The following is a 110,421-nucleotide window of genomic DNA, read 5'->3' on the forward strand; positions in this document are numbered from 1 at the left end:
GATCTGGTGCTCGTGCAAAGTTGTACGAACAAATAAATCATCGTGTACGGACAACTGGAAGTCAACCACTGCTAGTGGAAATCCCTGAAGAGCAAGAGCACCAATTCATGGACTCTCATAGTTGTACGTACAATATGAGAATGGACCAAGAATACCCGAATGCTTCCTTCGCGGCCGCCTGCGCCTGGCTGTTCGTGCCGGCGGATCGCCCCGAGCGCCTCGCGAAGGCGCTTGCCAGCGGGGCCGACGCGGTGATCGTCGACCTCGAGGACGCCGTGGCCGAAGTCGCGAAGCGCCGCGCGCGCGAGCAGTTGCGCGAGGCGCTGGGCGCGCCGGGCGCGCGCGTCTGCGTGCGCATCAACGCGGCCGACACGCCGCATTTCGAGCAGGACCTGGCGCTGCTGTCGCTGCCCCGCGTGGCCGCGGCGATGCTGCCGAAGGCGTGCAGCGTGCAAGACCTCTCGCGCGTGCGCGCGGCGATGCCGCACGACGCAGCGCTGTTGCCGATCGTCGAGTCGGCGCGTGGTCTTGCCGCCGCGCGTGAACTGGCGCGGGCGCCGGGCGTGCTGCGATTGGTGTTCGGCTCCGTGGACTTCCAGCAGGACCTCGGCATCGAGGGCGATGACGAGGCCTTGCTGTTCGCGCGTTCGGAGCTCGTGCTGGCCTCGCGCCTGGCCGGCATCGGCGCCCCCGTCGATGGCGTGACCCTGTCGACGAGTGACCTGGCCCGCATCCATGCGGACGGTGTGCGCGCGCGGCGGTTGGGCTTCGGCGCCAAGCTGTGCATCCACCCGGCGCAGATCGCGCCGGTGCGCGAAGCCTTTGCCCCGGATGCGGCCGCCCTGGAATGGGCGCACGGCGTGATGCAGGCGGTGGAGGCGGCCGGCGGTGGCGCGGGAGCGATCCGCTATCGCAACGAGATGGTGGATCGCCCCGTCATCGACGCGCGCGCGAAGTCTGCTGTCCAGGGCCCGTGCATGAGCGGGGCGCGGCGCAGCTTCGCGCGCCTTGCTACGCCGCGGGTGGCGTGAAGCCGTAGAGCCGCTGCGCATTGGTCGCGAGGATGGCGTCGCGCCGTTGCGTGTCGGGCACGGCGCGCCCGAGCACGTCGAGCAGGTCGCCCGGGTTGGGCATGCGCCCGCGGAAACTCACATGCGGCCAGTCCGATCCCCAGACGCAGCGCTGCGGTCCGGCTTCGGCCAGGGCCGCGGTGAACTCGAGGGTGTCGTCGTAGGGCGGCCCGGCCTCGGAATTTCGAAACGCGCCCGACAACTTGACCCAGGCGCCGTCGCGCACCAGCGCGCGCAGCGTGTGTCCTTCGACGCCACGGCCCTGGCCGGCGTGCACGTAGCCCATGTGGTCGAACACGGCCGGCACGCGCAGGCGCGAGATGCCGGGCGCCAGTTCGGGCAGGCGGCGCGACTCGACCAGGAACTGCAGGTGCCAGCCGAACTCGAGGCACACCGCCTCGTATTCGGCCAGCGCCGCCACGCCCACGCCGCCGCCGGTGGTGGTGTTCAACCGCAGGCCCACCACGCCGGCCGCCGCGAGCGTCTCCCACTCGGCGTGCGCGAGGTCGTGCGGCGCGACCGCGATGCCGCGCAGGCGCCCGGGCTGCTCGCGCAAGGCCTGCAGCAGCAGGGTGTTGTCGCTGCCGTGCACGCTGACCTGGACCAGCACGCCGTACTGCATGCCGGTGGCGTCGAGCATGCGCAGATAGTCGGCTGCGGGGGCGGGCCGCGGCGTGTAGCTGCGACCGGCGATGTACGCGCGGCCGATCACGTGGGCATGGGTGTCGACCGCGCCGGCCGGCAGCCGAAAGCCGCGCGGCGGGTGGGGCGCCGGGTCCGGTGGCGGGTCGATGTCGTCGGGGGCGCGCGCCGCATGGCCGGGTTGTCCGGCATGCGGCGCCGAGGCGTGGGCTGCATCCATGCGTGCATCACTCCTGCTTGACCCGGCCCGAAGCCACCATCTGCGCCATGAACTCGTTCTCGGTGCGCATCAGGCGCTCGTAGTCGGCACCGCTGCCGCCTTGCACCAGCGCGCCGAGCTTGGCCATGCCGGCGGTGAAGCGGGTGTCCTGCAGCGCCGTGCCGGCGGCCTTCTGCAGTGCGGCCACCAGCGCATCGGGCGTCGCGCTGGGCGCGGCGATGCCGAGATAGGTCGTGACGTCGAAGGGCTCCTTGCCGAGCGTGGACACGGAGGGCACTTCGGGCAGGGCCTCCAGCTTCGATCCGAACACCGCCAGGGGGGATCAGGTCGCCCGACTCGATGTAGGGCCTGGAGGTCGAGATCTGGTCGGCACCGACCTCGATCTGGCCGGCCAGCATGTCCTGCAGCATCGGGCCCGAGCCCTTGTAGGGAATGCCGTTGAAGCGCACCTGGGCCACGGCCTCGAGGTTCAGCATCGCCAGGTGGTTGGGCGTGCCCAGGCCGCTGTAGCCCATGGCGACGCCTGCCGGCGCGGCCTTGGCGGCCGTGACCACATCGGCCAGCGACTTGTAGCGGCTGCCCTTCTTGACCACCAGCACCAGCGGCGTCTTGCTGACCAGGCACACGGGACGCACGCTCGCGGTGCTGTAGTTGACCTTCACCAGGTGCGGCGTGACCGAGAACACGCTGGGCGCGGAGAACAGCAGGGTGTAGCCGTCGGGGCGCGCGTTGACGACCGCGTTGGCGCCGATCGCGCCGCCCCCGCCCGCGCGGTTGTCCACCACCACGGGTTGACCCAGCGCCTTGCCGAGCGCATCGCCGAACAGGCGCGCCGTCAGGTCGGCGTTGCCGCCGGCCGCGTAGGGAACGATGAGGGTGACGGCGTGGTTGGGATAGCCCTGCGCCGAGGATTGCGCGAAGGACTGCGCGGCCTGCGCCGCGACGGCCGCGGCCGCGCCGCGCAGCAAGGTTCTGCGTTGCATGAGGATGTCTCCGGTGGTTGCTGGGGTGTGCGGTGCCGCGACGCTTCAGTCGGGCGCGAAGAAGGCGCCCGCCTTGAAGACCGTGGGCTGCGAGGCGGCGCCGTTCTTGCGCGCATCGCCGGCGGCATAGCCGCCCGAAGGATCGCGGCGGCTTTGCAGCGCCTCGCGCGGAATGGCGAACTTGGGGGTCGAGCTCGGACGAGTCCTTCACCAGCGCCGCGCCGACCCGGAACATCACCAGGTTGCCGCCGGCCTCGTTCGCCTGGAACGAGTAGCGCGTGCCGCGCGGCACGGTCACGCCTTCGAAGGCCCTGACCTGCGTGGTGCTGCCGTCGCCGAAGTTGAAGGTCGCTTCGCCCTGCAGGATCAGGAAGACATGGTCCTCGATGTCGTGGCTGTGGAGCGCGTTCTCCCCGCCGGACGAATAGACCTTCGAGTGGGCCCACAGCATCGGCGACAGGCCGAGAAGCTCCATGGTGGCGCCGCCTTCGAGCAGCGGCAGGTTGCGCATCGAGAAGCGCAGGCGGGCTGCGTCGTCGCTGGCGGAGGCGTGGATGGCGGCCAGGTCGTTCATCGGAATCCTTTCGGGGGTCATTGCTTCATGTTGTACGTACAACAATGAATACTAACGATCATGCCCTGGGTGCGCTTTCGGGTTTTCCCGTACGGATTTCACTAAGGGAAACAATGGAATCGAATGCACGCGATTCGTTGACAGGAGGGTGAAGGTCCAAATATAGTTGTACGTACATATTCAGAAAGAGACCGAATGGACCTGCACCGCAACCTGCGCACCATCGACCCGGCCGAAGAGGCCGAGCTTCTTGCCGCCATCGATCGCTGGGTGGAGCGCTCGCTCACGCCCGAAGTCGTGCGCGAACACGATCACGCCGACACCTATCCGCATCGCATCGTCGAGGAGATGAAGGCGCTCGGCCTGTTCGGCGCCACCGTCTCGACCGAATACGGCGGGCTGGGCCTGCCCGCGAGCACCTACGCGAAGATCGTGATGCGCATCTCGTCTGTGTGGATGGCGGTCACCGGCATCTTCAACTCGCACCTGATGCTGGCGCTGGCGATCGAGAAGTTCGGCACGCCGCGGCAGAAGGCCCTGTGGCTGCCGAAACTGGCCTCCGGCGAAGTGCGCGGCGGGCTGGCGCTGACCGAGCCCGACGCCGGCACCGACCTGCAGGGCATCCGCATGACCGCGCGCCGCGAGGGCGACCACTACCTCATCAACGGCACCAAGACCTGGATCACGAACTCGGTCGAGGGCTCCTGCTTCGCGCTGCTCGTGAAGACCGATCCGCAGTCGCAGCCGCGCCATGCGGGCATGAGCCTGTTCATCGCGCCGAAAGGCGAGGGCTTCTTCAGCAGCCGCAAGCTGCCCAAGCTGGGCTACAAGTCGATCGACAGCGGCGAACTGGTGGCCGATGGTTTCCGCCTGTCGGCCGAGCATCTGATCGGGGGTGTCGAAGGCCAGGGCTTCTACCAGGCCACCGGCGGGCTCGAGCTCGGGCGCATCAACGTCGCCTCGCGCGGCGTGGGCATCGCCGAGGGTGCCTTGCGCCTGGCGACCGAGTACGCGCAGGTCCGCAAGACCTTCGGCAAGCCGATCGCCGAGCACCAGGCGATCGCGCTCAAGCTCGGCGAGATGGCCACCCGCGCGCGCGCGGCGCGGCTGCTCACGCTCGATGCCGCGGCGAGCTTCGACCGGGGCGAGCGCTGCGACATGGAAGCGGGCATGGCGAAGTACTTCTCGTCCGAGGCCGCGCTGGAGAACAGCATCGAGTCGATGCGCATCCACGGCGCCTACGGCTACTCGAAGGAGTACGACATCGAGCGCCTGTACCGCGATGCGCCGCTGACCTGCATCGGCGAAGGCACGAACGAGATGCAGCGCATCATCATCGCGAAGCAGTGGGTCAAGAGGAACCCGGTCGCATGAGCCGCGGCGATTTTTCCCGGACGACCAGCGCGGAGGCCCGGCGATGAACGCGCGAACTCAGCCCCCGCGGCGCCCTTCCGACCAGCCCCTGGCCGGCGTGCGGATCCTGGCGGTCGAGCAATTCGGCGCGGGTCCCTACGGCACCATGTTCCTCGCGCACCTGGGTGCCGAGGTGATCAAGATCGAGAATCCCGCGACCCGGGGCGATCCTTCGCGCCAGACCGGCCCCTACATGCTCGGGCCGGACGACAGCCAGTACTTCCAGGGCTGGAACAGCAACAAGCGCAGCGTGGCGCTGGACATCAAGTCGCCCGAAGGCCGCGCCGCCTTCGAAGCGCTGGTGCGCGATGCCGACGTCGTGCTCAACAACCTGCGTGGCGACCTGCCGGCGCGCCTGGGCCTGGACCACGAGACGCTGGGCCTGATCAAGCCGGCCATCGTCTGCGCCCATATCTCCGCCTACGGCCGCGACAACAGCCGCGCCGCATGGCCGGGCTACGACTATCTGATGCAGGCCGAGACCGGCCTGATGCACCTGACCGGCGAGCCCGACACGCCGCCGGCCCGCGTGGGCGCGCCCTCGATCGTCGACCACATGACGGGGATCACCGCGATGGTCGGCCTGCTGGCCGCCTTGCTGCGGGCGCGCGAGACGGGGCAGGGCTGCGACGTCGACACCAGTCTCTTCGACGTCACGCTGCACCAGCTCGGCTACGCGGCGACCTGGCTGCTCAACGAGGATCACGTGGCGCAGCGGCAGCCTCGCAGCGGCCACTATTCGCTCGCGCCGGTGCAGACCTTCCCGACGGCCGACGGCTGGATCTTCGTCATGTGCATGACGCAGAAGTTCTGGGAAGCCCTGGTGGCCGCGCTCGGCCAGCCGGCGCTGGGCGAGATGCCGGAGTTCGCCGATGCCGAATCGCGCAATCGCCACCGCGGCCTGCTGACCGGAATGCTCGATGCGCACTTTCGCACCCACGACACGGCCCATTGGCTGCAAAAGCTCCAGGGCGTGCTGCCGGTGGCGCCGGTGCGCAGCCTGGACGAGGCGCTGCATTCGGACTTCTTCGCCGAGAGCGGGATGCTGGCCGAGCTCGACCATCCGGCCCGGGCGCGCCTGCGGATGCTGGCCAATCCGTTGAAGTTCGATGGTCGCCGCCCCGCGCTGCGGCCCTGCGCCGCGCTGGGCGCAGACACGGAGGCGGTGCTCTCGTCCGTCGAGAAACCCGTGCAGGAGGACCTGGCATGAAGCTGGCAGGCATTCGCGTCGTCGACCTGAGCAACTTCCTGCCCGGCCCCTACCTGAGCCTGGAGATGGCGGATCACGGCGCCGAGGTGATCAAGGTCGAGCAGCCCGGCGAAGGCGACCCGGGGCGGCACATCGGCCTGGCCGACGGTCCCCACACCGTGTTCTTCCGCAACCTCAATCGCGGCAAGAAGAGCGTGGTGCTCGACCTGAAGACCGAAGCGGGGCGCGCGCGTCTGCTGCAGCTGGCCGACAGCGCGGATGTGTTCATCGAATCCTTCCGTCCGGGCGTCGCGCAACGGCTGGGGATGGACGCCGAGACCCTGCGCGCGCGCGCAATCCGCGGCTCGTGTACTGCTCGATCAGCGCGTTCGGCCAGGACGGGCCCTGCGCGGCGCGGCCGGCGCACGACCTGGCCGTGGAGGCGCTCAGCGGCGCATTGAGCCTGAGCCTCGGTGCCGACGGCACGCCCGCGATTCCCGCCCTGCCGGTGGCCGACCTGCTCGCCGGGCTCCAGGGCCTGTCGGGAGTGCTGATGGCGCTGCTGCGGCGCGAGCGCACGGGGCGCGGCGATCGCATCGACATCGCGATGCTCGACTGCATGGTGGCCGCGCTGCGCAACGTCACCGGCCCGACCTTCGCCGAAGGACGGCAGCCCGATCCGAAGCTGGAGCGAACCGCTGGGGGCAGCGCCTTCTACCGGCTCTACGAGACACGGGACGGCCGGCACATCGCGCTGGCCGGGCAGGAGCCGAAGTTCATCCATGCGCTGCTGGGCGCGCTCGGCCGTGCCGATCTCGCACCGCTGGTGCTGCGTGGGCCGGGTGCGCACCAGCAGCCGGTGATGGACTTCCTGGCCGATGCCTTCCGGCAGGCCACGCGCGCCGAGTGGGAGCAGCGCCTGGGTGCGCTCGATGTCTGCTTCGGCGCGGTGAACACCCTGCCCGAAGCCTTCGCCGATGCGCAGCTGCTCGCGCGCGGCATGGTGCTGCGCGACGCGGAGGGCCGGCCCCATGTCGCCAGCCCGATTCGATTCCTGGACGAACCCGCGGTCATCGATCTCGATGCGCCCGCGCTCGACCAGCACCGCCACGAACTGTTTTCCGAGGAACCCCATCCATGACCCGCACCGCCATCGAGATCCAGCCCGGCCGCTTCCGCGAAAGCTTCGGCCGCCACTTCGAGGACTTCGAGGTGGGCCACGTGTACGAGCACCGGCCCGGCCGCACCGTGACCGAGAACGACAACATCTGGTTCACGCTGCTCACCATGAACACCCACCCGCTGCACTTCGACAACGAGTACGCGGCGAAGTCCGAGTTCGGACGCGCGCTGGTCAACAGCTGCCTCACGCTGTCGATCGTGGTGGGCATGAGCGTGAGCGACGTGAGCCAGAAGGCGATCGGCAACCTGGGCTGGAACGACATCAAGCTGACCGCGCCGGTCTTCTGCGGCGACACGCTCTACGCCGAGTCCACCGTGCTGGCCACGCGCGAGTCCGCGAGCCGGCCGACGCAGGGCATCGTGACGGTGCGGACCGTGGGCCGCAAGGCCGACGGCACCGAGGTGATCAGCTTCGAGCGCAGCGTGCTGGTGCCGAAGCGCGGCCACGCGCTGGACGACTGAGGGCCCTGGCGGCGCGGGCTCGGGCCCGCGGGGGGTGATGCAGAATCGCGGCATGCCCACTCCGAAGAAGTCCGCCCCTGCCCGAGGGGCCGTCGCCCGCAAGAAGTCGCCCCAGGCGCAGGGTGCCGGCCAGCGCGGCCCCCAGCCCACCCGCCTGGCCGGCACGTCCGGCGAGCCGCTGTGGCGCCAGCTGGTGCAGGCGCTGCGCGAGGACATCATCAAGGGCGTCTTTCGCGTCGGCGTGCAGCTGCCCACCGAGGAAGAACTGTGCGAGCGCTTCGCCGTGAGCCGTCACACGGTGCGCGTGGCCTTGCAGCAATTGCGCGCCGACGGCCTGGTGTCTTCGCGCCAGGGTTCGGGCACCACGGTGATGGCGCCGCCTCCGAGCACGCCGTTCAACGTGCACCAGGTCGCGTCCATCGACGAGCTGATCGCCTACGCGGCGGAGAGCCGCTACGTGGTGGACCGCTCCGAGGTCATCGAGAGCCACCAGGTCTCGCCCGACGAGCTGCCGTTGCCGGAGAAGCGCAGCTGGCTGCGCCTGCAGGGCTTCCGGTTGGCCCAGGCCACCGAGGCCGCGGACACGCCGCCGGTTTGCTGGACCGAGGTCTTCGTCGCCGCGGAGTTCGCCGGTGTCGAGCGTCTCCTGCCGCGCCGCAGCGGTCCCATCTGGCAGCTCATCGAGGACATGTACGGCGAGCGGCTGGTGGACGTGGAGCAGAGCCTGCGCGTGCGCACGGTGCCGGCGGAAGTCGCCGCGGGGCTCGATGTGGACCCCGCATCGAGCGTGGTGGAGGTGCGCCGCACCTACCGCACGTCCTCGGACCAGGTGGCTGAAGTCTCGGTCAACCTCTATCCGGCGGAGAAGTTCAGGTTCAACATGAAGTTGCGCAGGGCTTGAGGGCCTGCGCGCCAGCGGCTTCGCACAGGTTCTGAACAGGCAAGTCGCAACCGGCCTCGTTCACGGCTTCGACCCGACCGCGCAGGGATGGATCGTGGCCCTCGTTCCGTTCAGTGCCGATGTTTCGCTTGTGCTTCGTCGAGAGGCGGCAGGCCATGCAACGCAACGCCCGGTACGTCGAGTGCGTGCATCAGCACATCGCCATGGGTGGAGTCGGTGACGAACAAGGTGGATCGTCCCGGCCCGCCGAAGGCGATGTTCGTCGTCGACGCACCGGCGGGTCCACGCAGCACCACCACGGGTTCCGCGCTCGGGTTGAGCACCCAGACATAGCCCAGGCCGGGATTGGCGACCAGCACCCGGCCTTGCACGTCGACCGCCAGGCCATCGGGCCCGCTGGGTCCGTAGGACGTGAAGAACTGGCTCACCTTCGCGACGCTCCCGTCGGCCAGCAGCGGCACGCGCCAGACGCAGTTTCCTCGCGTGACCGCCAGGTAGAGGATCCTGCCGTCGGGAGAGAGGGCCACGCCGTTCGGACTGGGCACGTTGGACAGCAGCAGGTCGAGCTGCCCGCCGGGGCGCAAGCGAAAGAGCCGCCCCGACGGATCGTGCAGGCCGCTCTGTCCCTGGTCCGTGAAGTAGATGTTGCCCTCGGCATCGAGCACGAGGTCGTTCACGCCCTTGAAGCTTTCGGTATTGCGCCGCTGCAGGTGCGGCGTGACGCGCCCGGTCGGCACGTCCACCCGCATCAGGCCGTTCTTGTAGTCGGTGACGAGCAGGGTGGTCGGGTCGACGAACTTCATGCCGTTCGGTTCGCCGTCGTACTCGGTCACCTGGGTCCACGTGCCCGCGGGATCGATCCGGAAGATCCGGCCGAAGGGGATGTCGCAGACGTAGAGGTTGCCGGCGTCGTCGAACACCGGCCCCTCGAGGAAGGAGTCTGTCGCGACACCGCCGCGGTTCGCATCGGCCCAGACGCTGCGCTCGCGCCGCCGCAACGACGGCGGCATCGACGTGAAGGTTTGCAGTTCCAGTACCTGGGGCGCTTGCAGAAGGTACATGTCAATCTCCTTGGCGGGTGGCGTCGCGACCGCCGATGATGGGCGTTTCCGAGCCGGCGTGCTCGCTCGAGAACCCATAGAGCTTCGCGGGGTTGTCCACCAGGATGCGGTCGCGCATGGCGGCGGTGCCACACCAGCTCGCGAGGACATCGAGCAGATCGGCATCGTTGACGGTCTCCGGGGCTTCGGTGGTGTGCGGCCAGTCGCTGCCCCACACCAGCCGTTCCGGCGCGGCGGCCACCAGTGCCCGCCCGAGACCGAAGGCATCGCCGTAGGCGGGTGCGCCGTCGCGCGACCGCATGTAGACGCCCGACAGCTTCATCCAGGTGTTGCCGCCATCCAGCAGCCGGCGCGCCGTGGCGCAGGCCTCGCCGTCGACGCCGTCGCGCGGGTCGATACGGGCCAGGTGGTCGATGACCAGCGGCACCGGCAGTTGCGCGAGGATGGGCGCGAGCTCGATCAGTTGCTCGGGATGCACGAAGACCTGGATGTGCCAGCCCAGCCGGGCCACCTTGCGTGCCAGCGTGGTCAGCATCCCGGGGGTGGTGACGCCCCACGACTGCGGCGTCACGAAGTTCACGCGCAAACCGCAGATGCGCTGCGCCGCGAGGGCATCGAGTTCGCTGTCGGGCACCTCGTGGTGGACGACCGCGATGCCGCGCGCCTGCTCGCCCAGTCGAGCGACCGCGTCCAGCGTGCAGGCGTTGTCCGTTCCATAGGTCGAGGGATTGACCACGACCGTGCGAGAGGTTCCGAGCCGCTGTTGCAGGCGGAGGTAGGCATCGACTTCTGCGCGCGGTGGTTGCCGCGTCCAGTGGGGGGACGGCGCGAACCGTGGCTCGAAGATGTGCATGTGGCTGTCGCAGGCATGGCGGGGCAACGCCAGCGCGGGGGCGGTTGGTGCCCACCGAATGGGGAACCTTCTGCGCGTCGGGCACGAGGGTCATGGCGGCCATCAATCGAGCTTGATGTGGCCCTTGCGGATCACTTCCGCCCACTTCGCATCTTCCTTCTTCAGGAACCCGGCGAACTCGGCCGGCGTCGAGCCCACGGGCTGCACGCCGACGTCGACGAAGCGCTGCTTCACCTCGTCTTCCTTCAGCACCTCGACCACTGCCTTGTGAAGCCTGTCCGCAATGGGCGCGGGCGTGCCGGCGGGCAGCAGCAGGCCGTTCCACTCGTAGGCTTCGTAGCCTGGCGCGACGGTCTCTCCCAGCGTTGGAACCGCGGGCAGTCGCGGCGAGCGCTGGGGCGAGGATGCCGCCAGGGCGCGCAGCTTGCCGGACGACACCAGCGGGTACGACGCGGCGATGGTGCTGAACATGAAGTCGACCTGGCCGCCCATGACGTCGACGATGGCGGGACCGCCGCTCTTGTAGCCGACGTGGACCATGTCGAGGCCCAGGCGCTGGCGCAGCAGTTCCGCCGCGAGACGCTGCACGGTGCCGCTGCCGCCGGATGCGAAATTGATCTTGCCCGGCTCGGCCTTGGCCTTGGCGACCAGGTCCTGGATGCTCTTGAGCGGCGAGTCCGCACGCACGATCACGATGTTGGGCGCCAGTGCAACGAGCGACAGCGGCTGCAAGGCGCCATCGGCGTACGGCATCCGGGGAAAGAGATGCGGATTGATCGAGTAGGGTGTCGCGTCGTAGAGCACCGTGTAGCCATCGGGCGCTGCCTTGGCGGCGAAGCTCGCGCCGATCGTGCCGCTGGCGCCCGCGCGGTTGTCGACGATCACGCTGGTACCGAGCTTCGCGCCGATGCGAACCGCGAGCACGCGCGCCAGGGCATCGGCCGATCCGCCGGGCGCGTAGGGAACCACGAGCGTGATGGGCCGTTCCGGGTACCCGGCATGGGCGAGGTGCGCGAACGCGGTGGCGCACAGGCACGCGGCGAGCAGGCGTCGGATGAACTTGGTCATGGTGTCTTCGATGTGAGGGTCGTTGGCGATGCGGTGCGATGGTGACTCGGCCTCATTCGGCTTTGAGGTCCAGGGATCGAGCCAGATCGCCATACAGCCTGACCTCGCTCGTCAATTGCGCGCCGAAAGCCTCGCCGCAGGTGTTTCGCGCCTCCATGCCGAGCGAGCGAAGCTTCTCCTGCGTGGCAGGCGTACCCACGAACTCGGTGGCGATCCGGCGCAAGGTGGCCAGCACTTCCGGCGGTGTCCTCGCGGGTGCCAGCAGGCCGTACCAGGCGTCGGCCGTGTAGCCCTTCACGCCCTCCTCCTCGAAGGTGGGCACCTCGGGCAGCAGTGCCGAGCGCTTCGGCGAGGCGACGGCCAGCGCCCGGAGCTTTCCGGATTGCACCTGGCCGAGCACGGAGCCCAGCGTCGCGAAGGAACTGTCGACCTGGCCGCCCAACAGATCGGCCGTTGCCTGTGCCGCGCCCTTGTAGGGGATATGGTTCATCGAGGTCCCCGTCAGCCGGGTGAATTGCGCGCTCGCGAAGTGTCCGGAGCTGCCCGCGCCCGGCGTCGCATAGGTGCGCTTTCCGGGCTCGGACTTGACCGTGCGCAGGAACTCGCCCAGGGACTTGACGGGCATCGAGGGTCCGACCACCAGCACCGTCGGACTCACGGCGAGCGAGCAGACCGGGGCGAACGAGCGCACGGCATCGAACTTCACCCGCTGGCTGTACAACGCGGGAATCATCGTGTGATTGGTCGCGCCGAGCAGCAGGGTGTAGCCGTCCGCGGAGGCCGCGGCCACCGCTTCGGCGGCCAGGATCGTGTTCGCGCCGGGCTTGTTGTCCACGATGAAAGGCTGCCCCAAGGCGCGCGCCGCGTGATCGGCGAAGGCGCGGGCCACCACGTCGGTGGGGCCGCCCGCCGAGAAGCCCACCAGCAGGCGCACGGGCTTGGCCGGCCATGCCTGCGGCTGCGCCTGCGTCTGGAGCGGCACCGCCAGGCAAGCGGCCATCCCGAGCGTCGCCGCCGCGCAGCGAAGGGTTTCACGTCTCGTCATTTCAGGTCCCCTCAGAGGGTTGCCGGCTGGCGCGCGATCACCGCCAGCAGATTCCGGGCCGCACCGACGCCCATGTTCACGTAGGCATCGCCGGTCACGCCGCCGATATGCGGGCTGAGCACGATGTTCTTCTCGCCCTGGAATGGATGCCCCGCGGTCATCGGCTCCACCGCGAAGCTGTCCAGCCCGGCCATGGCGACGTGGCCCGAGCGTACGGCCTCCAGCAACGCGTCCTCGTCGATCAAGCCACCGCGCGCGGTGTTGATGACGATCACGCCGCGTTTGCATTGCGCCAGCGTGCCGGCATCGAGAAGGCCGCGGTTGTCCTCGGTCAGGGGGCAGTGCAGGGAGACCACGTCCGACTCGGCCCAGAGGACCGGCAGTTCAACGGCCTGCACACAGGCCGGGAGGTTCCTGGCGTAGGGGTCGTAGCCGAGCACACGCATTCCGAGCGCGTCGGCCATGCGCGCGAACCGCAGGCCGATGGCACCCAGCCCCACCAGACCGATGGTGCGCCCGCCGAGTTCGACGCTCTTGTGCGTCGCCTTGTCCCAGTGGCCGGCATGCATGCGTGCATCGAGGCTCACCACCGACTTGGCGCAGGCGAGCAGCAGGGCGAGTGCCTGCTCGGCCACGGCGGCGGCATTGGCGCCGACGGCCGCCACGACCTCGATGCCGCGTGCCTGCGCGGCCGTCTTGTCGATCGTGTCGGTTCCGCTGCCGTGCTTCGAAATCACCCGCAGCGAGGGGGCCGCGTCCATCACGGCCACTCCCACCTTGCCGTAGCGCACGATGATCGCCACGGGATCGTGCGTGCGGCACAGCGCGACCAGATCGGCTTCGGTCGGTGCCTTGCCCGCATAGACGATGTCATGGCCTTCGAGCAAGGCGAGCGCCTGCGGCGCCAGGTCGGCACCCGTCACGAGGATGGCGGTCACAGCGTTTCGCCCTCTTTCAGCACCCCCGCGGTGCGCAGCGCGGTGTTCAGCCATTTGGCCGCGGTGTCGCCCTCCTTGATGGCGGCGATGCGCGCCGCTTCGTCGCTCACTTTCCTGGCCGCCAGCGGCAGCAGGGATTCGATCTTCTCGCGCTCCACGACGACCACGCCATCGCCGTCGGCGACGACGAAGTCGCCCGAGCGCACCGTCACGCCACCGATGGACACCGGATGTCCGATGCGGCCGGCGATGTTCTTGGTCGGTCCGTTCGGGTTGGTGCCCACGCTGAAGACCGGAAAGTCCATCTCGTCGATCTCCAGGCTGTCTCGGCAGGCCCCGTCCATCACCACGCCGGCGATGCCGAGCTTCTTGCAGGCCGTCATCATGATCGTGCCCATCAGGGCCGAGCTCTGGTCGCCCTTGCCGTCGATCACCAGCACGTCGCCAGGCTTCGCGATGGCCATGGCCGCGTGGATCATCAGGTTGTCGCCAGGACGCACTTCCACCGTGATCGCCGTGCCGGCCAGCCTCATGCGCGGGCGCAGCGCCTTGATGCGCCCGTCGAGCGCGCCGCGGCGCCCGGCCACGTCGGCGAGGATGGCGGGCTGGAACTCGGCGGCTCGCGCCACGATGCTTGCGGGCACGCGCTCGAAGTCGCGAATGATGTCGGGAAGGTTGGAAGACATGAAGGTGCTTTCGGGAAGGAGAGGAAGGAGAGGAAGGAGAGGAAGGAGAGGAGGGGGAGCGAGGTTCAGTCCGGCTTCACGCCGGCGTCCTTGATGACCTTGGCCCACTTGGCCAGGTCCGATTTCTGGGTGTCGGCCAGCTGTTCGGGCGTGCTTCCGACCAGGGTGACGCCGAGCTTGTCGGCCATCGCGACGAGCTCGGGGTCCTTCAGATGGCGCACCACCTCGTCATGCAGGCGCCGGACCACGGGCGCGGGCGTGCCGGCCGGCGCGTAGACGGCCTGCCATTGCTCCACGACGAAGTCCTTGAAGCCGGCCTGCCCCATGGTCGGCACATCGGGCAATGCCTTCAGGCGTGCGGCCGACGTCACGGCCAATGCCCTCAGGTGGCCGCTCTGGACATGAGGCAGCGCCGCGGCGACCGGGGCGAACATGAACGTCGCGTGGCCCGCCAGCACGTCCTGGATGGCCGGCGTGTCGCCCTTGTAGGGAACGTGCGTCATCCTCGCCCCCGTCTGCAGCCTCAGGAGCTCGCCTTGCATCTGCAGGACCGTGCCGTTGCCGCCGGATGCGAAAGACAATTCGTCGGGTCGTGCCTTCGCTTGCGCGATGAGGTCCGCGACGCTGCGGAATGGCTGGCTGGCGCCGACGATCAGCACGTGCGGAATGGTTCCGATGAGCGACACCGGCGCGAACGCCTTGACGGCGTCGTACTGCGTCCTGGGCAGCAGGTTCGGCACGATCGCCTGCGGGCCGATGGAGGTGCCCAGCAGGGTGTAGCCATCGGGTGCGGCGCGCGCCACGAAGGCCGAGCCGATGGTGCCCGTGGCGCCCGCCTTGTTGTCCACGATGACCGTGGCGCCCAGGGAAGTGCCCAGCCGCAGCGCGATGGCGCGGCCCAGGATGTCGGTCGTGCCACCGGGTGGATACGGCACGACCCAGGTGATGGGCTTGCCGGTGGGCCATTGGCCCTGCGCGAAGGCGGGAACCGAGGCGAGGCCGAGTGCGGCGAGGCCCAGGGCGCCGAAGCGGCGCCTGTGAATGCGAAGCATGGGAGAGTCCTAAGGAGTTGCGGGCGCGTCGAACCCGTAGAGTTCGCGCGGGTTGTCGACCAGTACGCGATGCAACAGCCGCGCGCTGCCGGTCCACTCGGCAAGCAAGGTCATCAGTCGTGCGTCGTCCGGCAAGGCCTGGTGGCCCGCGGTGGCTGACGCATGGGGCCAGTCGCTGCCCCAGAGCACGCGATCCGGCGCGGCATCCAGAAAGCTCCGGGCAAGCACGGCCATGTCCTCATACCCGGGCGCGCCCCGCTCGCTGACGATGTAGGCGCCGGACAGCTTGACCCAGGCGCGGCGGCGCTCGAGCATGCGAAGGATCAGCGCGTGCGACGGATGCCTGCCGGCCATGGAGGGCGACAGCCGGCCGAAGTGATCGAACACGATCGGCACGGGCAGGTCCTCGAGCACGTCGGCGAGATCGCTCCAGCCGTGTGCGGGGGCGAGCAGCTGCAGATGCCAGCCCAACGGCGCGATGCGGCGTGCCAGGGGCGCGATCTGCGACGCCGAGTTCACGACCCCCAGCGAGAGGTTCAGGCGGATGCCACGCACGCCGCGGTTATGCAGGTCTTCCAGTTCGCTGTCGCTGGTGCGCTCGTCGATCACGGCCACGCCGCGTGCCTTCGCGCCGAAGGCTGCGAGTGCGTCGCGCAGGGATACGTTGTCGCTTCCGTAGGTCGAGGGCGTCACGAACACGACGCGCCGCGTTCCCGTGCGTTGCTGAAGTCGACGGTAGTCCTCCGCGCTGGCTTCCGGCGGCCTCAGCCTGGCGCCCTCGACCACCGGATAGCGCGCGCCGTACAGATGCACATGGCAATCGCAGGCGTCGGGCGGAACATCGATGGCGGGGCGGCCCCGCCCCGCCGAGAACGGCGCGACAGGCGCATCTGCATCCGAAGCGAAGAGTTCGGCCATGCCGAAATCAATCCATCTTGACGCCGGACGACTTCACGATGCCGCCCCAACGGACGCCGTCGGTGCGGATCAGCGATGCGAACTTCTCGGGCGGGCCGGACACCACGTCCGCGCCCTGGGCGGCGAGCTTCTTCTGCACATCGGCGGTGGCGAGAGCCTTGTTGAACGCCGCGTTGAGCCTGGTGATGGCCTCCTTCGGCATCGCGGCGGGACCCGCAACCCCGAACCACGTCACGGCTTCGAAATCCTTGTAGCCGGACTCGGCCATGGTGGGCACATCGGGCAGGTCGCGGTTGCGCTGCAGCGAGGTCACCGCGAGCGCGCGCAGTTGGCCGGACCTGATCTGGGCGATCAGTGTCGGCATCGAGGAGATGTACATCTGGATCTGGCCGCCCACCAGGTCGGTCAGGCCCTGCGAAGCGCCCTTGTAGGGAACGTGCGTGAACTGCACGCCCGCGGCCTTCTGGAACTGCTCGGTGGCGAGATGGGCCACGGTGCCGTTGCCCGAACTTGCGTAGTTCAGCGCGGTCGGCTTCGCCTTGGCGGCGGACACCACGTCGGCGAGCTTCTTGTAGGGCGACGCGGCGGACACCACGAGAACCAGGGGCGCCGAGGCGACGAGCCCGACCGCGGCCAGGTCCTTGACCGGGTCGTAGGGCAGCTTGGCATAGAGCGACGGATTGATCGCGAGGTTGCTGGTCTGGCCGAGCACCAGCGTGTAGCCGTCCGGGCTGGCCTTCGCGGCCGCATCGACGCCGATGTTTCCGCCCGAACCGGGCTTGTTGTCGATGACGATGGTCCACCCCTCGGAGACGGCCACCTTGTTCGCCACCTCGCGGGCGATGATGTCGGTGCCGCCACCGGGCGGGAACGGCACGACGAGCCGGATGGGACGCGTGGGATAGGCCTGCGCCACCGCCGAAACGGCGGTGAATGCGAGGGCGAGGCCGAGTGCGGCCCGACGGGAAATGGAGCTGTTGCTCGAGGTGCGCATGGGTGTCTCCTGATCGTTCGATGCGTGCCTGACAGCGGTGCTCCAGGCCATGCGGCGACTTTAGATTTGCGTTCCATTCCATACAATGGTGGTCCACCAGGCGCAACATGGACCACGGAGTGAAACAACATGACGACCGCGAAGACCACCCGGCCAGCGAAGTCCAGGCGCACGGCTGAAGTCGTCGAAGCGCCGCGCGAAGCCGACCTCGAGGCCGCTGGTGGCGTGACGGCGGTGACCCGCGCCCTGCAGCTGCTCGACACCTTCGGGATGCACGACGAGCGGCTCACGCTGGCCGAGCTGACCCGGCGCAGCGGCATGCACAAGACCACCGCGCTGCGGTTGCTTCGGACACTGGCGCTCGCGGGCTACGTGGTGCAGCGAGACGACGGCGAGTGGCGACTCGGCCCCGCGGCCGGCTGGCTCGGTGCGCGCTACCAGTCGAGCTTCGATGCCAACAACGTGGTGGAGCCGATGCTGCTCGCGCTGTCGCAAGCCACGGGCGAGAGCGCCGCCTTCTATGTGCGCGAAGGCAATTCGCGAACCTGCCTCGCACGGGTGGAGGGGCCGCAACCCATTCGCCACCATGCGCGCATGGGCGCGATGCTTCCGCTGGACCTGGGTTCCCCGGGGCGGGTGATCCTGGCGTTCTCGGGGGAGCCCGGCAAGCAGTACGAGGACATCCGCAAGAAGGGCTATCACTTCTCCATCGGCGAACGCGAGAAGAACGTGGCGACCGTCTCCGCGCCGGTGTTCGGCCTGCGTTGGGCCCTGCTCGGCTCCGTCTGCATTTCAGGTCCCGCAGATCGCTTGCCCAAAGCCAAGTTGATCGGTCACGCGAAGACGATCATGAAAGCCGCGAACGAACTCTCCTATGCACTGGCCGGACGTCCCACCGCACAGACGCCCGCGGTCGTCTCGACGTGGCATCCATAGCGCGGCACGCGCCGGTTTTACGGTAGGGTCGAGGCATGAACCCAGCGTCCATCGAGCCCCTCCTCGTCGTCGAAGACTTGAGCTTCGCCTATCCACGCCGGCCCGCCCTCCTGACCGCCTGGAGCGCTCGCATCGGCGCCGGTCTGACCCAGCTTTACGGCGGCGACGGCAGCGGAAAGTCGACGGTCCTGCGGCTGCTTGCAGGCAGCCTTCGTGGCGAAGGCCGACTGGAGCTAGTCGGCGTGCGTCTGGACGAGGACCGCGACGCCTATGCCCGGAACGTTTTCTTCGTCGACCCGGAGACCGACGCGTTCAACAACATCTCGGCGACGCAGTGCACCGCGTCGTTGAGTGCGGGCGATCCAGGCTTCGATGCGCAGAGGTGGCAAGCCCTCGTGGAGGGCTTCTCCCTGACGCCGCATCTCGAGAAGCCGATGTACATGCTCTCGACCGGGTCGAAGCGGAAGGTCTGGCTGGCGGCGGCACTCGCGTCGGGACGCGCACTCACCTTGCTCGACGAACCCACCGCGGCGCTCGATGCCAACTCGATCCGCTTCCTGTGGCGCACTCTTGCCGACAGCGCAGGCCGGCACGACCGCGCGATCGTGATCGCAAGCGCCGAGCGGATCGAGGCGGTGCCGCTCGCGGGACTGATCGAACTGCCCTCATCCTGAGGCCAGCTTTCGGTAGCCGGCGCGGCCCGAACACCGGCAACGCGGTTGACAACCCCACGTTTGGGGGATGCGACGAGAAACATGCGCCCCCGGGCTTTTGCGAAAATCCGCGCATGCTTCTTCCTCCTCCGAGCGGTACGGACCGCGTGCAGGGCCTCGCGGCGCGGCTTGGCTGCACAGTGGCCGAACACTGCGAACCCTATGGAAAATTCAAACCGGCCGTGCTGGGCAGCCTCTCGGGGCTCGCGCTGACGCTCAAGGAATTCGGCGGGCGCTGGGACAGGGTGGAGCGTGTCTACGTGTTCGCCAGCTGGCCGATGCTCGAGGCGGCGCTCGAGTACTGCGTGAGGCACAAGGTCGAGGCACGCACGCCCGCCTGAACGGCACGCTTGCGTGCCGCCGCGGCGGTGGCCTTCAGGCGACCGCCGGCTTGCCCAGGAACTGCGAGGCCACCGCGTTCAGCAGCGCGTCCGCGAAACCTCCCGGCGCACGCGCCACCTTCCTCGCGCTCGTGCGAACGCGCGGCCGCGCGCTCCAGCAGATCCTCGCGCCGGTGCGCTCCAGTTCGGTGACCAGGGCCACGTCCTCGCTGCAGGCAAGGTCCTGGAAGCCGCCGGCACGCAAATAGGCATGCGCGGCCACGCCGAGGTTCGCGCCATGCACATGACGGTGCCCGTCGGCATCGCGATAACTCGTGGCGAAGTGCCGCGACAGAAAGAGGGCGTTCTCGCCATGGGGCGTCCAGTCGGTGACCTCGACCGTGCCGCACACCGCCTCGGCGTCGAGCGCGAGCTGCTGCGACAGCCAGTCCTCGGCGACCAGGGTGTCGGCATCGGTGAAGGCGAGCCAGCGGGCGCCGAGCGCGAGCAGCGCGCTGGCGCCCGCGGCCCGCGCCAGCCCCACATTGCGCGCGTCGACCTCCAGCACGCGCGCGCCCGATCGCGCGGCGATCGAAGCCGTCGCATCGCTGCAGCGGTCCGCCACCACGAGGATCTCCACGTGTTCGCCCCCGAGCGCGGCGTCGCGGGCGCAGGCCCGTGCATGCGCGAGGCAAGGCCCGATCACCATCTCTTCGTTGTGCGCTGGAATGACGATTCCGATCATGGTCCTGCTTCAAAAGGCCTCGGTGAGGCGACAAGGAACCGGCGCGCCATCGCGGCGCGACGAGCGCGCATCAGTTCTTCGGCGGATCGTTCTCCCGCTCGAAATGACGCACCGGCATGGCGGCGATGAAGGCCGCGATCGCCGCATCCGCATCGGCGGCGTCCGCGAGGACCAGTCCGGCGTCCGCAGAGCCGTCGGGCAGCGCCAGCGGGATCTGTGCCTCGGCCAGCAGGGCTTCCGAAGCGCCGAAGGCCAGGATCGCCTTGCAGTGCCAGTACTGGGCGCGCAGGAATTCGAGCGTGTGGGCGTCGGCGTCCAGGGCTTCCACGGCCGCGGCCCCGTCGGGCAGGACGAGCGCATCGAACAGGAAGCCTGGCGAGTTCTCCATCGTGGCGTCTGCTTCGAAGCTCTCGCCCGCGGCACCGCTGTAGGTTCCGAGCCGTGCCGCGACGAGGCGCGGCACGGCACCGGCCTCGACCAGCGCGCTGATCAGCTTGCCCAGCGACGCTCCTTCCACGCCGTGCGCGATCAGGATCGCGACCTTGCGCGTGCGGATGCCGCCATCGCCGGGCCGGGCCAGCAGGGACAGCGGCGGCGAGACCTCGACCTCGGGCTGGGCCGGGTTCTCGAGTGCCTTGGGCAGGGGCGCGGGCAGTGCCATGCCCAGGTCCTGCGCGAGCCGCGCCGCCAGTTCGGGCGATGCATTCGCGAGGCTCGCGACCACGCGCTCGCGGATCGCGGGCACCGTCACCTTCGACAGCTCGAAACGGAAGGCGTTGCCGATGTGGGCCTTCTCGACCTCCGACTGGCTCTCGAAGAAGAGCCTGGCCTGGGTGTAGTGGTCGGCGAACTTCTCTGGCTTGATGCGCACCTTGTCCGCGCTCTCCTTCGCATCGAGGCGCTTGGCGACGCTGGTGAAGCCCTGCGCGGCGCCAGCCTGGAACGGGCAACCGCCCGCGAGCGAGTTGGGCTCGTAGGAGACACGGCCGCGGTGGATGGCCTGGCGGTGCATGCCGTCGCGCTGGTTGTTGTGGACCTGAGCGATCGGTGCGTTGATCGGCAGCTCATGGAAGTTCGGCCCGCCCAGGCGGCTGATCTGCGTGTCCACGTAGGAGTGGATCCGGCCCGCGAGCAGCGGGTCGTTGGTGAAATCCAGGCCGGGCACGATGTGCGCGGTGCAGAAGGCCACCTGCTCGGTCTCGGCGAAGAAGTTGTCGGGGTTGCGATTGAGCACCATGCGCCCGACGATCTGCACCGGCACCAGCTCCTCGGGAATCAGCTTGGTCGCGTCGAGGATGTCGAAGCTGAACTGCTCGGCCTGTTCCTCGGTGAAGATCTGCAGGCCCAGTTCCCACTCGGGATATTCGCCGGCCTCGATCGCCTCCCACAGGTCGCGGCGATGGAAGTCCGGGTCGGCGCCCGAGATCTTCACCGCCTCCTCCCACACCATCGAGTGGGTGCCGAGCTTGGGCTGCCAGTGGAACTTGACGAGGAAGGACTCGCCCGCGTCGTTGACGAGGCGGAAGGTGTGGACCCCGAAGCCCTGCATCATGCGGTAGCTGCGCGGGATCGCGCGGTCCGACATCTGCCACATCAGCATGTGCGTCGACTCGGGCATCAGCGAAACGAAGTCCCAGAAGGTGTCGTGCGCGCTCGCGGCCTGCGGCATCTGGTGGTGGGGCTCGGGCTTCACGGCATGGACGAGGTCGGGGAACTGATCGCGTCCTGGATGAAGAAGACCGGCATGTTGTTGCCGACCAGGTCCCAGTTGCCTTCGTCGGTGTAGAACTTGACGGCGAAGCCGCGCACGTCGCGCGCCGTGTCCTTGGAGCCGCGTTCGCCCGCCACGGTCGAGAAGCGCACGAACACCGGCGTGATCTTTCCCGCTTCCTTGAAAGGCGCGGCCCGGGTGTACTTCGTCAGCGGCTCGTAGGCTTCGAAGAAGCCGTGCGCGCCCGAGCCACGCGCATGCACGATGCGCTCGGGGATGCGCTCGTGGTCGAAGTGCGTGAGCTTCTCGCGCAGGATGAAGTCCTCGAGCAGCGCTGGCCCGCGCGCGCCTGCCTTCAGGGAGTTCTGGTTGTCGGCGATCGGCACGCCCTGGTTGGTGGTGAGCGTCCGGCCCGAAGCGTCGACCCGCACGCGGTCCAGCGAATCGATGGTCGCGTTCACGCCCTCGAGCGCCGCACCGCCGGTCTTGGCCGAGGCATTGGTCTCCGAGAGCGTGCTGCCGGTGGGCAGGCGCGATGGCGGCGTGGCGGTCGCACCCACGGGCGCAGACTGGGCATTCGCCAGGCCATGCTCGAGTGGCTTGTTCGGATTGGCGGGCATGGCGGCGGCGAGCGCCTGCGCGTCGATCATCTTCTGGGCGGGAAGGTCGTCCTTCCCCGCGGCCGTGGGAGCGGGCGCGGCGGGACCGCTGTCCGTGTTGCGTGCCGCCGCGCGTGCTGCGTCGAGGTTGGCTATGGAAGGGGTGGCTTTTTTCTTGGACATGGTGTGGGGCTTCGCGTGGAGTGGGTCGTGGGAGGAGCGCGACTTTGAGGACCGGCGACGATGGCCTGCGTAGGACAAGGACGTCTTTGGCCCGTCGTTGCCGCGCGATGGGCTCACGGGCTCAAACTTGATGCAGGTTAATGCGCCATCGCGCGAGGCAGTGCAACATCCGATGTGAGGACCCTCCATGCTGACCGAGAACGTATTCCGCAACCGTGCTGCAGAAATCTCCAACGCCGAGCGCAGTCTCCTGGAAGGCGCCATCTCCCATGTGCAGACCTACCCGGCCGGCAGCCTGGTCGTGCGCCAGGGCGTGCCGGTCGACATCAGCACGCTGCTGGTGAAGGGACTCATGACACGCCACGTCGATGCGCCCGATGGCCGGCGTCACCCGGTGGCGCTGCATGTGCCGGGCGACTTCGTCGACCTGCATGCCTACGCCTTGAAGAAACTCGACCACGATGTCGCCGCGTTGACCGACATCACCGTCGCGGTCTTTCGCCACGCCTCGCTCGAAGCGATCCAGACATCGGAGCCGGGCCTCGCGCGGCGTCTGTGGTTTCTCACGCTGTTGGACGCGGCGATGCACCGACAGTGGATCTACAGACTGGCAAGCCTCAACGCTTTGCAGCGCGTGTCGCACTTCCTCTGCGAGACCCATGCCCGGCTGCTGGCGATCGGCGCGTCCGAGGGCAACGCCTTCCCGCTGCCCATGACGCAAGCCGATATCGGCGAGGTCTGCAGCCTCACGAATGTCCACGTGAACCGCGTGTTGCGCGAGCTGCGCGAATCCGGCCTGTGCAATGTTCGCGGCGCGAACGTGCAGATCCTGGACCTGAAGGGCCTGGTCGAAAGAGCGCGGTTCGACCCTCACTATCTGTACCTCAACCCCCAGACCGCGGCGCACGCGGTCGGCCACACCGGGAATCCCCCATGAGCGATCGCCGCACCATTCCCGGACCGCGCGAAGACGCCGGCCATGCCACCGCCGAGGATGGCGTGGTGATCCTCGATGGCCCCGATGGGGTCGCCGTGACGATGACGGCGGATGCCGCCGCCTTGACGGCGGAGCGTCTGCACGCGGCCGCGCTGCAGGCGCGCGAGCAGATGGCCGCCGCGGGTCCTCGAACCGAAGGTCGGCCGGGTGCGTAGAAAGACACTGAGCGAGCGCGAACTGCGCGTGCTGGCCAGCATGAAGCTGCTTTCATATTTCGGGCAGCAGCAACTGCCCGCCGAATGCACGTCGAGGGACGACATCGAGCGGCTGCTCGGCCTGAACGCCGCCAACCTCGTCAAGGCGAGCTTCGATGCCCCGCTGCGGGAACGCTCGGGCGATGTCTATATTCCGCGCGCGGTCGTGCTGGAAGTGACGGCGGAAGGGCATTCGGCATTGGCGCGCGCCCGGCGGCAGCAGCCCGAGCATTTCGACGACATGCCGGCACGGCGACCGCGTTCGAGGCGCGTTTCCAAGGTAGCGGATGGGGCAGCCGAGGAGGGCAGCCGAGTGGTTCAGGAACCCTGCGCGATCGCGGTACTTCCCCGGGAAGTGTCCGATTCCTGATTTATCCTCCGCAATCGCCGGAGGACCAGCAACATGCCGATGGACTTTCTTCGCCGTATCAAGGATTCCCAGTTCCCACTCGCGCTGCACGACGAGGCCGACATCCGCAATGCGATCGTCCTCGAGGCCGCGGGCCTGATCGAGGCGCAGCTTCCTCCGCCCGACATGCCGCTGACGCAGGGCGCCTCGGTCATCTTCCGCATCACGCCCGAAGGCCGGGCGGCCATTTCCAGGGCCGAGCGATCACAGTGAGGAAAGAGTTCGACGCGGCGCTGAGCTACCAGTTGCGCAAGGAGGCTTCCGGCTCGTTCGCGGACCAGTGCCTGGCCGTGCCGATTTCTCGCGGCCCTTCGCGCACATCGCTCGCCAGTTCCATCAGCGCTGCCATGCCGTCGGTCAAGGCATGGTTCCAATGCCTGCAAGGCCGCTGGCTCGTGAGCAGTTCGCCCCAGGTCGTCGGGTCGACACCCTGCTCCAGGAGCACCCAGTGGTAGCGGCCAGGGCCGGGCTCGATCACGTGGACGGAAATGCGCCGCAGCTGGCTCGCGGGTGCGTCGTCGGATGTCGGTGGGTTGTCGTGTTCTGTGCCGTGGGCAGCATCGGCCATGCGTGTCTCTCGTGTCGTTGGGATGAATGGATGGAGCCTGGACACTCGGACGTCGCGGGGCTTCGTCGCGTAGGCGCTCCGCGCTTCGCGCGGCAGGGCGTGGCGTACAGGGTGTGCAATGCGCGCCCGGCCCTGTGCAAGAATCATCGAGCGTTGCGTCGCGGCGCATCAATGAAGCGTCCATGAGCGTGCGAGAGCGCAACAACGTGCGCGTCGGTGGAGCCGGCGTCGACACGATCATCTTTGCCCACGGCTTCGGCTGTGATCTGAACATGTGGCGATTGCTCGAGCCGATCTATGCCACCCGGTACAGGACGGTCATGTTCGACCATGTGGGCGCCGGGGAGTCGGATCTGAGGGCCTACGAGGTGGAGAAGTACTCGACGCTCGAAGGCTATGCGCAAGACGTGGTCGAGATTGCCCGCGAGTTCGGTCAAGGTCGATCGATCTTCGTGGGCCACTCGGTCAGCGCGATGATCGGCATGCTTGCCGACCTGGCATCGCCAGGTCTGTTCGCCGGCCATGCAATGATCGGGCCGTCCCCGTGCTATGTGAACGACGGCGACTACGTGGGTGGGTTCTCGCGCGAGGATGTCGACTCGCTGCTGCGAACCCTCGAGGGCAACTACCTCGGGTGGTCGAGCAACATGGCGCCCGTCATCATGGGCGCCCCCGGACAGCCCGAGCTCGGGGCAGAGTTGTCCAACAGCTTCTGTCGCACCGACCCGGACATCGCGGCGCGCTTCGCTCGTGCGACCTTTCTGTCCGACCATCGCGCCGAGCTTTCGCGGCTCACGACCCCCACGCTCATCCTCCAGTGCGACGACGACATCATCGCGCCGGTCGCCGTGGGTGAGTACATGGCGCGCACCCTGCCTGACGCCGAGATGGTGGTCATCGACAACGTCGGCCACTGTCCGCACCTGAGCGCCCCCGGTGCGAGCGCCGAAGCGATCGACGCCTTTCTGGAGAGACGAGGTCTTTGACTTCCCGGGGCGACGAGCTTCCCCGCGAGGAACCGGCGTCGCCCGACGACGCCGCCTGCGGGCTGCTCGCTACCGATGCGAAGGGGCTGATCCTCGCGGCCAACAGGACGTTCTGCGATTGGGTCGGCGTGGACAAGAGCGATCTGGTGCGCCGCAGGCGGATACAGGACCTGCTCACCATGGGCGGGCGCATCTTCCACCAGACGCACTGGCTGCCCTTGCTGCAGATGCAGGGCTCCGTGTCCGAGGTCAAGCTCGAAGTCAGGCATCGCGCCGGCACCGTGCTTCCCATGATCTTCAACGCCGTGCGCCGCGAGCGCGGCGGCGCCGTCGTGCACGATCTGGCGCTGTTCATCGCCCGCGACCGAGACGTGTACGAACGCGAGCTGGTGGCTTCGCGCGAAGAACTCAGGATCCTGGTGCACGAGGCCACGCGGATGCAGGAGGAAGCCAAGGACCGGGCGCTGTTCGCCGAGCAGATGGTGGGTATCGTGAGCCACGATCTGCGCAATCCGCTGTCGGCGATCCATCTGGGGCTCATCGCCCTGTCGCGCAGTGAACTCACCTCGAACCAGATTCGGGTGCTTGGCCGCGTCTCGCGTTCGACCGAGCGCGCGCATCGGCTCATCGCCGATCTCCTGGACTTCACCGCCGCACGCATCGGTCGCGGCCTGTCGGTGTCGTTCAAGTCCATCGATCTCCATGGCGTCGTGGCGGAGGCCCTGGAGGAACTCGCCAGCGCCTATCCGGACCGTCGGATCACGCACGTCCAGGAAGGGGAGGGCGGTTGCCATGCCGATCCGGACCGGCTTTCGCAACTGCTGGGAAACCTGGTGTCGAACGCGATCGCCTACGGCGACCCCGGCCGCGACATCGTCGTGACATCGCGCAGGGAAGACGACGGTCGCGCGGCCGTCGAGGTCCACAACTTCGGATCTCCGATCCCGGCCGATTCGCTGCCGCTGCTCTTTCAGCCCATGGTCCGTGGCAACCCGGGCGGCGCGGCGCGCAGTGTCGGCCTGGGGCTGTACATCGTCAGCAAGATCGCGGAGGCGCATGGCGGCGAAGTCAGCGCCACGTCGAGCGCCGCGGAGGGGACGAAGTTCACCGTGCGGCTGCCGTCACGGCAATGACGATGCGCGCCCTCACCGGGTGACGCTCGAACCCGCTGCCTGATCGAACGAAAGTTCTGCGGGCGCGCCCCATGCGCCCGTTCTCTGGCTGAACGTCCTACGCCCGCTCGGGTGAAGCTCGTGCGCTTCGGACCCCGCTCGCCTCCTAGCTTGCCGAGGCGATCATTTTCGGGGACCACTCATGCATGCAGCTTCATTCTTCCGCACGGTGCTCGCACTGGGCACGCTTCAAGTCGCGGGTGCGTGGGCACAGCTGCCGCCGGGCGACGGTCCGAACACCGTGTCCACCGTGATGCTCGAACCCTCACCGGTGAAGTTCGACGAGTCGCTGCTCTCGCAGCTGAAGCTGCCTCCTGGCTTCAAGATCGACGTGTACGCCAAGGACATGCAGCATGTGCGCTGGCTGCAGGTGGCGCCCAACGGCGACGTCTATGCGAGCCGCCCCAGGCAGGCCGATGTGCTGCTGCTGCGCGACACCGATCGCGACGGAAGGATCGACGCGCAGCAGATCGTGGCGCAGAACATCAAGAACGTGCATGGGCTGCTGCTCAAGGACGGCAAGCTGTTCATGGCCAGCGACAAGAAGGTGCTGGTCGCCGATGTGCAGCCTGACGGCTCGCTGACCCTGCCGCGGGTTCTCCTCGACGACCTGCCCGACGGATCACAGCATCCCTACCGCACCCTGGCATCCGGTCCCGACGGCTTCCTGTACGTGACCGTGGGCTCGCAGTGCAACAACTGCGTGGAGACCAATCCCGAGGCCGCGACGGTCCTGCGCATGCGACCCGACGGTAGCGCGCGCAGCGTGTACGCGCGCGGGCTTCGCAACACGCTGGGCTTTGCCTTCAGTCCGGTCGATGGCACGCTCTACGGCTTCGACCACGGCTCGGACGACCGTGGCGACGACGTGCCGCCCGAGGAACTCAACGCGATCCGGCCGAACCGGCACTACGGGTGGCCCTTCTGCTGGGGTGACAGGCAGGTCGACATGAAGCAGCAGAACGATCCCGAAGGTTCCACCCGCGCCGACTTCTGCCCGACCACCGAGGCGCCGGCGCTGATGACCACGGCGCACTCCGCGCCCATCGGGCTGGTCTTCTATGGCGGCAGCCAGTTTCCCGCCGAGTATCGGAACAGTGCCTTCGTGGCGATGCGAGGCTCGTGGAACCGTGGGCAGCCCAGCGGCTACAAGGTGGTGCGGGTGCGCTTCGACGCGGCGGGCAAGCCGCAATCGATCGAGGACTTCGTCACGGGCTGGCTGCTGCCGGCACCGCCGGCCCACCTCGTGCAACCCGGCGCGGGCCCCGCGGCCGAGCAGTCGAAGGCGGGTCGACCGGCCCAGTTCGGCAGGCTCGCGGGCCTCGCCGTGGCCGCCGACGGCTCCCTGCTGATCGCCGAGGACCAGAACGGCGTGATCTATCGCGTGAGCTATGCCCGCTGAGGAACCGACCATGAACACCCGACGCATCCTCTGCCCGATCGCCCTGTGCGCTGCTGCCCTGCTGGGCGCGTGCGGCAGTCCCCCGAGTGCGCCACACGCCCATGCCGCGATGCCCGGCGCCGGCGCAGCGGGCCCGACGCAGGCAAGCGCCGGCGCATCCGCGCAGCCGGACGCCGCGCCGGTGGCGTCGGCGCGTCTTCTCACACCGTCCGGCAAACAGGCTGGCATCGTGCGCTTCGCGCCGGCCGGTGGCGGCACCGCGGTGGTCCTCAGCGCGGACGTCGAAGGACTCGCGCCGGGCGTGCACGGCTTCCATGTGCACGCGCATGGCGAATGCGCACCCGGGCCCGACGCAGCGACCGGCCGGGTCGTCGACTTCGGCGCCGCCGGCGGCCACTTCGATCCCGGCAACTCGCGCAACCATGGGCGACCGGGCGACGACAAGGCCCATGCGCATGCCGGCGAGCTGCCGGCCCTGCAGGCGGACGCTGGCGGTCGCGCGGTGCTGCGCTACCTCAACACGAATCTCTCGCTGGATCGCGCGCCCACGTCGGTGATCGGCCGCAGTGTCGTCGTCCATGCGGATCCCGACGACTACAGCAGCGACCCCGCGGGCAACTCCGGTGCGCGGGTCCTGTGCGGCGTGATCGAGGCCACCGCGCCCAGCGTCGTTCGCGCGCGTGCCACCCTCGAAGGCGCGCAGGTGTTCCCGGAAGGCATCGCGATCGATCCGCGCACGGGTGACGCCTTCGTCGGATCGAGCACCAATGGCGACCTGTTTCGCATCAGGCAGGGCGGCACGAAGGCCGAGCTGGTGCAGGCCGGCGGCGCGGTGGGACGGCAAGGCGCGTTCGGAATGAAGTTCGATGGCAGCGGACGCCTGTGGATCGCGGGCGGACCCGGCGGCACGCTGGCCGCGGTCGACGTGACCGACGGGAGCACGCTGGCCGTGGCCAAGGCACCGCAGGACATGCCGAGCTTCCTCAACGACCTCGTCATCGCACGCGATGGCTCGGCCTACATCACCGACTCGTTCCGCCCGGTGATCTACCGGGTGCGCACCGGCGCCGGTGCGCGCGCGACGCTGGAGCCGTGGCTCGATCTGTCGTCGACGCCACTGCGCTACCTGCCGAACAAGATCAACCTCAACGGCATCGTCGCGTCGCCCGATGGTCGCTACCTGCTGTCGATCCAGCTCGCGACCGGCCAGCTCTGGCGCATCGATACCCGCTCGCGCGCGGTCTCGCAGCTGCGCGTGGACGGCGGCGAACTCACGGACGGCGATGGGCTCGTGCTCGCCGGTGGCAACGATCTCTACGTGGTCCGCAATGCGCACCATGAGCTCGTGCGCGTGGAACTTGCGCCCGACTGGAGTGCGGGTCGCGTCACGCAACGCATCACCGACACGCGCCTGCGCTATCCGACCACGGCGGCCGTGGTCCCGTCCGGCCTGATGGTGGTCAACGGGCAGCTCGATCGCCAGAAAAGCCCGCCGGCCGTGCTTCCCTTCGACGTGGTGACCGTCGCGATGCCGCGGTAGCACGGCTGCAAGTCCCGACTTCCTGGAGATCCGAATGACCAACGAACATGCTTTTGTCTACAGCGGCCACGCGTTCCGGCTGGTGCTCGAGCCGGACCCGCGCGGGCAATACCAGGTCGCGGTGGACTGGATGGCGCAGCCCGACCAGGCAACGCGGCTGCCCCAGGACGCCGATCCCTACGCGACCCCCGAAGAAGCGCTACGACACGGCCAGCAACAAGCCATGCGGTGGGTTCATGACCGCACGGGTGACGGGCAGGGGCAAGCCTAGGAATCTGCCCGGCAGAACTTTTCGTCCATCTTTTTTTTCAGGAGACACCATGACATCCACCAATCCGCCAACCCAGACCATCGATTCGAAGAGCGCTTCGGACATCGCGGAACTGGCCCGCAAGCTCGACGCCACGCACGAGCAGGTCGAGGAAGCCATCCGCGCCGTCGGCTCGAACGCCTCGGACATCGAACTCCATCTCAAGGGATCGCGCAGCACCACCAATGCCGAGCGGACGGACGAGGCCGGCAAGCGCTGAGCTTGGGGACCTGCCCGTTCGGGACTGAACGGCTTGCCCCGCGTGCAGCCCCTTCGGCTTTCTTATTCGCGAGCAGGAACGCGCTTGTCCTACGTGCGTGCCGTCGCAGGCTCCAAGAATCGATCTCTTTCTGGAGGCTTGGCATGCTCATTCGAAAACCGCTTGCTCTTCTTTCGATCTCGCTGGCTCTTGCAACACCCCTCGCGATCGCGCAGCAATCGTCCACCGGAAATCCGAAGGGATCGGTCGCTCCGGCTGCGGGAGGTTCCACGCCCAAGGCTCAGGGCGCCACGGGTCCACGCGTCGACACGGGACGCGGCACCGAGCCATTGAGCAGCGAGCACGGTCCCGTCGAGGCGCGCACCGGCCAGAACCGTCCACCCGGCGGCGGTCCGAACGGCGGGCTGACGCGCACCAATCCTCAGGACACCGCGCCTTCGGACAATGGGCGCAGCGCCCAGGGATCGTCGGCGCGGCCGGTTCCGTCCTCGGAATCGAAGGAACGCGAGCGAAATCGGTGAAGGGGCCGGCGGGCCACGCAGGAAGGTCACGACCGCCGGCAGCCTCCCGAGCCTTGCCGAGGCGTACCTTGCGAATCAGCCGAGCAAGGCCGCACGCACCGCGTCGAAGCGGGCGCGATCGACAGCGCAGATCAGTCCACCGGTCCGATGGGCGGCCCGGTAGGCCGAGCCGTCGTGATGCGCCGCGTAGCCGCCTGCTTCGCGATGCAGCAGCCAGCCCGCGGCATGGTCCCAGGGCATGAGCTTGTTGTAGAACAGGGCGTCGATGTCGCCCGCGGCCGCGAGCCGGTACTCGTGCGCGGCGCAGCGGAACCAGTTGGTCATGCCCAGGCGCGACAGCCGCGCGTTGACTTCGCTGCGAAGCGGCTCGGGCAGGAAGTTCGTGCCGACGATGGCTTCCATCTGCTCGACGGGCACGGCCGGCGCGACTTGCAGTCGCCGATTCGCGCCCGAGGCGGATTCGATCCACGCGCCTTCACCGCGGATCGCGAAGGCCGTGTCGGCGCGCACGGGGTCGTGGATCGCCGCGGCGACCACTTCGCCGCGCACCGTCACGGAGGCCATCGTGCCGAACAGGGGCAGGCCGCTCGCGAAATTCTTGGTGCCGTCGAGCGGGTCGACGATGAACGCGAGGACTGCGTCATCGATGGCTTCGAGCAATCCCGGATCGCGCGCGCAGGCCTCCTCGCCGATCAGCACGGCCTCGGGATGGCGCGCGCGCAAGGCCGTGAGCACCGCCGCCTCGCAGGCCTCGTCGGCATCGGTCACGATGTCGAAGGACGAGGTCTTGCGCCGGCGGTCGACGGCGTGGAGCGTGCGGAAGCGCGGCATGATTTCCTCGCGCGCGGCGTTGGCGAGAAGCGATCCGAGGAACGCGAGGTCGTCGGAGGTGAAAGGCGAAGCGGACATGCGAGGTACCGGAGGAGTGGGCTCGCGGGAGGATAAGGCGCTTCCTTCAGCCCCGCTTGAGCGTCGGCAGCACCTCCTGCGCAAACAACCGCATCCCGCGCAAGGCCGCCGCGCGATCGAGCACGCCGTTGCCATTGAAGACGCAGCGCAGTTGCCGGATGCCCGTGCGCGCGGTGAGCGCCTGTATCTGTTCCAGGCACGAAGCCGGATCGCCGACGATCGCCTGCGTGCGCAGCACCTCGGCGGGATCGCGCATCGCCAAGGTGCCGGGGGCCTGCCCGCGCAGGATCGCGAAATGCTCGCGCCGGCGGTGGAGCAGGGGCAGCAGCTCGTCGAACTGCTGCCGTGCCTCGGCCAAGGTCGCACCGATGCAGACGTAGCGTGAGAGCGAGGAGCGCGCCAGCAATGAAGCATGTCGCGACGCCACCGCTTCACCGCCGAGCGAAGCGAAGGCCGCCTCCACATGCGCGAGCTGCGCCGGCTCCGGTGGCTCCAGGCTCAGCAGCAGCGGCAGGTCCTCCGTGACGGCGAAGCGCATCGTCTCTTCGGTCGAGCCCGCGATGTACAGCGGCGGCGCCGAGGTCGAGAGGTGGCGGATCTGCTGCGCATCGAAGCGCCAGGGGCCTTCGTTCGACGACACGCTTTCGCCGCGCAGGGCCGCGATCACCAGGCGGCAGCCCTGCGCGAAGCGCTCGCGCGTCTGCTGCGGATCGATCTCGAGCGCGCGCAGCGTGGATGCGTCGGTGCCACGCCCCAATCCCGCGTCGAAGCGGCCATCGCTCTGCAACCCCAGCTGCGCGATCTCCTCGGCCAGCAGCAGCGGATGGTGCAGCGGCACCACCAGCGCCGAGACGCCGATGCGCAGGCGTTCGGTGCGCGCGAGCAATGCGGCCGCCAGCAGCAGCGGCGAGGGGTAGGGGCCGCCCTCGGCCAGCAGGCGGAATTCATGGAACCACGCACCTTCGAAGCCCAGCCGTTCGGCCTCCTCGAAGAACGCGAAGAACTCGCGCGACGGTCCGAGCGTGGCCTCGCGCGACCAGCCGGCCAGGTCGATGCGCAATGCCGATGTCGTCATGGCGCGGGCGCGGCCGTGAAGAAGCGCAGGCCGCCGCTCGAGAAGGCGGCGATGCCCGGGCCATAGGCCTGCGCCAGGCGCTCGTCGCGCAGCACCTCGTCGGGCGATCCGGTCGCCACCAGCCGGCCCTGGCCGAGCAGCGCGAGCTGGTCGCACCAGGTGCTGGCCACATGCAGGTCATGCAGCACCACGAGCACGGCGCGCGTGCGTGCGCTGTCGCGCAGCAGGGCCATCAGGCGGTGGTGGTGCGGGATGTCGAGGTGGGCCGCGGGTTCGTCGGCCACCAGCAGACGCGGGTCGTGCGCGAGCGCGCGCGCCACGCCGACGCGGGCACGCTCGCCGCCCGACAGCGAGGCATGGCGCCGGTCGATCAGCGCGTCGAGCTCGAAGCGCGCGACCAGCGCGGGATCGGGCGCGCGGCCCGGGCGCTGCAGCTGCAGCATCTCGCGCACCGTCAGGTCCCAATGGCTCTCGCCGTGCTGCGCGACATAGCCGAGGTGGCGCGCGAGCTCGGCCGGTTTCCATTGGTCGAGCGCGCGCCCGAGCAGCGCGATGCGGCCCTCGCGCGGGCGCACCAGCCCGAGCGCGGCGCGCAGCAGCGTGGTCTTGCCCGAGCCGTTGGGGCCGACGATGCCGAACAGGCCGCGCTCGGGGATCGCAAGGTCGATGCCGTCGAGCAGGGTGCGACCCGAGGCCTGCACCCGCAGGCCGTCGAGGCGCAGGGCGTCGGCCGTCATCCGCGCCTCCACAGCAGCAGCGCGAGGAAGAAGGGGCCGCCGATCAGCGCCGTCAGCAGGCCCGCGGGGATCTCGCTCGGGGCCATGGCCGATCGCGCCAGTGCATCCACCAGCACCATGAGGCCGCCGCCCGCGATGGCGCATGGAACGGTGAGCCGCGCATGCAGCGGGCCGATCCACCAGCGCATCACGTGCGGCACGATCAGGCCCACGAAGCCGATCAGGCCGCCCCAGCTCACGGCCAGTGCGGTCGCGAGCGAGGCCACGAGCACGGCACGGGCCGAGAAGGAGGCGGCGCGCACGCCCATCGCATGGGCCGTGTCCTCGCCCAGGCCGAGCGCGTCGAGGCCGCGGCCCAGCGCGCGCACCAGCAGCACCAGCACCAGCAGCACGGGCGCGAGCACGGCGATCTCGCCGCTCGTGGGCGTCTGCACGCCACCGAGCTGCCACGAGATGATGGCGCGCAGGTTGGTCGACTCGTCGCCGAACACGATCACGATGAGGCTGCGCAGGGCGGCCAGGATCGCGGCCAGGCCGACGCCGGCGAGCAGCAGGCGGTTGCTCTGCCAGCCACCGCCGAGCCTGCCGGCCAGCAGCACCAGCCAGCTCGCGCCCCAGGCGCCCGCGAAGGCCAGCACCGGCAGGCTCAGCGCGGTGGGCACCAGCGCCGGCAGCAGCAGCGAGACCGCGGCGCCCACGGCTGCGCCGCTGGCGCTGCCGAGCAGGTAGGGTTCGGCCAGCGGATTGCGGAACACGCCCTGGAACACCAGGCCCGCCAGCGACAGGCAGGCGCCGACGAAGAAGGCCCCGGCCACGCGCGGCGCGCGCCACGCGCGCACCAGTTCGGCCTGCAGGGTGTCGCTGCCCCACCACTGGGTGGGCCAGACCGTGGCGGCACCCACGCTCAGCGCGAGCACCACGGCCGCGGCCAGCAGCAGGAGCAGCACGAGCCAGACCGTGGTCGCCGATGCGCGTCGGCCGTCGGTGGCGTGCCTCATGCAAAGCGCTCCGGATGCAGCGCGCGTGCGTACTGCTCGACCGCCTCGATCTGGCGCGGGCCGGGAATCAGCTTGTGGCCGCGCTCGAGCACGACCACGCGGTTCGTGCGCACGGCGCGCAGCGTGTGCCAGCCGGGGCGCTGGCCGATCAGCGCCGGATCGCGCGGCACCTGCTGCAGCGAGACGATCACGTCGGGGTCGCGCGCGAAGATCGCTTCGGCGCTGACCTGGGCCGCGCCCTGCAGGTCGGCGAACACGTTGCGTCCGCCGGCCCAGCCCAGCGCGTCGTTGCCATAGTGGCCCGTGCCCACGGTCTGGAAGGCGCCGCGCGCGGCGGCCGCCGTTTCGAAATAGACGCTGCGGCGCGGCGCGCCCTCGAGCCGGCGCTCGATCGCGGCCAGCCGCGCCTGCATGTCCTCGCGCACCCGGCGGGCCTGTTCGTCGGCACCCGTCGCGCGCCCGAGCAGGTCGATGTTGCGGAACACCGAGGGCAGGTCGGGATGCGTGAGCACCACGCACGGGAGCTTCGCGCGGTCGAAGGCATCGACCAGCGACAGCGCCGAATGGTGCGAGGGCGTGACCACGAGCAGGTCGGGCTGGAAGGCGGCCACCGCCTCGGCCGAGTAGCCGAGCGCGCCGCCGATGCTGGGCTTGCGCGCGCGCGCCCTCGGGCCAGCGCACGCGCCCGCCGATGGCCACCACGCGGTCGGCCAGGCCCAGCGCCCAGGCCAGCTCGACGTTGCTCGGGAACACCACCACGATGCGCTGCGGCGCGCGCGGCACGACGACGCGCCGGCCCAGCGCATCGACGAGCTCGCGCGGGAAGCCGCCCGGGGGCGCCTGCTCGGCGCCCGCGGGCAGAACGGCCGTCATGCACACCATGCCGAGGATCGCGTCGCGCCGGTTCACGCTCAGAAGGTGTAGCGCGCGCGGGCGAACACCGTCCTCGGCGCACCGGCGTTGCCGGCTTCCCTGTGCCGACAGGTCGTCGGCGATGTAGTACTTGTTCGTCAGGTTGTTCACCCCGGCCTGCAGTGTGAGCGAAGGATTGACGCGATAGGCCACGGCGACGTTGAGCAGCAGGTAGCCGGGCAGCTTCTGCGGATTGACCGCATTGTCGCGGAGGTAGCGGCTGCCGACGTAGCTCGCGGTGCCGGTCACGGCCCAGGCGCCGTGCGCATAGGTCAGGCCCGCGCCCGCGATGTTGTGGGCCGACATGCGCACGCGGTAGCCGCCGAAGTTGGTGCTGCGCGCACCGCTGTCGGTGTAGGTCTGGAAGTCCTTGAGCCGCGCGTCCTGCCAGGTGTAGTGCAGGTAGCCGTTCCAGCGCGGCGTGAGCTGGAACTGCAACTGGGTTTCGATGCCCTTGGTGCGCGAGGTCGCGTTGCTGAAGACGAAGGAGTCGGGGCCATTGCGGTAGGAGCGCTGGCCGTCGATCTTCTCGGCCTCGAACAGGCTGAGCTGGTAGCTCCAGCGGTCGTCCGCCGCGCGGCCCTTCACGCCCACTTCCTTGCTGCGCGTGATCTCGGGCCGCAGGATGTCGGGCACGATCACGCCGCCGCGCGTGTTGAGCGCCACCGCCTGCGGCCGGAAGCCTTCGCTCCAGTTTGCGAACACGGCGTGCGAGGAGGCATCGCCCTGCAGGAACAGCCAGTCCACGCCGGCGCGCGGGCTGGTGTGGCTGCCTTGCTGCGCCGAGATCACCTGCGTGCCCGTGCGGCCCAGCGTCTGCTCGAAGCGGTCGTGGCGCACGCCCAGCGTGAAGCCGACCGGGCCGTACTCGAAGCGGTCCTGCAGGTAGACGCTGCGCACCTCCTGGTCGAAGCGCGAGGAGGTGATGCTGCCGCGCACGCCGCGCGGATCGTTGCGCACGTTGCTCACGGGGATGTCGTAGAACGGCCCGCGGTAGGTGGGCGCGTTGCTGAAGCTCGGCGAGTCGAGGCCCTGCCAGCCGCGCTCGAGATTGAAGCCGGCCTGGAACTCGTTGCTCCAGCCCTTGCCCGCCATCAGGTGCGTGGCCGCGAGCTCGTGGTAGACGCCGCGGTCGGCGGTGTAGCTCTCGGAATAGCCCTTGCTCACGGCCGCGGGCGGCGGAACGATGGTGATGCCGCCGGCGAAGAAGCGGTTGTAGCGCGCGAAGCTGCTCAGGTGGTTGATCGACCAGCCGGCGCCGAGCTCGAAGCGGTTCTTCCACGAGAACGACTGGTAGTCGCCCGTGACGTAGGAGTCGGGAATGCCGTAGTTGTCGCGCGAGGTGATGCCGAAGATCGGCTTGCCGTTGACCAGCGGCACGATCGAGCCGCGGTCGCCGCGCACGCGCGTGTCGTAGAGCTGGAAGCCGGTGGTCCAGTCGCGCGTGACGGCGAAGTCGCCGCCCACCAGCAGGGCCGACTGTGCGCGGCCGGCATCGCGCTGGAAGCCGTTGTAGTCGCTGTTGGCCACGCCCACGTAGAGATTGCCGCGCTCGAAGTCCCAGCGGTAGCGCAGGCTGCCGTCGAGGCGGCCGTGGCTGCCGATGGTGGCCGTGAGGCTGCCGCCCGCGCGCTCGGGCTTCATGAAGAACTGCGCCACGCCGCCGATCGCGTTCTTGCCGTAGAGCGCCGAGGCCGGGCCCTTGATGAACTCGAGCCGGTCCACCAGGTCGGGCGCGATCAGCGTGATGTCGGCATTGCCCTGCAGCAGGCGCAGCGGCACGCCGTCCATCAGCACCAGCACGTCCTGCGTGTCGCGCAGGCCGCGGGTCTCGAAGCGCGAGTAGTAGTTGCCCTGCGTGCCGTACTGCAGGCCCGGCACGCTGCGCAGCGTGTCCTCGAGCGTGACGGCGCCCACCGCGTCGAGCTGCGCGCGTTCGACCGAATAGGTGGCGAAGGGCAGCCGCAGCGTGTCGGCCTCCTGGCGCGTGGCGGTGGAGATGGTCTTGCGGTCGCTGACGGTGGTGGGCGGCAGCGAGCCCTCGGCGTCCTGCGCCGAGGCGACCGAGGCGAGCAGCATGACGCCGGATCCGATGAGGGCTTGGTGGGGTCTGACGCGGCCGCGCCGGGAGAAGTTGCGCACGAGGGTTTCCTTCGGGCCCGCGCTCCCGCGGGCCATGAGAACAACCGGACGCCGAGGGGACCCGCCAGCGACCGGCCCCGCGCCCATGCGTGACCGATACGGCTTGCCTGCACTCCCGCAGCGACCGAACGAGGCGAAGGCCGGTATCCGGGCTTGCGGAGCGCAGCGGTGCATCGGGAGATGCGCCGTTGCCGCGATCCTCGCCTTCCCATGCCGGGGCACAGTGGCTGCGATGCCCGCGAGGGCATCGGCCGTGAGGACCGCGAATCCGCCGACCGTTGCGGGGGCAGCGCAGGACTGGGGTCCGGAGGACCCGTCACCTGCTTCCCGTTTAACGCCGGTCCTGCAACCGGCGCACCTTCGCGCGCGCCGGCTTGGGTGATGCTTTCGTTTGCATCGGCCGGCGGGGCGAGATTATAGGAGCGGCTTGCGCGCCGTCGGGCGCGAGAAAGCTCAGGGCGCGGGCGCGGGAACCTGGGGCAGCCGCACGGTGAACACCACGTAGCCGTCGACATGCGCATAGCCGATGCTGCCGCGGTGCGAGCGCACGATGGCTTGCGCGATGTGCAGCCCCAGGCCCAGTCCGCCCTTGTTGCGCTCGTTGGGCACGCTGCGCTGCTTGAAGGCGCTGAACAAGTCGGGCACCAGCGCGGCGTCGATCGGCGGTGCGCGGTTGGCCACGCTGAACACCACGTGCGCGTCGACCTGTTCGAGCCGCAGGCGCACCGCCTCGCCGGGCAGGCCGTGGTGGCGCGCATTGCTCACCAGGTTGCCGACCAGCTGCGCCATGCGGTCGGGGTCGGCCAGCACGGGCAGCGTCTTGGGTGCCTCGAGCTCGAGCTGCGAACCGGGGTAGGCGGTGCGCGACTCGTCGACCGCGTCCTCCAGCAGCCGCGCCAGGTCGATCTGCACCGGCACCATCTGCAGGCCCATGCCGCTTTGCAGCCGCGAGGCATCGAGCACCTGGCCGATCAGCCGCGCCATGCGGCTGCTCGAGGTCTGGATGCGCTGGCCCAGCCGCGCGCCGGCGTTGCTGCCGTCGGGCAGGCTGCGTTCGAGCAGCTTGGCGGCCATCGTGATCGACTGCAGCGGGTCGCGCAGGTCGTGGCCCAGCACGGCCAGCAGCTCGGTGCGGGCCTTGTAGGTGTCGGCCAGCCGCGCCGCGCTGGCGCGGATCAGCTCGTCGCGCAGCTGGCGCGCGAAGTCGAGATCGTTGGCGCCCCAGGGCACGCTGGTGTCGCGCACCGTCTGTTTCCAGACGTCGAAGGAGCCGCGCGGCGTGAGCCGGGGCCCGTGCGGGCCGCTCACGTAGTGCTTCTCGGGCTTGCCGCCCCAGTTGATGGTCTCGATCTGTTCCTTGCGCGCGAGCACCAGCCAGCCGTTGTCGATCGCGTCGAAGCGCAGCGCGAGAAAGCCGCACCACACGCCGGCCAGCGAGCGCAGGTTCTCGGGCAGTTGCTCGCGCGTGTGCAGCGCCACGATCTGGTCGCCGTTCGTCGAGGCGGTGAGCCACTGCATCAGCGCCGCCGCGGCCTCGCGGGGCATGTCGCCGTCCACGTGCAGCCGCGACTGCTCGGCGATGACCGCCGCCTGCGCGTCGAAGGCGTCGGCCAGCGGGCGCGCCAGGCCGATCAGCGCGCTGAAGGTGTCCTCGGCATGCAGCACCGCCTCGATCAGCGAGCCGCGCAGCTGCGCCGCGCTCGAGGCCCGGCCCGCCTGCTCGCGCGCCAGCAGGCTCTGCACGTTCGAGGCCAGCACCTGCGCGAGCACGTCGCAGGCCATGCGGATGGCGTAGGGCACCTGGTGGGCGCTGCGGTGGTGGCAGGCCAGCATGCCCCAGAGCTGACCGTTGATGACGATCGAGATGCTCATCGACGCGCCCACGCCCATGTTGCGCAGGTACTCGATGTGGATCGGCGACACGCTGCGCAGCGTGCAGTGGCTCATGTCCAGCGGCGGCAGCTGCGGGTCGGCCACGTCGAGCCCGACCGGCGTCGACTGCACGTCGGCGATCAGGCGCAGGGTGTTGATCACGTAGAGCCGGCGCGCCTGCGCCGGGATGTCGCTGGCCGGATAGCGACGGCCCACGAAGGGCTCGAGCGCCTCGTGGCGGCGCTCGGCCACCACCTCGCCGCTGTCGTCGTGGCGAAAGCGGTAGGCCATCACGCGGTCGAAGCCCGTGAGCTGCCGCACGACTTCTACCGAGAGATTGAGCAGGCCGTCGATCGAGCCCTGGCGCTTGAGCCGGTCCATCGCGCGGTGCGCCTTGAGCGCGAAGTCCGACACCGCGTCCGCCGTGGCGTCGCGCGCCTCGAACTCGGCCACCAGCTCGTAGCCGATGCGGTGCAGGATCAGGTCGAAGCGGCGCTCGCCGAGACTCACCTCGAGGTTGATCGGCGACCCCTCGTCGGTATCGACCGCCACCCCGTTGGCCTCGTGCAGCGCCTCGTGCACCAGCGCGTCGCCCATGAAATGGTCGGCCGCAAGGCGCTCGCCCAGGGCGGGCGCCGTGTCGCCGAGCAGCTCGCGGGCGTTCGCGCTGACGCGCGTCAGCGTGAGGGTCGAGGCATCGAACGCGAACAGCGCGCCGTGGGGCTGCACGAGGCCAGGGATGTGGATGGGCTCGCTGTCGCAGTTGGCCAGCGTGACGGGCTGCGTGGACGTGGAGTGGGGCGGCCGTTCCAAGGGGCGGTGGGCGTCTTGCGCGTGAGTGAGGTGAGGGAGCCACGGACCGCGCCGGGCGCGGGGAGGGGACATGGCATTTTGCCTGAGGCCGGGCGGGCGCCGGTCGGGCTTTACCGTGGGGCGCGGGCGGGTTCCGGGGCGAAAATGGCGCCGGGCCTCGCGAGCAGGCCCGCACTTCCTGAAAGACAACCTGCATGCAATCTGCCGACGCGGCGACCTTCGACGAGGCCTACTACCGGCGCTACTACTTCGACAAGAAAACGAAGGTGGTCGACCCGCAGCACGCCGAGCGCCTCGCGGCCTTCGTCTGTTCGTACCTCAAGTACCTGCGCGTGCCCGTGCGGCGCGTGCTCGACATGGGCTGCGGCATCGGCCACTGGCGCGATGCCATCGCGTTGCATTTTCCGAAGGCCAGCTACCACGGCGTCGAGTTCAGCGAGTACCTGTGCGAGCGCTACGGCTGGGAGCGGGGCTCGGTGGTCGACTATCGCGCGAGGGAGCGCTTCGACCTCGTGATCTGCCAGGGCGTGCTGGCCTACCTCGAACCCTCCGACCTCAAGCGCGCGCTGCGCAACCTGGGGTCGCTCAGCGCCGGCGCGCTCTACCTCGAGGCCGTGACGCAGGAGGACTTCGAGCAGGACGTGGTCGACGAGGACCTCAGCGACCCGCGCCTGTTCCGCCACCGCGCGCAGGTGTACCGGCGCGGGCTGACGCGCGGCTTCAAGGAAATGGGCGGCGGCGTGTGGCTGAGCCGCCAGGCGGAGGTGCCGACCTTCGCGCTGGAGTGCGCCGACGCCTGACCCGTGGCGCGCCCGCTCAGGGCTCGGCGAAGAACTGGCTCGGCGTCTGCCCGAAGTGCTTGCGGAACATGGTCGCGAAGGCCCCGGGACTGTCGTAGCCCAGGCGCAGGGCGATGTCGATGATCTTCTCGCCGTCGGCCAGCAGCTCCAGCGCGCGCAGCAGCCGGGCCTGCTGGCGCCACTGGCCGAAGGTCATGCCGGTCTCCTTCGTGAACAGGCGCTGGATGGTCTTCACGTCGAGCGACAGCCGCCCGGCCCAGTCGGCCAGGGTGGAGGCATCTCCCAGATGCTGTTGCAGCCGTTCGCAGATGCGCAACAGCCGTGGGTCGGCGGGCATCTGCAGGTGCAGCGGCAGCACGGGCAGGCTGCGCAGCTCGTCGAGAATGAAGCGCATCAGCCGACCGTCGCGGGTGCCGGGCGCATAGGGCTGCTTCACTTCCATCGCCGCGCGGATCAGCTCGCGCAGCAGCGGCGGAATGCCCACGGCCTGGGTCGCGGTCAAGGTCTTCGGCGCCACCTCGGGCTTCACCAGCAGGCTGCGCATGTGGACCTCGCCGACGCAGCGGATCTCGTGCGCCATGCCCGCGGCCATCCAGATGGCGCGCGTGGGCGGCACCACCCAGCGGCCGGCCTCGGCCTGCACCACCATCACGCCGCGCAGGGCATAGATCAGCTGGTGCTTGGTGTGCTGGTGCGACCGGATGTGCCAGCCGGCGGGGTAGTCCGTGGCGCGACCCGCGATCGGCGAGGACTCGCCCTCGATCTCGCGCAGCACCTCGGGCAATGACTTGGGACGGCGCGGGAGGTTCATGTCCTTTTTGCGAAAGGTGTTGGTCGGTTGGCGCAAGACAGGCGAGGCGCATCCTCCCATAATTCCGGGGCGCCGGCGGCCCGTTCCTCCCGAACTCGCGCCCCTCGTGCCGGCCGGTCCCGTCTCCCCCGTGTGAAAGTCCCCATGCCGCCCTCCGCGACCGCTTCCCTCGAATCCCAGGCCACGCCCGCTGGCGCCGCCGCCAGTCCCGCGAAGGCCAAGCCGGCCTTCGGCATCCTGGGCGCCATCAGCAGCGCGCACATGGTCAACGACATGATGCAGTCGCTGATCCTCGCGATGTACCCGATCCTCAAGGGCGCGTTCTCGCTGAGCTTCGCGCAGATCGGCCTGATCACGCTGACCTACCAGCTGACGGCCTCGCTGCTGCAGCCGCTGATCGGCCTGTTCACCGACCGGCGTCCGCAGCCCTATTCGCTGCCGATCGGCATGACGGCCACGCTCATCGGCCTGCTGCTGCTGGCCTTCGCGCCCAGCTTCGGCATCGTGCTGCTGGCCGCGGCCTTCGTCGGGCTCGGCTCGTCGATCTTCCATCCGGAGTCCTCGCGCATCGCGCGGCTCGCCTCGGGCGGTCAGCACGGGCTCGCGCAGTCGGTGTTCCAGGTCGGGGGCAACCTCGGTACGGCCATCGGGCCGCTGCTCGCGGCGGCGGTCATCGTGCCCTTCGGCCAGCACAGCGTGGCCTGGTTCGGCCTGGCCGCGCTGCTGGGCATCGGCCTGCTGCTGCAGGTGAGCCGCTGGTATGCCTTCCATCACGTCACGGCCGGCGCGCGCAAGAAGGCCGCGGTCGAGTCGCCCTATCCACGCCGCGTGGTGCTGGGCGCCATCACGGTGCTGCTGGTGCTGATCTTCTCGAAGTACTTCTACGTGGCGGGCATCAGCAGCTTCTACACCTTCTACCTGATGGACCGCTTCGGCCTCACGGTGCAGAGCGCGCAGCTGCACCTGTTCTTTTTCCTGTTCGCCTCGGCCGTGGGCACGGTGCTCGGCGGGCCGGTCGGCGACCGTATCGGCCGCAAGCCGGTGATCTGGGTGTCGATCCTGGGCGTGGCGCCGTTCGCGCTGCTGCTGCCGCACGCGGACCTGTTCTGGACCACCACGCTGACCATCGTGATCGGGCTGGTGCTGTCCTCGGCCTTCTCGGCCATCCTCGTCTACGCGCAGGAGCTGATGCCGGGCAAGGTCGGCATGGTCTCGGGGCTGTTCTTCGGCTTCGCCTTCGGCATGGGCGGCCTGGGCGCCGCGGTGCTGGGCCTGCTGGCCGACCACACCAGCATCGCCTTCGTCTACCAGGCGATCGCCTACCTGCCGCTGCTCGGCGTGGTCGCGGCGCTGTTGCCCGGAAAATCGCGCAAGTCCTAGTTCCCCCTTGTACGCCGCATGCACTCCACCCGAACCTTTCGCGGCGCCGATGCGCTGATCGAATGCCTGCGCGCGGCCCGCGTCGCGCGCATCTTCACCCTCTCGGGCAACCACGTCATGCCGTTGTTCGACGCGGCCTTCGGCTCGGGCATCGAACTCGTGCACGTGCGCCACGAGGCCAGCACCGTGCACATGGCCGATGCCTGGTCGCGGGTGTCGGGCGAGGTCGGCATCGCGCTCGTCACCGGCGGTCCCGGCCATGCGAACGCCGTGGCCGCGCTCTACACCGCGCAGATGGCCGAGGCGCCGGTGGTGCTGCTGTCGGGCCATGCGCCCAACGAGCAGCTGGGCCAGGGCGCGTTCCAGGAGATGCGCCAGGCCGACATGGCCGAGCCGGTCTGCAAGGCCGCGTGGCGCTGCGCCAGTGCCGACGCGGTGGCGGGCGATGTCGCCAAGGCCATCCGTATCGCGAAGTCGGGGCGGCCCGGCCCGGTGCACCTGAGCCTGCCGAGCGACGTGCTCGAGGGCGCGGCCACCGTGCCCGCTTTCGGCCCGGAAGCCTTCGCGCCCGAGCCGCGGCTGCTCGACCCGGCGCTCGCGACCGAGCTGGCCCGGCAGCTGGCCGAGGCCGAGCGTCCGCTGATCCTCGCGGGCCCCTCCTGCCTCACGCGCGATGGGCGCGCGCTGATCGCCGCGCTGGAGCAGGCCACGGGCGTGCCGGTCGCCGGCATGGAGAGCCCGCGCGGCATCGGCGATGCGAGCCTCGGCGCCTTCGCGCAGCTGCTGGCGCGCGCGGACTGCGTGCTGCTGCTGGGCAAGCGACTGGACTTCACGCTGAAGTTCGGCACTGCGTTGGCCGCCGATGCGAAGGTCTACCAGATCGATCCCGATGCCGATGAACTCGCGCGCAGCCGCCGTGCCCTCGGCGAGCGCCTGCGCACCGAAGCGCAGGCCGATGCCTGGCCGGCGATGCGGGCGCTGACAGCGGCCGCGGCTGGCGCCAGGGATCCGTCGTGGCTGCGGGAAGCGCATGCATGGCTGGCCTACCGCCCCGCCGCCTGGGACGACGCGCGCGCCTCGCTGCCGCAGCGTCTGCATCCGGTGCAGATGCTGCGCCCGCTGCAAGCCTTGCTCGACAGCCATCCCGAGTCGGTGCTGGTCTGCGATGGCGGCGAGATCGGCCAGTGGGCCATGGCCTGCCTGAGCGCGCCGCACCGCGTCAACAACGGCGTGGCGGGCGCGATCGGCGCCGGACTCGCCTATGCGCTCGGCGCGCGCTGCGCGCAACCCGAGGCGCCGGTGATCGCCGTCATGGGCGACGGCACCGTGGGCTTCCACATCGCCGAGTTCGACACCGCCATCCGGCACCGCCTGCCCTTCGTGGCCGTGGTGGGCAACGATGCGCGCTGGAACGCCGAATACCAGATCCAGCTGCGCGACTACGGGCCCGAGCGGCTGATCGGCTGCGAGCTGCAGCCCACGCGCTACGACGCGGTGGCGCAGGCCTTCGGCGCGCACGGCGAACTCGTCACCGAGGCCGATGCACTGCCCGACGCGGCACGGCGCGCGCTCGCCAGCGGCAAGCCCGCCTGCCTCAACGTGATGATCGAGGGATTGCCCGCGCCGCAGATCCGGCGCGAGGCTTGAGGCGTCGCGGGCCACGGGCGCCCGAAGTCATTCGATTGGCGCCGCAGGGATAGTGCGGTCCATTCCAGCGCGATCAAGAATTTCACGGCCTCTGGAAGAAGGCGTGGTCCCCGCTCCGGCTCAGGCGTGGGGTCTTGTGAATTCGAACCGATCACGTTGGAGACACATCTTGACCAAGACAGAGAACCTCGCGCGGTGCATCCGCTCGCTGCTCGTGGCGCTGGCCTGCGGCGCACTCGCCTCGTGGGCCCAGGCGGCCAACGACATTTCCAACACCCTCGTGCGCACCTGCTCGAACCAGCTCGATGGTTCGCAGTACGGCGACGCCGTGCTCGACGGCTTTCGCGGCAGCCGCTTTCCCTCGCCGAAGACCGGCGGCTTCAAGGTCACGTCCGTCCAGCAGGTCTGGCTCGCGCTGCCGGCCTACTGCCTGATCAAGGGCACGATCCAGCCCACCTCGCCCGGCGGCGTCGACCCGGCCGTGAAGGACCCGAGCTACCGCGTGCGCGACATCAACTATCAGATCTACATCCCGGCGCAGTGGAGCGGCAAGTTCGTGCAGCTCGGCGGCGGCGGCTTCGCCTGGAAGTCCGACGTGGTCGCCGCGGGCACGCAGACCAGCCAGCAGTTCGCGCTGCCGCTGCAGGGCATGGCGCTGGCCAACTATGCCGTGGTGCTCAGCGACGCGGGTGCCGACGGCTCGAACGGCGCCTTCGATCCCTACTTCGTGCGCCCGGGCCGCAAGCTCTCCGATGTCGCGAGGCAGGAGATGGTGAAGAACTTCGGGCAGGACTCGATCAAGAAATCGCTCGACGTCGGCCTGTACCTGCTCAAGAAGCTCACCGGTGCCGCGCCCACCGACACCTACTTCGTCGGCATCTCCACCGGCGGACGGCAGGCGCTCAAGGCCATCGCCAACTGGCCCGACGCGTATGACGGTGTCGTCGCGGGCGCGCCGCCGGTCGACGAGACCAACCTGCTGAAGACCCTGCAGGTGCCCGACACCGTCAATGACTGGACGACCAACTGGGCCAGCGCCTCGGCCATGCTCACCAGCCTGTTCGGCCAGGACGTGTCGCCCCAGACCCTGAGCGACGGCCTGGGCGCGACCTCACGCTACCTGGCCGACGTCGCGATCGAATCGGGCGCCGACTACGACGGCTACCACCGGCTGCTCGACCAGCTGGCCCCGGTGTGGAACGTGCGGCCCGACGAGCTCGTGCCCTTCCTGCGGATGTCGGCGCGGCAGAAGCGGGATGGCGGCAAGGGCAAAAAGATCGTGATCTACCAGGGCACCTCCGACTTCCTCGTGCCCTGCACGCAGGCCGGCGAATTCGTCAGGCAGCTGAACGGCCTGCCCGCGGGCGGACAGGTCGCGGCCGGCGACGTCCGCAACACCGTGCGCGCCTATTTCGTCGAGGACTACAGCCACGGCTTCTACAACACGAATGCCGTGCTCAAGCGGCTCGGCCTCACGCCCCTGCAGCTGAACTGGAACGCGCTGGCCGATCTCGACCGCTGGGTGCACGACGACCAGGCGCGGGGTGGTGCGCCTTCGCTGGCGCGCAATGCCTCGGGGGAGATTCCGACGGCGCAGGATTTGATTGCTTGGAGGTGTGTCGCGGCGCCCTGAGGGGCGACACCGGTCGGGCACAGCGCTCAGCACCGTGGCGGCGCGAGCGCCTCGAACTCCGACTGGATGCGGCAGGCGAGATTCACGAGCGCCGCGCTGCGCCGCAGCAGCAACTGCCCGGCGTCCGTCAGGCGCACTTCGCGCGTGGTCCGGGGGGCTGGACAGCGCGCTTGTTCAGGCCTCGGGCACGGTCGTCCCGCACGGATCGGCAAGCTTTGTGGATGTTCCTTAATTTCGTCAAATAGTAGAAAATAACGAAAAAACGTAACATACTGCGGACACCGTGCGCCAGGACACCCACGCTCAACGAATTCTCGATCTGCTCGGGCGCAAGGGGATGCTCCGCGCCAGCGATCTGGACGCCACCGATACGCCCCGTGTGGCGCTGACGCGCATGACGGATGCAGGCCTGCTGGAGAAGGTGGGACGCGGTCTCTACCGCCTGCCCGAACCGGGAGGCTCCGAACATGAGAGCCTTGCGGCGATCGCCACCAAGGTTCCCCAGGCCGTGTTCTGCCTGCTCACCGCCCTGCAGTTCCATGAGCTCACCACGCAGCTGCCGCGCCAGGTCTGGATCGCAATGCCGCGCGGCAGCCATGTCCCGAGGATCGCCTACCCGCCGCTCAAGATGGTCCAGGTTTCCGGCGAAGCCTATTCGGCGGGCATCGAGGTAGTCGAGCGAGACCAGGTGCCACTGCGTGTCTACGGCGTGGCCAAGACCGTGGTGGATTGCTTCAAGCACCGCAACAAGATCGGCCTGGATGTGGCGCTCGAAGCCCTTCGAGATGCGCGGGCCCAGCGCAAGGCGTCGGCGGACGAGCTTTGGCACTACGCGAGGGTCTGCCGCGTCGCCAATGTGATGCGTCCCTACCTGGAGGCCATCGAGTGAGCAAGGACTTGTCGGCCTCCGTGCGAGCGCGCCTGCTCAACATCGCCAAGGCCCAGGGCGTCGACTTCAACCAGGTGCTGGTGCGCTTCGCCCTGGAACGCATGCTCTACCGCCTTGGCGAGTCGGTGCATGCCGATCGCTTCGTGCTCAAGGGCGCGCTGCTGTTCACGCTCTGGTACGACATGCCGCACCGCGCGACGCGCGATGCCGATCTGCTCGGTTTCGGTGCCAGCGATCTGGCGTCCATGGCCCAGGCCTTCCGTGATATCGCGAGCGTGCGGGTGGACGATGGCATCAGCTTCGATCCGGCTTCGATCAGGGTCTCGGAGATTCGCAAAGATGCCGGCTATGCCGGGGCGCGGGTCTTGATCGATGCCGACGTGGCGCGCGCTCGCTGCAAGACGCAGATCGACGTCGGCTTTGGCGACGCCATCACGCCAGGACCCGCCGATGCGATCTATCCCGTCCTCATCGCCGATCTGCCGGCGCCTCGCCTTCGCACTTATCCGGCCTATACCGTTGTTTCCGAGAAGCTTCATGCGATCGTCGTGCTGGGCATGACCAACAGTCGTCTCAAGGACTACCTGGACCTGATGGTCTTGCTGGAGCGCGAGGACCTGGATGACGACATGTTGGCCAATGCCATTGCCGCGACGTTCATGCGGCGCGGCATGGCGGTGCCAGGGTCGTTGCCGGTGGGCTTGAGCGATGAGTACGCAAATGATCCATCCCGACAGGCGCTATGGCACGCGTTCCTCAAGAAAAACGACATGCCATCGCGCCCCTTGGTCGACGTGGTCGTGCTGCTGCGCGGCCGGCTCGGGCCGGCCATGCGAAAAGCTGGATCGCTTCACGCTCCTTGAGCAGGGGCACGTGCCGGTCAGCTTCCACCCCGCGGCGGCGCCAGCGTCCGAGTTCGGTCATGTACTTACTGAACGAGTCTTTGGATAACTATGTCGCGCAGCGCGCGCGTGAGCTTGCCGGGCGCGCCGCGATGTCGCTTTTGCGGTGCGTCACTTTTTTGCTGCACAAGTCATGCTGCGGTGGTTTTCGCCATCCTTGGCAATCTGTCACATGGACTGCTCGCGCAGCTTGAGTCATGGCTAAGACCTGAACGCCTGGTCGCGAGCACCGGCGACGCCTTCACTCAGCGCACGTCATCGAACGCCGCATCAATCTCCTCGACGCTCATCGCCGCATAGCTCGCCGCCGAGCCGCCCAGGTCCCACACGGCCTCGCCGCGCTCGACCGCGCGCGCCATCTCCTCCTCCTTGCGCATGCGCGCGAGCGCGGCCTCGACGACCTCGCCGGCCTCGCGGCGCGGCACGCAGACCACGCCGTCGCCGTCGGCCATGACCAGGTCGCCCGGCTGCACCAGCACGCCGTCGCAGACCACGGGCGTGTTGACGAAGCCATGGCCGCACTTGTCGGGATGGATCGAGAGGACGTGGGTGGACCAGACCGGCAGGCCCAGCGCCTCCACCGTGTCGGTGTCGCGCACGCAGCCCTGCACCACCACGCCGGCGAGGCCCTTGCGCAGCGCATAGCGCGCCGCCATGTCGCCCCATTGGGCGCCCGAGGTCTCGGCGTCGCAGACCACCACCAGCACGTCGCCGGGCTGCGCGAGGTAGAGCGCGCGGTGCATCATCAGGTTGTCGCCGGGCGCGCAGAAGGCCGTGACGGCCGGGCCCGCGATGCGCGCGCCCTTCTGGATCGGCCGCATGCGGCTGGACATCAGGCCGCCGATGCCGCGCGGCGCGGCCGCCTCGTGCAGGTCGGACACCGTGGCCTCGCGCGCCTTCGCGCACAGGGCGGCTTCCACGCGATTGACGCGCAGGAAAACTCTGGAGCTGTTCACGGTCGCTCCCGGTTCAGTGCGGCACGCAGTAGGCGTCGGCCGCGAGACGGAAGGTGGTGCGCTTCATCAGCCGCGGCTGGTTGAGCTGCATCTCGTCGCGGCGGTGCATGGTGCAGCCGTTGTCCCACATCATCAGGTCGCCGTTGCGCACCTTGTGGCGGTACACGAGCTCGGCGCTGCCGCCGGCCTCGAACAGGAGCGGCAGCACGCGCGCGTTCTCGGCCTCGCTCAGGCCCTCGATCGCCACCAGCGTGGTCGGGTCGGCATAGAGCGCCTTGCGGCCGGTCAGCGGGTGCGTGAGCACCACCGGGTGGAAGGCATCGGGCAGCTTCGCCATCTCCCTGGCCTGCGCGCTTTCCTTGTCCTTGAGTTCGAGCGTGTTCATGATCGCCATGCGCTTGGCATAGCGGTAGGTGCCGGTGCGGCCGTCGATCAGCGCGCGCACGTCGGCGGGCAGCCGCTCCCAGGCGCCGTACTGGTCGGCCCAGTAGATGTCGCCGCCGCCCTTGGGCACCTCCAGGCCGTAGAGCATGGCGCCGGTGGCGGGCTTGACGCGGAAGGTCTGGTCCGAATGCCAGTCGACGTCGTCGCCGCCCGCGAAGCCACCGACGAATCGGCCGTCGGCATAGCGCAGGGTGCTGAAGTAGATGATCTCGTCGTGGTAGGGCGACTGGATGTCCTTGCGGTTGGCGCTCTCGCAGGGGCCGAACTGCTCGGTGAAGCGCACCTGGTCGGCCTCCTCGAGCGACTGGCGCGGGAACACGATCACCGGCGCGTCCTGCCACAGGCGGCGCACCTGCTCGATGGCGTCGGGGTTGGCGAGGATGTCCTCGATGCGTTCGTCGATCTCGATCACGAAGTCGGAATGCAGCGGGCGGACCTTGAGTTCTTGCGCGAGCACGGTCATGGGATGTCTCCTGGGTGCATGAAAGAAGAAAAAGGGGAAAGAGGGGCGGCGCGTCAGTCGGCCTTCATGCCGGCGCTGCGGATGATCTCGGCGTCGGTCAGGCGTTCCGAGCGCAGCCAGGCGACGAGCTGGGCGTGGTCCATCGGCGGCGCGGGCTCGAAGCCGAGCTCGTGCAGGGCCTTGGCGGTCTCGGGCAGCGCGAGGATCTTGCGCATTTCGGTGGCCAGCCGTTCGCGCACCTCCACCGGCGTGCCGCGTGGCGCCATCAGCGCGTTCCAGGCCACCACGCTGAAGCCCTCGAGGCCCTGCTCTGCCACCGGCCGGATCTCGGGCAGCGCGGTCATGGCCTTGGCCGAGGTCACGGCCAGCGGCTTGATCCTGCCGAATTGCGCGCGCGAGGCCGCCACCGTGTCGATCAGCACCGGCACCTGGTTGCCCAGCAGCGCGGTCATCGCCTCGCCCGAGCCCTTGTACTTGATCGAGAACAGCGGCACGTTCTGGCGCCGGATCATCTCGAGCACCAGCTGCGCCGTGACGCTGGGCAGCGCCACGTCGACCTTGTCGGGCCGGCTGCGCGCGAGCTTGATCAGCTCGGGCAGCGTCTGCACGCCGAGCGAGGGATGCACCGAGACCACCATCGGGATGAAGGCGGTCGCGACGATGGGATCGAAGTCCTTCTCGGCGTCGAAGCCGATGTTGTCGTAGAGCGCCGGGTTCATCGCATGCGTGCCCGAGGCGCCCATGATCAGCGTGTAGCCGTCGGGCGTGGCGCGCGCCGCATAGGCGGTGCCGATGTTGCCGAAGGCGCCGGGACGGTTCTCCACCACCACGCCCTCGTGCAGCGCGGCCGAGAGCTTGGTCGCGAAGTAGCGGGTGGCGATGTCGGTGCTCTGCCCGGGCGGGTAGGCGACCACGATCTTGATCGGCCGGTTCGGGTAGCCCTGGGCCAGTGCGCCGGCGGTCAGCGCGAATGCCAGCGGCAGTGCGGCGAGCCGCCGCGCGAGGCGCAAGAGTGAGGTCATCGCTGTCTCCTTCATGGTTGTGAGGTCGCCGCCCTGGGTGGATCGAAGGCGGTGCCGTTGGCCGCCGGCATGGCGGGCAGGGGAGGGGATGGGCTCGCGAAGGTCTCGGCGCCCGCGTCGCGAAGATGGCGCGCGTCGAGCGCGTCGAAGGAAGCGCAGCCGATCTGCGCGAGCACCATGTCGATCTCGTTGCGCACGATCTGCAGCGCCCGCGCGATGCCGCGCGCGCCGCCCGCGGCCGCACCGAACAGCGTGGGCCGGCCGAACAGTGCGAAGCGCGCGCCGAGGCAGCGCGCGATCACGATGTCGGAGCCGCGGCGCACGCCGCTGTCGAGCAGCAGCTCCACGCGCTCGCCGACCGCCGCGCGGATCGCGGGCAGCATCTCGAGCGGCGTGGGCGCCACGTCGAGCTGGCGCCCGCCATGGTTCGAGACCACGATCGCATCGACGCCGAGCGCCGCCGCCTGGCGCGCATCGTCGGGATGCAGCAGGCCCTTCACGGCGAGCGGGCCGCGCCAGTCCGCGCGGATGCGCTCGAGCGTGCGCCACGTGATCATCGGCGCGGGTGTCAGCGTGCCGTAGAGTTCGGCGACCTCGGCCGCCGAGGCGCCCGCGCGGCCATAGGGCGCCCAGTTGCTCATCATCGGAATGCCGCCGCTGCGCAGATAGCGCAGCACCCAGGCCGGATGGCCGAGCGCCTCGAGCACCACGCCGGGCGTCATCCGGAAGGGGCGCGAGAAACCGTTGCGCCGGTTGCGCTCGCGGTTGGAATTCACCGGCACGTCGACCGACACCACCAGCGTGCGCACGCCGGCGTCGCGTGCACGCTCGACGAGATCGAGGTTGATGCGCTCCTCGCGCGTGCCGTAGATCTGGAACCAGACATGCGCGGGCGCGAGCTTCGCGACCGTCTCGACCGAGGCATTGCTCGCGCTCGACAGCAGGAAGGGCACATCGGCCGCCTTGGCCGCCTGCGCGAGCAGTTCGTCGGCACCCGGATGGAACAGCCCGGCCAGCCCGGTGGGCGAGATGCCGAAGGGGCTCGCATAACGCCGGCCCAGCAGTTCGGTCGACTGGTCGCGCTGCGACACATCGACGAGGTAGCGCGGCACCAGCTGGAAGCGGCGAAAGGCCTCGCGGTTGCGCCGCATGCAGTCCTCGTCGTCCACGCCGCCGTCGATGAAATCGAAGGCGATCCGCGGCAGCTTCCGCCGTGCCATCGAGCGCAGGTCCTCGAGGTTGACCGCAGTGTCCACGTTCATCGTTTCTCGTCGTGAGTTGTCTCTGCGATCGAGAATATCGAGCGGTCTTTTCGCTGCCCATAGGGCCGGGCAGCGGAGTTTCACAGTTTGAACTTGTAGCGCCGCGCGTCGGTGCTCAAGGCTCGGCGTTCGCGCTCATGTGATCCATGTGCATGACGCCGCCGAGCAATTCGCGCGCATCCTGCTCCACCGCCGCAGCCACTTCGTCGAGCGCCGCTCGGACTTCGGCCAGCTTCGGCTCGCCGAACTGCTCGGCCAGCCCGGTGAGGCACACCGCGGCCATCGCGCGCCCGTTGTCGGCGCACACGGGCACCGCGAAGGCATGCACGCCGGTCACCACGTCGCCGAGGTTGACGCCGAAGCCATGCCGGCGCGAGCGGTCGCGCATCTTCTCGAGCGCGTCGAGGCGGCCGCTGCCGCGCTGCGCGATCTCCTGCTGCATGTTGTCGGCGAGGATGTTCTCGGTCTCGAGCGAGGGCAGGGTCTGCAGGATCGCGACGCCGCCGACCGAGGTGAACAGCGGCCGCCGCGTGCCCGCGTGCACCATCAGGCCGCGCAGCTCGAGCGAGCCCTGGCGCACCGCGCAGACGTACTCGTTGCCGCTGCGCAGGATCAGCCAGGCGATGGCCTCGGTCTGCGCCGCCAGCTTCGCCATGCGGCGCTCGCAGGCCTGCTGGAAGGCCGCGTAGCCGGGCAGCGAGAGGCCGAGCTCGTAGAGCATCGGGCCGGGGAAGTAGTGCTTGTCGGAGCTGCGCTGCTGCACGAAGCGCTCGCGCACCAGGCACGAGAGCACGCGGTGCACCGTGCCCTTGTCGACCTCGCAGCGCGCCGCGAGGTCCGACAGCCGCCAGCCGAATTCGCCGCGCGCGGCCAGTTCGCGCAGGATGCGCAGCGCACGCTCGATGCTCTGCGTGCCGTGGGAGACGGAGGGCTGGGGGCTGCGCGAACTTCTCACCGCTCGTGTTCCTTCGATGCGCCTGCGCGGCGTTCCGGGCTGGACATCGCTCGCGGCGAAGACGCGGATTATTCGCCGCGTGCCGCGTCAGCCCGCGAAGAAGCGCTCGCGCACCTGCGCGGGCAGCGCGACACCCGCGGCCTCGGCCGCGCGCAGCACGCTCCAGAAGTAGCGATAGCTCGCGCGGTCGTGCAGCTCGCCCTCGTGCCGTATCGGCCCCCACTGCGCCTCGCTCGCCGCCAGCAGGATCGCGCCGGCGCGCTCGGCCTGGCTCGCATCGGGTGCCATGGCCTCGACGATCGGCCGGATCTGATCGGGATGCACGCTCCACATGCGCAGGAAGCCGAACTCGTGGCGCGCGCGGTAGGCGTCGTTGCGCGTGGCGAGCGGATCGCGCAGCGTCAGCGACACGTTGTGCGCCGGCACGAGGCCGTTGGCGAGCGCCGCAGCCACGATGCGCGTCTTGGCGCGCACCAGCAGCGGATGCTCGAACTGGCCCGGGCTGCGCATGGCCTCGAAGCCGATCGCGCCCTGGTGGTCGCTGACGAAATCCATCAGCCCGAAGTCGAGCACCTCCAGGCCCGGCAGCGCCGCGATCTCGAACACGTCGCGCAGCGCGCCATGGGTCTCGATCAGCACATGGACCGGGAGGGCGCGCGCGAGGCCGGCCGCCGTGCGGCGCCGCTCGATGTGGTCGAGCATGGCGATGACGTCGCTAGTGCGCTGCGCCTTGGGCAGCGTGAGGTAGGCCAGCCGGTCGCCGGCCTCGCCGATGAGCGTGTCGACGTCGGCGCGCCAGAAGGCCGACGAGGCATCGTGCACGCGCGCGCCGACCCGGCCATGACGATTGGCGTCCGAGGCGATGGCGCGCGCGGCCATCTCGGCGTGCGCCTTCTCCTCGCCCGCCGCGGCGCCGTCCTCGCAGTCGCAGGTCAGGTCGAAGACCGGGCCGAGTTCGGTCTGCAGCTGCAGCGCCTTGTGGATCAGCTTCTCGCTGCCCGCGTAGTGCTCGCAGGGCGCGAGCGCGGGAACGAGCGTCTCGCCGGAGAACAGCGCGGCCGAGGGATGAACGGGCGTGGAATGCATGAGCGCTTGTCGTGAATGAAAGGAGATCGGGTCACAGCGCATGCGCGGCACGCAGCCGCGCCAGCGCCTCGGCATCGAGGCCCAGCAGTTCGCCGAGCACTTCCTGCGTGTGCGCGCCGAGCGCGCCGCCCAGGTGGCGCAGCAGCGGCGGCGTCTTCGACATCCGCGGCACGGCGGCCGGCACCACGAGCTCGCCCACGCGCGGGTCCTGCACCCGCTGCAGGTTGCCGCGCGCCGCGTACTGCGGGTCGGCGAAGATGTCGTCGATCGCCATGATCGGCCCGCAGGGCACGCCGGCCGCGTCGCAGCGCGCCACCGCCTCGGCCAGTTCGAGCCGCCCGATCCAGCCGGCGATGGCGGCATTGATCTCGGCGCGGCCCGCGAGCCGCTGCGCATTGGTCGCGAAGCGGTCGGGCGCCACGAGCTCGGGCCGCTCCATCAGGTGGGCCAGGCGCTCGAAGATCTTGTCGCTCGAGCAGGCCAGCGCCACCCACTTGCCCTCGGCCGTCTGCCAGTGGCCATGCGGCACCACGTGCGGCACGTCGGCGCCGAGCCGCTGCCGCACCTCGCCGAACTTGCCGTAGGCCGGCACCAGTTCGTCGAGCAGCCGGAAGATCGATTCGTAGAGCGAGACATCGATGACCTGGCCCTCGCCGGTCTGGTCGGCGACGCGCAGCGCCAGCAGCACGCCGAGCGCACCCCACAGGCCCGAGATGTAGTCGGCCAGCGAGGTCGAGCCCGGCACCACGGGCGGCCCGTCGCTCATGCCCGCGAGGTGCGAGAGTCCCGCCGAAGCCGTGCGCCACGCGCGCGAAGCCGGGCTTCTCGCGGTAGGGGCCGGTCTGGCCGTAGGCGCTCACGCGCAGCAGCACGATGCGCGGATTGGCTTTGCGCAAGGTCTCGAAGTCCAGGCCCCAGCGCTCCATGGTGCCGGGGCGGAAGTTCTCGAGCACCGCGTCGGACTGCGCCACCAGCCGGAGGAACAGTTCGCGGCCCTCGGGCACGCGCAGGTCGAGCGTCACGAAGCGCTTGTTGCGCGCCTCGCTGAGCCACACCAGGGTGTCGCCGCATTCGGTGGGCGTGCCGAACTTGCGCAGCGGATCGCCGCCCTCGGGCTGCTCGATCTTGATCACGTCGGCGCCGAAGTCCGCGAGGATGGTGCCGCTGAAGGGCGCGGCCACGAAGGTCGCGATGTCGAGCACGCGCACGCCGGCCAGCGGGGCGGTGGAGGTCTCAGCCATCTCAGCGCCGATCGGCGTTGCCGCCCGTGTGCCGGTCAATCGTGGCCTGGCGCTGCTGCAGCGAGCGCGCGAGCTTGGCATGGGCCAGGTCGATCAGCACGCCCTTCTGGCCGATGGCGCCATTGCCCTGCGCGGCCGCGGCTTCGAGCGTGCCGAGCACCTTGTCGGCCCAGGCCAGTTGTTCGGCCGAGGGCGAGTAGACCTCGTTGGCGATCGCCACCTGCGAGGGATGGATGGCCCACTTGCCCTCGAAGCCCAGCGCCGCCGAGCGCGTGGCCGAGGCGCGGTAGCCCTCGGCATCGCCGAAGTCGGTGAAGGGCCCATCGATGGCGCGCACGCCGTAGGCGCGGCAGGCATTGGCGATGCGCGCGAGCGCGAAGTGCCACTGGTCGTTCCAGTGCCGGTGGCGCACGCCCTGCGCGTCGGGGGCGGTGAGCACCGCATAGCGCTCGCTCGGCGTGCCGAACACGAAGTCGTTGGTGCGCATGTCGACCGTGTAGTCGCCGACGCCGAAGATCATCGCCTCCAGCCGGTCGGACGAGGCGGCGATCTCCTCGGCATGCGCGACGCCCTGCGAGGTCTCGATCAGCACCTCGATGCCCACGCGCTTGTCGCGCCCCTTCTCGCGCTCGATGGCCGTCAGCACCTGCGCCACGAACTGCACGTCGAAGGCGGTGCCGGCCTTGGGCAGCAGCACCATGTCCAGCCGCGGGCACTCGCTCACGATATCGACCAGGTCGCGCAGGGCCCAGGGCGTGTCGAGGCCGTTGATGCGCACGGCCATGCTCTTGCGGCCCCAGTCGAGCGCGTTGAGGGCTTCGACGGCCTGGCGCCGGGCCTGGTCCTTGAAGGCGTCGGCCACTGCATCCTCGAGGTCGAGGAAGACGACGTCGGCATCGCTCGCGCAGGCCTTGGCGAAGAAGCGCTCCGAGGTGGCGGGCACCGCGAGTTCGGAACGTTGGAGGCGCTGGCGGCGCGGCGGGGTGAGGGTGGCGGACACGAAGGCTCCTGTGGCGGATGAAAGGGTGTGGGGATGCGGCCGGCCTACTGGTCGACCTTGATGCCGTTGGCGACGATCAGCTCGGTCCACTTCGGGACCTCGGCCTTGACGAAGGCGCCGAAGGCACCGCCGCCGCGCAGGTCGGGCAGCGCGCCGCGCTGCGTCATGGCCTCCTGGATCGCGGGGTCGGACATCACGCGGTGGATGCCCTGCTCGGCGGCCGCGACCACGGCCGGCGGCGTGTGCAGCGGCAGCAGGAAGCCGGCCCAGCCGACGGCCTCGACGCCAGGAAATCCGCTTTCGGCCACGGTCGGCACATCGGGCAGCTGCGGCACGCGTTTGGCCGAGGTGACGGCGAGCGCCTTGAGCTGCCCGCTGCGCACGTAGGAGATGGCGGCCGAGACCGTGTCCACGCCCAGCGTGACCTGTCCGCCCAGCAGGTCGCTGAGCATCACGCCGCTGCCGCGGTAGGGCACGGCCACCACGTCGATCTGCGCCTTGGCCTTGATCAGTTCGCCCGCGAGATGCGGCGAGGTGCCCAGGCCGGCCACGCCCCATTTCTCGGTGCCGGGCTTGCGCTTGGCGGACTCGACCAGCTGCCTGAACGAATCGATGTTGGCCGAGGGATTGGCGAGCACCACCAGCGGCGACAGGAACAGGCCGTGCACCGGGATGAAATCGGCCAGCGGGTCGTAAGGCAGCTTCTTGCCGTAGAGCCCGGGGTTGATCGCCATCGGCCCGCTGCCGCCGACCGTGAGCGTGTAGCCGTCGGGCGCGGCATTGCGGCCCGCGAGCATGCCGGGGATGCTCGCGCCGCCGCCCTTGTTGTCGATGAAGACCTGCTGCGGCCACAGCTTGCCGAGCTCGGTCGCGACCATGCGGCCGAACAGGTCGGCCGATTGGCCCGTGGTGTAGGGCACGAGGATGCGCACCGGCTTGCTCGGGTAGCCGGCCTCGGCGCGCGCGGCGCCCGCGTGCACCAGCGGCCAGGCGGCCGCGGCGCCTGCCTGCAGCAGGGTTCTTCGCTTCATGGATGTCTCCTGTTCTTGTCGTCGGATTTCCTGGCGGGTCGCCGGGAGGGTTTACGGGCGCGGTCAGGCCGCGCAGGCTGCCGACGCGCGCTCGCGCAGTGCGCTGAAGCTGCCGCGGAAATAGATCAGCGGGTCGGCGCCGCCATCGCTGTGCACCTCGCGCACCAGGCCGATGAAGACCGAGTGCGTGCCGTGGTCGTGCGCCTGCAGCAGCTCGCAGTCGAGGCTCGCGAGCGCATCGGCCATCACCGGCGCGCCGGTCTGCTGCACGGTCCAGTCGCCGCCCTCGAAGCGCTGCTCGCCCTTCAGGCCGGTCATGCCCGCGAAGCGCGCGGCGATGTCGGCCTGGCCGTCGCGCAGCAGGTTCACCGAGAAGGCGCGCGTGCGTTCGATCACCGGGTGCGCGCTCGCGCCGCGGTTGACGCAGATCAGCACGGTGGGCGGCGAATCCGACAGCGAGCAGAAGGCCGTGGCGGTAAGCCCGGTGCGCTCGCCGGGCCGGCCGGTGGCGATGACCACCGGCGCACCCGCGTGATGCTTCATGAGTTGCTTGTAGGCGCTGGCTTCCATGGGGTGCTCCTCGTGTCAGCGGTAGAGATGTTTCCAGTCGCCCGCAGCCGGGCGCGCCAGGCCGAGGTTGTCGCGCAGGGTCGGGCCCTCGTAGTCGTGATGGAAGACGCCGCGGCGCTGCAGTTCGGGCACCACCAGCCGCACGAAGTCCTCGTAGCTGCCGGGCATGCTGGTGGCCGCGAGCACGAAGCCATCGCAGGCGCCGGTGCGGAACCACTGCTCCATCTGGTCGGCGACGTCGGTCTTGCTGCCGACGAAGGTGGCGAGCTCGTCGGTGGTGCCGCGGCCGCTGAAGCGCAGGAAGTCCGCGAGCGTCGGCCGTGCCAGGCCGCTCTGCGCGATCACGCGGTCGAGGATCGCGCGCAGCCCGGTGATCGAGCCCAGCTCCTCGTCGGTGAAGGGCTCGTCGGGCCGCTTGGTCGCGAAGTCGAAGTTCAGCACTTCGGACAGCAGCGCGAGGCCGTCGACCGGTTTCACGAGCGCATCGATCGCGGCCTTCTTGTCCTCGGCCTCGGCGCGGCTCTCGGCCGCGACCACGTAGACCGCGGGCGCCACCTTGACCTGCGCCGGATCGCGGCCGTGCGCCGCGACCTTGCGCTTGAAGTCGGCATACGACCTGCGCGCCACGTCGATGTTGGGATAGATCACGAACACCAGCTCGCCCCAGCGCGCCGCGAACTCGCTGCCGCGCCCGCTCTGGCCGGCCTGGATCAGCACCGGATGGCCCTGCGCCGAGCGCGGCACGGTGAAGGGGCCGCGCGACTTGAACCACTTGCCGCTGTGGTCGAGGCGGCGCACCCTGGATGCGTCGGCGAAGCGGCCGTTCGCCTTGTCGTGCAGCACGGCGCCTTCCTGCCAGGTGTCCCAATGGCCGAGCACCACTTCCAGGAACTCGTCGGCGCGTTCGTAGCGCAGGTCGTGCGCGAGGTGCTCCTGCGCGCCGAAGTTCGCGGCCTCCGAGTTGTTGAGCGAGGTCACCACGTTCCAGGCCACGCGGCCCTGCGTCAGCAGGTCGAGCGTGGCGAACACGCGCGCCACGTGGAAGGGCTCGTAGTAGGTGGTGGAGTAGGTGGCGCCCAGGCCCAGGCGTTCGGTGGCCAGGCCCATGGCCGTCACCACCGAGATCGGGTCGAGCTTGACCGCGCGCACGCCGTGCTCGACCGTGTCGCGGTGGTCGTCGCCATAGCGGTCGGGCATCGCGAGCCGGTCGTCGAAGAAGGCCATCTGGAACTTGCCGCGCTCCAGCGTGCGGGCGATGTTCTGGTAATAGGCCGGCGTGCCATAGCCGAGTTCGGTGTCGGGGTGGCGCCACGAGGCGACCAGGTTCGAGCAGTTCTGCGCCTGCAGGAAGGCCACGAGCGTCATCTGGGGTGCGGTCATCGGATCTTGCCTCTCTCGCGACTCGTCGGAGTCATTGGGATGGCTCGAATGCTAGGTTTGACCTCGCGTGGCAACAACTCAAATAATCTTAGGCATTGTTCAGACTTTCGGAACGACGCAGGATCGCCCCATGAACATCAACTTCAAGCTGATCGGCACCTTCCTCTCGGTGGCGCAGAACGAGAGCTTCCGCAAGGCGGCCGAGGAGACCAACCGTTCGCTGCCCGCGGTCAGCATGCAGGTCAAGCAGCTCGAGGAGCAGCTCGGCGTGGCGCTGTTCCAGCGCACCACGCGCAAGGTGACGCTGACGCAGGAGGGCGAGCAGCTGCTGATCAGCGCGCGCAAGGCACTGGCCGAGCTCGAGGTCGGGCTCTCGCACATCCAGCATGCGGCCGACGTGCAGCATGGCCACCTGTCCTTCGCCTGCGTGCCGACCATCGCGAGCACGCGGCTGCCGGCGATACTCACGGCCTTCGCGAAGAAGTACCCGGGCATCAGCGTGCACGTGCGCGAGCTCGCCAACCAGGACCTGCTGGAGGCGGTGCGCCGGCGCGAGGTCGACTTCGCGATCGGGCCGGTGCCCGAGAAGAAGGGCGAGCTCGAGTTCGCGCCGATCTTCGTCGACGACTACTGCGCGATGCTGCCGCGCGGCTACCAGGACAACGGTCGCGCCAGCATCTCGCTGCGCGAACTGTCGAAGCTGCCGCTGCTCAAGCTGTCGAGCTCGACCGCCTTTCGCGACCATGTCGACAACGCGCTCAAGGCCAACGGCCTTTCGCACGAGAGCAACTACGAGTTCATGCAGGTCACGACGCTGGTCGCGATGGCCGAGGCGGGCCTGGGCATCGCGCTGCTGCCGCGCGTGGCGCTGCCGCGGCGCACGCCGCTCAAGGTGGTGCGCATCATCGGGCCGGCGCTGAGCCGCACCATTGCCATCGTGACGATCCGTGGCCATTCGCTCTCGCCCGCGGCGGCTCGGCTCGTGGAGATGTGCAACAAATTGATCGCGGCCGAGTAGCGAGCGGCTGAACATGGACAAACGGTAATGTTCGCGGCGTTCGTGCGCGCCCGTTCGTTTCTATGATTCGAAACGATGGCGGCCCTGTCATGGGGCCGCCGTTCCGCTCGACATGAACACCGCACCCCGCCCCTCCCTCTCGACCTGCTTGCGGGCCGGTCTGCTGTGCGCGGGCCTGTTGCTCGGGCATGCCGCCGATGCGGCGCGCGGGCCCGCGCCCACCGCCTTCCAGACCCGCACCTATGCGGCCGGGCTCGAACTGCCCTGGGGCATGGAGTTCATGCCCGACGGCCGCCTGCTGGTGACCGAGCGCGCGGGCCGCCTGCGCATCGTGGATGCGCAGGGCGACAAGGTCTCGGCGCCGGTGCGCGGGCTGCCGGCCGTCGACCGGCGCAGCCATGGCGGGCTGCTCGACGTCACGATCGATCCGGGCTTCGAGGCCAACCGCCTCATCTACCTGAGCTACACCGAGGTCGATCGCCGCCGCAGCCGCGCCGGGCGCAACGGCATCGCGGTCGCGCGGGCACGGCTCAGCGACGACGGCGCGCGCGTCGAGCAGCTCAAGGTGTTGTTCCGCCAGACGCCAAAGATCGCGGTCGGCGAGAACCTCGGCGGGCGGCTCGCGGTCTCGGGCGACGGCCACCTGTTCCTCACGCTCGGCGACCGCTATGCGCCCGAAGACCGCATGCGCGCGCAGTCGCTCGGCTACTACCAGGGCAAGACGGTGCGCATCCGCACCGATGGCGGCATTCCGTCCGACAACCCCTTCGCGCAGCGCGCGGGCGCGCGGCCCGAGATCTGGAGCCTCGGCCATCGCAATCCGCAGGGCGCCTTCGTGCATCCACGCACGGGCCAGCTGTGGGTGGCGGAGCACGGGCCGCAGGGCGGCGACGAGATCAACGTGGTGCGCAAGGGCCGCAACTACGGCTGGCCCCTCGTCACATTCGGCTGCGAATACAACACCTGCGCGACTATCGGCGAAGGAACCGCCAGGGCCGGCCTCGCGCCGCCGCTCGCGCACTGGGGCCTGCCGGCGATCGCGCCGAGCAACCTGATCCTCTACACCGGCGACCAGTTTCCCGAGTGGAAGGGCAGCGTGCTCGTGGGCGCACTGGCCGGCAAGGCCGTGTGGCGCATCGAGCTCGCGGGCGAGGACGCCGCGCCGCGCGTGGTGCGGCGCGAGTCGCTGTTCGCCGAGCTCGGCGAGCGCATCCGCGACATCCGCCAGGGGCCCGATGGCGGGCTGTACCTGCTGGTGGACGGGGTGCAGGGCCGCGTGGTGCGCGTTGCGCGCGCCGACGCGGGCCTGTAGCGCCGGCGCGGGCGGCAGCGGGCGGCACAATCGCAGGCGTGATCCATCCCACTCCCCTGTGGCGTTGCCTCATCGTCGAGGACGACGCCGACAACGCCCGCTACATCGCCGAAGGCTTCCGCGCGCTCGGCCACGTGGCGGTGATCAGCCGCGACGGCACCGATGCGCTGGCGCGCGCCACCAGCGAAGCCTGGGACCTCGTGATCCTCGACCGCATGCTGCCGAACGAGGTCGACGGCCTGTCGATCCTCGCGACCCTGCGCGCGCTCGGCAAGAAGACGCCGGTGCTGGTGCTCAGCGCGTTGAGCGCGCTTGACGAGCGCGTGCGCGGCCTCAAGGCCGGCGGCGACGACTACCTGGCCAAGCCCTTCGCGTTCTCGGAGCTGGCCGCGCGCGCCGAGGCGCTGGTGCGGCGCTCGCGCACCGGGCCCGAGATCCGCACGCTCGAAGTCGCCGACCTGTCGATCGACCTCGCGAGCAGGCAGGTGAGGCGCGCGGGCCGCCCCATCGCGCTGCAGCCGCGCGAGTTCCGCCTGCTGGCCTACCTGATGATGCATCCGGGCCAGGTGGTCACGCGCACCATGCTGCTCGAGGCCGTGTGGGACTACCAGTTCGATCCGCAGACCAACGTCATCGACGTGCAGGTGAGCCGGCTGCGCGGCAAGCTCGACGCGGGCGGCGCGCCGACCTTGATCCAGACGGTGCGCGGCGCGGGCTACCGGCTGGCGCCGCCCGAGCCCGACCCCGAAGCCGCGCCGGCCGCCGCGCCCGCGCGCCGATGATCCCGGCGCTGCGCCAGCTCTGGCGCTCGGTCGGCTTCCGGCTGGCCTTCTACTACGGGCTGCTGGTGGCGATCACCATGCTGGCTTCGCTGGCGATCGTCTACATGCAGACCGTGGGCGTGCTGCAGCAGCGCATGGTGCGCCAGGTGGCGGCCAACGTGCAGCAGCTGGTGGTGCGCCACGAGGCGCGCGGCGCCGAGGGCGCGGCGGGCGAGATCACCCACCTGCTGGCCGACGACCGCCATTCCGACAACGAGGTCTACCTGCTGGTCGACCGCGAGGGCCGCAAGCTCGCGGGCAACCTCGACCAGATGCCCTCGAGCGCGCCCGACGCGGGCGACGGCGTGCACCGGCGCGTGCTGCGCGGCGGCCAGGGCGCCATCGCCTACCTCGTGATGCGGCCGCTGCCCGACGGCGCCACGCTGGTGGTGGGGCACGACCTGCGCGACCAGGAGTCGATCGAATCGCTGGTGGCGAGCGCGAGCGCGGCGGCCGGCATCGTCGCGGTGCTGCTGCTGATCGGCGGCACCTTCGTGTTCCGGCAGGAGCTCGAGCGCAGCGTGGGCGCGGTGCGGCGCACGGCCGCGCGCATCGCGGCCGGCGAGCTGCAGGAGCGCGTCGCGCCCTCGGGCGAGGAGGACGAGTTCGCGCTGCTCGAGCACGACATCAACGCCATGCTCGACCGCATCGAGTCGCTGATGGACGGCGTGCGCCACGTCTCCAACACCATCGCCCACAACCTGCGCACGCCGCTCACGCGCGTGCTGGTGCGGCTGCGCGCGGTGGAACTGGGCCTGCCGGACGACGATGCGCAGCGCGGCGCCGTGGCGGCCGCGATCCGCGAGCTCGAGGAACTCGCGGTGGTGTTCGAGAAGCTGCTGCAGATCGCCGAGGTGGAGGCGGGCGCGCGGCGCCAGCAGTTCGCGTCGGTGGCGCTCGACGTGATCGCGAATGACGTGGCCGAACTCTACGAGGCCGTGGCCGAGGCGCAGGGCATCGCGCTGCGGCGCGAGCCGTGCGAGGCGGCCACGGCGCTCGGCGACCGCGACCTGCTCGCGGGCGCGGTCGCCAACCTGGTCGACAACGCGCTCAAGTACTGTGGCGCCGGCGCGGTGGTGCGCATCGGCACGCGCACCGTGAACGGCCGCGCGCAGCTCTTCGTGCAGGACGACGGCCCGGGCATACCGGCCGCCGAGCGCGAACGCATCGGCGTGCGCTTCCACCGGCTCGACCGCAGCACGCCGGGCCATGGCCTGGGCCTGGCGAGCGTGCGCGCGGTGATCGCGCTGCACGGCGGGCAGCTCGCGTTCGAGGACGCCGCGCCCGGGCTGCGCGCGCGCATCGACCTGCCCGGCGAGGACTGAGGCGCGCCGCATTGCCGAACGGCAATGTTGTGTTCACGCACAGCACGCGCGCGAATTCCTAGGATCGGCGGCTCGCACTTTCACGTGCCAGCCGCATGGGCCGCGCCGCGGTCCCAGGCAATTCCCAGGAGACATCAACGGTGAGAATCAAGAGTCAGAGAGACTTCTGCTCGGGCGTGCTCTTCAGCGCCTTCGGCGTGGCCTTCGCATGGGGCGCCACGACCTACAACGTCGGTACCGGCGCCCGCATGGGCCCGGGCTACTTTCCCCTGATCGTGGGCATCCTCATCGCGCTCATGGGCGTGCTGATCACGCTCAAGGCGCTGTCGGTCGAGACCGCCGACGGCGAGCCCGTGGGGCGCATCGCGTGGAAACCGCTGGTGTTCATCATCGGTGCCAATCTGGTCTTCGGCGTGCTGCTCGGCGGCTTGCCGAGCATCGGCCTGCCGTCGATGGGGCTGATCGTCGCGATCTATGCGCTGACCTTCATCGCCAGCCTCGCGGGCGACAACTTCGGCTGGAAGGGCGTGACGGTGCTGGCCACCGTGCTCGCGCTCGGCAGCTACCTGGCCTTCGTGGTCGCGCTCAAGCTGCAGTTCCAGGTCTGGCCGACCTTCATCGCCGGCTGATCTCGCTACAAGAAGAACGAAAAGAGAAGACAAGAGAACCATGGACCTGATCACCAACCTCTCGATCGGCTTCGGCGTCGCCTTCACGGCGCAGAACCTGGTCTACGCCTTCGTCGGCTGCCTGCTGGGCACCCTGATCGGCGTGCTGCCGGGCATCGGCCCGGTCGCGACCATTGCGATGCTGCTGCCCGCGACCTATGCGCTGCCACCGGTGTCGGCGCTCATCATGCTGGCCGGCATCTACTACGGCGCGCAGTACGGTGGATCCACCACCGCGATTCTCGTGAACCTGCCAGGGGAGTCATCCTCGGTGGTGACCGTGATCGACGGCTACCAGATGGCGCGCAAGGGGCGGGCCGGGCCCGCGCTCGCGGCCGCGGGGCTCGGCTCCTTCTTCGCGGGTTGCGTGGGCACGCTGATCCTGGCCGCCTTCGCGCCGCCGCTGACCGAGCTGGCCTTCAAGTTCGGCCCGGCCGAGTACTTCTCGCTGATGATCCTGGGCCTGATCGGCGCCGTGGTGCTGGCCTCGGGCTCGCTGCTCAAGGCCATCACCATGATCCTGCTCGGCCTCGCGCTGGGGCTGGTGGGCACCGACGTGAACTCGGGCGTGGCGCGCTACAGCTTCGACATTCCCGAACTCACCGACGGCATCGGCTTCATCGCCATCGCGATGGGCGTGTTCGGCTACGGTGAGATCATCGCGAACCTCGCGGTGCCCGAGCACGAGCGCGAGGTCTTCACCGCCAAGGTCAAGGGCCTGTGGCCCACCAAGGAAGACTTCCGCCGCATGACGCCCGCGGTGCTGCGCGGCACCGCGCTCGGCTCGGCCCTGGGCATCCTGCCCGGCGGCGGCGCGCTGCTGTCGGCCTTCGCGGCCTACACCATCGAGAAGAAGATCAAGCTCAAGAACGGCGAAGTGCCGTTCGGCAAGGGCAACATCCGCGGCGTGGCGGGCCCCAGTCGGCCAACAACGCCGGCGCGCAGACCTCCTTCATTCCGCTCTTGACGCTGGGCATCCCGCCCAACGCCGTGATGGCGCTGATGGTGGGCGCGATGACGATCCACAACATCCAGCCGGGCCCGCAGGTGATGACCAGCAACCCCGAGCTGTTCTGGGGCCTGATCGCCTCGATGTGGATCGGCAACCTGATGCTGATCGTGCTGAACCTGCCGATGATCGGCATCTGGATCAAGCTGCTGACCATTCCCTACAAGTGGCTGTTCCCCTCGATCGTGCTGTTCTGCGCGGTGGGCGTGTACTCGGAGAACAACAACACCTTCGACGTTTGGATGGTCGCGATCTTCGGCATCGTGGGCTACCTGTTCCTCAAGCTCCGGTGCGAGCCCGCGCCGCTGCTTCTGGGCTTCATCCTCGGGCCGATGATGGAAGAGAACCTGCGCCGCGCGCTGCTGCTGTCGCGCGGCGACTGGAGCGTGTTCGTCACGCGGCCGCTGTCGGCCGGGCTGCTCGCGGCGGCGCTGCTGCTGCTGGTGGTGGTGCTGCTGCCTTCGGTGAAGGCGAAGCGTGAAGAGGCGTTCGTCGAGGATTGAAGGGGATGCCATCCTCGGGGGCTTGCGGGGCAAAGGCGGGTGCTTACGATCCGCTGCCAGAGCCCTTCATCCGAGGATTCCCTTTCTTCGTGAGTTTGGTCGTCAGCTGGGCGGCGGCGACGGTAGCGTCCCAGGTGCTGCCGTCCTTGACCTTGGGCGCCGGCGAGTCGACCGTGGCGCGGTTGGGCTCGCGGCCCTTGTAGTGCCTTGCGGCGTCCAGCACGTCGCGTGCCTTGAACCGGGGGTCCAGTTCCTCCAGCTTCGCCAGCAATGTGGCCGTCGAGATGATGTGCGCATTGCCGGGAAGAGCACCGGGCGTGGATCGCAAGAAGAAGTCGTCTTCTGCGATGACCAGGCAAGGTGGTCCGGGCGGTTGCCCGATGAGTTCGGACACGTAGCTGTTGATGGAGAGCTCTCCGCTGTTGGGCGCCAACGGTGACGGAGCGGGCATGTTGCTGGTCGCGTAGAAGTCTCGCAACTGCTGGCTTTCCGTGTACCGCTCGTAGATGCGCGCCGCCGAGATCGCCATCTGGCCGAAGACGGTCTTCTCGATGACGATCCGCCCGGCGTGTTTCTCGAGGAAGTCGGAGATTCTCTGGGCATCCTCGCGGGTGCTGCGATGCCTCGTGGCCTCGAACTCCACCATGTCGGTGACGACGAGCTGGACCTGTTGCGCATCGAAGGCCAGCAGCACTTCGAGCGCATTGGCATGGGCTAGCGTGATCAGCGGGCCCGTGTCCGGGAGGACGATGCGGATCTTCTCGGCCATTACCCTCTCGCCTTCCTCGAGCGAGCGGTAGGCGCACCGGTTGCGTCCAGCGATCGCAGCGCATCGTCCGCCGCTTTCTTCATGACACGCGCGTCCTCGGCCGAGGCCGATGGATGCTCGATGCCATGGAGATTCATTCGCTGCAGCAGATCGCCATACCAGTCCAGGCCGAGCTGCTGCATGGCGATGGCACGCGGCAGCACGCCGTGGGCGTAGGCCCCCAAGATGGCCTTCTCGGCCACATGAGCGTTCAGGAGCATCGCCGCGGGGCGGCGATTTCTCTCGATCAGGACGCTGGCGCCCTCGTCCTTCTCGACAGCATCGAAAAGCTCGCCAAGCTGGCTCTTGACGTCGGTGGCGGTCACGACTTGCATGGCAGTGTCCTGGAGTGGAAGTGTGCATTTTAGAACAAATGCACATTTCTCTCTTAATGGACGGAATTCTGGCCGCACCTGGCACTGTAGCGGCGCTACTTCGCCGCGATGCACTCCACCTCGATCCGCGCATTGAAAGCCAGCGCGGTCGCACCGAAGGCGCTGCGCGCCGGATACCTGCCTTCGGCGAAGTAGCCCTTGTAGACCTCGTTGAAGGCCCCCCACTCGCTCATGTCGGCCAGCATGGCGGTGCACTTCACCACGTCGGCCATGGTGTGGCCATGTGCTTCGAGCGTGGTCTTGATGTTCTCCATCACCTGCTTCGACTCGGGGCCGATGCCGCCCGGCGGCAGTTTGAGGCTGCCGGGGAGGTTGCCGATCTGGCCCGACAGGTAGAGCGTGCGGCCGACCTGCACGGCCTCGGAGAAGGGCAGGGTGGTGGGCAGCACCTTGCCCGAGTTGAGGTGGCGCGGCGCGACGCCGCAGGCGCTGGTCGCGAGCACGAGGCAGGCGAGCGCGGCGCCGCCGATGAGGGTGTGGCGTTTCATGGCGTTCCGATCGCGGCGAGGAATTTGGCGATGTCGTTCATGTCGTTGTAGACGGACGGCGAGATGCGCGCATGGTTGGCGCGCAGGGTGATCTCGATCTTGTCGGGCGCGAGCCGGCTCGCGAGCTGGGCGGCATTGGCATAGGCGAAGGTCACGATCGGCGAGCTGCTGTCGGGCGGCGTCACCACCTGGAAGCCCTTGGCGCGCAGGCCGGCCTGCAGCGCATCGGTCATCGGCTTGCGCCAGGCCTGGATCTTGTCGACGCCCACGCTCTGGATCCAGTCGATGGATGCCGCGCAGGCCGCTTCGATCGAGGAGGCCGGGAACGAGCCGCTGAAATAGCCCGACACCGAATCGATCTGCACGCTCTCGTAGGGCACGCTGCCGGGTGGGTCGAGCGGATAGACGTGCAGGATCGGCGCCGCGAAGTTGCGCGTCTGGCGGTAGCCGTACCAAGGCCGTTGCAGCTTGGGCAGCAGGCTCTTGCGCACGTAGAGGAAGGCGAAGCCGAAGTCGCCCATCAACCATTTGTAGGTGCCGCAGCCCGCGAAGTCGACGCCCGCCGCCTTCACGTCCACCGGCATCGCGCCGGCCGACTGGATCAGGTCGACGTAGACCAGCGCGCCGCGCGAATGCGCGAGATCGCACACGGCCTTGAGGTCGTGCGTGAAGCCGTTGTAGAGCGACACGTGCGAGATCGCCACCAGCTTGGTGCCGGGCGAGATGGCCTTGTCGAGATCGGCCAGCGCGATGCGGTGGTTGGCGTCCATCGGCACGGTGAGCACGTCGAGGCCGCGCAGCCGGTATTGCTCATACATGTAGAACGAGCCGACGAAGTGCAGCGCGTCGGTGACCACGCGCCCGCCCGATTCGGGCAGGCCGAGCGCGCGCGTCACGAGGTACTCGCCCATCGAGGTGCTGGGCACGTAGGCGATCTCGTCGGCATCGGCATTGATCAGCGCCGCGAACTTCGCGGTGGCGGTCGCACTGCCGCTCGCGAGCGAGAGCTTGGATTGCGCGTAGGAACTCAGCGCGTCGGTGGCGTACTGGTTCCAGGGGTGGTCGGCCGCGCCGTTGAGGTACACGCGGTCGGCCACGCCGGGGAACAGCGCCTTGGCCGGCAAGGTGGGCGTTTCGCTTGGCGAGGCCGGCGGCGGCGCGGCCGAGGCGAAGGGCAGGAAACCGCCCGACGAACCCGAGCCGCCGCCGCAGGCGACGAGCTGGCTGCCGAGCACGCCCGCGACGGAGGCGCCGCCGAGGGACTTGAGCCAATGGCGGCGGGAGGTGGCCGGCGGCGTGGGTATGTCCGTCGGCAGGGGGGCCGCGGTGGCGGCGGGATGGTTCGAACTTGGCATGATATGAACTCCTTGTTGATGTATCAACGAAATGTTGAATTTCTGGGCGCACCTTGCCCTACAGTTGCCGCGTCGTTTCGGGCGGACCCCAGGGCCGGCCGGACCTGCAAGACATGTGCCAGAATCAACGCCAGATCAAGTATTCAACAGTTTGTTGAAATCGAGGATCAGGGCTTTCACTCCCCTTCGACCTTCCTTCGACTTTCGCGTCCATGCCAGCCACCCGCAAGACCGCCGAGACCTCCAGCTCCCTTTCGACCGCGCAGCAGCCGCCGCCGAAGCCGCCGGCTTCGCGCGCACGCCAGCGCGCGGCCAAGCCCTCGAAGGCCGCGACGGTGTCGCCGGCCATCGCCGAGGAGCGCCGGCGCATCGTCGAGGTGCTCAAGCCCGTGGTGGAGATGATGGGGCGCATGCTCGGGCCGAACACCGAACTGGTGCTGCACGACCTGACGCAGCCCGATGCCTCGGTGGTCGCGATCGCCAACGGCCATGTGTCGGGCCGCAAGGTCGGCAGCACCATCCTCAGCGGCCCGAAGGATGACCGCGCCTTCGGCGCCGCCTGGTCGGCCACCACCGACCTTTCGGGCAGCGGCCACTCGGTGGTCAACGTCTATCCCACGCTGACCGGCACCGGCACGCCGCTGAAGTCGGCCACCGTGATCTACCGCGATGCCGACGGCACGCCCTTCGCGGCGCTGTGCATGAACGCCGACCTCACCGTGTTCAAGCTCGCGCATGCCTGGCTCGAGCATGCGATCCAAGGCGCGCCCGCGCCCGCGGCGGCGCCCGAGTCGCGCGAGGAATCGCCCGACATGGACCTGCTGATGGGCGAGATCATCCGTTCGGCGATCCGCACCTTCGGCAAGCCGGTGCAGCTCATGAACAAGGAGGAGAAGGTGCACGCCGTCGAGGAGATGCTGCGGCGCGGCCTGTTCATCGTGAAGGGCAGCGTGGGTCGCGCGGCGGCGGCGCTCGACATGTCGCGCTTCTCGATCTACAACTATCTCGACGAGATCCGCAAGCGCGAGGGGTTCACGAAGTAGGACCGGAGTCGCGCAGGGTGCAACGCTACGGCGCCACCACCAGCTTCCCCCCACGCACCTGATAGATCGTCACCGTGCCCCGCAGGTTGTCCCCGCGCGCATCGAACGCGATCGGACCGATCAGCCCGGTGAGTGTCACGCCCGCGAGCTTAGGTCCGTACACCGCGGGATCGGTGGAGCCAGCCTTCTTCATCGCCTCCACCAGCACCATCACCGCGTCGTAGGCATAGGGCGCGAACACGATCACGTCGGTGCCGAAGCGCGCCTTGTAGCGCTGGTTGAAGGCCGCGAAGGCGGCCATGGCCTCGCGCGGCGCGCCGGCCTGCGAGCAGTAGGCGCCCTCGTTGGCGCCGGCCGCGAGCTTGCTCCATTCGCCGGTGCACACGCCGTCGCCCGCGATGAAGGTCGCGCTCAGGCCGAGCTGCTTCATCTGCCGGTTGACCAGCGCGGCCTGCGCGTCGGCGCCCGCGTAGACGATCACGTCGGGCTTGAGGCCGCGCAGGGTGGTGAGGATGGCCGAGAAGTCGGTCGCGCGGTCGGTGCCGAACTCGCGCTTGAGCACCTTCACCTGCGCCTTGCCGAGGTCGGCCACCACCTGGTCGGCCAGGCCCTGGCCGTAGGCGGTGCGGTCGTCGATCACGGCGGCGGTCTTCGCCTTCAGCGTGCGCGCAACGTAGCCGGCGATGCCGTCGGCCTGCTGCACGTCGGTGGCCATGAGCCGTGCGGCGAATTTGTAGCCGGCGCGCGTGTACTGCGGGTTGGTCGCGGCCGGCGCGACCTGCGGGATGCCGGCGTCGTTGTAGACGCGGGCCGCTGGAATGGTGGTGCCGGAGTTGAGGTGGCCGACGATGCCGTTGACCTGCAGGTCGGCGAGCTTCTGCGCCACGGTGGTGGCGCTGGCGGGATCGGCCCGGTCGTCCTCGACCACCGCCTCGAAGCGCAGCCGGCGGCCACCGATCGCGAGGCCCTGCGCATTGAGGTCCTCGATGGCGAGCCGCGCGCCGTTCTCCATGTCCTTGCCGAGATGGGCGATGCCGCCCGTCAGCGGCGCGGCGATGCCGATGCGCACGGGCGCATCCTGCGCCTGCGCGGTGGTGGCGATGGCGACGACGAGCGAGGCGAGGACGTGGCGTGGCGAGGGATTCATGCGCGACTCCGTGGGGCGGGTGGATCGAAAGGACCAGGAAGTGGCCCCGCCGCGAGCTCGCGAGGCCTCGGTTAGAGTAGGCCGTCCGGACGGAATAAATTTCGCTGTTTCGCCCGGGTGCGTACAGGGCGGGCGGGACGAAACATGCGCGCGGCGCGGGTGTTTCGAACGAACCATTTTTCTTTTGCGGGCGATGCCGACATGGCCAGAACCAAATCCGAGAACTTCGACGACATCCGGGCCACGATCCTCGACGTGGCCGCGTCCCTCTTCGCCAAGAACGGCTTTCGCAACACCAACATCATCGACATCGGCGCGGCCTGCAACGCGTCGAAGTCGCGCATGTACCACTACTTCCCGTCGAAGGAAGCGATGCTCGCGGAGATGCTCGGCGAGCACGTGAGCGCGCTGGTGGCGATCGCCTCGGACCTGGTGTCGGCGCCCATCGATCCGCGCGCGCGGCTGCGCAACTACTTCCTCGCGCACCTCAAGTACTACTACGAGCAGCGCGACCGCCACACCGTGCTGATCGAGGACGTCTACCACCTGCCCGACGAGGTGCGCGCGCAGGTGAACGCCAACGAACAGAAGCTGGTCGGCTTCCTGTGCGCGCTGCTGCGCGAGATCAACGCGCAGAAGTTCAAGGACCGCCAGGCCGCAACCACGCACGCGATGCTGATGTACGGCATGCTGAACTGGACCTACACCTGGTACCAGCCCACCGGGCGCCTGAGCCTCGAGACGCTGGCCGACCAGGCGAGCGACATGTGCCTGCACGGCATCGTGTAGCGCCCGAGCGGCCGCGGGGTCAACCGGCTGCCGGCTGGCCGTGCAGCGTGCCGAGCCAGTCGGCGAGCGCGGCGATGGCCGGCTCCTGCGCGCGGCGCCTGAGCACGCACAGCGAGATGCGGTCGCCGCTGGGTACGAAGCCGAGCGGGGCCGCGATGCGCGCCTGCGCGAGCTCCTCGCGCACCAGCACCGAGGGCGCGATGCCCACGCCGAGACCGGCGATGGTGGCCTGGATCATGTAGATCCATTGGCCGAAGGAACGCCGCGGCCGCAGCCGGCGCGGCGTCCAGCCCGTGGGCCTGTGCCCAGATCGTCCAGCCGGCCGGATAGGACTCGGTGCCGAGCAGCGCATGCGACAGCACGTCCCGCGGCCGGGCCAGCGCCTTCGCCTGCGCGGGCGTGCAGATCGGTCCGATGTCGTTGTCGGCCAGCAGGATCTCGCTCACCTCGCGCGGATGCGTTCCACGCCCGCAGTAGACCAGCGCATCGACGTGCCCGGCGCGCAACCGGCCCAGGTCGCTGCCGGTCTGCAGGTTGAGCACCACCTGCGGATGCCGCGCCTCGAAGTCGTCGAGCCGCGGGATCAGCCACTGCAGCATGAAGCTGCCGGGGCAGGCCAGGGTCAGTGCGGTGGCGGGCCGCTGGCCGCGGATCTCGGCGCAGACCTGGCCGATGTCGTCGAGCGCCCGGGCCGTGCACGCGAACAGCCGCCGGCCGGCGTCGGTGAGCGTCACGCCCGCCGCATGGCGCTCGAACAGCTTGCAGCCCAGCCACGCTTCGATGAGACGCAACTGGTGGCTCACGGCGCTGTGCGTGACCTTGAGCCGGTCGGCGGCGCCGACCACGCTGCCGGCCTGGGCGGCCGCGGCGAAGGCGCGCAGGGCGGTCAGCGGAGGGAGTTGCTGGAGGTCCATGGTGTGAATTGATTTCACGGCCAGTGTAGAGAAGGATCGCTGGTGCGAAAGGCCGCGCCGGCTTATCTTGAGCGGCTTCCGGTCCATCCCCTGCCCACCGTCAGCCATGTCCTCGAATGCCTCGCCGCGCGGCACCGCCGTCCTTCTGCTTGCAATCGTCATCGCCGCCTGGGGCGTGAACTGGAGCGTCGGCAAGGTGGTGCTGGAACACGTCACGCCGATCTGGGCCACCACGCTGCGCATGGTGCCGGCGTGCATCGTGCTGTGGGTGGTGCTGCCGGTCTCGGGCCGGCTGGCCATGCCGACGCGGCACGACCTGCCGGTGATCCTGAGCGTCGGCCTGCTGCACATGGTGGCCTTCTCGGTGCTGGCCGCGCTGGGCCTGCAGTACCTGAGCGCGGGCCGCTCGGTGGTGCTGGCCTACACCACGCCGCTGTGGGTGCTGCCCGCGGCCCGCTTCTTCCTCGGCGAGGCCTTCACCGCGCGCCGCGCCGCGGGCCTGGGGCTCGGCGTGGCGGGGCTGCTGGTGCTGCTGCAGCCCGCGGCCGTCGACTGGCGCGATGCCGGCGTGGTGCGCGGCCACGGCCTGATCCTGCTGGCCGCGGCCTGCTGGGCCGCCTGCATCGTCTACGGGCGTGCCCATCGGTGGACCACGCCGCCGTTCCAGCTGCTGCCCTGGCAGATGCTGCTGGCGAGCAGCGCGCAACTTCTGCTGGCGCTCGCCATCGAGGGCGTGCCGCGCATCGCCTGGTCGATGGAACTCGTCGCGCTGCTGGGCTACAGCAACCTCATCGGCACCGTGCTCGCCTACTGGGCGATGAACACAGTGAACCGCGACCTGCCGGCGTCCGTGACCTCGATGGGCCTGCTCGGCGTGCCGGTGGTGGGCTTGCTGGCGGCCGACCTCGCGCTCGGAGAAAGGCCCGATGGCGCGCTGCTGCTGGCGACGGGGCTGATCGTGGCGGGGATCGCGATCGGGACCTCGGTGCGGCGATCGTGGCGATGAAGCTGCGTTCAGTGCCCGGGATAGTGCCCCGCGGCAATGTCCTGCAGCAGCGTTGCGTGCGTCGGCTCCCAGCCGAGCACTTCGCGCGTCCTGGCATTGGCGGCGGGCGCGTCGGCGCCGAAGAACATGCCGATCCAGTCGAAGTGCGAAGCCGCGCGGTCGGCGGGGATCGACTCCGCCGGCACGTCGAGGAACCGGCCCAGCGCCATCGCGATGTCCTTGGTGGCGATGCCTTCCTCGGCGACCGCATGCAGGACGGTGCCCGGTGGCGCCTTGTCGATCGCGAGCTGCACGAGCTTGCCGGCATCGAGCCGATGGACGGCCGGCCAGCGGTTGAGGCCTTCGCCCAGGTACGCGGAGAGGCCCTTGGTTCGCGCGATCCGGGCCAGCGTTGCGACGAAGCCGTGGTCGCCGCCGGCGCCATGCACCGTCGGCGCGAACCGCACGACCAGCGAGCGGATGCCGCGCTGCGCCAGGCCGAGCGTGTACGCCGCGTTCGCGATGCGTGGATGGGTCGCGGCCGCGGGCATGTCGGCCTCGGTGCCCACGCGGCCGGGCGCCAGGCCCAGCGTGCCCGAGGCGATCAGCAGCGGGCCGCCGGTTCCCTGCAGGACGTCGGCGAAGGCGTCGATGGCGGCGCGGTCGGTGCGGGCCGCCGCGGCCATCTGGGAGAAGTCGTGGTTGTAGCCGAGGTGCACCACGCCTTCCGCGCGCGCCGCCGCGGCGCGCAGGCTCGCGACATCGTCCAGCGAGCCGCGCACGACCTCGGCGCCCAGCTGCTCGATCCGGGCGGCGGCTTCGTCGTTGCGGGCGAGGCCCAGCACCTGGTGCCCGGCCGCGAGGAGTTCGGCGACGCTGGCCGAGCCGATCCAGCCCGACGCGCCAGTGACAAGAATCTTCATCGAATGCTCCAGTGATGTCATTAAGTGACATCAGTATAAACCTATGATGTCACACTGTGTCAACACTTGGGAGGTCCGATGGGTCGTTGGGAGCCCGATGCGGCAGGACGCTTTCGCGTGGCCGCCATGGAGCTGTTCGCGGAGATCGGCTATGAGCAGACCACGGTGGCGGCCATCGCGCAGCGCGCCGGTCTCACGCCGCGCACTTTCTTTCGCCACTTCGCGGACAAGCGCGAGGTGCTGTTCAACGGCTCGGAGCTGCTGCAGCAATCGATGACGGCCGCGCTCGCCGCCGCGCCTGCACAGGCCTCGGCCATGGAGGCGGTGGCCATCGCGCTGAGGGGCGCCGCGGATTTCTTCGACGAGGAGCGCCGCCGCTACGCCCACCAGCGCGCCACCGTGATCGCCGCCACGAGCGAGTTGCACGAACGCGAGCTGATCAAGCTGGCCAGGTTGTCCGAGGCCCTCGCGGCCGCCTTGCGCGCCAGGGGCGTGGAGAAGTCCGATGCAAGCCTCGCGGCCGAGGCGGGCATCGCGGTGTTCCGCATCGCGTTCGCGCAATGGGTCCAGGCCTCCGAGCGACGCAGCTACTGCGAGATCGTCGATGCGTCGCTGGCGAGCCTGAAGGCGCTGGTGGCCGTCTAGCCTCTGGCGCGGCGCGGCCGCGCCAGCTCCCGCGCCCTTCGCGGCGGCACTTGTGTCTTTCGACACGCGCAAGTTACTTCCTGGAGCACCCCCGCTCTACCCACGTTTTGCAAGCCTTGCACGAGCTCCCGGCGCGGGGCTTTCTGCGAGCGACGAGCCCCTTCCTCATTCGCAGGCGCCGCGGCGCGCCCGCGTGCCCGACACGAAAAGAAACTGCCCTGGCATGGGGTACCCCCTGGTGATTTCACGCGGGGGTACGTCTATTTACATTTCGCCGGCTGGCTCCTGCCGACGTCTCATCCCAAGCCCACTGCGTGCATCCGGGCGAATCGCGTGGCTGGAGGAACCGGCATGGTTTCTGGACCCGCAATGGGAGCACACGATGAACACGACATTCGAGACGATCTGGACCGGAACACCGCACGCGGGGGCGGCCGCACCCGGGGCCGCGCGGCGCCACGGCAAGCGACACGGCACGGTCCCCGGCACCGCGCTGCTGCGGGTGGCGATGGCTTCGGCGCTTGCCTGCGCCGCGCCCGCCTGGGCGGCCGGTGGTGCCGGCGGGCAGCCCACCGACAACCTGATCCTGCACGGCGGCGCCGGCGGCGCGACCGATGGCAACGGCTCGGTCGGTGGCGGCCGGGGCGCATTGAACGACAGCGCGCTCGGCTCGAGCGCGGGCGATGGCGGTGCTTCGGCGCCCGGCAGCGGCGCGAGCGCCGGGTCGACGGCCGATATCGGCACCTTCGCCGGTGCCACCGCGGGCACGGGCGGCGCGGCGGGCGGTTCCAGCGCCATCGTGAGTCCCGGCGTCTCGCGCGGCGCCAACGGCGGCGCGGGTGACTCGCGCACCGGCGATGCGAACAACGGCAACGGCTATGGCGGCGGCGGCGGTGGTGGCTTCCGCGGCAACGCGCTGGCGCCGAATGCCGCCAGCGCGTCCGGCAGCAACATCGGCGGCGATGGCGGCGCGGGCGGCAACGGCTACTGGGCCGCGGGCGGCGGCGGAGCCGGTGCCCATGGTTCGACGCTGCTCGCACCGACGGCGAATTTCACCGTGCTCGGCACCGGCCTTTCGCGCGGCGGAGCCGGTGGCCAGGGTGGCGCGGCGTATTCGCAGGGCGGCGGGGGCGGCGGCGGTGGCAGCGGCTTCTTCGTGAGCGCGTCCACGCCGGGCTTCGCACTGAGCAACCTCGGCACGCTCGCGGGCGGCGCCGGTGGTGCCGGCGGTCCGGAATTGCTGCCGGCGCGCGCCAATGCCTCGGGCGGCGGCGGTGGCGAGGGCGGCAACGGCTTGATGCTCGCCGGTGCTGCCTCGAGCGTGAGCAACGCCGGCGCGATCGTCGGTGGCGCGGGTGGTGCCGGCGGCAACGCCGGCGGCGGGGTGGGCGGGACGGGCGCGCCCGGGCAGGGCGGCGATGGCGGCGCAGGTCTGCGGTCGTCCGCCGCGCAGGCCAGCATCGTCAACAGCGCGACCATCACCGGCGGTGCCGGTGGCGCGGGCGGTGCCAGCAGCAATGGCGGTCCACGGGGCGCCAACGGCGCGGGCGGCGCGGGCGTGGTGGGCGCCAACCTCGCGCTCACGAGCAGCGGGGCCATCGTCGGCGGGCTCGGCGGCGACGGCACTGGCCGCGCGCCCTCGGTCCGCTTCACCGGCGGCAGCAACAGCCTGCGCCTGGACACGGGCGTCTCGCTGACGGGCGCCATCGCGATCGACAGCGGTGCCAGCGCCACCGTCATCGCCGGCGCCGACAGGCTCAGCCTCAATGCCGCGGTCGATCTCGGCGGCACCGGCACCATCGACACCAACGGCCACGACCTCGCCTGGTCGGGCCCGATCACGGGCGCCGGAGATTTCATCAAGACGGGCGCGGGCACCCTGTCGGTGAGCGGTGCCAACACCTACGCCGGCGGCACCGACGTGCGGCAGGGCGTGCTCAGGACCACGGCCACGAACGCGCTGAGCGCGGGCTCGTCGCACACCGTGGCCGCGGGCGCGACGCTCGACCTCGCGGGCTTCAGCCAGACCGTGGCGTCGCTCGCCAACGGCGGCACGGTGTCGCTGGTCGGCGCGGTGCCGGGCACGACGCTGACCGTCAACGGCAACTACACGGGCAACAACGGCGTGCTGCGCCTGGGCGCCGTGCTCGACAGTCCCGGCATTTCCGACCGGCTGGTGATCAACGGCGGCGCCGCCAGCGGCGTCACCCGCGTGCAGATCGCCAACCTCGGCGGGCTGGGCGCGCGCACCGTCGGCAACGGCATCGAGGTGGTGAGCGCGCAGGCCGGCGCCACCACGACCGCGCAGACCACGCGCGATGCCTTCGTGCTTGCCGGCGGCCACGTCGACGCGGGGGGCGTACGAGTACAGGCTCTACGCGGCCGATGCGAGCGGCGCGGGCGAGAACTGGTACCTGCGCGCGGATGCGCCGAATGTCGCGACACCGGGTACCCCGGCCACGCCCGGTGCGCCCATCGGGGCGCCCGTGGTCGCCTACCGGCCGCAGGCCTCGCTGTACGCCGCGCTGCCGTCGCAACTGCGCCAGGGCAACCTCGCGATGCTCGGCAACCTGCATCTGCGCCGGGGCGACGAGACCGCCGTCTCCGCCGCGCCCGAGGGCACTTCCGCGCGGCGCGCCTGGGGCCGGCTGATCAGCGCCGACATCGACATCCGCCAGGGTGGCACCGTCTCGCCCGGCAGCAAGGGGCGGGTCACCGGCCTGCAGGCCGGCACCGACCTTCTCGCCATGGGCAACTGGCGCGCGGGCCTCTACGTCGGCCAGCTCGAGGGCGACGTGAGCGTCGACGGCTTCGCCAGCGGCGTGCGCAACCTGCGCGCCGGGCGCAACGACCTGCGCAGCCAGTACCTCGGCGCCTACGGCACCTACGCCGGCGACGGCGGCTTCTATGCCGACGTGGTGCTGCAGGGCGCGCGCCATCGCGCCGATGCGGCGTCCTCGCTCGACCCCGGCGCGCAGACCCGCGGTCGCAGCCTGCTGGCCTCGCTGGAAATCGGCCAGAGCCTCGCGCTGGGCAACGGCTGGTCCGTCGAGCCGCAGCTGCAACTGATCCATCAGCGCCTGGACCTGGACAGCACCGCGATCGCGGGTGCCCAGGTGCAGAGCCACGCGGACAACGGCTGGACCGCGCGCGCCGGCGTGCGGCTCAAGGGCCGGGTCGATACGGCGGCTGGCGCGCTCCAGCCCTATGCACGACTCAACGTCTACAAACGCGCCAATGGCAGCGACACCGCGCGCTTCGTGAATGCGGCCGCGGTGACCGACATCACGGCACCGATCGGCGGCACCAGCACCGAGCTCGCGGCCGGCTTCTCGCTCGCGCTGAACGAGTCGACCAGCCTGCACGGCGAGCTGGGCAAGCTCTGGTCCTCCGGCGGCGACGCCAGGGTGCGCAGCTCGATCGGTGCTTCCGTGGGCGTTCGCGTGGCCTGGTGAGTCGACGGCGCCGCGCGCCGCCGTGCATTTGTTCCGTTCTGAGCCTCCGCCTCGACGGGGCCTGGCCCCGTCCTACGGTGCGGGGCCGGGTGCCGCCCTAGTTTGGCTGCAACGGCGCCGTCCGCCTCCGGTGGGCTGTCATCGCACCTCGCGGCATGCGGGGTGCGGCGTCGTCCACCTTCAGAGGAACGATCGATGCAGTCCAGACAGAAGATTCACCACGGCGCGACGGTCACGCTCGTGCTGCCGGGAGGCATGAGCACGCAGGAAGAGGTCGCGGCGCTGCGCGCCGCCGGCGTGCCGGTCGACGACAGGGGCGAGGTGACGGTGGGGTTCCTTTTCCTGCGCTGGCAGCGGGCGACGAACCGCATGGTCTTCCGATGGTTCGCGCGCACGCCGGGTGAAGGCGCCATGCCTGCCCCACCGCAAAGCACCGGCGCTGCCTCGTCACCGCCACCCCCTTTCTCTGCCTCTTCGGGTAAGCCCTAGCTGCCGCCGGGTCTTCGTCTTCATTTATATTCCGTCCGGAAGGTTAAATAAAGACGCGATGACCGACATCACCAGCACCTGCGGATTTCTCGAGCAGCACTTCGACCGGATCGAGGAGGGCGCGCGCTTCCGCTCGCGCGGCCGTACCCTCACCGAGGCCGACATCGTTCAGTGGTGCGCACTGACCGGCGACTGGTACGTGCTGCACACCGACGCGCACCATGCGGCGCGCACGCGCTTCGGCCAGCGCATCGCGCCCGGCCTGATGCTGCTGGCCTATGCGGCCGGGCTCGGCATTCCGCCCGCGGCGCCGGCGATCGTGGCGAACTACGGCAGCGATGCGCTGCGCTTCACCGCGCCGGCCTTCATCGGCGACACCATCCATCTGGAAGCCGCGGTGCTCGAGAAGACCGTGAAGCGCGCCGGCATCGATGGCGTGCTGCGGCTGCAGTGGAACGTCCACAACCAGAACGGGTTGCTGCTGATGGCCAGCGAGCTGCGCATCCTGATGGCCTTCGAGGGGGCTGCGCGATGAGCGGCGCGACCTCCACCGATGCAGTGCGCCTGGCGCTGGAACTGCCGCTCGCTGTCATCGCGATCGACCGGCCCGCCGCGAAGAACAGCCTGCGCCTCGACGAGATGACGGCGATCGGCGATGCGATCGGCGAGGCCGTGTCGGCCGGTGCGCGCGCGGTGCTGGTGCGCGGCACGCGCCATGCCTTCTGCGCCGGCCGCGACCTCAAGGACACGCATCCCGGCACCGACGACACGCTCGCGATCCTGCGCGAGCGGATCAACCCGGTGCTGGCCGCCGTGCGCGACTGCCCGGTGCCGACGATCGCCGCGGTGCAGGGCCCCGCGCTGGGCTTCGGCTTCGGGCTCGCGCTGGCCTGCGACATCGCGCTGGTCGCCGACGATGCGCTGCTCGGCAGCCCGTTCCGCAACATCGGCGCGGTGCTCGATTCGGGCGGCCACCATCACCTGCGCGAACGCGTCGGGCCGCACCGCGCGGCCGAGCTGATCTTCCTGGGCCGCCTGTTCTCGGGACGCGAAGCCGCGGCCATGGGGCTCGTGAACCGCAGCGTGGCGGCCGAGGCGCTCGACGAGATCGCGCTGCAGATGGCGCGCGAGATCGCGAGCGGCCCGACCGCCGCTTTCGCCGCGTCGAAGCGCATCCTGTCGTGCGCGCGTTCCTTCGAGGAGACGCTCGAGCTCGAGGCGATCGCGCAGGCCGAGGCGCTCGCCGGGCCCGACGGCATCGAAGGCATCGGCGCCTTCCAGCAGAAGCGCAAGCCGCGCTTCATCGGACGCTAGGCGATGGGCATGACCTCCACGCCCGACGCCGCGCGTTCGCCGCGCGCTTGCTTCCTCGCCGCGCTCGCCGAAGGTCGACTGGTCTACCAGTTCGACCACGGCGCGGGCCGCGCGGTCTTTCCGCCCCAGGCCGTGGGGCCGGGCGGTCGGCCCAGTGAACTCGAATGGCGCACCAGCCGCGGCGAGGGCACGGTCCACGCCTGCACCGAGGTGCAGCGGCGCGACGGCGCCTTCAACATCGCGCTGGTCGACCTCGACGAGGGCTTCCGCATGATGGCCACGGTGGTCGATGCGGCGCCCGGCGCGCTGCGCATCGGCCTGCGCGTGGCCGCGCGCATCGAGCCCTGGAACGACGCGCACCGCGTGGTGTTCGGAGCGCTCGCATGAGCGCAACCAATCTGCGCGGCACGGCCGCGATCGCCGGCATCGGCAGCACCGGCTTCGCGACGATGCCGACGCTGTCCTCGCCGCTCGACGCGATGGCGCTGGCCTCGGTGCGCGCGCTCGACGACGCGGGCCTCTCGCTGGCCGAGGTCGACGGCGTGTTCGCGGCCGGGCTGCAGCTGTTCATGCCGACGCTGAGCCTGTGCGAATACCTGGGCCTGCGCCCGCGCTATACCGATTCGACCCAGGTCGGCGGCGGCGCCTTCCTCGCACACCTCAACCATGCGCGCGCCGCGATCGCGGCCGGCCTGTGCTCGGTGGCGCTGATCGCCTATGGCAGCACGCAGAAATCCGCGGGCGGACAGTTCGCGACCCATTCCGAACCCAACCCCTACGAAGTGCCCTACGGCTACCCGGGCCCGCTCGCGGCCTATGCGATGGTCGCGCAGCGCCACATGCACGAGTTCGGCACCACGCGCGAACAGCTCGCGCAGGTGGCGGTGAGCGCGCGCGACTGGGCGCGGCTCGACACCGATGCGCCCGATCCCGGGCCGCTGAGCATCGAGGACGTGATCGCGGCGCGGCCGGTGGCGCATCCCTTCACCGTGCGCGACTGCTGCCTGGTGACCGATGGCGGCGGCGCGCTGGTCGTGGTCTCGGCCGAACGTGCCGCGCAGCTGCGGCGCAAGCCGGTCTACCTGCTCGGCGTGGGCGAAGCAGCCACGCACCGCAGCATCGCGCAGATGCCGGACCTGGTGCGCACCGCGGCCAGCGTGTCGTCGGCCACCGCCTATGCGCAGGCCGGCGTGGGCCCGAAGGACATCGACGTGGTCCAGTTCTACGACGCCTTCACGATCATGCCGATCGTCTTCGCGGAGGACACGGGTTTCTGCGCCAAGGGCGAGGGCGGTGCCTTCCTCGATGGCGGCCGTGCCTCGCCGGGCGGCGACTTCCCGATGAACACCAGCGGCGGCGGGCTCTCGCTCGGCCACCCCGGCATGTTCGGCATCTACACCGCGATCGAGTCGGTGGTGCAACTGCGCGGAGACGCCGGCGCGCGCCAGGTGGCCGGCGCCGAGCTCGCGCTGGCCCATGCGCCGGGCGGCTACATGTCGAGCCAATGCACCGCGATCTTCGGCACCGCCGCCACGCTCTGAACCCACCATGACCCTTCAAGACCTGCAACTGAAACACGCCGGCCGCCTGGCCGATGCGATCGCCGCCGTGGCTCGCCGCGGCTACCACAGCGCCTACCCGGAGGACCCGACGCATCCCGCCTACGCCGACGGCTCGCGCAAAGCCGGCGAGGCCGCCGTGCGCGCGGCCTGGACGCGGCGCGATGGCGCGATCCGCGGCGAGGAGCGCAGCGCCTTCGGCGTGCCCTTCGACACCGCCTATGCCGACGAACCGGTCGATGCCGTGCTCGCGCGCGCCGAGGCCGCGGCACCGGCCTGGGCCGCGCTCGATGCGGCCGAGCGCGCCGCGGTGGCGCTCGAGATCCTCGAGGCGCTGCAGCAGCGCGCCTTCGAGATGGCCTTCGCCTGCATGCATGCCTGCGGCCAGCCGTTCGCAATGGCCTTCCAGGCCGGCACCGCCCATGCGCTGGACCGCGCGCTCGAGGCCGTGGCCATTGCCGTGCGCGAGATGGGCGCCTATCCCGCGTGCGTGCTCTGGGAGAAGCCCGATGCGCGCCGGCCGCTGCGCGTGGAGAAGACCTTCGAGATCCTGCCGCGCGGCATCGCGGCCGTGATCGGCTGCGCCACCTTCCCGACCTGGAATTCCTACCCCGGCCTGTTCGCGAGCCTGGTCACGGGCAACCCGGTGGTCGTGAAGCCGCATCCCACGGCCGTGCTGCCGCTCGCGCTGTGCGTCGACACGGCGCGCACGGTGCTCGCGGGCCTGGGGCTCGACGCCGACGTGGTGCAACTGCTGGTCGACACGCGCGCCGCGCCCAAGACCAAAGAGCTCGCGCTCGATGCGCGCGTGAAGCTGATCGACTTCACGGGCGGCCCCGAGTTCGGCGACTGGCTCGAGAGCCACGCGCGCCAGGCCCACGTCTTCACCGAGAAGGCCGGCGTCAACGCGGTGCTGATCGAGAGCACCGGCGACTATCCCGGCCTGGTGCGCAACCTCGCGCTCACGCTGAGCCTCTACAGCGCCCAGATGTGCACCACGCCGCAGAGCATCTACCTGCCGCGCGCGGGCATCCGGCTGCAGGACGGCACGGCGAAGACGTTCGAGGATTTCAAGGCCGACCTCGCCGCGGCGGTGGCGAAGCTGGTCGCCGATCCGGTGCGCGCCATCGAATTGCTGGGCGCGATCCAGAGCGATGCCACCGAGGCACGCGCCGTCGAGGCGGCATCGCTCGGCGAGCCGGTGTTCGCCTCGCGCCGGCTCGCGCATCCCGAGCTGCCCGATGCGGTGCTGCGCACGCCGGCCCTCTACGCCGTGCCGCCCGAAGCGCTCGACACCATCGCGCGCGAGCACTTCGGCCCGATCAGCCTGCTGATCGTGACCGAGGACGCGGACGCGGCGCTGCGGCATGCGCACGAGGTCACGCGCTCGCGCGGCGCGATCACCTGGTCGGTGTACTCGCGCGACGAGGCCTTCGTGCGTCGCGCGAAGAACGCGGCCGCCGATGCCGGCGTGCACCTCACGCTCGACATGACCGGCCCGGTGCTGGTGAACCAGTCCGCCGCCTTCAGCGACCTGCACGTGAGCGGCCACAACGCGGCGGGCAACGCGGCGCTGTGCGACACCGCTTTCGTGCTGCCGCGCTTTCGCGTGCTGCAGACGCGCCGCTACCTCGCCGCCTGAAGCGCGACCGCCCGCCAAAGAACAAAGGAGACGCCCCATGACCGAATCCCGCAATGCGCAGGCCGCGGCCGACGCCGCCGACGATTTCCTCTCGCTCGACGAGCTGCAGGCGCGCCAGGACGCCAAGCTCGCCGCGCTCGGCCGCAGGCTCGCGGAGTCGCCGCAGTGGCGGGCGCATTTCGCGGCGGCTGGCGCCTCCCCGTTCGACCTGAAGGACCGTGCCGCGCTGCAGGCGCTGCCGCTGCTCGAGAAGAGCCACCTGCGCGCGCTCTATCCGTACCCGCTGCTCACGGTGCCGCTCGAGCAGGTGGTGCGCTTCTGCGCGACCTCGGGCACCACCGGCCTGCCGGTGCTGTTCGGTTTCACGCAGAAGGACTGGGAAGACACGCTGGTGCGCCAGCTCGCGCGCATCTACCGCACGGTGGGCGTGCGCGCGGGCGACCGCGTCTACCAGGGTTACGGCTATGGCCTGTGGATCGGCGGCAGCTCGATGGACGAGGCGCTCAAGGCCTATGGCGCGGTCAACTTCCCGGTGGGACCGGGCCGCGGCGAGCTGATGGTGCAGTGGCTGCGCGACCACCGCCACACGGTCACGACCATGTCGCCGCTGTGGCTGATGACGCTGATCCAGCAGGCGCGCAAGGCCGGCATCGATCCGCGCCGCGACTGGGCGCTGCGCGTGGGGCTGTTCGGCGGCCAGTCGGTGTCGACCACCTTCCGCAGCGAGATGGAGGCGCTGATGCCCGAGGGCTTCCTGGCGCACAACATCTACGGCACCACCGAGGCCGGCGGGCCAGTGCTCGGCGTCTCCTGCCCGCATTCGCACGGCGATGACGAGATGCACCTGGTCAACGACGACAGCGTGCTCAGCGAGATCCTCGACCCACAGACCCTGCGCCCGGTGGCGCCGGGCGAGGTCGGCGAGATCGTCTTCACCACGCTCGACAAGGAAGCCTCGCCGGTGCTGCGCTGGCGCACGCGCGACCTGGTGCGCCGCTCGGCCCAGCCCTACCGCTGCGCCTGCGGCCGCCATGCCTATGCGCGCATCGGCCGCATCATCGGCCGCTCGGACGACATGCTCAAGGTGCGCGGCGTGCTGGTCTATCCCTCGCAGATCGAGGACGTGATCGCCGGCGTCGAGGGCCTGGCCAAGGATGCCTGGCAGATCTATATCGACAGCGAGCGCAGCGTGCTCGACCACATGGAGGTGGCCGTGGAGCGCGTGCCTGGCACGGCCTGTACGGGCGACGACCTGGCGCGCGAGGTGCGCGCGCGGCTCAAGGCCCGGCTGGGCCTCACGTGCGAGGTGCGCTGCCACGACGAGGGCGCGCTGCCGCGCTACGAGGCCAAGGCCACGCGCGTGCTGCGGCGCACCGCCTCGGAGGCCAGCCCGGCATGACGCACACCACGCAAACCATGCCGGGCGCGCTGGCCGGACTGCGCGTCATCGACCTGTCGCGCGTGCTCGGCGGTCCCTTCTGCACCCAGATGCTGGCCGACCATGGCGCGCAGGTGATCAAGGTCGAGCCGCCGCAGGGCGACGAGACGCGCGACTGGGGCCCGCCCTTCCTCGACGGTGCGGCGTCGTACTTCCTCGGCGTCAACCGCAACAAGCAGGGCGTCGCGCTCGACCTCTCGCTGCCCGAGGGCCGCGCGTTGCTGCTGCGCCTGCTGGCGGACGCCGACGTGCTGGTCGAGAACTTCAAGCCCGGCACGCTCGAGCGCTGGGGCATCGGCTACGAGGACTTCCTGCGCGAACGCTTCCCGCGCCTGGTGCACTGCCGCGTCAGCGGCTTCGGCGCCGACGGCCCGCTGGGCGGCCTGCCGGGCTACGACGCGGTCGCGCAGGCCATGACCGGGCTGATGTCGGTCAACGGCGAACGCGGCGGCGCGCCGCTGCGCATGGGCATCCCGGTGATCGACATCGCGACCGGGCTGCACGCGGTCATCGGCATCCTGATGGCGCTGCGCGAGCGCGAGCTGTCGGGCCGGGGCCAGTCGGTCGAGGCCACGCTGTTCGACACCGGCGTCTCGCTGATGCATCCGCACCTGCCCAACCACTTCCTGTCGGGCCGCGTCGCGGGGCGCAGCGGCAACGCGCATCCCGACATCTGTCCCTACGATGCCTTCGCCACGCGCAGCTGCAACGTGTTCATCGCCGTGGGCAACGACGGCCAGTTCCGCCGCCTGGTCGCGCTGCTGGGCCGCGCCGAACTGGCCGACGATCCGCGCTTCGCGCACAACAGCGAGCGGCTCGCGAACGCGGCGGCGCTCAAGGCCGAGCTCGAAGCGCTGCTGGCCACGCGCGACGGCGAGGCCATCGCACGGGAACTGATGCGCGCGGGCGTGCCCTGCGGCCCGGTGCTCGACGTCGGCGGGGTCCGCACCCATCCGCATGCGCTGCACCGCGAACGCTTCGTCGAGGCCGGCGGCCAGATGGGCGTGGCCTCGGCCGTGTCGCTGTCGCGCACGCCGGCCAGCTATCGCACCGCGGCGCCGGCCTTCGGCGCGCACAGCCTCGAGGTGCTGCGCGCTGCCGGCCTCGGCGAAGCCGAGCTCGCCGAAGCCACCCGCGCGGGCGCGATTCCGCATGCGCGTTCTTCCTTTGCCAATTGATATGCCGTCTGGAAGGCTAATCAATGATCCACCACCCCTCCCATCCGAACACATGACAAGGAGAGATTCCCGATGAACCCGTCCCCCACCCACCTGGACAACGCCCAGGACACCGCCGCGCTCGCGCGCGCGCTGACCTCGCCGCCCGAGCAGGTGCTCGCCATGCCCGACCCACAGACCCTGCTCGCCGAGATCGAGGCCGCGCCCGGCATCGACGGGCCCGAACATCTTTCCGCTCGAGTGGCACGTGGAGACGCCCAAGCTCTACGACATCTACGACGCCGCGCGCGATCCGGGCTGGTCGCCGCACACGCTGGCCTGGGACACGCTGCGCGTGGAGGACTACAGCCTCGACCAGCGCTACGCCATGGCCTACTGGTTCTCGCTGCTCGCGGTGTTCGACGGCTCGGGGCCGTCGGTGTTCGCGCGCGCCATGATCCACACCTACGAGAGCAAGGAAGAGGACCCGGTGCGCAAGTGCTTCTTCTCGGTCGTGCGCGACGAGATGAACCACGAGGAAGTCTGCGGCCGCGCCATCAAGCGCCTCACGCCCGGCGGCCCGCTCGGCTACGTGCCCGAGACGCCGCTCGGGCATCTCGCGCGCAACAACATCGAGTGGCTCTACTACAACGGCTCGCGCTACTGGACCGGCTTCAAGAACGGCGTCGACAAGTACCCGCTCGCGATCCTGTTCACCTCCTTCCTGTTCGGCGAGGTGGCCTCGAGCACGCTGTTCCACGGCATGTACCAGCGCACCACCATCCCGGTGTTCAAGGAAGCCTTCAAGCGCATCGGCCAGGACGAGGGCCGCCACCTGGGCATCTGCCTGGCGGTGCTGCAGAAGCTGCTGCCGGTGCTCACCGAGGACGACAAGCAGATGATCAGCATCCAGCTGCGCGCGGGCTTCGTGTTCCTCTCGGGGATCCTGCACGAGCCGCCCGAGCAGTTCTGGAAGCTGCCGCCCACCTTCATTCCCGCGCAGCGCCAGATCGACGAGGTCGCGCGCAGCGCCGGCCTGGGCATCCTCACGCTCGACGAACGCAAGGCCAACTGGAAGACGGCCGTGCTGCGCATGAAGGCCAACCTCGATCCCTACGGCATCGAATTCCCCGCGCTGCCCGAAGTCGGCATCGAGGGCAAGGAGGTGGTGTTCGATCCCGAGAAGGTGATCCCGATCTTCTAGGCGCATGACATCGATGAACATGAGCCGAACGATCCTCGTCAACGAGGCGATCCGCTTCGGCGTCCCCGAGGGAGACATCATCCTGGACGCCGCGCTGTCGCAAGGCGTGGTGCTGCCGCACCAGTGCCGCGGCGCCTCCTGCGGCATGTGCAAGGCACGCGTCACGCAGGGCACGGTCGACAACGGCTGGTCGCTGGGCCTCGCGATCTCCGACCAGGAGATCGCCGAGGGCTTCTGCCTGATGTGCCAGGCGCGGCCGCTCAGTGCCGAGGTGCATCTGCGCACCGTGCAGCCGATCCCGGGCGGCGAGGGCTCGGCCGTGCAGAGCTTCGAGGCGCGCGTGCTGTGCAACACCCCGCTCACGCCGCGCGTGCGGCGGCTGGTGCTGCAGGCGAGCGAGCCGCTGCGCTTCGAGGCGCAGGCCGGCGCCTACGTCGAGCTCGCGCTGCCGGGCCTGTCGCCGCACCGGCGCTACAGCCTCGCGACCGTGCCTTCGAGCACGGGCCTGATCGAGCTGCTGGTGGCGCGCCATCCGGGCGGCGCGGCCAGCGGCCACATCCACGACCTGCTGCAGCCCGGCGACAGCGTCGGCGTGACCGGGCCCTACGGCACCTGCCGGCTGCCCGAAGGCGAGGGCCCCGTTCTCGGCCTCGCGGGCGGCACCGGCCTGGCGCCCGTGCTCTCGATCATGGAGGACGCGCTCGCGCATGGCGACACCAGCCCGATGACGCTGCTGTTCTCGGTGCGCGACGACGCCGAGCTGATGCTGATGGACCGCCTCGCGGGGCTGGCCCGCGCGCATCCGAACTTCCGCTATGCACTGCTGGTGACCGAGGCGCGCAGCCGCTTCTGCATGAAGCAGCAGTACGCGCCCTCGTGGCTGCGCGAGAACCATGGCTCGCTGGCCGGCGCCCGCGCGGTGATCGGCGGTTCGCCGGGCTTCGTCGCGGCCTGTTCCGACACCTGCATCGCGCTGGGCATGGAGAGCACGGCGATCTCGGCCGACAGCTTCACGCCGGTGGCGCAGACCTAGCGAACCTTCGATTTTTTTCGGTACGACAGACACATAAAAGGAGACAACGATGATCGAGATTGCAAAGGCCCGCTTCCGGGCCGCCGCCTTCGGCGCGGCACTGTGCTTCGCGGCGCTTTCGGGCGCGCGGGCCGACATCAACGTGGGCGTGGTGGTCTCGGCCACCGGGCCCGCGGCCTCGGTGGGCGTGACCCAGCAGCGCACGGTGTCGGTGCTGCCCGCCACCGCGGGCGGCGAGAAGATCAACTACATCCTGCTCGACGACGCGTCCGACACCTCGACCACGGTCAAGAACGTGCGCAAGCTGATCTCCGAGTCGGCGATCGACCTGCTGATCGGGCCGAGCCTCACGCCCAACTCGCTGGCCGTGCTCGACGTGCTGGTGGAGAGCGGCACGCCGATGATCAGCCTCGCGGGCTCGGGCGCCATCGTCGAGCCGGTGGACGACCGCAAGCGCTGGGCCTTCAAGACGCCGCAGAGCGACACCCACATGGCGACCGCGATCATCAAGCACATGGCCGACAACGGCGTGAAGCGCGTGGCCTTCATCGGCTTCAACGACGCCTACGGCGAAGGCTGGTGGCGCGAGTTCGGCAAGCTCGCCGAGCTGCGCAAGATCGAGGTGGTGGCCAACGAGCGCTACACGCGCACCGACGCCTCGGTCACCGGCCAGGTGCTCAAGCTGCTGGCCTCGCAGCCCGATGCGGTGTTCATCGCGGCCTCGGGCACGCCCGCGGTGCTGCCGCAGGCCACGCTGTTCGACCGCGGCTACCGCGGCAAGGTCTACCAGACCCATGGCGTGGCGAACAACGACTTCCTGCGCGTGGGCGGCGCCAAGCTCGAGGGCACCTTCGTGCCGGCCGGCCCGGTGCTGGTGGCCGAGCAGTTGCCCGACAGCCACCCGGCGAAGAAGCCCTCGCTCGAATTCATCCGCAAGTACGAGGCGCTGCCCAACGCGGGCCAGCGCTCCACCTTCGCCGCCTACCTCTGGGATGCGGCGCTGATCCTGCAGGACGCGGCACCGCGCGCGCTCAAGGGCGCGAAGCCCGGCACGCCCGAATTCCGCAAGGCGCTGCGCGACGCGATCGAGTCCACGCAGGACCTGCATGCCACCAACGGCGTCTACAGCCTCGGGCCCAAGGACCACATCGGCCTGGACCAGCGCAGCCGGGTGATGGTGCGCATCGAGAAGGGCGGCTGGAAGTACATCCCCTGACGCGCGACGGACCCTACAGATCATGGACATGCAGATCTTCGGCCTGCTGGTGCAGGACGGCCTCGCGAGCGGCGCGGTCTACGTGCTGCTGGCGCTGGCGCTCGTGATGGTCTTCACCGTCACGCGCATCGTGTTCGTCCCGCAAGGCGAATTCGTCAGCGCCAGCGTGCTGACCATCGCGGCCTTCCAGCAGGGCCAGGCGCCCGGGCTGGCGGTGCCGGTGGCGGCGGTGGCCCTGCTGGCCTGCGGCATGGAAGCCGCCGAGCGCCTGCGGCAGCGCAACCTCGCGGGGCTGGGCGGCCGGCTCGCGCTGCTCGGCGCGCTGCCGCTGGCGGCCTGCGCCTTCGCCTGGTTCGGCGTCGATGCGCGCTCGCCGGCCTGGGTGCAGACGGCCGCGGCGGTGGCACTGGTCACGGCGATGGGGCCGCTGATCTACCGCACCGTGTTCCGGCCGATGGGCAATGCCTCGCCGCTGGTGCTGCTGGTGGCGGCGATCGCATTGCACTTCGTGCTGGTGGCGCTGGGCCTGTACGTGTTCGGGCCCGAGGGCTCGCGGCTGCCGGGCTTCGAACTGCCGGCCGGCCTGCTCGCGGGACTGCCGGTGGCGCCGCAGACATTTGCGGTGGTGGCGGCGAGCGCCGTGCTCGTGGCCGTGTTCTTCGCCTTCTTCGGCCACACGCTGAGCGGCAAGGCGCTGCGCGCCACCGCCGTGTGCCGCGACGGCGCGCGGCTGGTCGGCATCTCGCCCGACCACTCGGGCGAACTGGCGCTGACCATCGCCGCCTTCATCGGCGCGGTCTCGGGCGTGCTGATCGGCCCGTTCACCACCATCTACTACGACTCGGGCTTCCTGCTTGCGCTCAAGGGCTTCGTCGGCGCGATCGTCGGCGGGCTCTCGGGCTACGTCCTCGCCGCCGCGGGCTCGCTCGTGGTGGGCCTGCTCGAGGCCTTCTCGTCCTACGGCGCGAGCGCCGCCAAGGAGATCATCGTGTTCGCATTGATCGTGCCGCTGCTCTTGTGGCGTTCGCTGGCCGACCCGCATTCGCAGGAGGCCTCATGACCTTTCGTTCCTGGGTGCTCGCGGCCGTCGCCGTGGCGGCCGCCGCCGGCGTGGCGATGTTCGCATCGAGCTACTACGTCACGCTCGCGAGCTTCGTGCTGCTCTACGCCACGGTGGCGCTCGGGCTCACCTTGATGACCGGCTTCGCGGGCCTGATCTCCTTCGGCCAGGCGGCCTTCGTCGGCATCGGCGCCTACGCGGCCGGCTACCTCGCGGTGGCGCACGGCGTGCCGGGCTGGGCCACGCTGCTGGCCGGCGTCGTGCTCGCCACGCTGTCGGCCGCGGGCATCGGCGCGCTCACGCTCTCGATGGGTGGCCACTACCTGTCGTTGGCCACGCTGGCCTGGGGCGTGGTCGTGTACTACGGGCTCGGCATCATCGAGCCGCTGGGTGGCTTCAACGGCCTCGCGGGCATTCCTGCGCTGAACCTGTTCGGCTTCGACTTCGCGTCCGAGCGCTCGATGTTCTGCCTGATCGCGCTGGGCTTCGCGCTGGCCTTCTGGCTGGTGCGCAACCTGCTCGATTCGCGGCTCGGCCGCGCGGTGCGCGCGCTGCGCGCTGGCGCCGACCTGCCCGAGGCCTTCGGCGCGCATGCGTTCCGGCTCAAGGTCGCGGTGTTCTGCACCGCCGCGGGCCTGGCCGGCATGGCGGGCTGGCTCTACGTCTACATGCAGCGCTTCCTCAATCCCACGCCCTTCGGGCTGCAGATGAGCATCGAGTACCTGTTCATGGCGGTGATGGGCGGCGTGGGCGCGCTGTGGGGCGCGCTCGCGGGCGCGGGCGTGGTGGTGGTGCTCAAGCAGGTGCTGCAGGACGTGCTGCCGGCGCTGCTCGGCCGCTCGGGCAACTTCGAGATGGCGGTGTTCGGCGTGCTGATGCTGCTGATCCTCGCGCGCGCCAACGCGGGGCTGTGGCCGCTGCTCGCGCGCTGGACGCGCTTCACGGCCGCCGTGCCGCGGCGGCCCGTGCCGCGCGGCGCGCCGGTCGAGCTGCGCGCGCCCGCGCAGCACGCAGCCGCCGCGCCTGGCGAGGTGCTGCTGCGCGTCGACGGGGCCGAGAAGCGCTTCGGCGGTCTGGTCGCGGTCAACCGCGTCTCCTTCGAGGTGCGCGGCGGCGAGATCGTCGCGCTGCTCGGGCCCAACGGCGCGGGCAAGAGCACGCTGTTCAACCTGATCACCGGCCTCCTGCCCGCCAGCGCAGGCGCGATCACCCTGCGCGGCCAGCGCATCGACGCGCTCGGCGCGCGCCATGTGGCCGCGCGCGGCGTGGCGCGCACCTTCCAGCACGTGAAGCTGGTGGCCGACATGAGCGTGCGCGACAACGCGGCGCTCGGCTGCCACCTGCTCGGCGGCGACGGCTGGCTGCGCGCCATGCTGCGGCTCGATCGCCGCGAGGAAGCCGCGATCGAGGCCATGGCACTGGCGCAGTTGCGGCGCTGCGGCCTCGAGGACCTCGCGGATGCGCCGGCCGCCAGCCTGCCGCTGGGCAAGCAGCGCATCCTGGAGATCGCGCCGCGCCCTGTGCGCCCGCCCGCAGCTGCTGCTGCTCGACGAGCCCGCGGCCGGCCTGCGGCATCAGGAGAAGAAGACCCTGGCCGCGCTGCTCAAGCAGCTGCGCGGCGAGGGCGTGACCGTGCTCATCGTGGACCACGACATGGAATTCATCATGGACATCGCCGACCGCCTGGTCGTGATGCAGTTCGGCCAGAAGATCGCCGAGGGCGAGGCGCAGGCGGTGCGCGACGACCCGCGCGTGCAGCAGGCCTACCTGGGGAGCGCGGCATGACGCTGGAAGCCCGCGCCCTGTGCGCGTTCCATGGCCGCATCCCGGCGCTGCACGAGGTCGACGTGTCGGTGCCGCCCTCGGGCATCGTCACCGTGGTCGGCCCCAACGGCGCCGGCAAGTCAACGCTGCTGGCCGCGCTCATGGGCCGGCTGCCGATGAGCGGCGAGGTGCGGCTCGACGGCACCGACCTGCGCTTCGTCTCGCCCGAGCGCCGCGTGGCCATGGGCCTTTCGCTGGTGCCCGAGCAGCGCGACCTGTTCGGCACCATGAGCGTGGCCGACAACCTCGAGCTCGGCGCCTTCTGCTGGCGCCGCGCGGGCCGGCGCGCGATCGCCGCCGAGATGGAGCGCGTGTATGCGCTGTTCCCGCGCCTGGGCGAGCGGCACGCGCAGCTGGCGCACACGCTCTCGGGCGGCGAGCGGCAGATGCTCGCGCTGGGCCGCGCGCTGATGGCGCGCCCGCGCATCCTGCTGCTCGACGAGCCGAGCCTGGGGCTCGCGCCGCTGGTGGTGCGCGACATCTTCGCCACCGTGCGGCGGCTGCAGGCGCAGGGCGTGGCGATCCTGCTGGTCGAGCAGAACGCGCGTGCCGCCTTCGAGGTGGCCGACCATGCCTACGTGCTCGAGATGGGCCGCGTGAGCCTGCAGGGGCCGGCGGCCGAGGTCGCGCGCGATGCGCGCGTCGCCGACAGCTACCTGGGGCGGGCCGCGGCGCCCTCGGCCCCGACCGAATCGATGCCGCCCGAGAGGCTGGCGGCCTGACGAAGGAGACCCCCGATGGACGAAGATCCCTCGCGTCGCGCGAGCGCCCCGTCGCCGCCGTGATCCACCAGCTGCGCGAACGCTTCGGCGAGCGCTGCGCGACCGGCCAGGCGGTGCGCGACCAGCACGGCAAGGACGTGTCCTTCCATCCGCTGCATGCGCCCGACGCGGTGGTGTTCGCCGAATCGACCGAGGAGGTGGCTGCGGTCGCGCGGCTGTGCCACGCGGCCTCGGTGCCGATGATCCCGTTCGGCACCGGCACCTCGTGCGAAGGCGGCGTCGCGGCGCTGCATGGCGGCATCTGCATCGACCTCTCGCGCATGAATGCCGTGCTCGAGATCCACGAGGCCGACTTCGACTGCCGCGTGCAGGCCGGCGTGACGCGCAAGCAGCTCAACGCGGCGCTGCACGGCAGCGGCCTGCATTTCCCGATCGATCCCGGCGCCGATGCCTCGATCGGCGGCATGGTGTCGACGCGCGCCTCGGGCACCAACGCCGTGCGCTACGGCACCATGCGCGAGAGCGTGATGTCGCTCGAGGTGGTGCTGCCCGACGGCGAGGTGGTGCGCACCGGCGGGCGCGCGCGCAAGTCGGCCGCGGGCTACGACCTCACGCACCTGTTCACCGGCGCCGAGGGCACGCTGGGCATCGTCACCGAGGTCGGCCTCAGGCTGCATCCGCTGCCCGAGCAGATCGCGGCCGCGCGCTGCGGCTTTCCCGACCTGCGCGCGGCCATCGAGGCGGTCACCGCGATCATGCAGACCGGCGTGCCGGTGGGCCGCATCGAGTTCCTCGATGCGCAGCAGGTCGAGGCCTGCAACCGCTACGCGAAGCTCGGGCTGCCGGTCATGCCCACCTTGTTCCTCGAGTTCCACGGCGCGCCCGAGAGCGTGGCGCAGCAGGTTCGCGTGGCCGAGGAGCTCGCGGCCGAGCACGGCGGCGTGGGCTTCGCCTGGGCCGACACGCCCGAGGCGCGCAGCCGGCTCTGGCAGGCGCGCCACGACGTGTGGTGGGCCGCGCTCGCGCTTCGCCCCGGCTGCCAGGGCATGCCCACCGATGCCTGTGTGCCGATCTCGCGCCTGAGCGAGGCGGTGCTGGCGGCGCGCGCCGACGTCGAGGAACTTGGGCTCACCGCGCCCATGTGCGGCCACGTCGGCGACGGCAACTTCCATCTGTGCGTGGTGGTCGATCCCGCCGATGCCGACGAGATGGCGCGCGCCGAGACGCTCAACGCGCGGCTGATGCGCCGCGCCATCGCGATGGGCGGCACCTGCACCGGCGAGCACGGCATCGGCTACGGCAAGCTCGACTTCCTCGAACTCGAGCGCGGCGCCTCGATGCGCGTGATGGCGGCGATCAAGCAGGCGCTCGATCCGCGCGGGGTCATGAATCCGGGGAAGGTGCTGCGGCAACGCAGCGTTTGAATCTTTTCCGCTAGAGCGGCACCCGCGTCAGATCGAGCCGGGTGTCGTTCTTCACCTCGCGCAGCGCAACCGAGGTCTTGATCTGCCGGATGCCCTCGAGTTTCAGCATGAAGCGGTGCAGGAAGCGGTCGAAGGCCAGCGCGTCGGGCACCACGATCTTGAGGATGTAGTCGCCGTCGCCGGTGGTGACCCAGCATTCGAGGATCTCGGGCGTGGCCTGCACCGCGCGCTCGAAGGCAGCCACCACCGTTTCCGAATGCCGCTCGAGGCTGATCTGCGTGAACATGCAGCCGTGCAGCCCGACCTTGTTGCGGTCGACCAGCGCGACGAAGCGGCGGATGATGCCGCTGTCCTCGAGTTCGCGCAGCCGGCGCCAGCAGGGCGCCGAGGACAGGCCCACTTCGTCGGCCAGTGCCTGCACCGTCATGCGGCCATCGGCCTGCAGCAGGTCGAGGATGCGGCGCGTGGGCGCGTCGGACAGCGGCGTCGAATCGGTCTTTCCCATGGCGGCGATCTCCGGAATGAAACATGCCGGGTTGTCACCAACGCCGCATGGATCGCAATTATATATGCTGTCCAGACGGATTAATATTTGATCTTCCCCCCGATGGACGGATCCACACCATGCAGACAGAAGAAGCAGCGCCCGCGCTGGAGACAGGCTACCGGCTCGAAGACAACCGCACCGCGCGCACCGGCCGCGTGTTCCTCACGGGCACCCAGGCGCTGGTGCGCCTGCTGTTTCGCCAGCAGCAGGAGGACAAGGCCCGCGGCTGGAACACCGCCGGCTACGTGAGCGGCTACCGCGGCTCGCCGCTCGCGGGCGTCGACACCGAGCTGTGGCGCGCGAAGTCGGACCTGGCCGAGCACGGCATCCGCTTCCTGCCGGCGATCAACGAGGACCTGGCCGCCACCGCGGTGATGGGCACGCAGCAGGTCGGCCTGGACCCCGAGCGCGAGGTCGATGGCGTGTTCGCCATGTGGTACGGCAAGGGGCCGGGCGTGGACCGCGCGGGCGATGCGATCCGCCACGGCAACGCGGCCGGCACCTCGCGCCGCGGCGGCGTGCTGATGGTGGTGGGCGACGACCATGCGGCCACCTCGTCGTCGATTCCCAATGCCAGCGACCTGTCGCTGATGGGCTGGGGCATCCCGATCGTGCATCCGGCCTCGGTCGACGAGTACGAGGCCTTCGGCCTCTGGGGCTGGGCCGCCTCGCGCCATGCCAGCACCTGGGTCGCGTTCAAGGCGATCTCGGAGACGGTCGAGAGCGCACGTTCGGTCGAGGCCTCCTCGGGCGCGGCACTCGCATGGCCCGACGCGTCCGGGTTGCCCGACACCTCCGCGCTCGAATACCGCACCAGCGACTTCCTCACGCCGGCCGTCGAGCTGCGGCTGGCCGCCAAGCTCGAGGCCTTCAGCGCCTTCGCGCGCGGCAATCCGCTCGATCGCCTGGTGGTGCCGGCGCCCCGGCGCCACGGCCGGCATCGTGGCGGTGGGCAAGTCCTTCCATGACCTGATGGAGGTGCTGCAGCGCTGCGGCCTCGGCGCCGACGACCTGCCGGCGCTCGGCCTGCGGCTCTACAAGCCGGGCCTGGTGTTCCCGCTCGATGCCGAGGGCGCCGACCGTTTCTGCGAAGGGCTGTCGCATGTGCTGGTGATCGAGGAGAAGGCCTCGGTGGTCGAGCAGCAGCTCGAGGATCGGGTGTTCAACCGCGCGCGACGGCCCACGGTCTGCGGCAAGCAGGACCTCGAGGGCCATCCGCTGCTGGCCTGGACCGGCCAGCTCTCGCCGCGAGCATCGCCGCCGCGCTGCTGACGTGGCTGCGCGCCGTCGACCACCCATTGGCCGCGCGCATCGACAGCGCGCGCTTCGTCCGCGCGCGCGGCGCTGTCGAACGAGGCCGACGGCATGCGGCGGCTGCCGTACTTCTGCTCGGGCTGCCCGCACAACAGCTCGACCAAGGTGCCCGAGGGCAGCCAGGCGCAGGCCGGCGTTGGCTGCCACTATATGGCGAGCTGGATGGACCGCGGCACCGGCGGCCTCACGCAGATGGGCGGCGAGGGCACCGACTGGCTCGGGCGCGGCGCCTTCACGCGCGTGCCGCACGTGTTCCAGAACATGGGCGAGGGCACCTACTTCCACTCGGGCTACCTCGCGATCCGGCAAGCGGTGGCGGGCGGCGCCAACATCACCTACAAGATCCTGTTCAACGACGCGGTGGCGATGACCGGCGGCCAGCCCGTCGACGGCCAGACCAGCGTGCCGCAGATCTGCACCCAGGTCGCGAGCGAAGGTGCCCGCAAGGTGGTGGTGGTGACCGACGAGCCGCAGCGCTACCAGGGCGTGGCGCTGGCCGCGGGCGTGCAGGTGCGGCACCGGCGCGAGCTCGACATGGTGCAGCGCGAGCTGCGCGAGATCGCGGGCGTCACGGTGCTGGTCTACGACCAGACCTGCGCGGCCGAGAAGCGCCGCCGCCGCAAGCGCAAGAGCTATCCCGATCCGGCGCGGCGCGTGCTCATCAACCCCGAGGTCTGCGAAGGCTGCGGCGACTGCGGCACGCAGTCGAACTGCCTGTCGGTCGCGCCGCTCGAGACCTCGTTCGGCCGCAAGCGCCAGATCGACCAGTCGAGCTGCAACAAGGACTTCTCGTGCGCCGAGGGCTTCTGCCCCAGCTTCGTGAGCGTGCTCGGCGGCAGCCTGCGCAAGGGCACGGCTGCCGCGCCTGCGCAGGACCCCGAGGCGCTCGCGGCCGCGCTGCCGCTGCCCGCGCTGCCTTCGCTCGCGCAGCCCTTCGACCTGATGATCGCGGGCGTCGGCGGCACCGGCGTCATCACGCTCGGCGCGCTGATCGCGATGGCCGCGCACCTCGAGGGCAAGGGCATCTCGGTGCTCGACTTCACCGCGCTCGCGCAGAAGGGCGGCTCGGTCGTGAGCCACGTGCGCCTGGCCGACACGCCCGATCGCCTGCACTCGGTGCGCCTGCTGCCGGGCACCGCGCGCACCCTGATCGCCGCCGACCTAGTGGTGGGCGTGCTGCCCGACGTGCTGGGCGTGATCGGCGAGGGCCGCACGCGCGTGGTGGTCAACACCCACCTGCAGACCCTGGCCGAGTTCACGCGCCAGCCCGATCTGCCCTACCGCGAGGACGCGCTGCTCGCCAAGATCGAGGCCGCCGCGGGTGCCGCGCAGGTCGAGCGCATCGATGCGAACGCCACCGCCAAGGCGCTGCTCGGCGACGCCATCGGCGCCAACATGCTGATGCTCGGCCATGCCTGGCAGCAGGGCGGCGTGCCGGTCAGCCTGGCGGCACTGATGCGCGCGATCGAGCTCAACGGCGTGGCCGTGGCCGCCAACAAGCGCGCCTTCGCGGCCGGCCGGCTCACGGCCGCCGATCCGCAATGGCGCCAGACGCTGATGGGCGACCGCGGCAGCGTCGTCACGCTGAACCTGCCGCAGTCCTTCGAGAAGCTGCTCGACGAGCGCGTGCGCTTCCTCACCGACTACCAGGACGCGCGCTATGCGCGCCGCTACCTCGACACCGTGCGCCGCGTGGAGGCCGCCGAGCGCGCCGTCGCGCCCGGCGCGCGGCGGCCGCGGCTGGCGGAAGCGGTGGCGCGTTCGCTGTTCAAGCTGATGGCCTACAAGGACGAGTACGAGGTCGCTCGGCTGCATGCGCGGCCCGAGTTCCTGCAGAACCTGCGCAGCCAGTTCGAGGGCGACTTCAAGCTGCAATTCCACCTGGCGCCGCCGATCTTCGAGAAGCGCGGCGCGGATGGAAAGGTGCTAAAGCGCAGCTTCGGCGCCTGGATGCTGCCGGTGTTCCGCACGCTCGCGGCGCTGCGCGGCCTGCGCGGCACGCCGCTCGATCCCTTCGGCTGGCTGGCCGAGCGGCGCGAGGAGCGCGCGCTGGTGGTCGAGTACGAAGGGCTCGTCAGGCGCCTGCTCGACGGGCTGACGAACGAGCGCATCGGCAGCGCGGTGGCGGTCGCGGCGCTGCCCGAGAAGATCCGTGGCTACGGGCACGTGAAGGCGCGCGGCATCGCCGAGTACCGTCGCAACCTGCCCGTGCTGCTGGCGGCGCACGATGCACCGCCGCCCGCGATGCAGCCGCCCGCGCTGAAGACCGCCTGATCGAGCAGCACCCGCCATGCCCATCGCCCTTGATTGCCGCTACCGCCCCGGCGGCGCGCGGGACCGCCTGCCGATCCGCGCGGTCCACCTCGACTACATGATCGCGAACCAGGCGCGCGTGCTGCACGGCGGCCCGTCGCTGGCCGACGGCGAGCTGGTCGGCATGTACCTGCTGCTGGCCACCGACGACCCCGCGCAGGCCGACGACTTCCTGGCCGGCGAGCCCTATGCGCGCGCCGGGCTGTTCGCCGAGGTGCGGCGCACGCTCTTCACGGGCTACCTGCCCGAGCCGCGCGCAGGCTTCCTGCACGAACTGCGGCGCGAGGCGGCGCGCGGGGTCTTGGCATCGGACTGAGGCCGCGCGGCGTGCCTGCGCTAAAGTCCCCGGCCATGCCGTCCAAAGTGAGTGCCTCCCCCATGCCCCGCGATGCCGCCAGCGTTCAACCCGACGGCATCCTGCGCCTGAACGACTGGCTGCCCTACCAGTGCTCGGTCATCACGAACCGCGTGAGCGGCATGCTGGCGCGCATGTACTCGGAGGAACTCGGCATCGGCGTGGTCGAGTGGCGCGTGCTCGCCAACCTGGTCGCGTTCTCGCCGATGTCGGCGACCGAGCTGTCGGAGAGCACGGCCATGGACAAGGTCAGCATCACGCGCGCGCTGAACCTGCTCGTGACCAAGAAGCTGGTCTCGCGCCGCGTCGATGCGAAGGACCGCCGCAAGGTCGTGCTGCGCCTGACCAAGACCGGCGCCGACGCGTACGAACGCGTGATGCCGCTGGCGCGTGCCATCGAGCAGGAGCTGACCAGCGCGCTCACGCCCCAGGAGCTCAAGACCGTGCAGGCGGCGATGCAGGTGCTGGTGGCGCGCGCCAACGCCACGCTGGACGACACGCGCGACTGGCGCGAGCTCGCGCCGGTCGACGCACTGCCGGCGGCCGCGGCCGCCTGAATCCCCGCGCGGCCGGCGCCGCGCCTTCCCCCTTTGCGATCGATCCGCGCCGCGCGGAGGCATGTGCGCGCCCGCTTGCTGGCGAGCCCACGGACAGAAGCAAGAAATCAATTTCCAAAAGAAACAGTTTCATAATGAAATGAATAGGCCTAGAATTCGGCGCACCCCATAAAAAAGGAGACAAGCCATGATTCGACGCCGCGACATCCTTGCCGGTTCGGCCTGCGCCGCAGCGGGTGCGCTGATCCCGGTCTTCCCCCTGGCGGCCGCCGCCGAAACCCCGCCCACGCTGTCGAAGACGGCGCGCATCGTGATGGGCTTTCCCGCGGGCGGCTCGGGCGATTCGATCGCGCGGCTGCTGGCCGAACGCATCAAGGGCAGCTACGCGCCGGTGGTGCTGGTCGAGAACCGCGTGGGCGCGGGCGGGCGCCTCGCAATGGACCACGTGAAGGCGGCGGAGGCCGACGGCAGCGCGCTGGTGCTGGCGCCCGCCTCGGTGATGGTGATCTATCCGCACGTCTACAAGCGGCTGTCGTACGACCCGCTCAAGGACTTCGCACCGGTGTCGACCGTGTGCACTTTCCAGTTCGGCCTCAGCGTGGGGCCGGCGGTGCCGCCCGAGGTGCGCACCGTGCAGCAGTTCGCGCAGTGGTGCAACGCCAATCCCTCGAAGGCCAGCTTCGGCTCGCCGGGCGAAGGCACGATGGCCCACTTCGCGGGCGTGGTGATCGGCAAGGCCGCGGGCATGAACCTCACGCACGTGCCCTACAAGGGCGGCGCGCCCGCGATCCAGGACGTGGTGGGCGGCCAGATCGCGGCCTCGGTCAACGTGCTGAGCGAGCCGCTGCCGTTCGCGAAGGAAGGGCGCATCCGCGTGCTGGCGACCACCGGCTCCGCGCGCTCGCCCTATCTGCCCGAGGCGCCCACCATGCGCGAGGCCGGCTTTCGCGACTTCGACATTCAGGAGTACTTCGCCGTCTGGGGCGCCCGCCAAGACCCCGTCGGCCGTCGCGAACGCACTGGCCGCGCAGATCCGCGACGCCGTGGCCACGAAGGAGCTGCAGGAGGCCTATGCCGCGCGCGCCTTCCTGCCGAGCGCGGTCACGCCGCGCGAACTCGACGCCATGGTGCGCGCCGATCTCGCCAAATGGGCGCCGATCGTGCAGTCCACCGGTTTTTCCATCGACAGCTGAAGCCAGGAGAATTCAATGACCCAGAAGGAACGTGCAGAGGTGCTCGGCACCGCGTTCATGGAGTTCGCAAGTCCCGACCCGCAGGCGCTGGCCGTCGTGCTCGAGCGCATGGGCTTTCGCACCGTCGCGCGGCACCGCGCGGGGCATGCGCTGCTGATGCGGCAGGCGGGTGTCGAGTTCATCGTCGGCACGCGCCAGGATGGGCATGCGATGCGATTCGCTGCCCACCACGGACCGTCGTGCGCCGGCATGGCCTTTCGCGTGGCCGACAGCGCGCGTGCGATGACGCTGGCCCGCGAGCGCGGCGCGCAGCCGCTCGACGCGGCGGCGACGTCGCTGCTGCCGGACTGCGCACTGCAGGGCATCGGCGGCAGCGCGCTCTACCTGGTCGACGACGCGGCGCTCGCGGCGCTGCACGCGCAGTTCGAGTTCGATCCGGCCGCCGTGCCCGACACCGGCGCGGACTTCGCCCCCTTCGTGCGCGTCGACCACGTCACGCACTGCGTGCACCCGGGCAACATGCCCCAGTGGGTGGACTTCTACAAGAACATCTTCGGCTTCGAGGAGGTGTTCAAGTTTGTCGCCGGCGACGCCAGCAACGGCTTCGACACGATCGCGGTGCGCGATCCCGCGAGCACCGCCTGCGTGACCGTGGTGTCGCCCATGGGCCGCAGCTCGCAGATCCAGGAGTTCATCGACGAGTACAACGGCGAGGGCATCCAGCACATCGCGCTGTTCAGCGACGACCTCTACACCAGCGTCGAGCGGCTGCGCGGTGCCGGCGTGGAGTTCCTGCCCACGCCCGCGGCCTACTACGACGCGCTCGACACCCGGCTGCCGGGCCATGGCGAGGACGTGGCGCGCATGAAGTCGCTGGGCATGCTGCTCGACGGCGCCGCCACCGGCGAGAACCCCGACGCGCGGGCGCGCTTCCTGCTGCAGATCTTCACGCGCAAGATGATCGGGCCGATCTTCTTCGAGGCCATCCAGCGCAAGGGCGACACCTCGTTCGGCGAGGGCAATGCCAAGGCGCTGTTCGAGGCCATCAAGCGCGAGCAGGCCGGCGCGGACGCGCACTGAGACCATGGCCTGGCTCGTCCGTTGCCTCTATCGCCCCGGCGGCGCGCAGGACCGCCTGCCGCTGCGCGCCGACCACATCCGCCACATGCTGGCCTGGCTGCCCCGCACCGTGTTCGGCGCGGCGCTGCTCGACGCCGATGTGCGCGAGCCGACCGGCATGGTGGTCGCGCTGTCGGTCGCCTCGCGCGCCGAGGCACGGCGCTTCATCGACGCCGAGCCCTACAACCGCGCGGGCCTGTTCGCCACCGTCGAGCTCACGCCGCTGGTCCAGATGACCCCGCCCCACACGCCCGAATTCCTGCAGGCCGAACTGCGCAAGTGCCCGTGAACCGTCCATGAACAAACCCATCGTCCTTCCCATGCGCGCCGGCATCGCCTCGCGCCAGGCCCACGCGGACATCCCGCCCGGCACCTACGAGCGCGAGATCGGCCGCGAGGGCTTCGGCGGCCAGGCCACGCACATGTACCACCGCCATGCGCCCACGGCCTGGCTGCGCTGGGACGGTCCGCACCGCCCGCGCGCCTACGACCTCAACCAGCTGCCGGCCGCCGCGCAGGGCCTCGACTGCCCGCTCGACGCGCCGCTGGTCGCGGGCAATGCCCACATGCGGCTGCGCTGCTGGAAGCCCTCGGCGCCCATGCGCCACCTGGCGCGCAACGCCGACGGCGACGAGCTGCTGTTCGTCCACGAGGGCGGCGGCGATCTCTACTGCGACTATGGCCATCTGCGCCTGCGCGACGGCGACTACCTGCTGCTGCCGCGCGGCACCGCCTGGCGCTACGAGCCCGCGGCGCCGTCCTTCCTGCTGCTGCTCGAAGCCACGGGCGACAGCTTCCGCCTGCCCGAGCGCGGGCTGCTCGGCGAGCATGCGCTGTTCGATGCCGGCGTGCTCGACGTGCCGCAGCTCGACGAGGCCTTCGTCGCGCAGCAGCACGCCGCGCCGCGCGAGTGGGCCGTGCGCATCCAGGCGCGGCACCGCGTGTCCACGCTGACCTATCCGCACGACCCGCTCGACGCGCTGGGCTGGAAGGGCACGCTCGCGCCGGTGCGCCTCAACTGGCGCGACATCCGGCCCGTGCTCAGCGCGCGCTACCATCTGCCGCCCTCGGCCCACACCACCTTCCTGACGCAGCGCGTGGCCGTCTGCACCTTCTGCCCGCGGCCGGCCGAGACCGACCCGGGCGCGCTCAAGGTGCCGTTCTTCCATTCGAACGACGACTACGACGAGCTGCTGTTCCTGCACGCGGGCCGCTTCTTCAGCCGCGACGGCATGGGGCCGGGCGCGATGACCTTCCATCCCGCCGGCTTCCCGCACGGGCCGCATCCCGCGGCCTACCGCAACAGCCTGTCGGCGCCGCGCACCGAGCTGCACGAGGTCGCCATCAACATCGATGCGCGCGATCCGCTCGACATCGGCCCGGGCATGGCGGCCTTCGAGCGCGCGGAGCATGCCGACTCCTGGCGCGGCTACCTCGATGCGCCCGAAGACAAGACCGAACAGGTGACCGCATGAGACTCGCGACGCTGAACAACGGCCGGCGCGACGGCCAGCTCGTGGTGGTGTCGGCCGATGCGCGGCGCTGCCTCGCAGTGCCCGAGGCCGCGCCCACCTTGCAGGCCGCGCTCGACGACTGGGATCAAGCGGCGCCGCTGCTGCGCGCGGCCGCGGCCCGGCTCGACGCAGAGCCCGCCGCGGGCCAGCCGCTCGAACTCTCGGCGCTGCTGGCGCCGCTGCCGCGCGCCTACCAGTGGGTCGATGCCAGCGGCTACCTGTCGCACATGGAGCGCGTGCGCCGCGCGCGCGGCGCCGAGATGCCGCCGTCGGCGCGCACCGAGCCCGTCATCTACCAGGGGCTGTCGGACCGCAACCTCGCCTGGTGCGAGGACATCCCCCGCCGACCCGGCCTGGGGCACCGACCTCGAGGGCGAACTCGCCGTGATCACCGGCGACCTGGGCCCCGCGCCCACGCCCGAGCAGGCGCTGGCCCAGGTGCGGCTGCTGGTGCTGGTCAACGACGTCTCGCTGCGCGCGCTGATCCCCGGCGAACTGGCCAAGGGCTTCGGCTTCTTCCACGGCAAGCCCGCGAGCGCCTTCGGCCCCTTCGCCGTCACGCCCGACGAACTGGGCGCCGACTGGCGGGAGGGCCGCGCCTTCGGCCGGCTGCGCGTCGAGGTCAACGGCCAGGTGCGCGGTGAGCTGCGCACCGGCGACGACCAGGACTTCAGCTTCGTCGACATCCTGCGCTATGCCACCCGCACGCGCGGACTCGGCGCCGGCAGCATCGTCGGCGCCGGCACGGTCTCCAACCGCGACGCGGCGCGCGGCGTGGCCTGCATCGTCGAGCAGCGCACGCTGCAGCAGCTCGCGGGGCAGGGGCCCGATGCGCTGGCGCCGTACCTGGTGCCGGGTGACACCGTGGGCCTGTCGTTCCACACCGACGACGGCCGCGAGCTGTTCGGCCGCATCGAGCAGAAGGCGGTGGCCGCATGAGCGATGCGACCCTGGCCTGCATCGACGACCTGCGTGGCTGGCTCGGCGAGCGGCTGTCCACGGCGCCGGCCGTGCGCGACCAGCACGGCCGCGACACCACCTTCCATCCGGTGATGCCGCCCGACGCGGTCGCGTTCCCGCAGAACGTGGCCGAGGTGCAGCGCATCGTTGCCACCTGCGCCGCGCGGCGCGTGCCGCTCGTGGCCTTCGGCACCGGCACCTCCTGCGAGGGCCACATCGCGGCGCTGCGTGGCGGCATCAGCCTGGACACGCGCGGACTCGACCGCATCCGCGACGTTCGCACGGCCGACATGGACGCGACGGTCGAGGCCGGCGTGACCCGCAAGAGCCTCAACGCGCACTTGCACGGCACCGGCCTGCAGTTCCCGGTCGATCCGGGCGCGGACGCATCGATCGGCGGCATGGTGTCGACGCGCGCCTCGGGCACCAACGCCATGCGCTACGGCACCATGCGCGAGAACGTGATGGCGCTCGAGGTGGTGCTGCCCGACGGCGAACTGATCCGCACCGGCACGCGCGCGCGCAAGTCCGCGGCCGGATACGACCTCACGCGCCTGTTCGTCGGCGCCGAGGGCACGCTCGGCATCGTGACGGCGGCGACCGTGCGCCTGCATGCGCTGCCCGAGCACGTGGCGGCCGCCACCTGCGCCTTCGGCACCTTGCGCGCCGCGGTCGACACCGTGATCGAGACGCTGCAGGCCGGCGTGCAGCTCGGCCGCGTCGAACTGCTCGACGCGCTGCAGGTGGAGGCCGTGAACCGCTACTCGCGGCTCGGCATGGCGGTCGCGCCCACGCTGTTCTTCGAATTCCACGGCAGCGAGCCCGAGGTCGCGCACCAGGTGAAGGTGGTGCGCGAGGTCGCGGCCTCGCACGGCGGCCAGGACTTCGCGTGGGCGCACCGGCCCGAGGACCGCAGCCGGCTGTGGCAGGCGCGGCACGACATCTGGTGGGCAAACAAGGGCCTGCGTCCCGGCGCCGAAGGCCTGCCCACCGACGTCTGCGTGCCGATCTCCGAGCTGGCCGACCAGATCGAGGCCGCGCAGCAGGACGTGCGGGCCGAAGGGCTGATCGCGCCGATCTGCGGCCATGTCGGCGACGGCAACTTCCACCTGTGCTTCATGGTGGACCCGTCGGATGCCGCCGAGATCGCGCGCGTGAAGGCCGCCTATGCGCGGATGATCCGGCGCGCGCTCGCGGTCGGCGGCACCTGCACCGGCGAGCACGGCATCGGCCACGGCAAGGTCGAGTTCCTGCGCGAGGAGGCCGGCGGTGGCTTTCGCGTCATGCAGGCGCTGCGCGCCGCGCTCGATCCGCTCGGCATCCTGAACCCCGGCAAGGTCACCGGGTTCTTCTGAGTTCTTCGACCCCCTCAACCCCTGGAGATCTCCCCATGATGAAACGCCCCTTCCGGGTGGCGCTGCTCGCGCTCGTCCTCGCTCCTTTCGCCGCGCTGCCGGCGCACGCCGCCGATGCGCGCGTCAGTGTCACGGCCATCGTCGACCACCCTGCGCTCGATGCGGCACGCCAGGGCATCGTCGAGGAACTCGCCGCGGCCGGCTACGTGGTCGGCAAGAACCTGCGGCTGGACTACCAGAGCGCGCAGGGCAACACCGCGACCGCGGCCCAGATCGCGCGCAAGTTCGTCGGCGACCGGCCCGACGTGATCGTCGCGATGTCCACGCCCTCGGCGCAGACCGTGGTCGCGGCGACGCGCGAGATCCCGATCGTGTTCAGCGCCGTGACCGATCCGGTCGCCGCGAAGCTGGTCAAGTCGTGGGAGGCCACGGGCGGCAACGTCACGGGCGTGTCCGACCTGCCGCTGCTGGACAAGCACCTGGCCCTGCTGCGCCAGGCGCTGCCGACGGCCAAACGCATCGGCGTGGTCTACAACCCTGGCGAGGCCAATTCCGTCGCCGCGATCGCGCAGCTCAAGAAGCTCGCGCAGCCGGCCGGCCTGAGCGTGATCGAGGGTGCCGCGCCGCGCACCGTGGATGTGGCGAGCGCGGCCCAGAGCCTGGTCGGCAAGGTCGATGCGATCTACGCGCCGACCGACAACAACGTGACCTCGGCCTTCGAGGCCCTGGCCAAGGTAGCGGACCAGGGCCGGGTGCCGCTGATCGCGGCCGACCCCTCGCTCGCGGCGCGCGGCGCGGCGCTGGGCATCGGCACCAACTACCACGACCTGGGCCGCCAGTCGGGCAAGCTGGTGGTGCGCGTGCTCAAGGGCGAGGCACCCGGCAGCATCGCCTCGCAGGTCAGCCCGACGCTGGAGCTGCTCGTGAACCAGGCCGCGGCGCGGCGGCAGGGGCTGGCGCTGTCCGACGCGCTGCTCAAGTCCGCGACCCGCGTGATCGACTGAGCGCCGGCCGGAGCATCGATGTCCCTCATCGCTTTCCAGGGCTCGCTCGAGGTGGGCCTGATCTTCGCGCTGGTCGCGCTCGGCGTCTTCATCTCGTTTCGGGTCGTGAACTTTCCCGACCTGACCGTCGACGGCAGCTTCCCGCTCGGCGGCGCGGTGGCCGCGACCCTGCTGGTGGGCGGCTGGCATCCGCTGGCCGCGACGGCGGCGGCCTTCGCCGCGGGCGCGCTCGCGGGTCTCACGACCGGCTGGCTGCACGTCAAGCTCAAGATCATGCAGCTGCTCGCGGGCATCCTCGTGATGATCGCGCTCTACTCGATCAACCTGCGGGTGATGGGCAAGCCCAACGAGCCCTTGCTGGGTGCGTCGACGGTGTTCAATACGCCGCCGCTCGAGGCGCTGCCGGGGCCGTGGACCACCGCGCTGGTGCTGCTGGCCGTCACCTTGGCGGTCAAGTTCGCGCTCGACCGCTACTTCGGATCGGAGGCCGGCCTGGCCATGCGCGCCACCGGCGGCAACGCGCGAATGGCGCGCGCGCTGGGCGTGTCGACCGACCGGCTGTCGCTGTTCGCGCTGGCGCTGTCCAACGGCATCGTGGCGCTGGCGGGCGCGCTGTTCGCGCAATCGCAGGGCGGGGCCGACGTGTCGATGGGCATCGGCACCATCGTGATCGGGCTGGCGGCCGTGATCATCGGCGAGACCCTGCTGCCCATGCGCAGCATCGCCTGGGCCACGCTCGGCTGCGTCGTCGGCGCGGTGCTCTACCGCATGCTGGTGGCGCTGGCGCTCAACAGCGACTTCATCGGCCTGAAGGCGCAGGACCTCAACCTCGTCACGGCCGTGCTGGTGACGCTCGCGCTCGTGATGCCGGCCTCGAAGCGCTTCCTGGCGCGGCGGCGCGGCGCCCTTGGCGCATCGAAGAAGAAGGAGGCCGGCGCATGCTGAAGGCACTGGACCTGCGCGTGACCTTCCACGCGGGCACGCCGATGGAGAACCGCGCGCTGCGCGGGCTCGACCTGACGATTCCGCGCGGCGAGTTCGTCACCGTCATCGGCTCGAACGGCGCCGGCAAGTCGACCCTGCTCAATGCGCTCAGCGGCGACCTGCTGGTCGATAGCGGCCGCATCTTCATCGACGAGGTGGAGGTCACGCGCCTGAGCGCCTGGCAGCGCAGCGCGCTCGTGGCGCGCGTGTTCCAGGACCCGATGGCCGGCACCTGCGAGGCGCTGACCATCGAGGAGAACCTCGCGCTGGCCTGGCGGCGCGGCGAGCGGCGCGGGCTGCGCGCGGCGCTGCGAGGCGAACTGCGCGAGCTGTTCCGCGACCGGCTGCGCAGCCTCGACCTGGGGCTCGAGCAGCGGCTCAACGATCGCATGGGACTGCTGTCGGGCGGCCAGCGCCAGGCCGTCAGCCTGCTGATGGCCTCGCTCAAGCCCTCGCGCATCCTGCTGCTCGACGAGCACACGGCCGCGCTTGATCCGAAGACCGCGGCCTTCGTGCTCGCGCTCACGCAGCGGATCGTGGAGGAGCAGCAGCTCACCGCGATGATGGTCACGCACAGCATGCGGCAGGCCCTCAGCCATGGCTCGCGCACGCTGATGCTGCACGAGGGCCGTGTCGTGCTCGACGTGAGCGGACCGCAGCGCGCCGGCATGGACGTGCCCGACCTGCTGCAACTGTTCGAGCGCACGCGCGGCGAGGCGGTGGCCGACGATGCGCTGCTGCTCGGATGAGCCCTGCGCGCATCGGGCTTTCGCGCGCCGCCGGCACGGCGCATGAAACATGCCGCGGCCTGCTCGCCGAAGGCCAAAGCGCCATTAAATATGCCGGCTGGACGGCTTAATATTTTCGTTCGACCATGACCCACTACCTGCAAGCGCACTGCATCGACGACTTCCGCGAACTGGCCCGGCGCGCGCTGCCGCGCATGGTGTTCGACTACATCGATGGCGGCGCGGGCTCCGAGTCGAGCGTGCGCGGCAACCGCAGCGCCTTCGACCGTGTCCGGCTGCTCGGCTCCGCGCCGGTCGACGTGTCGCAGCGCAGCACCGCGATGCAGCTGTTCGGTCGCTCTTGGACCCCTGCCGCTGATCATCGGCCCCACCGGGCTGGCGGGCGCGGCCTGGCCCGGCGCCGACCGCTGCCTGGCGCGGGCCGCCCGCGCCTTCGGCATTCCATTCGTGATGAGCACGGCCGCCACCGCGACCATGGAAGCCGTGGCGGAGGCGGCGCAGGGCAACGCCTGGTTCCAGCTCTACGTGTTCCGCGACCGCGCGATCAGCGCGCGCCTGATCGACCGAGCACGCGACCTCGACTTCGCGGCACTCGAGGTGACCGTGGACAACCCGGTCGCGGGCCGGCGGCTGCGCGACGAGCGCAACGGTTTCAGCCTGCCGCTGCGCTGGACCCCGCGCAAGCTCGCGAGCGTGCTCGCGCGGCCCGGCTGGGCCTGGCGCGCGCTGCGCGCCGGCGCGCCACGGCTTGAGTTGATGGCCGGCGAGCTCGGCCTGCAGGCCACCCACACCATCGCGCAGACCATGCAGGCCCAGCTCGATCCCTCGCTGGGCTGGGACGACATCGCCTGGGTGCGCGAGCGCTGGCCCGGCAAGCTGATCGTCAAGGGCCTGCTCGATCCCGCGCAGGGCCGCCGCGCGCAGCAGCTCGGCGTCGATGCCATCGTGATCAGCAACCATGGCGGGCGGCAGCTCGACGGTGCCGTCGCGCCGATCGAAATCCTGCCCGAGTTCGCGAGCGAGACCGGCGGCCGCCTGCCGCTGCTGCTCGACAGCGGCGTGCGC

The 110,421-nt window shown here is 70.2% G+C and carries 103 protein-coding genes, 15 pseudogenes and 1 riboswitch (1 of these 119 running past the window's edge); of the genes and pseudogenes, 71 read left to right on the plus strand and 47 right to left on the minus strand.

The annotated features are described in order from the left end of the window. The first annotated feature begins 107 nt into the window (after window positions 1–107). Window positions 108–1,031 (plus strand): HpcH/HpaI aldolase/citrate lyase family protein, encoded by a 924-nt coding sequence (locus tag ACHMXE_RS08005; protein ID WP_395345410.1) that lies wholly within the window; start codon window positions 108–110, stop codon window positions 1,029–1,031. Here ACHMXE_RS08005 and ACHMXE_RS08010 read toward each other — a convergent pair. The 4 genes and pseudogenes from ACHMXE_RS08010 to ACHMXE_RS08025 all read right to left on the minus strand — a co-directional run. After that, the gene (locus ACHMXE_RS08010) at window positions 1,012–1,782 is read right to left on the minus strand and encodes an amidohydrolase family protein (protein WP_395345413.1); all 771 of its coding nucleotides are present in this window, start codon (window positions 1,780–1,782) and stop codon (window positions 1,012–1,014) included. The two genes, ACHMXE_RS08005 and ACHMXE_RS08010, sit on opposite strands and share 20 nt — an antisense overlap. 157 nt (window positions 1,783–1,939) lie before the next feature. Beyond that, complete coding sequence (locus ACHMXE_RS08015; protein WP_395347460.1) at window positions 1,940–2,242, minus strand: tripartite tricarboxylate transporter substrate-binding protein; 303 nt, start codon at window positions 2,240–2,242, stop codon at window positions 1,940–1,942. Window positions 2,243–2,315: 73 nt separating this feature from the next. After that, window positions 2,316–2,915, minus strand: a pseudogene (locus ACHMXE_RS08020) (tripartite tricarboxylate transporter substrate binding protein); the annotation flags it as partial. A gap of 292 nt (window positions 2,916–3,207) precedes the next feature. Next, window positions 3,208–3,510, minus strand: a pseudogene (locus ACHMXE_RS08025) (cupin domain-containing protein); the annotation flags it as partial. Window positions 3,511–3,684: 174 nt separating this feature from the next. Between ACHMXE_RS08025 and ACHMXE_RS08030 the strand changes: the two are divergent. Genes ACHMXE_RS08030 through ACHMXE_RS08055 form a run of 6 tightly spaced genes read left to right on the plus strand, consistent with a single transcriptional unit; the run spans window position 3,685 to window position 8,636 of the window. Next, window positions 3,685–4,863 (plus strand): acyl-CoA dehydrogenase family protein, encoded by a 1,179-nt coding sequence (locus ACHMXE_RS08030; protein ID WP_395345416.1) that lies wholly within the window; start codon window positions 3,685–3,687, stop codon window positions 4,861–4,863. Between the two features lie 43 nt (window positions 4,864–4,906). Then, window positions 4,907–6,112 (plus strand): CaiB/BaiF CoA transferase family protein, encoded by a 1,206-nt coding sequence (locus ACHMXE_RS08035; RefSeq protein WP_395345419.1) that lies wholly within the window; start codon window positions 4,907–4,909, stop codon window positions 6,110–6,112. Continuing rightward, complete coding sequence (locus ACHMXE_RS08040) at window positions 6,109–6,552, plus strand: CoA transferase (RefSeq protein ID WP_395345422.1); 444 nt, start codon at window positions 6,109–6,111, stop codon at window positions 6,550–6,552. Before ACHMXE_RS08035 ends, ACHMXE_RS08040 begins: the two co-directional genes overlap by 4 nt. Then, window positions 6,459–7,232 (plus strand): CoA transferase, encoded by a 774-nt coding sequence (locus ACHMXE_RS08045; protein WP_395345425.1) that lies wholly within the window; start codon window positions 6,459–6,461, stop codon window positions 7,230–7,232. Before ACHMXE_RS08040 ends, ACHMXE_RS08045 begins: the two co-directional genes overlap by 94 nt. Then, the gene (locus tag ACHMXE_RS08050) at window positions 7,229–7,735 is read left to right on the plus strand and encodes a MaoC family dehydratase (protein ID WP_203207946.1); all 507 of its coding nucleotides are present in this window, start codon (window positions 7,229–7,231) and stop codon (window positions 7,733–7,735) included. Before ACHMXE_RS08045 ends, ACHMXE_RS08050 begins: the two co-directional genes overlap by 4 nt. Before the next feature lie 52 nt (window positions 7,736–7,787). Continuing rightward, on the plus strand, window positions 7,788–8,636 hold the full coding sequence (locus ACHMXE_RS08055) for a GntR family transcriptional regulator (RefSeq protein ID WP_395345429.1): 849 nt from the start codon (window positions 7,788–7,790) through the stop codon (window positions 8,634–8,636). Between the two features lie 110 nt (window positions 8,637–8,746). On the opposite strand, the gene ACHMXE_RS08060 is transcribed toward ACHMXE_RS08055, so the two are convergent. The 9 genes and pseudogenes from ACHMXE_RS08060 to ACHMXE_RS08100 form a co-directional block, all read right to left on the minus strand. Next, window positions 8,747–9,697 carry an SMP-30/gluconolactonase/LRE family protein gene (locus ACHMXE_RS08060; RefSeq protein ID WP_395345432.1) on the minus strand — a complete coding sequence of 317 codons (951 nt, stop codon included), beginning with the start codon at window positions 9,695–9,697 and terminating at the stop codon, window positions 8,747–8,749. A gap of 1 nt (window position 9,698) precedes the next feature. Further along, window positions 9,699–10,644, minus strand: a pseudogene (locus ACHMXE_RS08065) (amidohydrolase family protein). 8 nt (window positions 10,645–10,652) lie between these two features. Next, complete coding sequence (locus tag ACHMXE_RS08070) at window positions 10,653–11,618, minus strand: Bug family tripartite tricarboxylate transporter substrate binding protein (RefSeq protein ID WP_395345435.1); 966 nt, start codon at window positions 11,616–11,618, stop codon at window positions 10,653–10,655. A gap of 52 nt (window positions 11,619–11,670) precedes the next feature. Beyond that, window positions 11,671–12,663, minus strand: a complete 993-nt coding sequence (locus ACHMXE_RS08075; protein ID WP_395345438.1) for a Bug family tripartite tricarboxylate transporter substrate binding protein — start codon at window positions 12,661–12,663, stop codon at window positions 11,671–11,673. An 11-nt stretch (window positions 12,664–12,674) separates the two neighbouring features. After that, complete coding sequence (locus ACHMXE_RS08080) at window positions 12,675–13,601, minus strand: NAD(P)-dependent oxidoreductase (protein ID WP_395345441.1); 927 nt, start codon at window positions 13,599–13,601, stop codon at window positions 12,675–12,677. Next, complete coding sequence (locus ACHMXE_RS08085) at window positions 13,598–14,287, minus strand: RraA family protein (RefSeq protein ID WP_395345444.1); 690 nt, start codon at window positions 14,285–14,287, stop codon at window positions 13,598–13,600. Before ACHMXE_RS08085 ends, ACHMXE_RS08080 begins: the two co-directional genes overlap by 4 nt. A 65-nt stretch (window positions 14,288–14,352) precedes the next feature. Next, window positions 14,353–15,339, minus strand: a complete 987-nt coding sequence (locus ACHMXE_RS08090; RefSeq protein ID WP_395345446.1) for a Bug family tripartite tricarboxylate transporter substrate binding protein — start codon at window positions 15,337–15,339, stop codon at window positions 14,353–14,355. 9 nt (window positions 15,340–15,348) lie between these two features. Further along, a complete protein-coding gene (locus tag ACHMXE_RS08095; RefSeq protein ID WP_395345449.1) occupies window positions 15,349–16,257 on the minus strand; it encodes an amidohydrolase family protein in 909 nt (302 codons plus the stop codon). Between the two features lie 7 nt (window positions 16,258–16,264). Next, window positions 16,265–17,251, minus strand: a complete 987-nt coding sequence (locus ACHMXE_RS08100; protein WP_395345452.1) for a Bug family tripartite tricarboxylate transporter substrate binding protein — start codon at window positions 17,249–17,251, stop codon at window positions 16,265–16,267. A 129-nt stretch (window positions 17,252–17,380) separates the two neighbouring features. Here ACHMXE_RS08100 and ACHMXE_RS08105 point away from each other — a divergent pair, with 129 nt between their 5' ends. From ACHMXE_RS08105 to ACHMXE_RS08115, 3 genes are all read left to right on the plus strand, one after another. Next, window positions 17,381–18,187 carry an IclR family transcriptional regulator gene (locus tag ACHMXE_RS08105; protein ID WP_203207936.1) on the plus strand — a complete coding sequence of 269 codons (807 nt, stop codon included), beginning with the start codon at window positions 17,381–17,383 and terminating at the stop codon, window positions 18,185–18,187. A gap of 35 nt (window positions 18,188–18,222) precedes the next feature. Then, entirely contained in the window at window positions 18,223–18,861 is a 639-nt protein-coding gene (locus ACHMXE_RS08110) for an ATP-binding cassette domain-containing protein (protein ID WP_203207935.1), read from the plus strand. Window positions 18,862–18,974: 113 nt separating this feature from the next. After that, complete coding sequence (locus ACHMXE_RS08115) at window positions 18,975–19,241, plus strand: hypothetical protein (RefSeq protein ID WP_203207934.1); 267 nt, start codon at window positions 18,975–18,977, stop codon at window positions 19,239–19,241. Window positions 19,242–19,275: 34 nt separating this feature from the next. On the opposite strand, the gene ACHMXE_RS08120 is transcribed toward ACHMXE_RS08115, so the two are convergent. Together ACHMXE_RS08120 and ACHMXE_RS08125 are read right to left on the minus strand one after the other, a co-directional pair. Continuing rightward, the gene (locus ACHMXE_RS08120; protein WP_203207933.1) at window positions 19,276–19,965 is read right to left on the minus strand and encodes a glycosyltransferase family 2 protein; all 690 of its coding nucleotides are present in this window, start codon (window positions 19,963–19,965) and stop codon (window positions 19,276–19,278) included. Between the two features lie 70 nt (window positions 19,966–20,035). After that, window positions 20,036–22,458, minus strand: a pseudogene (locus tag ACHMXE_RS08125) (catalase). A gap of 187 nt (window positions 22,459–22,645) precedes the next feature. Between ACHMXE_RS08125 and ACHMXE_RS08130 the strand changes: the two are divergent. From ACHMXE_RS08130 to ACHMXE_RS08145, 4 genes are read left to right on the plus strand one after another with little or no spacing between them, the layout of a single operon-like run. Next, the gene (locus tag ACHMXE_RS08130; RefSeq protein ID WP_203207931.1) at window positions 22,646–23,395 is read left to right on the plus strand and encodes a Crp/Fnr family transcriptional regulator; all 750 of its coding nucleotides are present in this window, start codon (window positions 22,646–22,648) and stop codon (window positions 23,393–23,395) included. Continuing rightward, entirely contained in the window at window positions 23,392–23,610 is a 219-nt protein-coding gene (locus ACHMXE_RS08135) for a hypothetical protein (RefSeq protein ID WP_203207930.1), read from the plus strand. Before ACHMXE_RS08130 ends, ACHMXE_RS08135 begins: the two co-directional genes overlap by 4 nt. Next, window positions 23,603–24,019, plus strand: coding sequence for a hypothetical protein (locus ACHMXE_RS08140; RefSeq protein ID WP_395345458.1), 417 nt, complete (start codon window positions 23,603–23,605; stop codon window positions 24,017–24,019). Before ACHMXE_RS08135 ends, ACHMXE_RS08140 begins: the two co-directional genes overlap by 8 nt. A 33-nt stretch (window positions 24,020–24,052) precedes the next feature. Next, window positions 24,053–24,271 (plus strand): hypothetical protein, encoded by a 219-nt coding sequence (locus ACHMXE_RS08145; RefSeq protein ID WP_395345461.1) that lies wholly within the window; start codon window positions 24,053–24,055, stop codon window positions 24,269–24,271. Window positions 24,272–24,296: 25 nt separating this feature from the next. Here the strand turns inward: ACHMXE_RS08145 and ACHMXE_RS08150 are convergent, their stop codons facing one another. Further along, entirely contained in the window at window positions 24,297–24,626 is a 330-nt protein-coding gene (locus tag ACHMXE_RS08150; RefSeq protein ID WP_395345464.1) for a hypothetical protein, read from the minus strand. Between the two features lie 182 nt (window positions 24,627–24,808). Here ACHMXE_RS08150 and ACHMXE_RS08155 point away from each other — a divergent pair, with 182 nt between their 5' ends. The 7 genes from ACHMXE_RS08155 to ACHMXE_RS08185 all read left to right on the plus strand — a co-directional run bounded on the left by ACHMXE_RS08155 (window position 24,809) and on the right by ACHMXE_RS08185 (window position 30,777). After that, the gene (locus ACHMXE_RS08155) at window positions 24,809–25,612 is read left to right on the plus strand and encodes an alpha/beta fold hydrolase (RefSeq protein WP_395345467.1); all 804 of its coding nucleotides are present in this window, start codon (window positions 24,809–24,811) and stop codon (window positions 25,610–25,612) included. Further along, window positions 25,609–26,745: an ATP-binding protein gene (locus ACHMXE_RS08160; protein ID WP_395345470.1), complete on the plus strand. Its 1,137-nt coding sequence runs from the start codon at window positions 25,609–25,611 to the stop codon at window positions 26,743–26,745. The genes ACHMXE_RS08155 and ACHMXE_RS08160 overlap by 4 nt, the downstream gene beginning before the upstream one ends. Before the next feature lie 181 nt (window positions 26,746–26,926). Next, on the plus strand, window positions 26,927–28,186 hold the full coding sequence (locus ACHMXE_RS08165; protein WP_203207924.1) for a sorbosone dehydrogenase family protein: 1,260 nt from the start codon (window positions 26,927–26,929) through the stop codon (window positions 28,184–28,186). A 109-nt stretch (window positions 28,187–28,295) separates the two neighbouring features. Continuing rightward, window positions 28,296–29,726: a superoxide dismutase family protein gene (locus tag ACHMXE_RS08170; protein WP_395345473.1), complete on the plus strand. Its 1,431-nt coding sequence runs from the start codon at window positions 28,296–28,298 to the stop codon at window positions 29,724–29,726. A gap of 34 nt (window positions 29,727–29,760) precedes the next feature. Then, on the plus strand, window positions 29,761–29,997 hold the full coding sequence (locus tag ACHMXE_RS08175) for a hypothetical protein (RefSeq protein WP_203208544.1): 237 nt from the start codon (window positions 29,761–29,763) through the stop codon (window positions 29,995–29,997). A 49-nt stretch (window positions 29,998–30,046) separates the two neighbouring features. Then, on the plus strand, window positions 30,047–30,256 hold the full coding sequence (locus tag ACHMXE_RS08180) for a DUF3606 domain-containing protein (protein WP_203207922.1): 210 nt from the start codon (window positions 30,047–30,049) through the stop codon (window positions 30,254–30,256). A gap of 143 nt (window positions 30,257–30,399) precedes the next feature. Beyond that, the gene (locus ACHMXE_RS08185; RefSeq protein ID WP_395345477.1) at window positions 30,400–30,777 is read left to right on the plus strand and encodes a hypothetical protein; all 378 of its coding nucleotides are present in this window, start codon (window positions 30,400–30,402) and stop codon (window positions 30,775–30,777) included. A 75-nt stretch (window positions 30,778–30,852) separates the two neighbouring features. On the opposite strand, the gene ACHMXE_RS08190 is transcribed toward ACHMXE_RS08185, so the two are convergent. The 7 genes and pseudogenes from ACHMXE_RS08190 to ACHMXE_RS08220 all read right to left on the minus strand — a co-directional run bounded on the left by ACHMXE_RS08190 (window position 30,853) and on the right by ACHMXE_RS08220 (window position 40,235). Further along, window positions 30,853–31,686, minus strand: coding sequence for an inositol monophosphatase (locus tag ACHMXE_RS08190; RefSeq protein WP_203207920.1), 834 nt, complete (start codon window positions 31,684–31,686; stop codon window positions 30,853–30,855). Window positions 31,687–31,732: 46 nt separating this feature from the next. Further along, a complete protein-coding gene (locus ACHMXE_RS08195; protein WP_395345480.1) occupies window positions 31,733–32,761 on the minus strand; it encodes an LLM class flavin-dependent oxidoreductase in 1,029 nt (342 codons plus the stop codon). Next, on the minus strand, window positions 32,758–33,498 hold the full coding sequence (locus tag ACHMXE_RS08200) for an ABC transporter ATP-binding protein (RefSeq protein ID WP_203207919.1): 741 nt from the start codon (window positions 33,496–33,498) through the stop codon (window positions 32,758–32,760). Before ACHMXE_RS08200 ends, ACHMXE_RS08195 begins: the two co-directional genes overlap by 4 nt. Next, on the minus strand, window positions 33,495–34,496 hold the full coding sequence (locus ACHMXE_RS08205; protein ID WP_395347461.1) for a FecCD family ABC transporter permease: 1,002 nt from the start codon (window positions 34,494–34,496) through the stop codon (window positions 33,495–33,497). The genes ACHMXE_RS08200 and ACHMXE_RS08205 overlap by 4 nt, the downstream gene beginning before the upstream one ends. Further along, on the minus strand, window positions 34,493–35,302 hold the full coding sequence (locus tag ACHMXE_RS08210; protein ID WP_395347462.1) for an ABC transporter substrate-binding protein: 810 nt from the start codon (window positions 35,300–35,302) through the stop codon (window positions 34,493–34,495). The genes ACHMXE_RS08205 and ACHMXE_RS08210 overlap by 4 nt, the downstream gene beginning before the upstream one ends. Before the next feature lie 265 nt (window positions 35,303–35,567). Beyond that, window positions 35,568–37,724: pseudogene (locus ACHMXE_RS08215) on the minus strand (TonB-dependent receptor); the annotation flags it as partial. Next, window positions 37,686–37,912, minus strand: a riboswitch (cobalamin riboswitch). It overlaps the preceding pseudogene by 39 nt. Before the next feature lie 91 nt (window positions 37,913–38,003). Beyond that, a complete protein-coding gene (locus tag ACHMXE_RS08220) occupies window positions 38,004–40,235 on the minus strand; it encodes an ATP-binding protein (RefSeq protein WP_395345483.1) in 2,232 nt (743 codons plus the stop codon). A 194-nt stretch (window positions 40,236–40,429) separates the two neighbouring features. On the opposite strand from ACHMXE_RS08220, the gene ACHMXE_RS08225 reads away from it, so the two are divergent. Continuing rightward, on the plus strand, window positions 40,430–41,035 hold the full coding sequence (locus ACHMXE_RS08225; RefSeq protein ID WP_203207915.1) for a trans-aconitate 2-methyltransferase: 606 nt from the start codon (window positions 40,430–40,432) through the stop codon (window positions 41,033–41,035). Window positions 41,036–41,051: 16 nt separating this feature from the next. Here ACHMXE_RS08225 and ACHMXE_RS08230 read toward each other — a convergent pair whose 3' ends face one another. After that, on the minus strand, window positions 41,052–41,846 hold the full coding sequence (locus ACHMXE_RS08230) for an AraC family transcriptional regulator (protein ID WP_395345487.1): 795 nt from the start codon (window positions 41,844–41,846) through the stop codon (window positions 41,052–41,054). 144 nt (window positions 41,847–41,990) lie between these two features. Between ACHMXE_RS08230 and ACHMXE_RS08235 the strand changes: the two genes are divergently transcribed. The 5 genes from ACHMXE_RS08235 to ACHMXE_RS08255 all read left to right on the plus strand — a co-directional run bounded on the left by ACHMXE_RS08235 (window position 41,991) and on the right by ACHMXE_RS08255 (window position 48,258). Next, a complete protein-coding gene (locus tag ACHMXE_RS08235) occupies window positions 41,991–43,226 on the plus strand; it encodes an MFS transporter (protein ID WP_209546983.1) in 1,236 nt (411 codons plus the stop codon). 18 nt (window positions 43,227–43,244) lie between these two features. After that, window positions 43,245–44,873, plus strand: coding sequence for a thiamine pyrophosphate-binding protein (locus ACHMXE_RS08240; RefSeq protein ID WP_395345490.1), 1,629 nt, complete (start codon window positions 43,245–43,247; stop codon window positions 44,871–44,873). Between the two features lie 169 nt (window positions 44,874–45,042). Next, window positions 45,043–46,506, plus strand: coding sequence for a tannase/feruloyl esterase family alpha/beta hydrolase (locus ACHMXE_RS08245; protein WP_395345493.1), 1,464 nt, complete (start codon window positions 45,043–45,045; stop codon window positions 46,504–46,506). A 337-nt stretch (window positions 46,507–46,843) separates the two neighbouring features. Next, a complete protein-coding gene (locus ACHMXE_RS08250; RefSeq protein ID WP_395347331.1) occupies window positions 46,844–47,395 on the plus strand; it encodes a type IV toxin-antitoxin system AbiEi family antitoxin domain-containing protein in 552 nt (183 codons plus the stop codon). Further along, window positions 47,392–48,258 (plus strand): nucleotidyl transferase AbiEii/AbiGii toxin family protein, encoded by an 867-nt coding sequence (locus ACHMXE_RS08255; RefSeq protein WP_057589715.1) that lies wholly within the window; start codon window positions 47,392–47,394, stop codon window positions 48,256–48,258. Before ACHMXE_RS08250 ends, ACHMXE_RS08255 begins: the two co-directional genes overlap by 4 nt. Window positions 48,259–48,542: 284 nt before the next feature. Here ACHMXE_RS08255 and ACHMXE_RS08260 read toward each other — a convergent pair whose 3' ends face one another. The 11 genes and pseudogenes from ACHMXE_RS08260 to ACHMXE_RS08310 all read right to left on the minus strand — a co-directional run bounded on the left by ACHMXE_RS08260 (window position 48,543) and on the right by ACHMXE_RS08310 (window position 59,707). Next, window positions 48,543–49,253, minus strand: a complete 711-nt coding sequence (locus tag ACHMXE_RS08260) for a 4-carboxy-4-hydroxy-2-oxoadipate aldolase/oxaloacetate decarboxylase (protein WP_395345496.1) — start codon at window positions 49,251–49,253, stop codon at window positions 48,543–48,545. 13 nt (window positions 49,254–49,266) lie between these two features. Next, window positions 49,267–50,160 carry a TauD/TfdA dioxygenase family protein gene (locus ACHMXE_RS08265; RefSeq protein WP_395345499.1) on the minus strand — a complete coding sequence of 298 codons (894 nt, stop codon included), beginning with the start codon at window positions 50,158–50,160 and terminating at the stop codon, window positions 49,267–49,269. Window positions 50,161–50,213: 53 nt separating this feature from the next. Beyond that, window positions 50,214–51,182 carry a Bug family tripartite tricarboxylate transporter substrate binding protein gene (locus tag ACHMXE_RS08270; RefSeq protein ID WP_395345502.1) on the minus strand — a complete coding sequence of 323 codons (969 nt, stop codon included), beginning with the start codon at window positions 51,180–51,182 and terminating at the stop codon, window positions 50,214–50,216. Window positions 51,183–51,193: 11 nt separating this feature from the next. After that, window positions 51,194–52,444, minus strand: a complete 1,251-nt coding sequence (locus ACHMXE_RS08275; protein WP_395345505.1) for an alpha-hydroxy acid oxidase — start codon at window positions 52,442–52,444, stop codon at window positions 51,194–51,196. Window positions 52,445–52,559: 115 nt separating this feature from the next. After that, a complete protein-coding gene (locus ACHMXE_RS08280; RefSeq protein WP_281081728.1) occupies window positions 52,560–53,399 on the minus strand; it encodes an IclR family transcriptional regulator in 840 nt (279 codons plus the stop codon). An 87-nt stretch (window positions 53,400–53,486) separates the two neighbouring features. Continuing rightward, entirely contained in the window at window positions 53,487–54,485 is a 999-nt protein-coding gene (locus ACHMXE_RS08285) for an HpcH/HpaI aldolase/citrate lyase family protein (RefSeq protein WP_395345508.1), read from the minus strand. Window positions 54,486–54,516: 31 nt separating this feature from the next. Further along, window positions 54,517–55,726 (minus strand): annotated as a pseudogene (locus tag ACHMXE_RS08290) (CaiB/BaiF CoA transferase family protein). Window position 55,727: 1 nt separating this feature from the next. Then, window positions 55,728–56,726 (minus strand): HpcH/HpaI aldolase/citrate lyase family protein, encoded by a 999-nt coding sequence (locus ACHMXE_RS08295; RefSeq protein WP_395345511.1) that lies wholly within the window; start codon window positions 56,724–56,726, stop codon window positions 55,728–55,730. Between the two features lie 44 nt (window positions 56,727–56,770). Then, window positions 56,771–57,757: a Bug family tripartite tricarboxylate transporter substrate binding protein gene (locus ACHMXE_RS08300; protein ID WP_395345514.1), complete on the minus strand. Its 987-nt coding sequence runs from the start codon at window positions 57,755–57,757 to the stop codon at window positions 56,771–56,773. Between the two features lie 63 nt (window positions 57,758–57,820). After that, window positions 57,821–58,327 carry a flavin reductase family protein gene (locus ACHMXE_RS08305; RefSeq protein WP_395345517.1) on the minus strand — a complete coding sequence of 169 codons (507 nt, stop codon included), beginning with the start codon at window positions 58,325–58,327 and terminating at the stop codon, window positions 57,821–57,823. Between the two features lie 15 nt (window positions 58,328–58,342). Further along, on the minus strand, window positions 58,343–59,707 hold the full coding sequence (locus ACHMXE_RS08310) for an LLM class flavin-dependent oxidoreductase (RefSeq protein ID WP_395345519.1): 1,365 nt from the start codon (window positions 59,705–59,707) through the stop codon (window positions 58,343–58,345). A gap of 130 nt (window positions 59,708–59,837) precedes the next feature. Between ACHMXE_RS08310 and ACHMXE_RS08315 the strand changes: the two genes are divergently transcribed. The 6 genes and pseudogenes from ACHMXE_RS08315 to ACHMXE_RS08340 all read left to right on the plus strand — a co-directional run bounded on the left by ACHMXE_RS08315 (window position 59,838) and on the right by ACHMXE_RS08340 (window position 66,363). After that, window positions 59,838–60,725, plus strand: coding sequence for a LysR family transcriptional regulator (locus tag ACHMXE_RS08315; RefSeq protein ID WP_395345522.1), 888 nt, complete (start codon window positions 59,838–59,840; stop codon window positions 60,723–60,725). A gap of 112 nt (window positions 60,726–60,837) precedes the next feature. Next, window positions 60,838–62,037: a PQQ-dependent sugar dehydrogenase gene (locus tag ACHMXE_RS08320; protein ID WP_395345525.1), complete on the plus strand. Its 1,200-nt coding sequence runs from the start codon at window positions 60,838–60,840 to the stop codon at window positions 62,035–62,037. A gap of 56 nt (window positions 62,038–62,093) precedes the next feature. Beyond that, window positions 62,094–62,819: a response regulator transcription factor gene (locus tag ACHMXE_RS08325; protein ID WP_203208410.1), complete on the plus strand. Its 726-nt coding sequence runs from the start codon at window positions 62,094–62,096 to the stop codon at window positions 62,817–62,819. Then, window positions 62,816–64,183, plus strand: a complete 1,368-nt coding sequence (locus ACHMXE_RS08330) for a sensor histidine kinase (protein WP_395345528.1) — start codon at window positions 62,816–62,818, stop codon at window positions 64,181–64,183. The genes ACHMXE_RS08325 and ACHMXE_RS08330 overlap by 4 nt, the downstream gene beginning before the upstream one ends. Window positions 64,184–64,323: 140 nt before the next feature. Continuing rightward, window positions 64,324–64,812 (plus strand): tripartite tricarboxylate transporter TctB family protein, encoded by a 489-nt coding sequence (locus tag ACHMXE_RS08335; protein WP_209545799.1) that lies wholly within the window; start codon window positions 64,324–64,326, stop codon window positions 64,810–64,812. A gap of 40 nt (window positions 64,813–64,852) precedes the next feature. After that, window positions 64,853–66,363: pseudogene (locus ACHMXE_RS08340) on the plus strand (tripartite tricarboxylate transporter permease). Between the two features lie 43 nt (window positions 66,364–66,406). On the opposite strand, the gene ACHMXE_RS08345 reads toward ACHMXE_RS08340, so the two are convergent. The 4 genes from ACHMXE_RS08345 to ACHMXE_RS08360 all read right to left on the minus strand — a co-directional run bounded on the left by ACHMXE_RS08345 (window position 66,407) and on the right by ACHMXE_RS08360 (window position 69,409). After that, on the minus strand, window positions 66,407–67,132 hold the full coding sequence (locus tag ACHMXE_RS08345; RefSeq protein WP_395345531.1) for a hypothetical protein: 726 nt from the start codon (window positions 67,130–67,132) through the stop codon (window positions 66,407–66,409). Next, a complete protein-coding gene (locus ACHMXE_RS08350) occupies window positions 67,132–67,506 on the minus strand; it encodes a type II toxin-antitoxin system Phd/YefM family antitoxin (RefSeq protein WP_209545795.1) in 375 nt (124 codons plus the stop codon). The genes ACHMXE_RS08345 and ACHMXE_RS08350 overlap by 1 nt, the downstream gene beginning before the upstream one ends. A 95-nt stretch (window positions 67,507–67,601) precedes the next feature. Then, window positions 67,602–68,054 (minus strand): RidA family protein, encoded by a 453-nt coding sequence (locus ACHMXE_RS08355; RefSeq protein ID WP_203207892.1) that lies wholly within the window; start codon window positions 68,052–68,054, stop codon window positions 67,602–67,604. Continuing rightward, window positions 68,051–69,409, minus strand: a complete 1,359-nt coding sequence (locus ACHMXE_RS08360; RefSeq protein ID WP_395345535.1) for an aminotransferase class V-fold PLP-dependent enzyme — start codon at window positions 69,407–69,409, stop codon at window positions 68,051–68,053. Before ACHMXE_RS08360 ends, ACHMXE_RS08355 begins: the two co-directional genes overlap by 4 nt. A gap of 212 nt (window positions 69,410–69,621) precedes the next feature. Here ACHMXE_RS08360 and ACHMXE_RS08365 point away from each other — a divergent pair, with 212 nt between their 5' ends. Next, entirely contained in the window at window positions 69,622–70,452 is an 831-nt protein-coding gene (locus ACHMXE_RS08365; protein ID WP_395345538.1) for a transcriptional regulator, read from the plus strand. 25 nt (window positions 70,453–70,477) lie between these two features. Here ACHMXE_RS08365 and ACHMXE_RS08370 read toward each other — a convergent pair whose 3' ends face one another. Then, window positions 70,478–71,599: a branched-chain amino acid ABC transporter substrate-binding protein gene (locus ACHMXE_RS08370; protein WP_395345541.1), complete on the minus strand. Its 1,122-nt coding sequence runs from the start codon at window positions 71,597–71,599 to the stop codon at window positions 70,478–70,480. A gap of 201 nt (window positions 71,600–71,800) precedes the next feature. On the opposite strand from ACHMXE_RS08370, the gene ACHMXE_RS08375 reads away from it, so the two are divergent. After that, on the plus strand, window positions 71,801–72,388 hold the full coding sequence (locus tag ACHMXE_RS08375; protein ID WP_203207888.1) for a TetR/AcrR family transcriptional regulator: 588 nt from the start codon (window positions 71,801–71,803) through the stop codon (window positions 72,386–72,388). 19 nt (window positions 72,389–72,407) lie between these two features. On the opposite strand, the gene ACHMXE_RS08380 is transcribed toward ACHMXE_RS08375, so the two are convergent. Continuing rightward, on the minus strand, window positions 72,408–72,740 hold the full coding sequence (locus tag ACHMXE_RS08380) for a LysR substrate-binding domain-containing protein (RefSeq protein ID WP_395345544.1): 333 nt from the start codon (window positions 72,738–72,740) through the stop codon (window positions 72,408–72,410). Beyond that, a pseudogene (locus ACHMXE_RS08385) lies at window positions 72,724–73,464 on the minus strand (LysR family transcriptional regulator); the annotation flags it as partial. The gene ACHMXE_RS08380 and the pseudogene ACHMXE_RS08385, both read right to left, overlap by 17 nt. On the opposite strand from ACHMXE_RS08385, the gene ACHMXE_RS08390 reads away from it, so the two are divergent. Then, window positions 73,409–74,308 (plus strand): DMT family transporter, encoded by a 900-nt coding sequence (locus ACHMXE_RS08390; protein ID WP_209545774.1) that lies wholly within the window; start codon window positions 73,409–73,411, stop codon window positions 74,306–74,308. The pseudogene ACHMXE_RS08385 and the gene ACHMXE_RS08390 sit on opposite strands and share 56 nt — an antisense overlap. An 8-nt stretch (window positions 74,309–74,316) precedes the next feature. Here ACHMXE_RS08390 and ACHMXE_RS08395 read toward each other — a convergent pair whose 3' ends face one another. Continuing rightward, on the minus strand, window positions 74,317–75,210 hold the full coding sequence (locus tag ACHMXE_RS08395) for an SDR family oxidoreductase (protein WP_395345547.1): 894 nt from the start codon (window positions 75,208–75,210) through the stop codon (window positions 74,317–74,319). 78 nt (window positions 75,211–75,288) lie between these two features. Between ACHMXE_RS08395 and ACHMXE_RS08400 the strand changes: the two genes are divergently transcribed. Continuing rightward, window positions 75,289–75,855, plus strand: a complete 567-nt coding sequence (locus tag ACHMXE_RS08400) for a helix-turn-helix domain-containing protein (protein WP_395345550.1) — start codon at window positions 75,289–75,291, stop codon at window positions 75,853–75,855. Between the two features lie 264 nt (window positions 75,856–76,119). On the opposite strand, the gene ACHMXE_RS08405 is transcribed toward ACHMXE_RS08400, so the two are convergent. The 3 genes from ACHMXE_RS08405 to ACHMXE_RS08415 all read right to left on the minus strand — a co-directional run bounded on the left by ACHMXE_RS08405 (window position 76,120) and on the right by ACHMXE_RS08415 (window position 77,955). After that, window positions 76,120–76,653, minus strand: a complete 534-nt coding sequence (locus ACHMXE_RS08405; RefSeq protein WP_395345552.1) for a hypothetical protein — start codon at window positions 76,651–76,653, stop codon at window positions 76,120–76,122. Window positions 76,654–76,839: 186 nt separating this feature from the next. Next, on the minus strand, window positions 76,840–77,715 hold the full coding sequence (locus tag ACHMXE_RS08410; RefSeq protein ID WP_395345555.1) for a hypothetical protein: 876 nt from the start codon (window positions 77,713–77,715) through the stop codon (window positions 76,840–76,842). 42 nt (window positions 77,716–77,757) lie between these two features. Further along, window positions 77,758–77,955, minus strand: coding sequence for a hypothetical protein (locus tag ACHMXE_RS08415; protein WP_395345558.1), 198 nt, complete (start codon window positions 77,953–77,955; stop codon window positions 77,758–77,760). Between the two features lie 43 nt (window positions 77,956–77,998). On the opposite strand from ACHMXE_RS08415, the pseudogene ACHMXE_RS08420 reads away from it, so the two are divergent. From ACHMXE_RS08420 to ACHMXE_RS08500, 17 genes and pseudogenes are all read left to right on the plus strand, one after another. After that, window positions 77,999–78,133: pseudogene (locus ACHMXE_RS08420) on the plus strand (autotransporter outer membrane beta-barrel domain-containing protein); the annotation flags it as partial. Between the two features lie 40 nt (window positions 78,134–78,173). Then, a complete protein-coding gene (locus ACHMXE_RS08425) occupies window positions 78,174–79,310 on the plus strand; it encodes an autotransporter domain-containing protein (protein WP_395345561.1) in 1,137 nt (378 codons plus the stop codon). 195 nt (window positions 79,311–79,505) lie between these two features. Next, complete coding sequence (locus ACHMXE_RS08430; protein ID WP_203207882.1) at window positions 79,506–79,799, plus strand: hypothetical protein; 294 nt, start codon at window positions 79,506–79,508, stop codon at window positions 79,797–79,799. 58 nt (window positions 79,800–79,857) lie between these two features. Continuing rightward, entirely contained in the window at window positions 79,858–80,334 is a 477-nt protein-coding gene (locus tag ACHMXE_RS08435) for a MaoC/PaaZ C-terminal domain-containing protein (protein WP_209545768.1), read from the plus strand. Then, entirely contained in the window at window positions 80,331–81,113 is a 783-nt protein-coding gene (locus ACHMXE_RS08440) for an enoyl-CoA hydratase/isomerase family protein (RefSeq protein WP_395345564.1), read from the plus strand. Before ACHMXE_RS08435 ends, ACHMXE_RS08440 begins: the two co-directional genes overlap by 4 nt. Window positions 81,114–81,122: 9 nt before the next feature. Continuing rightward, window positions 81,123–81,500: a Zn-ribbon domain-containing OB-fold protein gene (locus ACHMXE_RS08445; RefSeq protein WP_395345567.1), complete on the plus strand. Its 378-nt coding sequence runs from the start codon at window positions 81,123–81,125 to the stop codon at window positions 81,498–81,500. Further along, window positions 81,497–82,654, plus strand: coding sequence for an acetyl-CoA acetyltransferase (locus ACHMXE_RS08450; RefSeq protein WP_395345570.1), 1,158 nt, complete (start codon window positions 81,497–81,499; stop codon window positions 82,652–82,654). Before ACHMXE_RS08445 ends, ACHMXE_RS08450 begins: the two co-directional genes overlap by 4 nt. Window positions 82,655–82,661: 7 nt before the next feature. After that, complete coding sequence (gene paaN / locus ACHMXE_RS08455) at window positions 82,662–84,314, plus strand: phenylacetic acid degradation protein PaaN (protein ID WP_395345573.1); 1,653 nt, start codon at window positions 82,662–82,664, stop codon at window positions 84,312–84,314. A 37-nt stretch (window positions 84,315–84,351) separates the two neighbouring features. Further along, window positions 84,352–85,713: a phenylacetate--CoA ligase family protein gene (locus tag ACHMXE_RS08460; RefSeq protein ID WP_395345576.1), complete on the plus strand. Its 1,362-nt coding sequence runs from the start codon at window positions 84,352–84,354 to the stop codon at window positions 85,711–85,713. Then, on the plus strand, window positions 85,710–86,930 hold the full coding sequence (locus ACHMXE_RS08465) for a CaiB/BaiF CoA transferase family protein (RefSeq protein WP_395345579.1): 1,221 nt from the start codon (window positions 85,710–85,712) through the stop codon (window positions 86,928–86,930). The genes ACHMXE_RS08460 and ACHMXE_RS08465 overlap by 4 nt, the downstream gene beginning before the upstream one ends. Window positions 86,931–87,177: 247 nt before the next feature. Further along, window positions 87,178–88,113: a hypothetical protein gene (locus ACHMXE_RS08470; RefSeq protein WP_395345581.1), complete on the plus strand. Its 936-nt coding sequence runs from the start codon at window positions 87,178–87,180 to the stop codon at window positions 88,111–88,113. A gap of 19 nt (window positions 88,114–88,132) precedes the next feature. Beyond that, entirely contained in the window at window positions 88,133–89,146 is a 1,014-nt protein-coding gene (locus tag ACHMXE_RS08475; protein ID WP_395345584.1) for a 2Fe-2S iron-sulfur cluster-binding protein, read from the plus strand. Between the two features lie 49 nt (window positions 89,147–89,195). Beyond that, window positions 89,196–90,362 carry an ABC transporter substrate-binding protein gene (locus tag ACHMXE_RS08480; RefSeq protein ID WP_395345587.1) on the plus strand — a complete coding sequence of 389 codons (1,167 nt, stop codon included), beginning with the start codon at window positions 89,196–89,198 and terminating at the stop codon, window positions 90,360–90,362. Window positions 90,363–90,384: 22 nt separating this feature from the next. Beyond that, on the plus strand, window positions 90,385–91,422 hold the full coding sequence (locus tag ACHMXE_RS08485; protein WP_395345590.1) for a branched-chain amino acid ABC transporter permease: 1,038 nt from the start codon (window positions 90,385–90,387) through the stop codon (window positions 91,420–91,422). Then, window positions 91,419–93,207, plus strand: a pseudogene (locus ACHMXE_RS08490) (ATP-binding cassette domain-containing protein). The gene ACHMXE_RS08485 and the pseudogene ACHMXE_RS08490 overlap by 4 nt, the downstream one beginning before the upstream one ends. A gap of 107 nt (window positions 93,208–93,314) precedes the next feature. Further along, window positions 93,315–93,968 (plus strand): annotated as a pseudogene (locus ACHMXE_RS08495) (ABC transporter ATP-binding protein); the annotation flags it as partial. Then, window positions 93,965–95,392, plus strand: coding sequence for an FAD-binding oxidoreductase (locus ACHMXE_RS08500; protein ID WP_395347332.1), 1,428 nt, complete (start codon window positions 93,965–93,967; stop codon window positions 95,390–95,392). The pseudogene ACHMXE_RS08495 and the gene ACHMXE_RS08500, both read left to right, overlap by 4 nt. A gap of 10 nt (window positions 95,393–95,402) precedes the next feature. Here ACHMXE_RS08500 and ACHMXE_RS08505 read toward each other — a convergent pair whose 3' ends face one another. Continuing rightward, window positions 95,403–95,897 carry an Lrp/AsnC family transcriptional regulator gene (locus ACHMXE_RS08505; RefSeq protein ID WP_057589770.1) on the minus strand — a complete coding sequence of 165 codons (495 nt, stop codon included), beginning with the start codon at window positions 95,895–95,897 and terminating at the stop codon, window positions 95,403–95,405. A 119-nt stretch (window positions 95,898–96,016) separates the two neighbouring features. Here ACHMXE_RS08505 and ACHMXE_RS08510 point away from each other — a divergent pair, with 119 nt between their 5' ends. From ACHMXE_RS08510 to ACHMXE_RS08590, 17 genes and pseudogenes are all read left to right on the plus strand, one after another. Continuing rightward, window positions 96,017–96,907 (plus strand): hypothetical protein, encoded by an 891-nt coding sequence (locus tag ACHMXE_RS08510; protein ID WP_395345593.1) that lies wholly within the window; start codon window positions 96,017–96,019, stop codon window positions 96,905–96,907. Beyond that, entirely contained in the window at window positions 96,882–97,211 is a 330-nt protein-coding gene (locus tag ACHMXE_RS08515; protein ID WP_395345596.1) for a hypothetical protein, read from the plus strand. Before ACHMXE_RS08510 ends, ACHMXE_RS08515 begins: the two co-directional genes overlap by 26 nt. 93 nt (window positions 97,212–97,304) lie before the next feature. Beyond that, the gene (locus tag ACHMXE_RS08520; protein ID WP_395345599.1) at window positions 97,305–99,527 is read left to right on the plus strand and encodes an indolepyruvate ferredoxin oxidoreductase family protein; all 2,223 of its coding nucleotides are present in this window, start codon (window positions 97,305–97,307) and stop codon (window positions 99,525–99,527) included. A gap of 16 nt (window positions 99,528–99,543) precedes the next feature. After that, the gene (locus ACHMXE_RS08525) at window positions 99,544–99,882 is read left to right on the plus strand and encodes a YciI family protein (RefSeq protein ID WP_395345602.1); all 339 of its coding nucleotides are present in this window, start codon (window positions 99,544–99,546) and stop codon (window positions 99,880–99,882) included. Window positions 99,883–99,944: 62 nt separating this feature from the next. After that, window positions 99,945–100,478, plus strand: coding sequence for a MarR family winged helix-turn-helix transcriptional regulator (locus ACHMXE_RS08530; protein WP_395345605.1), 534 nt, complete (start codon window positions 99,945–99,947; stop codon window positions 100,476–100,478). Window positions 100,479–100,791: 313 nt separating this feature from the next. Continuing rightward, window positions 100,792–101,397, plus strand: a pseudogene (locus ACHMXE_RS08535) (tripartite tricarboxylate transporter substrate-binding protein); the annotation flags it as partial. A gap of 124 nt (window positions 101,398–101,521) precedes the next feature. Continuing rightward, window positions 101,522–101,671, plus strand: a complete 150-nt coding sequence (locus tag ACHMXE_RS08540; RefSeq protein ID WP_395345608.1) for a hypothetical protein — start codon at window positions 101,522–101,524, stop codon at window positions 101,669–101,671. Window positions 101,672–101,686: 15 nt separating this feature from the next. Next, entirely contained in the window at window positions 101,687–102,751 is a 1,065-nt protein-coding gene (gene hppD, locus ACHMXE_RS08545; protein WP_395345611.1) for a 4-hydroxyphenylpyruvate dioxygenase, read from the plus strand. Between the two features lie 4 nt (window positions 102,752–102,755). After that, entirely contained in the window at window positions 102,756–103,079 is a 324-nt protein-coding gene (locus ACHMXE_RS08550) for a YciI family protein (protein WP_203207865.1), read from the plus strand. A gap of 7 nt (window positions 103,080–103,086) precedes the next feature. Continuing rightward, the gene (locus ACHMXE_RS08555; protein ID WP_203207864.1) at window positions 103,087–104,265 is read left to right on the plus strand and encodes a homogentisate 1,2-dioxygenase; all 1,179 of its coding nucleotides are present in this window, start codon (window positions 103,087–103,089) and stop codon (window positions 104,263–104,265) included. After that, window positions 104,262–105,243 (plus strand): annotated as a pseudogene (locus ACHMXE_RS08560) (fumarylacetoacetate hydrolase family protein). The gene ACHMXE_RS08555 and the pseudogene ACHMXE_RS08560 overlap by 4 nt, the downstream one beginning before the upstream one ends. Beyond that, window positions 105,240–106,619, plus strand: a complete 1,380-nt coding sequence (locus tag ACHMXE_RS08565; protein WP_395345615.1) for an FAD-binding oxidoreductase — start codon at window positions 105,240–105,242, stop codon at window positions 106,617–106,619. The pseudogene ACHMXE_RS08560 and the gene ACHMXE_RS08565 overlap by 4 nt, the downstream one beginning before the upstream one ends. A gap of 38 nt (window positions 106,620–106,657) precedes the next feature. Continuing rightward, the gene (locus tag ACHMXE_RS08570; RefSeq protein WP_203208407.1) at window positions 106,658–107,623 is read left to right on the plus strand and encodes an ABC transporter substrate-binding protein; all 966 of its coding nucleotides are present in this window, start codon (window positions 106,658–106,660) and stop codon (window positions 107,621–107,623) included. Between the two features lie 18 nt (window positions 107,624–107,641). Then, on the plus strand, window positions 107,642–108,568 hold the full coding sequence (locus ACHMXE_RS08575; RefSeq protein ID WP_395345618.1) for an ABC transporter permease: 927 nt from the start codon (window positions 107,642–107,644) through the stop codon (window positions 108,566–108,568). Next, a complete protein-coding gene (locus ACHMXE_RS08580; RefSeq protein WP_395345621.1) occupies window positions 108,562–109,356 on the plus strand; it encodes an ABC transporter ATP-binding protein in 795 nt (264 codons plus the stop codon). Before ACHMXE_RS08575 ends, ACHMXE_RS08580 begins: the two co-directional genes overlap by 7 nt. A 125-nt stretch (window positions 109,357–109,481) precedes the next feature. Further along, a pseudogene (locus ACHMXE_RS08585) lies at window positions 109,482–109,640 on the plus strand (alpha-hydroxy-acid oxidizing protein); the annotation flags it as partial. Then, window positions 109,570–110,421: pseudogene (locus ACHMXE_RS08590) on the plus strand (alpha-hydroxy acid oxidase); it runs 235 nt beyond the window's last position. The pseudogenes ACHMXE_RS08585 and ACHMXE_RS08590, both read left to right, overlap by 71 nt.

The sequence above is a fragment of the Variovorax sp. UC122_21 genome (assembly GCF_044056785.1).
GTDB lineage: Bacteria > Pseudomonadota > Gammaproteobacteria > Burkholderiales > Burkholderiaceae_C > Variovorax.

Bases quoted from the DNA above. Each gene is read 5' to 3' on its own strand.
- ACHMXE_RS08005 (WP_395345410.1), top strand. From the start codon at position 108: ATGGACTCTCATAGTTGTACGTACAATATGAGAATGGACCAAGAATAC.
- ACHMXE_RS08030 (WP_395345416.1), top strand. From the start codon at position 3,685: ATGGACCTGCACCGCAACCTGCGCACCATCGACCCGGCCGAAGAGGCC.
- ACHMXE_RS08035 (WP_395345419.1), top strand. From the start codon at position 4,907: ATGAACGCGCGAACTCAGCCCCCGCGGCGCCCTTCCGACCAGCCCCTG.
- ACHMXE_RS08040 (WP_395345422.1), top strand. From the start codon at position 6,109: ATGAAGCTGGCAGGCATTCGCGTCGTCGACCTGAGCAACTTCCTGCCC.
- ACHMXE_RS08050 (WP_203207946.1), top strand. From the start codon at position 7,229: ATGACCCGCACCGCCATCGAGATCCAGCCCGGCCGCTTCCGCGAAAGC.
- ACHMXE_RS08055 (WP_395345429.1), top strand. From the start codon at position 7,788: ATGCCCACTCCGAAGAAGTCCGCCCCTGCCCGAGGGGCCGTCGCCCGC.
- ACHMXE_RS08060 (WP_395345432.1), bottom strand. From the start codon at position 9,697: ATGTACCTTCTGCAAGCGCCCCAGGTACTGGAACTGCAAACCTTCACG.
- ACHMXE_RS08070 (WP_395345435.1), bottom strand. From the start codon at position 11,618: ATGACCAAGTTCATCCGACGCCTGCTCGCCGCGTGCCTGTGCGCCACC.
- ACHMXE_RS08075 (WP_395345438.1), bottom strand. From the start codon at position 12,663: ATGACGAGACGTGAAACCCTTCGCTGCGCGGCGGCGACGCTCGGGATG.
- ACHMXE_RS08085 (WP_395345444.1), bottom strand. From the start codon at position 14,287: ATGTCTTCCAACCTTCCCGACATCATTCGCGACTTCGAGCGCGTGCCC.
- ACHMXE_RS08090 (WP_395345446.1), bottom strand. From the start codon at position 15,339: ATGCTTCGCATTCACAGGCGCCGCTTCGGCGCCCTGGGCCTCGCCGCA.
- ACHMXE_RS08095 (WP_395345449.1), bottom strand. From the start codon at position 16,257: ATGGCCGAACTCTTCGCTTCGGATGCAGATGCGCCTGTCGCGCCGTTC.
- ACHMXE_RS08100 (WP_395345452.1), bottom strand. From the start codon at position 17,251: ATGCGCACCTCGAGCAACAGCTCCATTTCCCGTCGGGCCGCACTCGGC.
- ACHMXE_RS08105 (WP_203207936.1), top strand. From the start codon at position 17,381: ATGACGACCGCGAAGACCACCCGGCCAGCGAAGTCCAGGCGCACGGCT.
- ACHMXE_RS08110 (WP_203207935.1), top strand. From the start codon at position 18,223: ATGAACCCAGCGTCCATCGAGCCCCTCCTCGTCGTCGAAGACTTGAGC.
- ACHMXE_RS08115 (WP_203207934.1), top strand. From the start codon at position 18,975: ATGCTTCTTCCTCCTCCGAGCGGTACGGACCGCGTGCAGGGCCTCGCG.
- ACHMXE_RS08120 (WP_203207933.1), bottom strand. From the start codon at position 19,965: ATGATCGGAATCGTCATTCCAGCGCACAACGAAGAGATGGTGATCGGG.
- ACHMXE_RS08130 (WP_203207931.1), top strand. From the start codon at position 22,646: ATGCTGACCGAGAACGTATTCCGCAACCGTGCTGCAGAAATCTCCAAC.
- ACHMXE_RS08135 (WP_203207930.1), top strand. From the start codon at position 23,392: ATGAGCGATCGCCGCACCATTCCCGGACCGCGCGAAGACGCCGGCCAT.
- ACHMXE_RS08145 (WP_395345461.1), top strand. From the start codon at position 24,053: ATGCCGATGGACTTTCTTCGCCGTATCAAGGATTCCCAGTTCCCACTC.
- ACHMXE_RS08150 (WP_395345464.1), bottom strand. From the start codon at position 24,626: ATGGCCGATGCTGCCCACGGCACAGAACACGACAACCCACCGACATCC.
- ACHMXE_RS08155 (WP_395345467.1), top strand. From the start codon at position 24,809: ATGAGCGTGCGAGAGCGCAACAACGTGCGCGTCGGTGGAGCCGGCGTC.
- ACHMXE_RS08165 (WP_203207924.1), top strand. From the start codon at position 26,927: ATGCATGCAGCTTCATTCTTCCGCACGGTGCTCGCACTGGGCACGCTT.
- ACHMXE_RS08170 (WP_395345473.1), top strand. From the start codon at position 28,296: ATGCCCGGCGCCGGCGCAGCGGGCCCGACGCAGGCAAGCGCCGGCGCA.
- ACHMXE_RS08175 (WP_203208544.1), top strand. From the start codon at position 29,761: ATGACCAACGAACATGCTTTTGTCTACAGCGGCCACGCGTTCCGGCTG.
- ACHMXE_RS08180 (WP_203207922.1), top strand. From the start codon at position 30,047: ATGACATCCACCAATCCGCCAACCCAGACCATCGATTCGAAGAGCGCT.
- ACHMXE_RS08185 (WP_395345477.1), top strand. From the start codon at position 30,400: ATGCTCATTCGAAAACCGCTTGCTCTTCTTTCGATCTCGCTGGCTCTT.
- ACHMXE_RS08190 (WP_203207920.1), bottom strand. From the start codon at position 31,686: ATGTCCGCTTCGCCTTTCACCTCCGACGACCTCGCGTTCCTCGGATCG.
- ACHMXE_RS08195 (WP_395345480.1), bottom strand. From the start codon at position 32,761: ATGACGACATCGGCATTGCGCATCGACCTGGCCGGCTGGTCGCGCGAG.
- ACHMXE_RS08200 (WP_203207919.1), bottom strand. From the start codon at position 33,498: ATGACGGCCGACGCCCTGCGCCTCGACGGCCTGCGGGTGCAGGCCTCG.
- ACHMXE_RS08205 (WP_395347461.1), bottom strand. From the start codon at position 34,496: ATGAGGCACGCCACCGACGGCCGACGCGCATCGGCGACCACGGTCTGG.
- ACHMXE_RS08210 (WP_395347462.1), bottom strand. From the start codon at position 35,302: ATGCGCTGGGCCGGCGCGTCGTCGTGCCGCGCGCGCCGCAGCGCATCG.
- ACHMXE_RS08225 (WP_203207915.1), top strand. From the start codon at position 40,430: ATGCAATCTGCCGACGCGGCGACCTTCGACGAGGCCTACTACCGGCGC.
- ACHMXE_RS08230 (WP_395345487.1), bottom strand. From the start codon at position 41,846: ATGAACCTCCCGCGCCGTCCCAAGTCATTGCCCGAGGTGCTGCGCGAG.
- ACHMXE_RS08235 (WP_209546983.1), top strand. From the start codon at position 41,991: ATGCCGCCCTCCGCGACCGCTTCCCTCGAATCCCAGGCCACGCCCGCT.
- ACHMXE_RS08240 (WP_395345490.1), top strand. From the start codon at position 43,245: ATGCACTCCACCCGAACCTTTCGCGGCGCCGATGCGCTGATCGAATGC.
- ACHMXE_RS08250 (WP_395347331.1), top strand. From the start codon at position 46,844: ATGCTCCGCGCCAGCGATCTGGACGCCACCGATACGCCCCGTGTGGCG.
- ACHMXE_RS08265 (WP_395345499.1), bottom strand. From the start codon at position 50,160: ATGACCGTGCTCGCGCAAGAACTCAAGGTCCGCCCGCTGCATTCCGAC.
- ACHMXE_RS08270 (WP_395345502.1), bottom strand. From the start codon at position 51,182: ATGACCTCACTCTTGCGCCTCGCGCGGCGGCTCGCCGCACTGCCGCTG.
- ACHMXE_RS08275 (WP_395345505.1), bottom strand. From the start codon at position 52,444: ATGAACGTGGACACTGCGGTCAACCTCGAGGACCTGCGCTCGATGGCA.
- ACHMXE_RS08285 (WP_395345508.1), bottom strand. From the start codon at position 54,485: ATGCATTCCACGCCCGTTCATCCCTCGGCCGCGCTGTTCTCCGGCGAG.
- ACHMXE_RS08300 (WP_395345514.1), bottom strand. From the start codon at position 57,757: ATGAAGCGAAGAACCCTGCTGCAGGCAGGCGCCGCGGCCGCCTGGCCG.
- ACHMXE_RS08305 (WP_395345517.1), bottom strand. From the start codon at position 58,327: ATGGAAGCCAGCGCCTACAAGCAACTCATGAAGCATCACGCGGGTGCG.
- ACHMXE_RS08310 (WP_395345519.1), bottom strand. From the start codon at position 59,707: ATGACCGCACCCCAGATGACGCTCGTGGCCTTCCTGCAGGCGCAGAAC.
- ACHMXE_RS08315 (WP_395345522.1), top strand. From the start codon at position 59,838: ATGAACATCAACTTCAAGCTGATCGGCACCTTCCTCTCGGTGGCGCAG.
- ACHMXE_RS08320 (WP_395345525.1), top strand. From the start codon at position 60,838: ATGAACACCGCACCCCGCCCCTCCCTCTCGACCTGCTTGCGGGCCGGT.
- ACHMXE_RS08330 (WP_395345528.1), top strand. From the start codon at position 62,816: ATGATCCCGGCGCTGCGCCAGCTCTGGCGCTCGGTCGGCTTCCGGCTG.
- ACHMXE_RS08345 (WP_395345531.1), bottom strand. From the start codon at position 67,132: ATGGCCGAGAAGATCCGCATCGTCCTCCCGGACACGGGCCCGCTGATC.
- ACHMXE_RS08350 (WP_209545795.1), bottom strand. From the start codon at position 67,506: ATGCAAGTCGTGACCGCCACCGACGTCAAGAGCCAGCTTGGCGAGCTT.
- ACHMXE_RS08355 (WP_203207892.1), bottom strand. From the start codon at position 68,054: ATGAAACGCCACACCCTCATCGGCGGCGCCGCGCTCGCCTGCCTCGTG.
- ACHMXE_RS08360 (WP_395345535.1), bottom strand. From the start codon at position 69,409: ATGCCAAGTTCGAACCATCCCGCCGCCACCGCGGCCCCCCTGCCGACG.
- ACHMXE_RS08365 (WP_395345538.1), top strand. From the start codon at position 69,622: ATGCCAGCCACCCGCAAGACCGCCGAGACCTCCAGCTCCCTTTCGACC.
- ACHMXE_RS08370 (WP_395345541.1), bottom strand. From the start codon at position 71,599: ATGAATCCCTCGCCACGCCACGTCCTCGCCTCGCTCGTCGTCGCCATC.
- ACHMXE_RS08375 (WP_203207888.1), top strand. From the start codon at position 71,801: ATGGCCAGAACCAAATCCGAGAACTTCGACGACATCCGGGCCACGATC.
- ACHMXE_RS08380 (WP_395345544.1), bottom strand. From the start codon at position 72,740: ATGCGCTGCTCGGCACCGAGTCCTATCCGGCCGGCTGGACGATCTGGG.
- ACHMXE_RS08390 (WP_209545774.1), top strand. From the start codon at position 73,409: ATGTCCTCGAATGCCTCGCCGCGCGGCACCGCCGTCCTTCTGCTTGCA.
- ACHMXE_RS08395 (WP_395345547.1), bottom strand. From the start codon at position 75,210: ATGAAGATTCTTGTCACTGGCGCGTCGGGCTGGATCGGCTCGGCCAGC.
- ACHMXE_RS08400 (WP_395345550.1), top strand. From the start codon at position 75,289: ATGGGTCGTTGGGAGCCCGATGCGGCAGGACGCTTTCGCGTGGCCGCC.
- ACHMXE_RS08405 (WP_395345552.1), bottom strand. From the start codon at position 76,653: ATGGCGCTGGAACCGCCCGCCGCGCCGCCCGTGCCCGCGGTGGCACCG.
- ACHMXE_RS08410 (WP_395345555.1), bottom strand. From the start codon at position 77,715: ATGAAATCTCCGGCGCCCGTGATCGGGCCCGACCAGGCGAGGTCGTGG.
- ACHMXE_RS08425 (WP_395345561.1), top strand. From the start codon at position 78,174: ATGCCTTCGTGCTTGCCGGCGGCCACGTCGACGCGGGGGGCGTACGAG.
- ACHMXE_RS08430 (WP_203207882.1), top strand. From the start codon at position 79,506: ATGCAGTCCAGACAGAAGATTCACCACGGCGCGACGGTCACGCTCGTG.
- ACHMXE_RS08435 (WP_209545768.1), top strand. From the start codon at position 79,858: ATGACCGACATCACCAGCACCTGCGGATTTCTCGAGCAGCACTTCGAC.
- ACHMXE_RS08440 (WP_395345564.1), top strand. From the start codon at position 80,331: ATGAGCGGCGCGACCTCCACCGATGCAGTGCGCCTGGCGCTGGAACTG.
- ACHMXE_RS08445 (WP_395345567.1), top strand. From the start codon at position 81,123: ATGACCTCCACGCCCGACGCCGCGCGTTCGCCGCGCGCTTGCTTCCTC.
- ACHMXE_RS08450 (WP_395345570.1), top strand. From the start codon at position 81,497: ATGAGCGCAACCAATCTGCGCGGCACGGCCGCGATCGCCGGCATCGGC.
- paaN (WP_395345573.1), top strand. From the start codon at position 82,662: ATGACCCTTCAAGACCTGCAACTGAAACACGCCGGCCGCCTGGCCGAT.
- ACHMXE_RS08460 (WP_395345576.1), top strand. From the start codon at position 84,352: ATGACCGAATCCCGCAATGCGCAGGCCGCGGCCGACGCCGCCGACGAT.
- ACHMXE_RS08465 (WP_395345579.1), top strand. From the start codon at position 85,710: ATGACGCACACCACGCAAACCATGCCGGGCGCGCTGGCCGGACTGCGC.
- ACHMXE_RS08475 (WP_395345584.1), top strand. From the start codon at position 88,133: ATGAGCCGAACGATCCTCGTCAACGAGGCGATCCGCTTCGGCGTCCCC.
- ACHMXE_RS08480 (WP_395345587.1), top strand. From the start codon at position 89,196: ATGATCGAGATTGCAAAGGCCCGCTTCCGGGCCGCCGCCTTCGGCGCG.
- ACHMXE_RS08485 (WP_395345590.1), top strand. From the start codon at position 90,385: ATGGACATGCAGATCTTCGGCCTGCTGGTGCAGGACGGCCTCGCGAGC.
- ACHMXE_RS08505 (WP_057589770.1), bottom strand. From the start codon at position 95,897: ATGGGAAAGACCGATTCGACGCCGCTGTCCGACGCGCCCACGCGCCGC.
- ACHMXE_RS08510 (WP_395345593.1), top strand. From the start codon at position 96,017: ATGCAGACAGAAGAAGCAGCGCCCGCGCTGGAGACAGGCTACCGGCTC.
- ACHMXE_RS08520 (WP_395345599.1), top strand. From the start codon at position 97,305: ATGCGGCGGCTGCCGTACTTCTGCTCGGGCTGCCCGCACAACAGCTCG.
- ACHMXE_RS08525 (WP_395345602.1), top strand. From the start codon at position 99,544: ATGCCCATCGCCCTTGATTGCCGCTACCGCCCCGGCGGCGCGCGGGAC.
- ACHMXE_RS08530 (WP_395345605.1), top strand. From the start codon at position 99,945: ATGCCCCGCGATGCCGCCAGCGTTCAACCCGACGGCATCCTGCGCCTG.
- hppD (WP_395345611.1), top strand. From the start codon at position 101,687: ATGACCCAGAAGGAACGTGCAGAGGTGCTCGGCACCGCGTTCATGGAG.
- ACHMXE_RS08550 (WP_203207865.1), top strand. From the start codon at position 102,756: ATGGCCTGGCTCGTCCGTTGCCTCTATCGCCCCGGCGGCGCGCAGGAC.
- ACHMXE_RS08555 (WP_203207864.1), top strand. From the start codon at position 103,087: ATGAACAAACCCATCGTCCTTCCCATGCGCGCCGGCATCGCCTCGCGC.
- ACHMXE_RS08565 (WP_395345615.1), top strand. From the start codon at position 105,240: ATGAGCGATGCGACCCTGGCCTGCATCGACGACCTGCGTGGCTGGCTC.
- ACHMXE_RS08570 (WP_203208407.1), top strand. From the start codon at position 106,658: ATGAAACGCCCCTTCCGGGTGGCGCTGCTCGCGCTCGTCCTCGCTCCT.
- ACHMXE_RS08575 (WP_395345618.1), top strand. From the start codon at position 107,642: ATGTCCCTCATCGCTTTCCAGGGCTCGCTCGAGGTGGGCCTGATCTTC.
- ACHMXE_RS08580 (WP_395345621.1), top strand. From the start codon at position 108,562: ATGCTGAAGGCACTGGACCTGCGCGTGACCTTCCACGCGGGCACGCCG.